107 protein-coding genes and 1 pseudogene (2 of these 108 cut by a window edge) are annotated in these 115,343 nt (G+C 44.8%); 87 read left to right on the forward strand and 21 right to left on the reverse strand.

Annotated features, from left to right (window positions below; all coding sequences use genetic code 11):
• The 4 genes from MH117_RS02230 to lepB all read left to right on the forward strand — a co-directional run.
• On the forward strand, positions 1–1,119 hold the 3' portion of the coding sequence (locus tag MH117_RS02230) for an extracellular solute-binding protein (RefSeq protein WP_239326931.1). Its footprint begins 558 nt before the window's first position; 1,119 of the gene's 1,677 nt are visible here — the last part of the coding sequence; its start codon lies off the left edge, out of view; its stop codon occupies positions 1,117–1,119.
• A 183-nt stretch (positions 1,120–1,302) separates the two neighbouring features.
• Entirely contained in the window at positions 1,303–2,883 is a 1,581-nt protein-coding gene (locus tag MH117_RS02235) for a response regulator (RefSeq protein ID WP_239326933.1), read from the forward strand.
• Positions 2,884–2,898: 15 nt separating this feature from the next.
• Positions 2,899–4,671: a sensor histidine kinase gene (locus MH117_RS02240; RefSeq protein WP_239326935.1), complete on the forward strand. Its 1,773-nt coding sequence runs from the start codon at positions 2,899–2,901 to the stop codon at positions 4,669–4,671.
• 130 nt (positions 4,672–4,801) lie between these two features.
• Positions 4,802–5,293, forward strand: a complete 492-nt coding sequence (gene lepB / locus MH117_RS02245; protein ID WP_239326937.1) for a signal peptidase I — start codon at positions 4,802–4,804, stop codon at positions 5,291–5,293.
• Between the two features lie 81 nt (positions 5,294–5,374).
• Here the strand turns inward: lepB and MH117_RS02250 are convergent, their stop codons facing one another.
• Positions 5,375–6,232 (reverse strand): DegV family protein, encoded by an 858-nt coding sequence (locus MH117_RS02250; RefSeq protein WP_239326939.1) that lies wholly within the window; start codon positions 6,230–6,232, stop codon positions 5,375–5,377.
• A 215-nt stretch (positions 6,233–6,447) separates the two neighbouring features.
• Here MH117_RS02250 and MH117_RS02255 point away from each other — a divergent pair, with 215 nt between their 5' ends.
• The 4 genes from MH117_RS02255 (at position 6,448) to MH117_RS02270 (ending at position 9,720) form a co-directional block, all read left to right on the forward strand.
• Positions 6,448–7,020, forward strand: a complete 573-nt coding sequence (locus MH117_RS02255; protein ID WP_239326941.1) for a hypothetical protein — start codon at positions 6,448–6,450, stop codon at positions 7,018–7,020.
• A gap of 160 nt (positions 7,021–7,180) precedes the next feature.
• Positions 7,181–8,209 (forward strand): Gfo/Idh/MocA family protein, encoded by a 1,029-nt coding sequence (locus MH117_RS02260; RefSeq protein WP_239326943.1) that lies wholly within the window; start codon positions 7,181–7,183, stop codon positions 8,207–8,209.
• Positions 8,206–9,165, forward strand: a complete 960-nt coding sequence (locus MH117_RS02265; RefSeq protein WP_239326945.1) for a protein phosphatase 2C domain-containing protein — start codon at positions 8,206–8,208, stop codon at positions 9,163–9,165. Before MH117_RS02260 ends, MH117_RS02265 begins: the two co-directional genes overlap by 4 nt.
• 87 nt (positions 9,166–9,252) lie before the next feature.
• Entirely contained in the window at positions 9,253–9,720 is a 468-nt protein-coding gene (locus tag MH117_RS02270) for a MarR family winged helix-turn-helix transcriptional regulator (RefSeq protein ID WP_239326947.1), read from the forward strand.
• 138 nt (positions 9,721–9,858) lie between these two features.
• Here the strand turns inward: MH117_RS02270 and msrA are convergent, their stop codons facing one another.
• On the reverse strand, positions 9,859–10,827 hold the full coding sequence (gene msrA, locus MH117_RS02275) for a peptide-methionine (S)-S-oxide reductase MsrA (RefSeq protein ID WP_239326948.1): 969 nt from the start codon (positions 10,825–10,827) through the stop codon (positions 9,859–9,861).
• A 369-nt stretch (positions 10,828–11,196) separates the two neighbouring features.
• On the opposite strand from msrA, the gene MH117_RS02280 reads away from it, so the two are divergent.
• Positions 11,197–11,919: a TerC family protein gene (locus MH117_RS02280; RefSeq protein ID WP_239326950.1), complete on the forward strand. Its 723-nt coding sequence runs from the start codon at positions 11,197–11,199 to the stop codon at positions 11,917–11,919.
• A 269-nt stretch (positions 11,920–12,188) separates the two neighbouring features.
• Here the strand turns inward: MH117_RS02280 and melA are convergent, their stop codons facing one another.
• On the reverse strand, positions 12,189–13,490 hold the full coding sequence (gene melA, locus MH117_RS02285; protein ID WP_239326952.1) for an alpha-glucosidase/alpha-galactosidase: 1,302 nt from the start codon (positions 13,488–13,490) through the stop codon (positions 12,189–12,191).
• A 253-nt stretch (positions 13,491–13,743) separates the two neighbouring features.
• On the opposite strand from melA, the gene MH117_RS02290 reads away from it, so the two are divergent.
• The gene (locus MH117_RS02290; protein WP_239326954.1) at positions 13,744–14,619 is read left to right on the forward strand and encodes an AraC family transcriptional regulator; all 876 of its coding nucleotides are present in this window, start codon (positions 13,744–13,746) and stop codon (positions 14,617–14,619) included.
• Positions 14,620–14,840: 221 nt separating this feature from the next.
• On the opposite strand, the gene nhaC is transcribed toward MH117_RS02290, so the two are convergent.
• On the reverse strand, positions 14,841–16,250 hold the full coding sequence (gene nhaC, locus MH117_RS02295) for a Na+/H+ antiporter NhaC (RefSeq protein WP_239326956.1): 1,410 nt from the start codon (positions 16,248–16,250) through the stop codon (positions 14,841–14,843).
• 170 nt (positions 16,251–16,420) lie between these two features.
• Between nhaC and MH117_RS02300 the strand changes: the two genes are divergently transcribed.
• Positions 16,421–16,570 carry a hypothetical protein gene (locus MH117_RS02300; RefSeq protein WP_239326958.1) on the forward strand — a complete coding sequence of 50 codons (150 nt, stop codon included), beginning with the start codon at positions 16,421–16,423 and terminating at the stop codon, positions 16,568–16,570.
• 25 nt (positions 16,571–16,595) lie between these two features.
• On the opposite strand, the gene MH117_RS02305 is transcribed toward MH117_RS02300, so the two are convergent.
• The 4 genes from MH117_RS02305 to MH117_RS02320 all read right to left on the reverse strand — a co-directional run bounded on the left by MH117_RS02305 (position 16,596) and on the right by MH117_RS02320 (position 20,764).
• Positions 16,596–17,063, reverse strand: coding sequence for a RidA family protein (locus MH117_RS02305; protein WP_239326960.1), 468 nt, complete (start codon positions 17,061–17,063; stop codon positions 16,596–16,598).
• A 119-nt stretch (positions 17,064–17,182) separates the two neighbouring features.
• On the reverse strand, positions 17,183–18,826 hold the full coding sequence (locus MH117_RS02310) for an N-acyl-D-amino-acid deacylase family protein (RefSeq protein ID WP_239326962.1): 1,644 nt from the start codon (positions 18,824–18,826) through the stop codon (positions 17,183–17,185).
• 125 nt (positions 18,827–18,951) lie between these two features.
• Positions 18,952–20,106, reverse strand: a complete 1,155-nt coding sequence (locus MH117_RS02315; RefSeq protein WP_239326963.1) for an alanine racemase — start codon at positions 20,104–20,106, stop codon at positions 18,952–18,954.
• A gap of 4 nt (positions 20,107–20,110) precedes the next feature.
• Positions 20,111–20,764 carry a helix-turn-helix transcriptional regulator gene (locus MH117_RS02320; protein ID WP_239326964.1) on the reverse strand — a complete coding sequence of 218 codons (654 nt, stop codon included), beginning with the start codon at positions 20,762–20,764 and terminating at the stop codon, positions 20,111–20,113.
• Between the two features lie 167 nt (positions 20,765–20,931).
• Here MH117_RS02320 and MH117_RS02325 point away from each other — a divergent pair, with 167 nt between their 5' ends.
• From MH117_RS02325 to MH117_RS02345, 5 genes are all read left to right on the forward strand, one after another.
• The gene (locus tag MH117_RS02325; protein WP_239326965.1) at positions 20,932–22,767 is read left to right on the forward strand and encodes a sensor histidine kinase; all 1,836 of its coding nucleotides are present in this window, start codon (positions 20,932–20,934) and stop codon (positions 22,765–22,767) included.
• A gap of 56 nt (positions 22,768–22,823) precedes the next feature.
• Positions 22,824–24,428: a helix-turn-helix domain-containing protein gene (locus tag MH117_RS02330; RefSeq protein WP_239326966.1), complete on the forward strand. Its 1,605-nt coding sequence runs from the start codon at positions 22,824–22,826 to the stop codon at positions 24,426–24,428.
• Between the two features lie 124 nt (positions 24,429–24,552).
• Entirely contained in the window at positions 24,553–25,881 is a 1,329-nt protein-coding gene (locus MH117_RS02335) for an extracellular solute-binding protein (RefSeq protein ID WP_239326967.1), read from the forward strand.
• 116 nt (positions 25,882–25,997) lie between these two features.
• Positions 25,998–26,876 (forward strand): carbohydrate ABC transporter permease, encoded by an 879-nt coding sequence (locus MH117_RS02340; protein ID WP_239326968.1) that lies wholly within the window; start codon positions 25,998–26,000, stop codon positions 26,874–26,876.
• Between the two features lie 36 nt (positions 26,877–26,912).
• Positions 26,913–27,791 (forward strand): carbohydrate ABC transporter permease, encoded by an 879-nt coding sequence (locus MH117_RS02345; protein WP_481857218.1) that lies wholly within the window; start codon positions 26,913–26,915, stop codon positions 27,789–27,791.
• Positions 27,792–28,352: 561 nt separating this feature from the next.
• Here the strand turns inward: MH117_RS02345 and MH117_RS02350 are convergent.
• Together MH117_RS02350 and rbsK are read right to left on the reverse strand one after the other, a co-directional pair.
• On the reverse strand, positions 28,353–29,390 hold the full coding sequence (locus MH117_RS02350) for a LacI family DNA-binding transcriptional regulator (protein ID WP_239326969.1): 1,038 nt from the start codon (positions 29,388–29,390) through the stop codon (positions 28,353–28,355).
• 192 nt (positions 29,391–29,582) lie between these two features.
• Positions 29,583–30,560: a ribokinase gene (rbsK, locus tag MH117_RS02355; protein WP_239327731.1), complete on the reverse strand. Its 978-nt coding sequence runs from the start codon at positions 30,558–30,560 to the stop codon at positions 29,583–29,585.
• A gap of 219 nt (positions 30,561–30,779) precedes the next feature.
• Between rbsK and MH117_RS02360 the strand changes: the two are divergent.
• Together MH117_RS02360 and MH117_RS02365 are read left to right on the forward strand one after the other, a co-directional pair.
• A pseudogene (locus MH117_RS02360) lies at positions 30,780–31,091 on the forward strand (winged helix-turn-helix transcriptional regulator); the annotation flags it as partial.
• A 112-nt stretch (positions 31,092–31,203) separates the two neighbouring features.
• Positions 31,204–31,770: an FAD-dependent oxidoreductase gene (locus tag MH117_RS02365; RefSeq protein WP_239326972.1), complete on the forward strand. Its 567-nt coding sequence runs from the start codon at positions 31,204–31,206 to the stop codon at positions 31,768–31,770.
• Positions 31,771–31,906: 136 nt separating this feature from the next.
• Here the strand turns inward: MH117_RS02365 and MH117_RS02370 are convergent, their stop codons facing one another.
• Positions 31,907–32,482 (reverse strand): GNAT family N-acetyltransferase, encoded by a 576-nt coding sequence (locus tag MH117_RS02370; RefSeq protein ID WP_239326974.1) that lies wholly within the window; start codon positions 32,480–32,482, stop codon positions 31,907–31,909.
• A 156-nt stretch (positions 32,483–32,638) separates the two neighbouring features.
• Here MH117_RS02370 and MH117_RS02375 point away from each other — a divergent pair, with 156 nt between their 5' ends.
• The 6 genes from MH117_RS02375 (at position 32,639) to ric (ending at position 37,224) form a co-directional block, all read left to right on the forward strand.
• On the forward strand, positions 32,639–33,130 hold the full coding sequence (locus tag MH117_RS02375; protein WP_239326976.1) for a hypothetical protein: 492 nt from the start codon (positions 32,639–32,641) through the stop codon (positions 33,128–33,130).
• A gap of 17 nt (positions 33,131–33,147) precedes the next feature.
• Positions 33,148–33,534, forward strand: coding sequence for a hypothetical protein (locus MH117_RS02380; protein ID WP_239326978.1), 387 nt, complete (start codon positions 33,148–33,150; stop codon positions 33,532–33,534).
• A 5-nt stretch (positions 33,535–33,539) separates the two neighbouring features.
• Complete coding sequence (locus MH117_RS02385; protein WP_239326980.1) at positions 33,540–34,976, forward strand: glutathionylspermidine synthase family protein; 1,437 nt, start codon at positions 33,540–33,542, stop codon at positions 34,974–34,976.
• A complete protein-coding gene (locus tag MH117_RS02390) occupies positions 34,973–35,377 on the forward strand; it encodes a DUF350 domain-containing protein (protein WP_239326982.1) in 405 nt (134 codons plus the stop codon). Before MH117_RS02385 ends, MH117_RS02390 begins: the two co-directional genes overlap by 4 nt.
• A 163-nt stretch (positions 35,378–35,540) precedes the next feature.
• Positions 35,541–36,398, forward strand: coding sequence for a DegV family protein (locus MH117_RS02395; protein WP_239326984.1), 858 nt, complete (start codon positions 35,541–35,543; stop codon positions 36,396–36,398).
• A gap of 133 nt (positions 36,399–36,531) precedes the next feature.
• The gene (gene ric / locus MH117_RS02400) at positions 36,532–37,224 is read left to right on the forward strand and encodes an iron-sulfur cluster repair di-iron protein (RefSeq protein WP_239326986.1); all 693 of its coding nucleotides are present in this window, start codon (positions 36,532–36,534) and stop codon (positions 37,222–37,224) included.
• Between the two features lie 140 nt (positions 37,225–37,364).
• On the opposite strand, the gene MH117_RS02405 is transcribed toward ric, so the two are convergent.
• Positions 37,365–38,897: a solute symporter family protein gene (locus MH117_RS02405; protein ID WP_239326988.1), complete on the reverse strand. Its 1,533-nt coding sequence runs from the start codon at positions 38,895–38,897 to the stop codon at positions 37,365–37,367.
• Positions 38,897–39,211, reverse strand: a complete 315-nt coding sequence (locus MH117_RS02410) for a DUF485 domain-containing protein (protein WP_239326990.1) — start codon at positions 39,209–39,211, stop codon at positions 38,897–38,899. The genes MH117_RS02405 and MH117_RS02410 overlap by 1 nt, the downstream gene beginning before the upstream one ends.
• A 206-nt stretch (positions 39,212–39,417) precedes the next feature.
• Here MH117_RS02410 and MH117_RS02415 point away from each other — a divergent pair, with 206 nt between their 5' ends.
• The 5 genes from MH117_RS02415 (at position 39,418) to MH117_RS02435 (ending at position 45,265) form a co-directional block, all read left to right on the forward strand.
• A complete protein-coding gene (locus MH117_RS02415) occupies positions 39,418–40,134 on the forward strand; it encodes a response regulator transcription factor (RefSeq protein ID WP_239326992.1) in 717 nt (238 codons plus the stop codon).
• On the forward strand, positions 40,131–41,204 hold the full coding sequence (locus tag MH117_RS02420; protein ID WP_239326994.1) for a sensor histidine kinase: 1,074 nt from the start codon (positions 40,131–40,133) through the stop codon (positions 41,202–41,204). The genes MH117_RS02415 and MH117_RS02420 overlap by 4 nt, the downstream gene beginning before the upstream one ends.
• A 456-nt stretch (positions 41,205–41,660) precedes the next feature.
• Positions 41,661–42,443: an ABC transporter ATP-binding protein gene (locus MH117_RS02425; RefSeq protein WP_239326996.1), complete on the forward strand. Its 783-nt coding sequence runs from the start codon at positions 41,661–41,663 to the stop codon at positions 42,441–42,443.
• On the forward strand, positions 42,415–44,361 hold the full coding sequence (locus MH117_RS02430) for an ABC transporter permease (RefSeq protein ID WP_239326998.1): 1,947 nt from the start codon (positions 42,415–42,417) through the stop codon (positions 44,359–44,361). The genes MH117_RS02425 and MH117_RS02430 overlap by 29 nt, the downstream gene beginning before the upstream one ends.
• A gap of 157 nt (positions 44,362–44,518) precedes the next feature.
• A complete protein-coding gene (locus MH117_RS02435; RefSeq protein WP_239327000.1) occupies positions 44,519–45,265 on the forward strand; it encodes a hypothetical protein in 747 nt (248 codons plus the stop codon).
• Positions 45,266–45,482: 217 nt separating this feature from the next.
• Here MH117_RS02435 and MH117_RS02440 read toward each other — a convergent pair whose 3' ends face one another.
• Positions 45,483–46,193 carry a Crp/Fnr family transcriptional regulator gene (locus MH117_RS02440; RefSeq protein WP_239327732.1) on the reverse strand — a complete coding sequence of 237 codons (711 nt, stop codon included), beginning with the start codon at positions 46,191–46,193 and terminating at the stop codon, positions 45,483–45,485.
• Between the two features lie 218 nt (positions 46,194–46,411).
• Between MH117_RS02440 and MH117_RS02445 the strand changes: the two genes are divergently transcribed.
• The 21 genes from MH117_RS02445 (at position 46,412) to MH117_RS02545 (ending at position 73,102) form a co-directional block, all read left to right on the forward strand.
• Complete coding sequence (locus MH117_RS02445) at positions 46,412–46,648, forward strand: hypothetical protein (protein WP_239327001.1); 237 nt, start codon at positions 46,412–46,414, stop codon at positions 46,646–46,648.
• A 108-nt stretch (positions 46,649–46,756) separates the two neighbouring features.
• On the forward strand, positions 46,757–49,378 hold the full coding sequence (gene adhE / locus MH117_RS02450; RefSeq protein ID WP_481857220.1) for a bifunctional acetaldehyde-CoA/alcohol dehydrogenase: 2,622 nt from the start codon (positions 46,757–46,759) through the stop codon (positions 49,376–49,378).
• Positions 49,379–49,878: 500 nt separating this feature from the next.
• The gene (pflB, locus tag MH117_RS02455) at positions 49,879–52,140 is read left to right on the forward strand and encodes a formate C-acetyltransferase (RefSeq protein ID WP_239327003.1); all 2,262 of its coding nucleotides are present in this window, start codon (positions 49,879–49,881) and stop codon (positions 52,138–52,140) included.
• A 184-nt stretch (positions 52,141–52,324) separates the two neighbouring features.
• The gene (gene pflA / locus MH117_RS02460) at positions 52,325–53,065 is read left to right on the forward strand and encodes a pyruvate formate-lyase-activating protein (RefSeq protein ID WP_239327005.1); all 741 of its coding nucleotides are present in this window, start codon (positions 52,325–52,327) and stop codon (positions 53,063–53,065) included.
• Between the two features lie 554 nt (positions 53,066–53,619).
• Positions 53,620–54,993, forward strand: coding sequence for an extracellular solute-binding protein (locus tag MH117_RS02465; RefSeq protein ID WP_239327007.1), 1,374 nt, complete (start codon positions 53,620–53,622; stop codon positions 54,991–54,993).
• Between the two features lie 111 nt (positions 54,994–55,104).
• Positions 55,105–55,989, forward strand: a complete 885-nt coding sequence (locus tag MH117_RS02470; protein ID WP_028544106.1) for a carbohydrate ABC transporter permease — start codon at positions 55,105–55,107, stop codon at positions 55,987–55,989.
• Between the two features lie 2 nt (positions 55,990–55,991).
• Positions 55,992–56,819 carry a carbohydrate ABC transporter permease gene (locus MH117_RS02475; RefSeq protein WP_481857237.1) on the forward strand — a complete coding sequence of 276 codons (828 nt, stop codon included), beginning with the start codon at positions 55,992–55,994 and terminating at the stop codon, positions 56,817–56,819.
• 109 nt (positions 56,820–56,928) lie between these two features.
• Positions 56,929–58,854 carry a sensor histidine kinase gene (locus MH117_RS02480; RefSeq protein ID WP_239327011.1) on the forward strand — a complete coding sequence of 642 codons (1,926 nt, stop codon included), beginning with the start codon at positions 56,929–56,931 and terminating at the stop codon, positions 58,852–58,854.
• Positions 58,851–60,458 (forward strand): response regulator transcription factor, encoded by a 1,608-nt coding sequence (locus MH117_RS02485; RefSeq protein WP_239327013.1) that lies wholly within the window; start codon positions 58,851–58,853, stop codon positions 60,456–60,458. Before MH117_RS02480 ends, MH117_RS02485 begins: the two co-directional genes overlap by 4 nt.
• Before the next feature lie 87 nt (positions 60,459–60,545).
• On the forward strand, positions 60,546–62,189 hold the full coding sequence (gene nagZ, locus MH117_RS02490) for a beta-N-acetylhexosaminidase (RefSeq protein WP_239327015.1): 1,644 nt from the start codon (positions 60,546–60,548) through the stop codon (positions 62,187–62,189).
• 327 nt (positions 62,190–62,516) lie between these two features.
• Positions 62,517–64,712, forward strand: coding sequence for a stalk domain-containing protein (locus tag MH117_RS02495; RefSeq protein WP_239327017.1), 2,196 nt, complete (start codon positions 62,517–62,519; stop codon positions 64,710–64,712).
• Positions 64,713–64,928: 216 nt separating this feature from the next.
• Entirely contained in the window at positions 64,929–65,189 is a 261-nt protein-coding gene (locus MH117_RS02500) for a hypothetical protein (RefSeq protein ID WP_239327019.1), read from the forward strand.
• A gap of 30 nt (positions 65,190–65,219) precedes the next feature.
• Positions 65,220–65,879, forward strand: a complete 660-nt coding sequence (locus MH117_RS02505) for a YidC/Oxa1 family membrane protein insertase (protein ID WP_239327021.1) — start codon at positions 65,220–65,222, stop codon at positions 65,877–65,879.
• 135 nt (positions 65,880–66,014) lie between these two features.
• Positions 66,015–66,515 (forward strand): Fur family transcriptional regulator, encoded by a 501-nt coding sequence (locus MH117_RS02510; RefSeq protein WP_239327023.1) that lies wholly within the window; start codon positions 66,015–66,017, stop codon positions 66,513–66,515.
• Positions 66,493–66,813, forward strand: a complete 321-nt coding sequence (gene yidD / locus MH117_RS02515; protein WP_239327025.1) for a membrane protein insertion efficiency factor YidD — start codon at positions 66,493–66,495, stop codon at positions 66,811–66,813. Before MH117_RS02510 ends, yidD begins: the two co-directional genes overlap by 23 nt.
• Positions 66,814–66,884: 71 nt before the next feature.
• Positions 66,885–67,097, forward strand: a complete 213-nt coding sequence (locus MH117_RS02520; protein WP_239327027.1) for a hypothetical protein — start codon at positions 66,885–66,887, stop codon at positions 67,095–67,097.
• 131 nt (positions 67,098–67,228) lie between these two features.
• Positions 67,229–69,241 (forward strand): methionine--tRNA ligase, encoded by a 2,013-nt coding sequence (gene metG / locus MH117_RS02525; protein WP_239327029.1) that lies wholly within the window; start codon positions 67,229–67,231, stop codon positions 69,239–69,241.
• Positions 69,242–69,650: 409 nt separating this feature from the next.
• The gene (locus MH117_RS02530) at positions 69,651–70,664 is read left to right on the forward strand and encodes a metal ABC transporter solute-binding protein, Zn/Mn family (RefSeq protein ID WP_239327031.1); all 1,014 of its coding nucleotides are present in this window, start codon (positions 69,651–69,653) and stop codon (positions 70,662–70,664) included.
• A 37-nt stretch (positions 70,665–70,701) separates the two neighbouring features.
• Positions 70,702–71,451 (forward strand): metal ABC transporter ATP-binding protein, encoded by a 750-nt coding sequence (locus MH117_RS02535; RefSeq protein ID WP_239327033.1) that lies wholly within the window; start codon positions 70,702–70,704, stop codon positions 71,449–71,451.
• Between the two features lie 50 nt (positions 71,452–71,501).
• Positions 71,502–72,311, forward strand: coding sequence for a metal ABC transporter permease (locus MH117_RS02540; protein ID WP_239327034.1), 810 nt, complete (start codon positions 71,502–71,504; stop codon positions 72,309–72,311).
• A gap of 74 nt (positions 72,312–72,385) precedes the next feature.
• Positions 72,386–73,102 (forward strand): cytochrome c biogenesis CcdA family protein, encoded by a 717-nt coding sequence (locus tag MH117_RS02545; protein WP_239327035.1) that lies wholly within the window; start codon positions 72,386–72,388, stop codon positions 73,100–73,102.
• A gap of 147 nt (positions 73,103–73,249) precedes the next feature.
• On the opposite strand, the gene splB is transcribed toward MH117_RS02545, so the two are convergent.
• Positions 73,250–74,335, reverse strand: coding sequence for a spore photoproduct lyase (gene splB, locus MH117_RS02550; protein WP_239327036.1), 1,086 nt, complete (start codon positions 74,333–74,335; stop codon positions 73,250–73,252).
• A gap of 197 nt (positions 74,336–74,532) precedes the next feature.
• Between splB and mntR the strand changes: the two genes are divergently transcribed.
• From mntR to MH117_RS02565, 3 genes are all read left to right on the forward strand, one after another.
• On the forward strand, positions 74,533–74,958 hold the full coding sequence (gene mntR, locus MH117_RS02555) for a transcriptional regulator MntR (protein ID WP_239327037.1): 426 nt from the start codon (positions 74,533–74,535) through the stop codon (positions 74,956–74,958).
• A gap of 137 nt (positions 74,959–75,095) precedes the next feature.
• On the forward strand, positions 75,096–76,676 hold the full coding sequence (locus tag MH117_RS02560; protein WP_239327038.1) for a family 10 glycosylhydrolase: 1,581 nt from the start codon (positions 75,096–75,098) through the stop codon (positions 76,674–76,676).
• A gap of 149 nt (positions 76,677–76,825) precedes the next feature.
• Positions 76,826–77,803 carry a patatin-like phospholipase family protein gene (locus MH117_RS02565; RefSeq protein ID WP_239327039.1) on the forward strand — a complete coding sequence of 326 codons (978 nt, stop codon included), beginning with the start codon at positions 76,826–76,828 and terminating at the stop codon, positions 77,801–77,803.
• Between the two features lie 715 nt (positions 77,804–78,518).
• On the opposite strand, the gene MH117_RS02570 is transcribed toward MH117_RS02565, so the two are convergent.
• Both MH117_RS02570 and MH117_RS02575 read right to left on the reverse strand, forming a co-directional pair.
• Positions 78,519–78,836, reverse strand: a complete 318-nt coding sequence (locus tag MH117_RS02570; RefSeq protein ID WP_239327040.1) for a hypothetical protein — start codon at positions 78,834–78,836, stop codon at positions 78,519–78,521.
• Between the two features lie 38 nt (positions 78,837–78,874).
• Complete coding sequence (locus MH117_RS02575; protein WP_481857238.1) at positions 78,875–79,768, reverse strand: DUF1385 domain-containing protein; 894 nt, start codon at positions 79,766–79,768, stop codon at positions 78,875–78,877.
• Positions 79,769–80,041: 273 nt separating this feature from the next.
• On the opposite strand from MH117_RS02575, the gene MH117_RS02580 reads away from it, so the two are divergent.
• From MH117_RS02580 to MH117_RS02600, 5 genes are all read left to right on the forward strand, one after another.
• Positions 80,042–80,692, forward strand: a complete 651-nt coding sequence (locus MH117_RS02580) for a YqhR family membrane protein (protein ID WP_239327041.1) — start codon at positions 80,042–80,044, stop codon at positions 80,690–80,692.
• A 118-nt stretch (positions 80,693–80,810) separates the two neighbouring features.
• Positions 80,811–81,275 carry a type II 3-dehydroquinate dehydratase gene (gene aroQ / locus MH117_RS02585; RefSeq protein ID WP_239327043.1) on the forward strand — a complete coding sequence of 155 codons (465 nt, stop codon included), beginning with the start codon at positions 80,811–80,813 and terminating at the stop codon, positions 81,273–81,275.
• 31 nt (positions 81,276–81,306) lie between these two features.
• A complete protein-coding gene (locus tag MH117_RS02590; RefSeq protein ID WP_239327045.1) occupies positions 81,307–82,380 on the forward strand; it encodes a M24 family metallopeptidase in 1,074 nt (357 codons plus the stop codon).
• A gap of 33 nt (positions 82,381–82,413) precedes the next feature.
• Positions 82,414–82,971, forward strand: a complete 558-nt coding sequence (efp, locus tag MH117_RS02595) for an elongation factor P (protein WP_239327047.1) — start codon at positions 82,414–82,416, stop codon at positions 82,969–82,971.
• A 288-nt stretch (positions 82,972–83,259) separates the two neighbouring features.
• A complete protein-coding gene (locus MH117_RS02600) occupies positions 83,260–84,513 on the forward strand; it encodes an aspartate kinase (protein WP_239327048.1) in 1,254 nt (417 codons plus the stop codon).
• A 10-nt stretch (positions 84,514–84,523) separates the two neighbouring features.
• Here MH117_RS02600 and MH117_RS02605 read toward each other — a convergent pair whose 3' ends face one another.
• From MH117_RS02605 to comA, 3 genes are all read right to left on the reverse strand, one after another.
• The gene (locus MH117_RS02605; RefSeq protein ID WP_239327050.1) at positions 84,524–84,982 is read right to left on the reverse strand and encodes a DUF441 domain-containing protein; all 459 of its coding nucleotides are present in this window, start codon (positions 84,980–84,982) and stop codon (positions 84,524–84,526) included.
• A gap of 149 nt (positions 84,983–85,131) precedes the next feature.
• Entirely contained in the window at positions 85,132–85,866 is a 735-nt protein-coding gene (locus tag MH117_RS02610) for a 2-phosphosulfolactate phosphatase (protein ID WP_239327052.1), read from the reverse strand.
• A 48-nt stretch (positions 85,867–85,914) separates the two neighbouring features.
• Positions 85,915–86,733, reverse strand: coding sequence for a phosphosulfolactate synthase (gene comA, locus MH117_RS02615; RefSeq protein ID WP_239327054.1), 819 nt, complete (start codon positions 86,731–86,733; stop codon positions 85,915–85,917).
• A 187-nt stretch (positions 86,734–86,920) separates the two neighbouring features.
• Here comA and MH117_RS02620 point away from each other — a divergent pair, with 187 nt between their 5' ends.
• The 27 genes from MH117_RS02620 to MH117_RS02755 all read left to right on the forward strand — a co-directional run bounded on the left by MH117_RS02620 (position 86,921) and on the right by MH117_RS02755 (position 110,720).
• Positions 86,921–87,190: a YqhV family protein gene (locus MH117_RS02620; protein ID WP_239327056.1), complete on the forward strand. Its 270-nt coding sequence runs from the start codon at positions 86,921–86,923 to the stop codon at positions 87,188–87,190.
• 154 nt (positions 87,191–87,344) lie between these two features.
• Positions 87,345–88,361, forward strand: coding sequence for a stage III sporulation protein AA (gene spoIIIAA / locus MH117_RS02625; protein ID WP_239327058.1), 1,017 nt, complete (start codon positions 87,345–87,347; stop codon positions 88,359–88,361).
• On the forward strand, positions 88,354–88,878 hold the full coding sequence (gene spoIIIAB / locus MH117_RS02630) for a stage III sporulation protein SpoIIIAB (protein ID WP_239327060.1): 525 nt from the start codon (positions 88,354–88,356) through the stop codon (positions 88,876–88,878). The genes spoIIIAA and spoIIIAB overlap by 8 nt, the downstream gene beginning before the upstream one ends.
• A gap of 11 nt (positions 88,879–88,889) precedes the next feature.
• Positions 88,890–89,093: a stage III sporulation protein AC gene (gene spoIIIAC, locus MH117_RS02635; protein ID WP_028544139.1), complete on the forward strand. Its 204-nt coding sequence runs from the start codon at positions 88,890–88,892 to the stop codon at positions 89,091–89,093.
• Between the two features lie 11 nt (positions 89,094–89,104).
• Positions 89,105–89,494 (forward strand): stage III sporulation protein AD, encoded by a 390-nt coding sequence (gene spoIIIAD, locus MH117_RS02640; protein WP_028544140.1) that lies wholly within the window; start codon positions 89,105–89,107, stop codon positions 89,492–89,494.
• Positions 89,495–89,515: 21 nt separating this feature from the next.
• Positions 89,516–90,757 carry a stage III sporulation protein AE gene (spoIIIAE, locus tag MH117_RS02645; protein WP_343224427.1) on the forward strand — a complete coding sequence of 414 codons (1,242 nt, stop codon included), beginning with the start codon at positions 89,516–89,518 and terminating at the stop codon, positions 90,755–90,757.
• Positions 90,758–90,768: 11 nt separating this feature from the next.
• On the forward strand, positions 90,769–91,566 hold the full coding sequence (gene spoIIIAF, locus MH117_RS02650) for a stage III sporulation protein AF (protein ID WP_239327062.1): 798 nt from the start codon (positions 90,769–90,771) through the stop codon (positions 91,564–91,566).
• A 116-nt stretch (positions 91,567–91,682) separates the two neighbouring features.
• Positions 91,683–92,345: a stage III sporulation protein AG gene (spoIIIAG, locus tag MH117_RS02655; protein WP_239327736.1), complete on the forward strand. Its 663-nt coding sequence runs from the start codon at positions 91,683–91,685 to the stop codon at positions 92,343–92,345.
• A gap of 30 nt (positions 92,346–92,375) precedes the next feature.
• Positions 92,376–93,137, forward strand: a complete 762-nt coding sequence (locus tag MH117_RS02660) for a SpoIIIAH-like family protein (protein ID WP_239327064.1) — start codon at positions 92,376–92,378, stop codon at positions 93,135–93,137.
• Positions 93,138–93,293: 156 nt separating this feature from the next.
• Positions 93,294–93,788 (forward strand): acetyl-CoA carboxylase biotin carboxyl carrier protein, encoded by a 495-nt coding sequence (accB, locus tag MH117_RS02665; RefSeq protein ID WP_239327066.1) that lies wholly within the window; start codon positions 93,294–93,296, stop codon positions 93,786–93,788.
• A 46-nt stretch (positions 93,789–93,834) separates the two neighbouring features.
• Complete coding sequence (accC, locus tag MH117_RS02670; protein WP_239327068.1) at positions 93,835–95,178, forward strand: acetyl-CoA carboxylase biotin carboxylase subunit; 1,344 nt, start codon at positions 93,835–93,837, stop codon at positions 95,176–95,178.
• A gap of 110 nt (positions 95,179–95,288) precedes the next feature.
• Positions 95,289–95,699 carry an Asp23/Gls24 family envelope stress response protein gene (locus MH117_RS02675; protein ID WP_028544147.1) on the forward strand — a complete coding sequence of 137 codons (411 nt, stop codon included), beginning with the start codon at positions 95,289–95,291 and terminating at the stop codon, positions 95,697–95,699.
• 68 nt (positions 95,700–95,767) lie between these two features.
• Positions 95,768–96,307: an alkaline shock response membrane anchor protein AmaP gene (gene amaP / locus MH117_RS02680; protein ID WP_239327070.1), complete on the forward strand. Its 540-nt coding sequence runs from the start codon at positions 95,768–95,770 to the stop codon at positions 96,305–96,307.
• 14 nt (positions 96,308–96,321) lie between these two features.
• A complete protein-coding gene (locus tag MH117_RS02685) occupies positions 96,322–96,552 on the forward strand; it encodes a DUF2273 domain-containing protein (protein ID WP_239327072.1) in 231 nt (76 codons plus the stop codon).
• 205 nt (positions 96,553–96,757) lie between these two features.
• Positions 96,758–97,282: a transcription antitermination factor NusB gene (gene nusB / locus MH117_RS02690; protein ID WP_239327074.1), complete on the forward strand. Its 525-nt coding sequence runs from the start codon at positions 96,758–96,760 to the stop codon at positions 97,280–97,282.
• Between the two features lie 145 nt (positions 97,283–97,427).
• Positions 97,428–98,285: a bifunctional methylenetetrahydrofolate dehydrogenase/methenyltetrahydrofolate cyclohydrolase FolD gene (gene folD / locus MH117_RS02695; RefSeq protein WP_239327076.1), complete on the forward strand. Its 858-nt coding sequence runs from the start codon at positions 97,428–97,430 to the stop codon at positions 98,283–98,285.
• A 93-nt stretch (positions 98,286–98,378) separates the two neighbouring features.
• Positions 98,379–99,749 carry an exodeoxyribonuclease VII large subunit gene (xseA, locus tag MH117_RS02700; protein ID WP_239327078.1) on the forward strand — a complete coding sequence of 457 codons (1,371 nt, stop codon included), beginning with the start codon at positions 98,379–98,381 and terminating at the stop codon, positions 99,747–99,749.
• Positions 99,739–99,999: an exodeoxyribonuclease VII small subunit gene (xseB, locus tag MH117_RS02705; RefSeq protein ID WP_239327080.1), complete on the forward strand. Its 261-nt coding sequence runs from the start codon at positions 99,739–99,741 to the stop codon at positions 99,997–99,999. The genes xseA and xseB overlap by 11 nt, the downstream gene beginning before the upstream one ends.
• Positions 99,992–100,906, forward strand: a complete 915-nt coding sequence (locus MH117_RS02710; protein WP_275444472.1) for a polyprenyl synthetase family protein — start codon at positions 99,992–99,994, stop codon at positions 100,904–100,906. Before xseB ends, MH117_RS02710 begins: the two co-directional genes overlap by 8 nt.
• 230 nt (positions 100,907–101,136) lie before the next feature.
• The gene (gene dxs / locus MH117_RS02715; RefSeq protein ID WP_239327082.1) at positions 101,137–103,035 is read left to right on the forward strand and encodes a 1-deoxy-D-xylulose-5-phosphate synthase; all 1,899 of its coding nucleotides are present in this window, start codon (positions 101,137–101,139) and stop codon (positions 103,033–103,035) included.
• 29 nt (positions 103,036–103,064) lie between these two features.
• Positions 103,065–103,901 (forward strand): TlyA family RNA methyltransferase, encoded by an 837-nt coding sequence (locus tag MH117_RS02720; RefSeq protein ID WP_239327084.1) that lies wholly within the window; start codon positions 103,065–103,067, stop codon positions 103,899–103,901.
• 148 nt (positions 103,902–104,049) lie between these two features.
• Positions 104,050–104,559 (forward strand): DNA-binding protein, encoded by a 510-nt coding sequence (locus tag MH117_RS02725; RefSeq protein ID WP_239327086.1) that lies wholly within the window; start codon positions 104,050–104,052, stop codon positions 104,557–104,559.
• Between the two features lie 44 nt (positions 104,560–104,603).
• The gene (ahrC, locus tag MH117_RS02730) at positions 104,604–105,053 is read left to right on the forward strand and encodes a transcriptional regulator AhrC/ArgR (RefSeq protein ID WP_028544156.1); all 450 of its coding nucleotides are present in this window, start codon (positions 104,604–104,606) and stop codon (positions 105,051–105,053) included.
• A gap of 37 nt (positions 105,054–105,090) precedes the next feature.
• The gene (recN, locus tag MH117_RS02735; RefSeq protein WP_239327088.1) at positions 105,091–106,812 is read left to right on the forward strand and encodes a DNA repair protein RecN; all 1,722 of its coding nucleotides are present in this window, start codon (positions 105,091–105,093) and stop codon (positions 106,810–106,812) included.
• A gap of 122 nt (positions 106,813–106,934) precedes the next feature.
• Complete coding sequence (gene spoIVB / locus MH117_RS02740) at positions 106,935–108,344, forward strand: SpoIVB peptidase (protein WP_239327090.1); 1,410 nt, start codon at positions 106,935–106,937, stop codon at positions 108,342–108,344.
• A 162-nt stretch (positions 108,345–108,506) separates the two neighbouring features.
• Positions 108,507–109,331 carry a sporulation transcription factor Spo0A gene (spo0A, locus tag MH117_RS02745; RefSeq protein WP_239327092.1) on the forward strand — a complete coding sequence of 275 codons (825 nt, stop codon included), beginning with the start codon at positions 108,507–108,509 and terminating at the stop codon, positions 109,329–109,331.
• Between the two features lie 1,176 nt (positions 109,332–110,507).
• Positions 110,508–110,720 carry a hypothetical protein gene (locus MH117_RS02755; protein ID WP_239327096.1) on the forward strand — a complete coding sequence of 71 codons (213 nt, stop codon included), beginning with the start codon at positions 110,508–110,510 and terminating at the stop codon, positions 110,718–110,720.
• Positions 110,721–110,988: 268 nt separating this feature from the next.
• Here the strand turns inward: MH117_RS02755 and MH117_RS02760 are convergent, their stop codons facing one another.
• Positions 110,989–111,999 carry an LLM class flavin-dependent oxidoreductase gene (locus MH117_RS02760; RefSeq protein WP_239327098.1) on the reverse strand — a complete coding sequence of 337 codons (1,011 nt, stop codon included), beginning with the start codon at positions 111,997–111,999 and terminating at the stop codon, positions 110,989–110,991.
• Between the two features lie 161 nt (positions 112,000–112,160).
• Here MH117_RS02760 and MH117_RS02765 point away from each other — a divergent pair, with 161 nt between their 5' ends.
• Complete coding sequence (locus MH117_RS02765) at positions 112,161–114,008, forward strand: ABC transporter ATP-binding protein (protein ID WP_239327100.1); 1,848 nt, start codon at positions 112,161–112,163, stop codon at positions 114,006–114,008.
• Positions 114,001–115,343 carry the 5' portion of an ABC transporter ATP-binding protein gene (locus tag MH117_RS02770; protein WP_239327102.1) on the forward strand. It continues 400 nt past the right edge of the window, so only the first 1,343 of its 1,743 coding nucleotides appear in the window; its start codon is at positions 114,001–114,003; its stop codon lies beyond the right edge, outside the window. Before MH117_RS02765 ends, MH117_RS02770 begins: the two co-directional genes overlap by 8 nt.

Raw genomic sequence — 115,343 nt, forward strand, 5'->3', positions numbered from 1 at the left:
TACGCTATCAATACTAAGATTTACAAAGCGCTCGGATCTCCTAAATTGGAAACAACGGATGACTTGTATGCATACCTTAAAGCTGTTAAAGCCAAGTTCCCGGATGTAATACCATTTGAGACGGGATTAGCTAAAGATGGTCACGGTATCGACCAAATCTTCTCTTCCTTTAAAGAAGATAACTTGTCCTACACTAGATTTTACGGTGTTCCAGAGGGAGACAAAATCGTCTCCATCTACAAAGATCCTGGTTTCCGTGAATCTGTAGTCTACACAGCAAAGTTAATGCGTGAGAAATTGATGACGCAAGATGCGAATACACAAACGGAAGATCAAGTAAGAGAGAAAGCTATGAATGGTAAGTTTGCTGTAATTGCAACATTTGATCCATTAAAAATGCTTTCTGTTGCAGATGCCGAATTAAAGAAGAAAGATCCAAATGATGGCTACATGTTTATCAAACCAGTTGCTAAGCCAGGTTTAGATCAAAACAAAATCTTGCCAGGTACTTACAACCAATTAGGTTGGAACGTTGCAACTATTACGAAAAATGCCAAAAATCCTGAAGCTGTTTTTGCAATGCTGGATTGGATGACTGGTCCAGAAGGTTCGATGGTTCTGAACTGGGGTCCTCCAGGAGCAGATGGTTATTGGAATGGTTTTGAAGCAGATGGAATTACACCTAAATTTAACAAAGACAAATATTTAAGTGATTCAAAAGCACTTGCAGATGTGCAAGGTAATGCTGGTAACTTGGTATGGGTAGGTAATACGGTGTATTTGGACAATACGAAGAAACAAATGTTGTCCACTCTTCCGGCTGACAAAATCGACTTTAGTACACGTTGGCAGATGGAAGTTACGTGGGCATCGCAAGGTGACTTCACTGAGTTCCTGGACTGGGAGCCGTCCTCTGATAGTGAAGAAGGTATTATACGTCAAAGCGTAAAAGACATCTGGCTTACTGCACGCGCTAAAGCGATGTATGCAAAGAGTGATGAAGAAGCTTTAGCAATCATTGATAAAGCACATGATGATTCGGTAAAAGTAGGATTTGACAAATATTTAGAGCACATTACTAAAGTATGGACTGAAAACAAAAAAGCAATGGGTAAATAATTAGTCCTGAAGACGAAGGTTTGCTAAATTGGCAAACCTTCGTTTTATTTGTTAGTACTTTAAAATAGATATATGGCGTTACAAAAAAACTGTTAAATAGGATAAGGAATTGGTATACTTGGAAAAGGGAAATGTTGCAATTTAGAGAAGAGTCTGACTGCACGTCTTAGGGGGGCTGCATTCATGTACAACGTGATGTTGGTAGACGACGAAATGCTTGATCTGGAAGGAATGAAACAATTTATTCCTTGGAATGAACTGGGTATGGAAGTTGTAGCCGCAGTTAATAACGCATTTGTGGCGTGTGAGATGTTAGAGCAGCATCCAATTGACATCATTGTGAGTGATGTAAACATGCCTAATATGTCAGGCCTTGAGCTTGCTCGTATTGCTATTGAGCAGAAGCCGCAGATTCGTATTATATTTGTAAGCGGTTACCAAGATTTTAGTTATGTGAAGCAAGCGCTTTCGCTAAAAGCATATAGTTATGTGCTAAAGCCAATGGACGACAATGAATTGATTGCTGTGCTTCAAAAAGTCAAGCAAGATCTGGATGATGAGCGCAAGCGTCGTGAAACGGAAGAAGCCTATCAGCATATGATTCCAATGGCCAAAAATGATCTGTTAATTCGATTGTTTGAAGGTGATTGGGAGGATTCACGGCACGAAGGAGTACAGAAGCTAGTAAGTTCATATGGCTTAAACAAGTTGGATTGGCCGATCCGTATCGCGGTGTTGGAGCTTGATTACTTGTCTTGGGTACAAGAGGAGAACAATTTGTCTCAGCAAGCTGTGTCAAGAAACTTCTTGTATGAGGTTGGAGAGATTAGCAGAAAGCACAACATGCCGCACTGGTGTAAGTTATCGTCGCAGAGAATCGTTCTGCTGGTTCATGATCATAACAGGTTCTCCTTCATGGAAGATATGTATGCAGCTATACGTGAGAAGTTCCCGGTAACGATGACCGTTGGAGTAGGTGAACCTGTAGATGCTTTGGAACAGCTTCAAGTATCTTACAGACAAGCGATGGAGGCTGTTGACGGCAAAATGTTTATTGGCAAGGGTAACTTGATTATGTATGAGACAGTAAGCCGTAAACCAGAAATGCTGGACGCGCAAACGTTAGATGTTCGTATGGAGGCTCTGCTAAAAGCATTGACGGAGTATGAGCTTGTTCAGATTTATGATGAGATTGACAAGTTATTTGATTCCGTAAGTAGGCTGAGATCGAAGTTTACAGTACATAATTTGGCGATGCATATCATATGGAAGCTGGATCAGCATTTAAAGGCAGCAGAAGAGAACATTTTCGAAATTTTAGGCATGGAGCTACATAATCTTGATATTCTGCTCCAATTTGACACCATAAATGACATTCGGTCCTGGCTAGTTCGGAAAACATTTGAGATATCGGAGCATTTAAGACAGAAATCCAACTCCAAAAATAATAGATTGATCCGTGAAATTATGCAGACGATGAAAGACAGCATGCATGAAAATATAACACTTAAAGATATAGCTCATCAATTTTCATTTTCTCCCAACTATTTGGGCTTTTTGTTTAAGGAAGAGACAGGAAAGTCCTTTAGTGAAGTGCTCATTCAGCTTCGGATGGAACGCGCACGTGAGCTGCTAAGAGAACCGTCAACCAAAATATACGAGATTGCAAGTCTAGTAGGCTATCGCTATCTTCCTTATTTCAGCAGACAGTTTAAAGAGGCTTTCGGCATGACGCCTATGGAATATCGGAAGCGGGAAACGTGATAGGGGATGGATGCAATGAATGAGAGGGGACAACAACTCGGATATTTACCAATTGGATATAAGCTAATGCTGACCTATATGCTTTTTATTATCATTCCTGTGTCCGTTATCGGCTTTGTCTCACATTCGATGTATGAAGATTCCATTCGCAAGCATACCAGAACCAATATTCAGGGTACATTATTGCAAATTCGTGACAATATTGAATATAGGATGCAAGAGATAACACGTATCTCTTCTTTGTTATATGGAGATTTTGACTTCTATCAATATTTACGACATTTTGAAGAAGGTTGGGAAAATTATGACCGCATGTTTAATGCGATTTTCCCCAAGTTTCAGGCAGTAACCGAGTCAACGGGGATGAAGTTTTGGATGTCAGTGTTTCTTAAAAATGAATCGATCTATGAAAGATACAGGTATACATTTAGCAATGAGAATCCTGATTTTAGCTTTTCATCTTATGATATTTATCATATGAGTCGAATTAAAGAGAAGAAATGGTACATGGATTATCCTGAAGAGAAATATGGCGAGACGATGAAATGGTGGCAGATAGAGCAGGATACCGTGAACAATCGTATCTCTTTACTGCGGAGGTTAATTGATACTTACAACCCAGTTCGTCTAAATGAGGTCGGTTTTCTACGGATTAATGTTGGCATACAGGAACTATTTGAGAGCATGAACTACTCAAAGATTGGCAATGGCAGTGTTCTTTTCATTAAGGATGAGTATGGTCGTAAATTGTATCAGTCTGGAGAACTTCCAAGCAATTATATGGATGAGCAGCAATTAAACGAAAATTATTTAACGATTACGGAAACGGTGGGGAAACAGTCCTGGCAGTTGGTTGCGCTTGTACCGATAACGATTATTGAGCAGGACTCTTTTAAAGTCCGTATGTTTATTATTACGATGTGCTTGTTATGCTTTATCGTATTCTCTTTTGTTGGTATTTTTATTTCCCGCTTTTTTGCGATTCGAATTAACAAATTTGTATCTGTACTTAACGCCATTCGCGAGGGCGATCTACATAAACGAATTTCGTATCGGGGGAAGGATGAGTTTTCTCAGATTGCGACAGCACTTAATGATATGGGAGAAAATATTGAGTCATTAATTAAAGAAGTGTATCTTACTCAGCTGCAGAAAAAGGAAGCCGAGTTGGAAATGCTGCAGTCCCAAATCAATCCTCATTTCTTGTACAATACGTTGTCGTCTATTAATCGTTTGGCGAAGTTTGGTGACACTGATAAGCTGCAGCAGATGGTATTTGGTCTTGCCAAATTTTATAGATTAACTTTAAATGACGGAAGAACGATGATTCCGGTCCCTTCTGAGATTGAGCAAGCCGATGCCTATTTACAGATTCAAAAAATTAAATATGGTGACCGAATGTCTGTAATGTTTGATATCGATGCGAATGTGTGGCCATATGAGACGATTAAGCTCATTTTGCAGCCGTTTATCGAAAATGTACTAAAACACGCTTGGTGCGGTGACCGGATTCATATTCGAATTGTAGGTACTTTAGTGGGTGATGATATTTTATTCCGAGTGATAGATGATGGTATTGGTATGAGGCAAGAACGTATTGATCAGATATTTGATCCGCAGGAGCATGTGAATACGGGATACGGTGTCCGCAACGTGGATCAACGTATCAAGCTGCAGTATGGCGAGGAATACGGAGTATCGATCTTTAGTGCCGTAGGTGTGGGAACAGCAGTACAAATTCGTATTCCTGCACGTAAATGCAAGCGAAAGCGTACAGCAAAACCTTAAGCCCGCCATACTTTGATTGTGGTATTTACTGGTAGTATAATGATTATGTGTATGATTAATGAGGTGCGAGTCTGGCTGCTGAACTGAATCACTACCGTAGATCACAGTAATAGAACGGGAGGTGTACGAGATGAGCTTACGCAGTATAAGGCAGTATGTCGTTATCTTGCTTATAGCTATAGGTGTTAGTCTTGTCATTCAGAAAGTAGCATATGCGCAAATTGTAGTGCAACAGCATTCTATGGAAGTAACCTACCATGAAGGTGATAGGCTGCTGGAGAACAAGTGGTTGTATCATTTTGCGAAGCCAGAGCGTGGAGATGTCGTTATTTTGCAAGATCCGGATGAAGACATTCGCCTCATTAAACGAGTGGTAGGAATTGCGGGCGACAAGCTGGAACTTCGGCAAGGCAAGCTACTAGTAAACGGCAGTGAGCAAATTGAGCCTTACGTATCAAGCCCTACATTTCCTGTGCAGGTACAATTTCCAATTGTTGTGCCTGAAGATGCTGTTTTTGTACTAGGCGACAATCGGGGAAATAGTAAAGATAGCCGTGTGTTCGGTGCAATCCCGTTGTCGCTGGTTGAAGGCAAGGTGATAACACGTTTATGGCCGCTCTAGCTTGAGAATTACATAATAAGTAAAAAAGACGCTTGCTGAGCCCGAATAATAAGGTTCAGCAGGCGTCTTTTTAGGTAGTTACTAGAATTTCTTTGCAAATACGATACCAATTGTATTGGTTCCACAGTGGCTGGAAATAACACATCCCGTGTAAGAGATGTATACATGCTTAGCCCCAGTTAATTCCTTGAGTTTCTGCTGTACAAACTGAGCGTCCTCATCTGAGAACGAATGAGTGACAAAGATCGTATCATTATCCATCTGATCTTTGAGGCTTAACGCGTTGTTCAGCAATTGCTCCACAGCTTTATCGCGTTTGCCGCGTACACGGTTTGTCGGTGTCATTTTGCCGTCCAGCACTTTAATGACTGGACGGATACGGAGCAGTGTGCCGATAATATTTTGCAGACCGCTGCAGCGACCGCCCTTGTACAAATAATCTAACGTGTCGATAATAAACTCCGTCTCGATATACTTCCGCATCTCTACAATATGTGCCTCAATAGCAGCTACTTCTTGTCCTGACTCAGCAAGCCGTGCGGCCCTTAATACTTGTTGACCGACGCCTGTAGCAAGATTTAATGAATCGATCACCGTTATCTTGCCGGGCTCGCCCTCTAACATTTGCGCAGCAATACCAGCGTTTTGGATGGTAGAGGATAAGTGAGAGGAGAGGCCGATATAAATAATGTCGCGGCCTTCCTTCACATAAGGTTCGAATGCGCTCGCAAAATCTCCAGGGGAGGGAGCCGCAGTCTTAGGCAGCTTTCCTGTAGCATCCACCATTTCATATAACTTCCTGGGATCGATATCTACACCATCGCGAAAATCTTGATCTCCAAATGTAACATATAGGGGCACAATGCCAATATCATATTGTTCGATTAAAGATTTGGGCAGATCGCAAGTGCTATCCGAAAAAATCTTAATAGTTGCCATGCCTTGATCCTCCTGAGTAAGCTGATTCCTTAATAACTTGAACACGCGTATGTATACCATGTTCCATTATACTTGAAAAGTAGTCTGACTACACGATAAAGATGCTACCGAATGATGGAAAACGGTTCATACTACTCCAACTTCATTGCACGTAGCCTAACAGAATTGTTATACTGTACGGATAACAGTTGAGAAAGGGAGCTCAGTCATCAGACATGTCAACGATCCAGAAAGCGTTTAAGCAAATTCAATGGGGTTTTTTATTTTTTATCGATTATTCGGTAAACGGCATCGATATTTTACCTGATATCGTCGGATTGCTCGTTATTATGAATGCTTTGGGGAAACTAATAAATGAATCACCACATTTCACCCATGCCAAAAAAATATTGCCGCTTTTAATCGTTCTGGCTTTTTATGAGTTAATCGAGCCCTTACTTGGCGCCTATCAGAGCGCGGCATTTCTAGCTTGGTTTGCGGTAGGCCGCAGCGTTTTAGTTACCGTTTTTAACATTTTGCTTGTATGGTTTGTATGTAATGGATTAAGAGATTGGGCCATTCGTTATCATAAGCCTGTACTTGCACGCACTGCTCGTCGCAGAGGTATGTATTTTTCCATTATTTTAGCTTGTTCGACGATTATGATCGGGTTTGCGCTCATATCACCGACCATATTTTATGCGATGTCCATCCCGATGTTTATGTTATACATCATCGTAACGCTCCTTTTGATGGCGCTGTTTGGCTTGGCGGCCAAGGAAGCGGACACCATCATTAAGCATTCATAGTATCAGTTCATAGGTGCCGACATACTGTTCATTTGTATGTCGGCATGTTGCATATTCAGGCAGGAATTCCGGTATGGATGGCGAAATCGACACATAGACCATAACAAATGGCTGTACGTTCAGGATAATCAATTAACTATCGATAGGAGATGACATCTGGATGAACTGGCGAATCGTAGTTGCGGGATGCGGTCAAATGTCTCAAAAGTGGGTTGAATATGCGTTACAGCGGCAGAATGTCGAAATCGTTGGCTTAGTGGACGTCAACCCAGAAGCAAGTTTGCATCTGGCGGAGACGTATCATTTAAAATGCGGTTTGTATTCGGATCTTCGTGAAGCCATTCGACGGGGTGGTGCTAATATAGTTATGGATGTATCAATTCCAGTTGCTCGTCGCAGTGTTACGGGCACAGCACTTGAGGCAGGATGCCATGTGTTCAGCGAGAAGCCGATGGCTGCTACGATGAGAGAAGCCGTAGAGCTTATGAATTTGTCAAAGATGACGAAGAAGACATACGCAATAATGCAAAATCGCAGATATGACAAGAATATAAGAGGAGCGCTGCAGCTGCTGCAAACAGGTGTCATCGGCCAGATGGGAATGATAAATGCTGATTTTTTTCTAGGCCCGCGTTTCGGTGGATTCCGCGAGCAAATGGCTAGTCCGCTGATTCTTGATATGGCGATTCATACTTTTGATCAAGCAAGACTGCTTACAGGAGCAACACCAAAAACGGTTACTTGTCAGGAGTGGAACCCTGATGGATCGTGGTATAACGGGAGTGCAAATGCTGTCGCTATTTTTGAGATGGACAATGGAGTACGGTTTTCGTACCGCGGCTCCTGGTGCACGCAAGGTTTCCCTACTGCCTGGGAGTCAAGCTGGCGATTGATTGGCAGCCATGGAACATTATTGTGGGATGGTGCGGATCACATCGAGGCTGAATATATGGATGCTCGCAATGGGAGTATCCAACGTAGGAGCGGGTCCGCCCAGCCAATGGTAAATGAGGGGCATTGGGGTTGCTTGGACGAGATGTTTGATGCGTTGGAAGAGGGACGGAAGCCTGAAACGGATAGCTCCAACAATATTTACAGTACAGCGATGGTATTTGCAGCTATTCAAAGCTCGCGAATAGGGCAAAGTGTAGATATTGCTCGTCTGCTTAGGGAAGAGGGAGTGCAATGAGAAGTGATGATGAGCCGTCCACTAAGATAAACCAGATGCAAACCGTTTCTATCGTGTGTCGTAAAGGAGAGGGCATTTGCATTGAGGATGGGTATGTAGCGGATCCAACGCGTGGATTATATGTTGTTATTGATGGTGTATCTGGACTGACAACCTATCGTGATGAAAAAGGGCGAACAGCAGGGGCAGTAGCGGCACAATTGGTACAAGGCGTTTTCGAGGAAGTGGAGGCTCAGGAGCAGCATCCTGGTGCACCTAACACAAGGAATGGCGGCTTAATTGGTTGTAGTCTGCTTAAAGAGATGACCTTGACTGCAAACAACCGTCTGGATGAGTGGATGATTGAGCATGGGATTGCATATGAGCAGCCTGAACAACGAATTGGGGCTGTTCATGCGGGTGTACTCGTTAAAGGACGTCGGGTTTATTGGATCCAGAGCGGGGATTGTATGATATATGTTCAATATAAAGACGGCACTGTAAGGGAAATAACCCGAGATGGAGTGGACCGATTTGATGCAAAGGCTTTGACCCTATGGATGATGGATGAAGCAGCCTGGCAAAGCCATGTCAAGACCGATATGGTAGTGGAGCAGTTGTATCACAATCGACTGCATGCAAACATAGCTGAAGGCTATAGTGTCATTAATGGTGATCCCGAGCTTGAGAAGCTGCTGGAGTATGGCTCGTTTCCCCTTGATGGTATTAATGCGATAGTGTTAATAAGCGATGGGATATATCCATGGATTAATCGTTATAACCTCGGCATTGGCGAGAAAGGTAGGAATCGAACAGCGGCCCCATTATCCTCTAAGTGGATCAGCGAACTGCTGGAGATGGGCATCGAGAGTTATGTGACACGCTTGGAACAGTTTGAGCAGTCTGATCCGTTGTGCGTGAATGTGCCACGTTTTAAATGTGCGGATGATAAGACAGGTATTGTCATTCGATGTTAGTTGGATAAGGTTAAATGTACTTTATAGACATTGTCGACTTATAAACTAATCACGTGACTATGGATTTGATCCAAATGGAGGGCTGTCATGATTGGAGGAGCAAGGCCGGAATTTTCATTACAGAAGTCTGCCCTGCTGCTCCGTGTGGAACTGCAGCGCCGAATTGCTGAACATCATATCAGCTTTCAGCAATGGGCTGTAATGAGGGAGATATATGCACAAGAAGTGAAGCCCGATAGGAATCGGAAGGTGACGATAGCTGCAATTGGCGCTAGATTGTATATCGATCGTCCAACTATGACAGGTATCGTTCAGCGACTAATAAGCGACGGTTGGATTGAGCTGCTGCCTGATGCACAAGGCGAGGGTTCGCAGCGGATGATTTTGACGGCGGAATCACTTGAAAAGTGCACGATGTGGCAAGAAGAAAGTGCAGCAGTAGTTGGATTTCCGCTGTCAACATTCAGCAACTATGAGCAGCAGTTAATGATGGAGTTATTGCAGCGTATGGTGTATCAGATGGAACGAGGACAGATCATGCAGCGAGGCTTGTGAAGTTAGTATAAATATCTAGCAAATGCAAATGACAGCGCTTAGTGATAAATCATTAAATTTACGATAATTGTATATGGTTCATAACAGCACCCTACGACAGCTTTAAGCTGCGTAGGGTGTGTGGGTTATGCGAAGGATTTAAGCAAACATAGCCAGAAATTGTTCGTATCCCGCTTCTTTCAGCTTGGAGACAGGGATAAAGCGGAGTGAAGCTGAGTTAATACAATATCGCAATCCCTCAGGGCCTGGGCCATCGTCAAATACATGGCCAAGATGTGAATCGGCAAATCGACTGCGCACTTCCGTGCGAACCATACCGTGTGACACATCAAGCTTCTCTTCCACATGAAAAGGACGAAGCGGCTTGGTAAAGCTTGGCCAGCCACAGCCTGAATCATACTTGTCCTTGGAGCTGAACAAGGGCTCGCCTGATACGATATCAACATAGATGCCCTCTTCTTTATGATTCCACATTTCATTCTGGAACGGTGGTTCGGTACCACTGTTCTGTGTGACATGATACTGCATGGAAGTCAGCTTTTCTTTAAGGCCGGCTTTCTGTTCAGCACTAACTCCCCAATGTTTGGCCATAAAAGCATCGCGGCCTGAGCCTGTCCGGTATCGTTTGTAATGTGCATAGTTCTTCTTATGGTAATCTTGATGATATTCTTCTGCCGGGAAAAATTCCTTTGCAGGAACGATCTCCGTTTTAATTGGCTGATCGAATCTGCCACTCGCATCCAGCTCCCGCTTCGATTGCTCAGCAAGTGAGCGCTGCTCTTCATTATGGTAGAATATCCCGGATCGATACGAGGAGCCTCGATCGTAGAACTGCCCGCCTTCGTCCGTAGGATCGATTTGCTGCCAAAATATATCAAGCAGTGCCTTATAAGGGAACACTTGAGGATCAAATGTAATCTGTACCGCTTCGGCATGTCCTGTCGTCTCGGAACAAACCTCTTTATACGTTGGTTGATCCGTATGACCTCCGGTATAACCAGACACGATGCCGTAAATGCCTGGCAACTGCTCAAATGGAGTTACCATACACCAAAAGCAGCCGCCAGCAAATGTAGCCTTTTCCAGTTGTGGTGTTATATTGTCCATTCTGTCAACCTCCTTAATCGTACATGTATGTAGTGTAACCAATTATAACCACCACTTCAACGCTGGGAAACAACTAATAATTTGAAATAAAAGTTATTTTAGTGTTGAAGTTATAAATAACGCATGCTATTATAAGTTACACATCAAAACATGATAACTTCTTTAAGGGGAGTAGCAGGTACAGTAAAGTCGTCATTACGGGATACGCGGGCGCGATCCTCGGCTTTGCTGGCAACGATTTTTGTTGTTTGCGAGACCTTTGCCCACAACGGTGAAGGTCTTTTTATTAATTTGTTTGCCGTTGCCTTGTGGGTAACGGCTTTTTCATGCGATCATACTAGGGGTAAAGTTTTAGGAGGAGGAGTAGAAATGGACGTATTATTTACTGCAGAATTCTGGACAGCATTGATGTCGATCGTGATTATCGACCTTGTGCTCGCGGGCGATAACGCCATTGTGATCGGCTTGGCAGCACGCAACTTGCCAAAGCAAGATCAGACGAAAGTTATTATTTGGGGAACAATCGGTGCTGTTATTATACGGATCGCGGCAACGATGGGGGTCGTGTATTTATTAAAAATACCTGGCCTTCTCATCGTGGGTGGTCTGCTCCTTATCTGGATAGCGATCAAGCTGCTTGTTGAGGAGAAGGAACATGACGTTAAGTCTGGAACTAGCATGTGGGCAGCGATCCGTACCATCATTATTGCCGATGCAGCAATGGGGCTGGACAACGTGCTTGCTGTCGCTGGCGCGGCTCACGGCAGTATGATGCTGGTTGTGCTTGGTCTGACTATCTCCGTTCCGATTGTAGTCTGGGGCAGTACGGTCGTTCTCAAATTAATCGAGCGTTTCCCATGGATTATTATGATCGGTTCTGCGGTATTAGGTTGGACGGCTGCGAAGATGTTTGTTGGCGAAGCGTTCCTGAAAGATTTCTTTGTCAACCCGGTAATCAAATACGGTTTTGAGGCCGTAGTTATTGCCTTTGTGCTGGTAGTAGGTATGATTGTGAAGAAGAAACGTGTACAAGAGAAGGCATCGGTGTCGGCAGCAAGTAGCGAAGGACCTCGTCATGCACAAGGAGAGTAAGTATCGAGCGTGCTAGAAGTCAGCTTAGGTGGTTGTACTTGAACGTACAAGCTCAGCAGCAGTGCTGACAGCAAAGCCGATTCACAATAGAATGGTTTGGGAGCCGTGTACGAAGTTGGTTTACTTCATACACGGCTTTCTTGTGCAGCTGCTTTCCGTTGGTTGCAAGGATAAGACAGTGTTTTCTTCTGTATTAAGAGGTTAAGACCCCGTAGTCTAATTATTATGTTCGTTTATTGACATGATTTGAGGTGGAATTCAGTTATCTGTTATGACTGAAACAGGGGGAGCCAGCTGCCGTGGGCTTCGATCAAGTCGTCGCAGAGGGCTACAATTTGATCCAAAGTTAATTCAGCTGATGTATGCGGATCAAGCATAGCAGCATGGTAAATATGCTCTTTCTTGCTCGTTATGGCTGCTTCAATTGTCAGTAGTTGTGTATTGATATTCGTACGATTTAATGCTGCAAGCTGTGGAGGAAGCGCTCCAATATGAGTAGTGTGTATCCCGCTTTGATCAGCAAAGCAAGGTACTTCTACGCAAGCCTCGGATGGTAAATTCGTAATTAAGCCAGTATTCATGACGTTGCCGCCAAATTTAAATGGCACGCCGGTCTCCATGGCCTCAAAAATACGGGAAGCGTATTCTCCACTTTTCTCATGTTCTAACTCTTTATTGTGAATTAGTTGTTCTCGGAGCTGTTTCCAGCTATTTATTTGGCTGACGCAGCGTCTTGGATATTCGTCCAATGGAATATGATAACGTTCAATCAATTCAGGTGCAGTGCTTTTAATAAAGTATGGATGGTACTCAGCACTGTGCTCGGATGATTCAGTCACATAGTACCCAAACTTAAACATTAATTCATAACGGACCATGTCATGATGCTTGTTCTGCTGCTTCTCTAACGCACGACGCTTAATTTCTGGGTACAGGTCCACCCCATCCTTGGATACTTCAAGGAGCCAAGCCATATGATTAATGCCAGCGATATGGGATTGTACGCCTTCTACATCAAGGCCGAGATCATAGAACAGATCAGGTATGCACGATTGCACACTGTGGCACAATCCAATGGTACGGATACCTCCGTAGGTGTTCATGACGTTGGTTAATACCGCCATTGGATTTGTGTAATTTAGGAACCAGGCGTCAGGACAGACTTCCTGCATATCTTTAGCGAAATCAAGCAGGACAGGTATGGTACGCAGATTGCGGAATATACCGCCGATACCGACCGTATCAGCGATCGTCTGGCGAAGTCCGTATTTCTTCGGGATTTCAAAATCAGTTACTGTACAAGGTTCATAGCCTCCGACCTGGATGGCGTTAACGACGTATTTGGCATGGCGAAGCGCTTCTTTACGATTATGATAGACAACGATGCGGCAGGAACTTCTGGTTGTCTTTACCAGGTTAAGCAGCATGCGCTCAGAATCAGCCAGTCTTTCCGCATTAATATCGTACAAGGCTAATTCAAAATCTTGCAGAGCAGGAGTCAGCATGCAGTCGCCTAATACATTTTTAGCAAATACAGTGCTGCCGGCACCTAGAAAAGTTATTTTAGACATCAATTTCACTCCTCAAATCAATAGTATTGTTGTAGTGTGGGGAATTTTCGAATTTAAGTGATAGATCATGGTAAATAAATTCGAAATCCCTCATACATGCAGTTAGTTCATGCTTTCGTACTTATAGAGTAAACGGAAGCGAATGCATGTTGACAGGGGTAAAATCATTCAACATATGGAATTATGTATTCTTTTTTCATCAAACACGATAAAATGAATGTAGTATTAGATCCCTCATCAAGGAGGCGTTGACGTGTCGGAGAAGTTGAGCTTTATCATGAACGATGCGCCAAGCAAAGGCGAAATTACGGTATTATTCAGCGGACAATCGCAGACGGACAACGGTCATGATGTAGGTCCGACTGTACTCGACTATATATTGATTCATTGTGTTCAATCTGGTTATGGTAGGTTGACGATGCGAGGGACTACTTATGATTTGGGGAAAGGCGACAGCTTTTTTATATTTCCTGGTGAGCTGTTCCGGTATGTGGCAGATGACAAGGAGCCGTGGGCCTATCGATGGTTTGCATTGAGAGGTACGCATATTGAAGGAATGCTGGCAGATATCGGTATCGGACCACATGCACCGGTTGTACATCCTGCCAGGTCGATGAAAGTGGAGTTGGCATTCAAGAAGGTGCAATCTGCCCTTAGAGAAGGAGGAATCAGCGGTGATCTGGAGGCAGAGGCGCATGCTAGATTAGCGTTGGCAGAATACAGCAGGGCGTCACACCTTGAACGATTAGGGACCTCGGAGGTTCGTTCTGACATCGAGCGGCAGGTGGAGCAAGCCGTACGCTACATTACACTTCGTTACTCAACACCTATTTCTATTGAAAGTTTAGCCCAGCAGTTTGGTTATCATCGGACGTATTTTTCTAAAATGTTTCACGAGCTTACAGGGGAGTCACCTATTCAGCTTCTTATAAGGCTGCGGATGGAGCGAGCACGAACGCTAATCATGACAACAAAGCTGGCTGTTGAACAGGTGGCCTCCTCAGTTGGGTATAATGATGCGTTGTACTTTTCGAAGATGTATAAACGTTGGTTCGGGATGGCACCGTCCAGCTATCGTAAAGAATATCAGCCTGCCTTGTTACCAGTTATGAAGATTGATCCGGTATAACAGAGGAATGAATGCGAATTGGAGCGAATCAAGATTCAAATTAGATATATTCATTTAAGTACGTTAGTACCAATACCCGTTAACTTTTTTTGTAATACGCATCAGATCTACAGTATAGTAATGTGGAGCACATTTTCGAAGATGCATGTGGTGAAATGAAAATAAAGCTGCAGCACCGTCGATGAGATCGAGCAGTCTGCAACTTTATTATTTTTATTGCTTTATTGTTTCTCCTGCAGCGTGCTGCGCTTCAGGCCAGGCAGCAGCGCAAATGCGAATGTACAAAGTGGCGAAATCCAAAGGAAAAAGGCGTAAGGTGTATAATCAAGGACGCTCATTCCTAATGCACTTGTCATCATTGCACCACTTACACCCCAAGGAATTAGCGGATTCACAAGCGTACCGCAGTCTTCTAGTGTCCGTGATAGGGTGAGGCGGGGAATGCCGCGGCGTTCATATTCATCCTTAAACATTTGACCCGGCAGAAGGATTGACATGTATTGTTCACCTGTCATTAAGTTTACCCCGATGGAACTGATTCCGCTGGATACGACTAGCGTTTCTTTTTTCTTAACAGGCGCAATCAAGCGGGTAAAGAGCGCTTGGATGACACCGCCATGCTGCAAAAGCCCTCCAAATGCAAATGCAATCGCAATCAAGGAGATAGACCACATCATTGATTGCACACCACCTCGGTTGACGATAGCTGCTATTGCTTCATTGTGGAACGTACCGTTATAACCAGCCTGCATCACCTGAAGCCATTCCCCAAGGCTCCAGTTATGCTGCACGAACCCAGTTACGAATAAACCTCCTGCGATTCCAGCTAGCATCGTTAATACGATCGGAACTCGCTTTATCGCAGCGATCATGACAATTGCAAGCGGCAGTAACGTAACAATATGAATCTGAAATGCATCTTGTATCGCTTGTTTCATCACAACTAGCTGCGTCATGTCAGCTGAATCCGAATGACCCCATACAATAAATGCTGCACAGGCCATCAGAAAGGCAGGAACGGTAGTCTTGGTCATATTACGAATATGATCCGTCATTTTAACACCGGCTATTGCTGAGGCAAAATTAGTCGTATCGGATAAGGGGGACATCTTGTCCCCAAAACACGCACCAGAGACTACTGCGCCTGCAATGAGTGCAGGATTAAGACCCATCGATGATGCAATACCAACTAGAGCAACGCCGAATGTGCCTACAGTAGTAAGTGAGCTGCCTACGCACATCGATACGATAACAGTAAGCAGCATAGCACTCAGCGCAAACCATTCCGGCTGGAAAAATGAAGTGCCATAAACAAGCAGCGTTGGCACAGTACCACTCATCATCCATACAGCAATCAAGATGCCAATCAGAATGAGCACCATAGCAGGTTGAACAGAGGAATGAAGTCCTTTGACGATGGCTTGTTCCACTTGATCCCAGCTTTGTCCGAATATCATCAGCATGATTCCAGTTGCGGCTGCAGCAATCAGTAATGGCATATGGGGAGCAGCCCCTAAGCCTAATATTGTAATCAAGATCCAACTCATCACGATAATAATAATAATGCTGCTTTGCCTGAATGTGACCGATTTAAGTTGTTCCTTTTGAATGGTTGTGTGCTGTGAATCCATGATGTCCTCTCCTTTATGTGAACGCCCAGTTAGAAGTGAGTAAGCAAGCTGAACCCAGGAATCAAGTGTGAAGGCAAAACACTTTCTCGCTTACACGCTTCTATGCTTTTGTGTATCGAAGTATATAATGTTAACGTACTTACCTTAACGCCAAAGCTTAATCTTGGCAAATGGTATTATATTACACGTTAAGCGGTTTAAATGTTGTCACGGGGAAACGGGATGGTGTCCATCGGAAGATAGGATACTTTGGTGCCAACACAAAAGGCACCGGACTCGCGAGCGCTGTAGAGTACAGCGTGCGCGAATCCGATGCCTGATAACCAATAACGGATAGGTTTACAATTATTCGTCTGCTACTTCAACGATGATCTCTATCTCAACCGGTGTGTGGAACGGCAGATCACTTGTGCCGATCGCAGAACGGGCGTGACGACCAGCATCACCAAATACTTCAATTAAGAGATTGGAACCGCCATTGATGACGTAAGGCTGGTCACCAAATCCAGGAGCACTGTTAACAAATGCAAGCATTTTGACAACTTGCTTTACTTTGTCGAGAGAGCCAATTTCTTTCTTAATGACGGCCAGCGCATTAATGATACATTGACGTGCTGCTTCTTGTCCTTGCTCGATTGTGAGGTCAGAGCCTACTTTTCCTTCGTGAATAAGTACGCCATCTACCCGACAATCCATGCCGGAAGTATAGACCAAATTACCTGTACGGCGGCTTGGAATATAAGAGAACTTTGGCTCGCCAACCTCCGGTAGTGTAATTCCCAATTCGTTTAAGCGCTTTTCAATTTGTCCCATGATGATGTCTCCTTTAAATAAAATAGAAATCAACTCGTTCATAACATAATCCGGCATAACATGTTGCGTTGACGCCATACGAGAGATAACTCATGTAAGCGGCTAATATATGTCTTGCTTTATGCCTGTGAGTGAGCATGGTGTTGACAGCAGCCATGTACTGAACTTGCGGCACGCAGCATGGAGCCTGCGTAGACATCACGGAATTGCCCGTGTTCCATCGTCCATTGCCCGTTAACAAACACATGTGAGATCCCAGTTGGATACTGACGTGGGTCCTCGAAAGTAGCCTGATCCTGAATCGTCTCCGGGTTAAATAATACGAGATCAGCCGCATATCCAGGGACAAGCAGTCCACGCTTGCCAAGCCGGAAGCGGGCGGCAGGGAACGAGCTTACTTTCCGTACAGCATCCTCTAGACTTATGAGCTTGCGCTCACGAACGTACTTGGCAAATAGCCGCGGGAATGTCCCGTACAGCCGTGGATGCGGCTTACCTGTCTCGCAGTGCAGACTATCAGAAGCGACCAATGATTGTGAATAACGAATCACTTGCTCTATATCATTATTATCCATGTGGTAATATACAATGGTTATCTTTCCGCTTTCCTCCAGCAGTAAGTCCATCATAGCATCTATCGGATGGACCCCTCTAAGCTCAGCAACTTCAGCGATAGATTTGCCTTCAAGCTCTTTGTTAGCCGCTGTCTGCAAAGCAGAGATGACTACGCTGTGCCAGCCAGTTGATGCTACTAGATTGTCCCAATCTTCCTGTTCCTCAGCTAATTCCTCGTGCAGCTTTTTGCGAATGGCTGGCTGCTGCAGTGCTTCGAGTACTCCTGCTAGACCACCTTCCAAAATCCAAGGAGGCAGCACAGTAGTCAATGTAGTTGAGCCGGCATGATAAGGATAGACGTCGCAGGTGACGTCCATGCCGCGTGCCCGAGCTGACTCGATTCGATCAAGTGCTTCAAGTACTTTGCCCCAATTGCTGCGTCCAGCAGCTTTTAGGTGACTAACGTGAAGCGAGACACCTGATTGTTCGGCAATCCAGATCACTTCGTCAATGGAAGGGAGAAGGTGGCGTCCTTCACCACGAATATGGGTAGAAAGCAAGCCGCCAAATTCGGCCACGACGCGGCATAACTCAGCAATTTCATGTTTGGTAGCGTAGCTGCCTGGTGCGTACAGGAGACCGATCGATAACCCGATGGCACCTGATTCCATTCCTTCGCGAACGATTGCCTTCATCGCTTCCATCTCAACCTCAGTTGGCGGCCGGTTCTCGAAGCCCATCACACCGATCCGCAAAGCTCCATGCGCAACATAAGTAGCCATATGCTCCGCTGGCCGACTGGCATGAATCGCATCCATAAATTGTCCGACCGTCCGCCATGTCCACGGCTTATTCGTGCTGCCGATAACCGGCGTAATGTACTCGCGAAGCAGATCTGCGCGTTCAGGGATAAACGGCGCTGGTGCTAGGCCGCAGTTGCCTACAATCTCGGCGGTTACGCCTTGCTGCATCTTGATGCCGCTTTCTGGATAATCCATAATCATCAGATCAGAGTGACAATGGCCATCGATAAAGCCTGGCGCGAGTAAATCGCCGGATGCATCTAGCACGTGACGTGCTTCTACGTCAATGGAGCCTGATCCTCCAACATGCGTAATATGCCCATCCTTGATGCCCACTTCTCCCCAGTACCAAGGGTTTCCACTACCGTCCGCGATGCGGGCGTGCTTGATTATCGTGTCTAGCATGATACATCCTCCTACACTTTAGAAGTAATGAGTGCTACTAGTAAACGGACTAAAAATAAGATAACGTTGCGATTCGTCGCAATTGATGCTTGGGACAGCACATCAGAGGCAGTTGAATATAGCAGCTACCAACTGTGTCCTCTGGCGCTTATTTCGAGTTGACGGGGCGGCTGAGTACCAACTAGCCACAACGAATTATACAAATTAAGCGAACTGCAAATATGGTTCGGTATGATGTGCAGCCGATCACCGATTTGGAAAGTGTGCCCTTCTTTCAGACGAATGACACCATGCTCCTCTGACAGTCGTTCGAGTATGGCTTCCGGACTTTCTAAAATATGACCAAAGCCCTTCATATAGAGTGGGGCGGTATTCGGTTGTACGTCAGTGGCAAAGGCCTTGCTTCCACCGTCAATGACGATCAAATCAGGATGCGGACAGCTGACCACTGTAGCTACGATGAGAGCTGCGCAATCACGCTGTGCTGCAACTCGAAAATGAAATTGCATACGATCGTTAAAAATGTAGGTGCCCGGTCGAATCTCCGTTACACCTTCAACTGCCGCCGCATAAATGCCAGTCGGTGAGGAGCCGACGCTTACATCACGGATGTCATGACCGGCTTCACGTAATGTCTCGGCATGCTTGACCATGATCTGGCCTTCTTCCAAGCCTGCGGCTTTCAGATCATCGGTGGCTTCGCCATTAAGCATGGCGCCACGGAACGTATAAATACCTGTCAAGCGCAGATGCGTACACGCACCGATAAACGATGCAACCGCAGCTAGATCGGAGGCTTTGACACCCGAGCGTCGAAGTCCGGTATCTACTTCCAGCCGAACCTCCAGCGTGGTCTCCGCTTCTCCGGCTACCTGCTCAAGGATGGCAGCACCCTCCTGACTATCCACACCAACAATGACTCGGGCCTTCTCTGTTAACGCAATGATCCTTCTGATCTTAGAAGGCACGACGATGGGATAAGCAATAAAGACATCTTTGATTCCGGATCGCACCATAACTTCAGCTTCAGATACTTTAGCGACTGTAATACCGACAGCCCCACGATCGACCTGCTTTTGTGCGAAATAGGGCATCTTGTGAGTCTTGATGTGGGGTCGGAGCGACACGCCGCACCGCTTAGCGGCTTCAGCCATTGTATCGAGATTACGATCCACGCGTCGTTCATCCACTAGGACGTAAGGTGTCTCGGCTTCGGGAATATCCAGGGGCGGTGAGTCATTTCCAACTAATTGCCCGTAGGTCTGCATTTGTTCCGTCATTCGTCTAATCCTCCGTGTTTATCGTATTTTTAGACTCATCAAGATAGCTGTACAGCGTGTATTTGGAAATTCCCAGATAGGTACAGATCTTTTCACTGGATTTTTTGATCAGAAATGCGCCTTTCTGATCGAGCAAACCAATCATTCTCATCTTGTCATCTTTTGTCATTACAGCGACAGGCTTCGCCACAGTCTCCTGTGCTTCTTGCAGCAGGGCATCCAGCAGATCGTTAACATTTGTGACAAATGATTCGCGCACCTCTGCCTGCAATCCGCTCATCGTGATGGAACGAAGCGCATGCTCTGCCATCGTTAACTCGGTGATATCAAAATTCATGCAGAGCGAACCAATGATCTTGTCCTCTTGATTACGCATATACAGCGAAGTAGAGCGAAGTAAGCGGCCATCTTTCGTCTGCGTGACATAATTCAGCTTATTGCCATCTTCTGTTGATCCTCTCAGCAATTCCAGACCCAGATTTGTCCCGGGACCGCCGACGGATCTGCCTGTTACATGGCCATTCTCAATGGCTACGATCGTCTGATCATAGGGCAGAGTCAGATCATGGAGCACCACCTCGCAGTTTTCTCCAAATTGCGAAGCGATGCCTTTCACAAGTGCTTGTAGAAAAGGCAGTTCATCTTTAACAGATTCCATAGTTCCTCCCATCGCAACTTATCGTTATAATCAAATGGTGTTGGAAATGATATTGCTTTCATTTTAGCATATGTCGTTATGTAGTCAAACAAAAAGTTTGTTGATCAAACAAAAATTTTAGATGCTATAATGGGCCGAAAGAGAGGATAGAAAGGATGAGCTATCACATGTTGAGATGGTTAACGCGCTCACTGCACCGAAAGCTGACCTTTGTGTTAGTTATCGCCACCATGGTGCCCGTCATCTTGCTAGGAATGGTGTCTTATCACACAGCATCCACCATTACGGAAGAGAAGGCCAAGCTTACAGGTGTTAATACACTCCGGCAAGTTAATGCTATCATCGAAACAATGGTGCAAGATGTTGAGAATATGTCTGTGTTTCTAATCGGGCAACAGGAAGTTCAATCTTATTTAACACGAGAGAGGTCAGGAGCTTCCGAATATTTACGGATGATCGGATTTCTGACGAATCTTGCCTTTTCCAAGCCCTACATATCCGATATCCGCATCATACCTTTTAACGGCAATCCAGAACTGACCAATACTACGATTCTCCAATCTACGTTATTTCAACAAGTCCATACAGAACCTGAATTTTGGCATAAGAATACAAAGTGGTGGTCTCCTCCATTGACAACGGCCACCAGCTCAGGCATAAAACAAACGGTTTCCCTTGTTCGTCCGATTCGCGACATGAATACCTTTAAAACGATTGGCATGCTGTCGATTGGAATTGATACAGCTGTTATTGCCCAACGCTTGCGTGATGCTGCTGTAGATGGAGCCGTCATGCTGGTTCAGGATGCTGAAGGGCATACCATTGCAGCAAGTTCAACCTCTATTACCCCTTCATTTGTTAAAATAGTGACCGATAAAACGAATAACAACCAGGAGTCAGAACGATTGAATAGCGTTGGTGAGGGAGAAGACAATCAGGTTGTTATTGCTGCTCCCGTACCGCTTGTGCCATGGGAAGCGTATTTGGCTATCCCGCATCATACATTTAGCGCACAAAATCGTTATGTCTTGCAATTAACGGCAGTCGCAGTCATATTGGCAGTCGTGATCATGGCATGTGCGGTAGGCTATTTTGTTCGCCGAGTGACCAAGCCGCTTATTAGACTTGCGAGGCATTTGCCAGCTGTATCTCTTGAGCGAGCATATCGTCCATTGCCTGTAGAGTCAGAGGACGAAATCGGAACCCTAATTTCCAGTTACAATTTGTTGAACGAAAATATCGGTCAATTGACCGAGCAGGTGAAGCGGAATGAAGCCGCCAAGATTGAAGCCGATTTGCAGGCGCTGCAAGCGCAGATCCAACCTCATTTTCTATATAATACTTTGTCTTCGGTTCAATGGATGGCCTGTATGAGCAGCAACGATCAAATTGCCAATATGGTAGGCGCACTGGGTGATTTTCTGCGGTTCAGCTTGAATCGTGGCATGCAGATGTGTACGGTTCAACAGGAACTGGAACACATTCGAAATTATTTATACATTCAGTCGATTCGATATCCTGATCGATTTACGGTAGAAACTTATTTTCCTGACGAATTGATGAGCAATCAGATGCTCAAATTGCTGCTGCAGCCCCTTGTGGAGAATTCAATCATCCACGGCCTGCTCAAAAATAAAGCGGTTCAGCCGGGCCTGCTGACCATAGAAGCGGAAACGCCAGAGCCTGGCTGGATTCGGCTGCGTGTTTGTGACAACGGGGTTGGCATGACGGAAATGGAACTCCATTCGCTTCGCGAACGATTAACCCGCTACCGGTTCGATGATAAGGCCGCTTTGTGTCCGACTATTGGACAAGAAGCGAGTGCTTGTCCGGCACAAATGAAGCCGCAGGGAGGATATGGACTATATAATGTCCAGAAACGACTGCTGCTGCATTACGGAGAACGAGCACAGCTGCATGTTGACAGTAAACTAGGCGAAGGGACCGTCATAACACTTTACTTGTTGAGCAATTGGACGGAGTCTCAGTTGAACGCTTCTTAGAAAAACAATGAGTATAGAAATCGAATGATGTTGAAGTAGAACGAGGAGGTAAGACGATGAAAGCGCTAATTGTTGATGACGAAGTTATTATCCGGACAGGATTGGCTAAGGTTATTCCATGGCAGGAGCTTGGCTTTGAGCTGCTTCCACTCTGCGGATCTGCGGAAGACGCGATGCCTGTTATTGAACAGGAGCTGCCGCAGTTGGTTCTTACAGACATTCGTATGAATGGGTTGGATGGTTTGACACTCGCAGCATTTATCCGATCTAAGAGTCCAGATACGGAAACGATTGTGTATACGGGCTACGATAATTTTAGTTATGCTCAACAAGCTTTAAGAGAGGGCGTTAGCGATTATTTACTAAAAACAAGTCGGCCTGATGATATCATTCGAGCAGCACTTCAGGCGAAAGAGCGAATTTTGATCCGGCGGCAGCAGTTGGCAGAACAAGCGAAGAAAGAATCTTCTTATCGCGACCAACTTTTGCGCATGTGGCTGAGCGGTACTCTATCTTCACAGGAGGCTGAATTGGCAGCTGTTACTCTGCTTAAAGGTAGGGGACAAATGCAAGGTATTTCCGGGGAAATGATTAGCGAGCATGAGGATGAAACACTGCGGGGGTTATTCCCTGCTTATGAGGTGGCTGTTGTTCGAGCGGATGGCTGGGACAACGGACAGGAGCAATTGTTGTTATTTGCAGTTGAGAATATGCTTAAGGACTGTTTGTGCTGTGCGGTGCTGCGTGCCGAAAGCCGGCTTATTGTTGTTTGTTATGAGGCGCAGCATGGCTGGGTACGGGACTGGGAGCATATTTGCAAGCATGTGGAACAGCACTTGAAATGCCGCTTATTTGCGGGGATAGGCAGCGCCAGTCTGTATCCGTCCCGTGTATATATTTCATCACAAGAGGCGCAGCGTGCTGCTGACTTTAGACTAGTGTCTGCTGACAAGCGTGCCATGAATATTCATGAGATTCAACAACGTGATGGTTATCCTGTATTAATCAGTGCCGAAGATGAAGCGGGGTGTGTGCATTGTATCAAGGGCGGGAATCCAGATCTGCTGCGACAGTGGGTTACTACTCATATAAGTAAACTGTTGAATGAGCCGCGTGCAACACCAGAATCAGTGATGGCGTATATTCATTCCATCGTAACGGGGACTAGAAGATGGCTGGAGAAATATGCGGATTCATTGTCGATGTCACTGCAACCAATTGTGTGGCGAGCGGACGCTCTGGTGTCTGCAGCAGGAGCTGACCGTATGCAGTGGGAACGGGCTATTTTCATCCAATTGCAAGAAGTATTACAATACTACCGCGATCTGGCGGATCAGACAGCAGGCTCGATCGTTACCCGAGCTATGCATTATATACGAGAACATGCGGATGGAACCTTAACGCTGCAGCATGTGGCAAAGGAGGTACATATTCATCCACATCATCTAAGTGAACGGTTCAAAGTAGAGACCGGGATGAATTATATCGAGTTTGTCACCCAGGCTCGAATGGAAAGAGCGGGTACGCTGCTGAAGGAATCAGGAGCTAAAGTTGCGGATATAGGTCGAAGCGTGGGATATGAGGATGTTAAATATTTCTCACAGCTATTTAAGAAGCATACAGGATGCACACCATCCGAATATAGGGGAGGGAAAAGCTGAATAAGTTCCCGCTATAAGCTGAAGATTTTCCCTCACGCTGATGGTAAACGCTTACTTATACTAAGGTTAGTTCCTCAGTTACATGTGAACGGAACATTACATAATGAGATCAGGAGGGGTCCTCATGCGCAAATCATTGCTGCTCGTATTGGTCATGATGGTAGCTGTATCTGTATTTACTGCTTGTTCGGGTAGTCAGAATACAGGAAAGGGAACGAGTGATGGTGGTTCTGGCAAGGAAGAGAAAGTAGCACTTTCCTTGTGGCATAACTTTACAGGAGATGACCTTCGTGCAAGAACAATGCGTGAGATTGTGGACAATTTCAAGAACGACCATCCGAATATTGATCTAAATATTCAGGCGATTCCGCCAGACGGCTACAAAGCAAGACTTAAAACAGTAGCTGCGGCAAATGAGATGCCAGATGTATTTCTAATGTGGCCGGGAACGATGACAAAGGAATTCCAGGGTGGAGATTTACTGCAGCCGATTAATGAATTGCTTGACAGCAAAGCGGATTGGAAAAGTGGCTTCTTACCAGGCTCGTTTGACGGTTTTACGATAGACAATCAGATTTACAGTGCGCCGATGGGTTTATCACCGACGTCAATCTTATATTACAATCAAGCCATTTTTGATAAATACCAATTGCAAGTACCTAAGACATGGGATGAATTGATTAAAGCTGTCGAGAGCTTTAAGTCTAACAAGGTTACGCCTATTGCACTGGGGAATAAAGCAGCTTGGCTCGCACAATCCAGCATTATATCATCGCTTGGCGATCGAGTGACGGGAAGCGAATGGTTCATAAAGGCTGCCGCGCAGGACGGTGCTAAATTCACAGACCCCGAATTCGTTAAGGCATTGGAATTGCTTCAACAATTACAGCAGGCAGGTGCTTTCCAAGAAGGTTTCAACAGTATTGACAACACACAGATGGAAATGATGTTTGCACAAGGGCAGGCAGCGATGATGATCGATGGTGGCTGGGCGTTAACGAATTTGTCTGCTAATGCCCCTAAAGAAGTGCTGGATCAAATGGGTGCAACTGTACTGCCATCCGTTCCTGGTGGAAAGGGTGACCCCAACACAACTTCTGGTGTAGTCGGAGTAGGTCTTGGCCTAAGCAAAAAGGTCGAAGGCAAGAAAAAAGAAGCGGCCCATGAGTTAATCTTGGCTATGTCAGGACCGGACGCTCAAAAACGTACGTTGGAAGCGAATCAATTAGTCAGTTACAAGGTTGAATTGGATGAAAGCAAAGTGTCCTCGTTATTTGCCAAAGTGTACAAATTGATGAACTCGGTACAGCGGACGCCTGTATACGATGCCATTTTATCTAGTGCAGGAGCTGATGCAGTTAACAACGGACTGCAAGAACTGCTGATGGGTGGAAAAGCACAGGATATTGCACAGAAAATACAGGATGCGCAGGCCAAGTCCATTCAAAAGTAAGCATGATGGAGAGCGCTCAACGCTGTTCTGCTTAGACGATGACTATGCCCTGCTGCCTGAATAAGCATAAGCATGGACAGGGCATAGGTTTTCGTCTTTGAGAAGGGAGGATCACGATGCGAACGTTTACTGCCAAGCGTGCCTTTGTCACGTTCGGTCTTCTTCCGTCGATCATAATTTATACAGTGTTTGTCATTGTGCCTGTGTTCTGGTCGGCATACTACGGTTTTTTCGATTGGAAAGGTATCGGTGAAGCTCGCTTTATCGGCTTCGGCAATTTTACGGAGGCGCTTGGTGACAACATCTTCTGGTTATCGCTTAAAAACAATCTGATTGTTGTTGTTGCCTCGGTATTTGGCCAGGTTCCTATTGCATTGCTGCTGGCACTGCTGCTGCGCAAAGGCACCTGGTTCCAACGCTTCGTGCGCGCATCCGTTTTTATGCCGATGGTACTCTCCTCAGTCGTCATCGGAATCATCTGGAGCACGATTTATCATCCGCAAATTGGTCTTCTCAACGGTTTGCTTGACATGGTTGGCTTAGGCGAATGGAAAAAAGCGTGGTTGTCTGACCCTGCAATTGCAATGTGGATGATTGCGATCCCGATAATATGGAATTTTATCGGTCCTTATCTTATTATGTTCCTTGCTGCTCTCAGCAGCATACCGAGCGAGCTGGACGATGCAGCCGCAATGGATGGCGCCTCAGGAACACGGAAGTTGATATCCGTTACGCTGCCTATGATATGGGATACGATCAAAGTGACCATTGTACTATGTATTTCAGGCAGTCTGAAGGCATTTGATCTGATCTACGTCATGACAAATGGCGGACCAGCACACGCAACGGAGCTGCTAGCTTCTTATATGTACAATAGTACATTTAATGTGTTCCGTTACGGGTACGGCAGCGCGGTATCGACCCTTATTATTATTATTAGCTTAATACTTATTGCCGGGTCCCAACTGCTTATGCGCCGCCGCAACCATACCTGATGCAGCGTGAACATACAACGGAGAGGAGTGGATCCAGTGAACACGACTACTGCAGCCCATAGAAAAAGATCAATTCGCGCAAAGCAGCAAGGCGTGCCCAGATGGAAGCAGTTACTGCGAAATGCTGTACTTGGCGTATACGCGTTATTAACGTTGTACCCACTGTTATGGATGTACATGAGTGCGTTTAAGACGAATGCAGAATTTTATGCAAGTCCTTTCTCATTGCCTACTTCCTGGAATTGGGACAACTTCGTCCGTGCGTGGGAAGTATCTGGTATGGGGAAAGCAGCACTGAACTCTTTGTGGGTTACGTTCTTGGCGTTAGTATTAACTTTGCTGCTCGGTGCTCTGACGGCCTATATTTTGTCCAGATTTACATTCCGCGGGAAACGTCTGTTAACGGGAATGCTCCTGCTGGGCATGCTTATTCCTGTTCACAGCACCCTTGTCCCCTTGTTCATTATGATGAATAAGATGGGATTGCTGGATACACATGCAGCGCTTGTGCTGCCCTATACTGCTTTTGAACTTCCGATTGCCGTCTTTATCGTCCTTGCTTATCTAACCAATATTCCAAAAGAAATGGAAGAGGCAGCATTGGTAGATGGATCGGGGTATCTGGGTATCTTTACCCGAATTATTTTGCCAGTGACGCTGCCAGCACTATCGACAGTTGCTATTCTGGGCTTCCTGCGATTCTGGAACGACTTTGCATTTGCGCTTGTGTTTATTAATGATCCGAATTTGAAGACGCTTCCACTAAGCTTGTCCGTGTTTGCAACAGGCTACTCAACCGATTTCCGGCTAACGATGGCGGCTTTAGCGATGGCATCATTGCCAACGATAATCGTATATCTTATGTTCCAGGAACAGGTGATGAAAGGGATGGCAGCAGGTTCTGTAAAAGGTTAGCTGCTTCATCAGGACGACTTACAACTTTGTAAGCAAGCTGTAAGCAGAAGCAATGGCGTGGGATACGAACGACATGTACACTGGTAATCAGGCAGGGGTTTCCATGGAATGGATGATTGCTGGAGATTATCCATTGCAAATGTCATGAGCACCCGTTACGCTCATTGCTCTAATACCCATCCCATCAGGATGTTTATATCACTTTCTCTTTATCTTTCTGCCGATAGAAGCACCGTTTCAATGGAGAACGATGATATAAACATTCACATTCCCTTATAGGCCCATTTGGCGATCGATCTTGTCTGCGACGTCTCATGGGGCTTTTTTTTGTGTACGGAATACCTTCTGCGTTAGGGATATACCAACTGCTCTTTGATTAGATGATAGCGATTACCGCAAACTACGAACAGACACGGAAAATAGATTCGGATAAATGTGGAATAGTTGAATGTACTCGAATAAATGCTGCTTACATGCTCGAGGGGAGCTCTGCGGAGGCCGTTCGATGCATACAGGGTGATCATCATGATGAGGGTAATGTCACGCTATCACCCCGTATCATTACATGGAGCTGGCCGCTACAGGAGTAGGCTCATAAGGAATGACTGAGCCGCCGTGTTTGATCTCGCATGGTAGCTTGACAAGTTTCGGTGCTTGATTCCGGTTGCGGATTCGGTCTAACAGAAGCTGAATACCGATCTGGCCGAAATCGTAGGCTGGTTGGGAGGCGACAGAATAGAAAGAATTCATGTTCTCTACCGTGCCGAGGTCGTCGAAGCAGGCAATGGACATATCTTCGGGTACTCGCAGCCCGCGTTCGCGCGCTTCACGGAAAACGGTTAACGCAAGCATATTATTTGCTGCAAATATAGCCGTGGGGCGTTCTTCAGGTGTACGTTCAAACCAATCGTTTAAAATAAGATCCTGCTTGTCCTTGATATAGCTGGCTGTAACGATATGCTTCTCGTCAATTGGAAGTCCTGCTTCACGAAGTGCGTCTTCGTAGCCAGCGCGGCGTTCACGAGCTGTTGATACATGTTCCAGACCGTTAACAAGTCCAATTCGAGTATGCCCTTGGCGAATCATTTCTCTTACAAGCTGCTTCGCTCCCGCGCGACTGTCTCCCAGAACGGTGTCACAAACGATACCTGGAACTTCCCGATCAAGCAAAACAAATGGAACGTTTTGACGTTCAAGCCACTGTAAATGATCAAATGACATATCATTGCTTGGCGCGAACAGTACACCGTCTACCCGCATGGAAAGGATCATTTCTACATATTGACGTTCTTTGAGCAGATTCTCGTCGCTGTTGCCGAACATGAGTCGATAGCCATGTTTGAGTGCAGCATCTTCAGCGCCGCGAGCTATCGTTGTAAAGAAGGGGTTGGTAATATCGGTAATGAGGAGGGATAACACTTTACTTTCCTGCGTAACAAGGCATCTCGCAACGGAGTTGGGGATGTAATGCATCTCTTCCATTACTTGCTTCACTTTGACTCGTGTTTTCTCGCTGACTCTACCAGTGTTGTTAATGACTCGTGATACTGTCATCGCCGATACGTTAGCCAGCCTCGCAATATCATAAATAGTAGCCATTGCCTCTTCTCCTGCCGTTAGTGGGATAGATGCTAAAAAAGTTATACCGATTTCATTTTATTCTATCGGTAGCGCAAGGGCAAGAGGTTTCTAGGGATCATTTGGAAATAAATAGACTCATTCTATCGGAATTGTGCTAAAATCGTCAGAATGAGCCTAAAATTAACCTAAATTATGACTTGAAAATGAAGGTTATCCTGATGTATTGGGCGATAACCATTGATCTAATTGCTCACGTGTCGGCATACCACTTTGCGCACCAAAGCGAGTCACAGATAACGCACCAGCTGCAACAGCCCAAGCGATTGCTTCTTCTGTTGGCCGTTTCTCAGCAAGTGCAACGGCCAGTGCTCCGTTAAAGGTATCACCGGCGCCAGTCGTATCCGCTACCGTTACCTGACGGCCAGGACTGTGGTGAACAGACCCGTCTGCACTGCACCAGTAAGCGCCTTCACTTCCTTTTGTCATGATGACTTTTCCTGGTAATTGCTGCAGCATACGGCGGTAGAAGTCATCCGTCTGTACTGGATTCTTCTCTGGTGAATTGGATTCATCCTGGCTCGTTTGAACTTGCACGAAGGCAGAATCGCCCAGCATAAGTTCCAGTTCGTGCTCATTCGGGGTAACCCAACTGATTTTGTCTATGAGAAGGGGGTCCAATTGAACGGCTGGCGCTGGATTCAGCATGACAGGTACATGATGCCGATTGGCGATGTCGATAGCCGTACGTACGGATTCCAAAGGAATTTCCAACTGCAGGACGACGAGGTCAGATTCAGCAATAAGCTTGGTGTGAAGGGTGACAAGCTCGGTTGTGACGGCCTCATTTGCACCCGGTACGACGATAATCCGGTTGTCTCCATCGGCAATAGTAATCGCAGCGATGCCGGAAGATACATTTGAGATCGTGGACACTCCATCACAATGGATGTCCTCACGCTTTAAATTAGCCAGCATCTCTATGCCGAAGCTGTCATCACCTATACATCCAATCATATGCACTTCTGCACCTAGACGGGCTGCAGCTACTGCTTGATTGGCACCTTTTCCACCGCAAAACGTACCAAATTTCTTACCCTGTACAGTCTCACCTGCCTGGGGAATGATATCGGTAACTGTTACAAGATCCATATTTAAACTGCCAATAACCGTAATACGTGGGCGCCGCAATGTAGAGCGGGCTGGATCAGCACTCTGAGATGATTGATATGGGGATGAGTTCAATAGGCTCGACTCCTTTATATAACGTACGTATATGATCTATTTTAGCGGTAATAACGGGAAATATCAAAAATGAAATGAACATCACGAAGACGGTTTCTTTTTTAGAAGGGATATGGTAAAATCTATATACTTACATTTTGTAAGTTGTATAAGGAGGGATAACGAATGGATAATGACCACTCGGGAATGTGTCCGCGATTTGAAGCTGCATTTTGTATATTAGGAAAGCGTTGGAACGGCCTGCTCATCAAGGGCCTGTTAAGTGGACCTAAGCGCTTCAAGGATATCTCCTCTCTCATTCCAACGATGAGTGACAAGATGCTTAGCGAGCGGATGAAGGATCTAGAATATTCTGGAATAGTCACCCGCAATGTATATCCGGAGACTCCTGTACGTATTGAATACGCCTTAACTGACAAGGGACTTGCTTTACAGCCTGTCATGGAAGCAATCCAGTTTTGGGCTGAGTCATGGGTGGATAATCTGCCTGATGCCTCGTACCCTTACTGCGATGAATCTGATTCAAATGTGAGTAACCCGGTGAATGGTTAACATGAATTCATCTTTCTAGTCGAAAGGAATGGATACGATGTTGGATGTGGTAATCATTGGGGCAGGACCAGCAGGCGGCAGTGCGGCGCTATTCACTGCTAAGGCAGGCAAGCAGACTGTAATCATTGACAATGACAGCGGATTGACTAAGCGTGCTTGGATCGCCAATCAATATGGTGTAAGAGAGACGTCAGGACCTGAACTGCTCAAGGTTGGTCAAGAGCAAGCGGCCAAGTTCGGTGCCTTGCTCGTGAGAGACAAAGCAATTGCTGTTGACTCGTCTAGTGAAGGTGTTATTGTCAGGACAGAAAGCGGACAGACCTATGTGACGAAGCATGTCATCATCGCAGCTGGATTCGGAATCGATATTGCGGAAGCCAGCGGTATTCGTACAGTTCCGGGAACAGAACCACGGGTGAAGACGATTATTGATGTCGATATCGAAGGACGCAGCAGCATGGAGCATGTATGGGCAGCTGGTACAATTGCAGGTGTCAGCATGCACACGATTATTACTGCTGGTGATGGGGCAAAGGTTGCGATTAATGTAATCAGCGAGCTGAACGGCACCCGTTACGTAGACCATGATGTCATTAAGGCTTAGCCTAATGCACATGAATGGGCAAGATTAAAGCCTGTCATCAGACATGAACTGATGGCAGGCTTTTTTCGCGTGGAGATTGGGTTATTGTTAGGCTATCTGTCGGTATAGGAAGACCCTCATACGCATAAAGAGTACATTACCACAGCAATTGTTCTCCTAGCTCCAGATAAATGTCAACGTTCGTAAAGTCTAACTGATTCCGACGAGCTTTGTCGGAGATAATACTTATCATGGTGGACAGCCCTAATACATCACTGCGAAAAGGCTTATGACGTGTGCCGCCAATCAGATGAGTACCTTTTATGAAGTTCCAGCCGCCTTGTGTATAAAAATCAATCAGTTCAGGCTTGCATGTAAATATACTGATGTCAGCTTGGCTGCTATGAATAAATGACATCGCTTCCCGGATGAGCCGTAGGCCATACCCTTGATTACGATAGGCAGGGTTCGTCACGACCTCGCTGAGCGCAAATGCTTTATATCGTTCCCCTTTATGTATAACTTGTTTCCAAGGGACAGCAAGGTAACTGATTACGATATCATCTTCGGTGAGCAGAAATGAAGTGGGGTTTGTGTCGACTTGATGTACCCACTCCATATGGTCATCTCGCCCGTCGAAAGCGGCGGGCCACTCTTGACGCATGAGCTCGACAATTTGATTTCTGTATTGGAAAGGACATTGTTCTTTGGGGAACTGTAAAAGTCGCTGCATTTAAGGTCTCCTTGTGAGTCGAATCATTATTTACAATGTGCATCACTACATATTATAAAATTATTTACAACGATTGAGCAACGATGAACCTTTTTGCTCGTATATATGTTTCGTTGTGACCTAAATTAAAGGGAAGTACAAGGGGGATTGGCTAGGGTGAATTCGTCAAAGTTGGCTCTCCGTTATGTAGAATGGGATGAGGAAGCACAGCTGGAACGAGGCGAGTTGTCTAACTGGAGCGTGTCGCGGGATTATTTGTTTATTTGCAAGCTTGCAGATGCAACCGTGCTCAGAAACCGATTGTGGGAGCATACGTCACATGAGACAGATCAATATGGTCAGGCTATCATTTACGTTCGTGCATACAAAGGTCAGTTGGCACCTGATGTCGCAAACGCGGTGAAGCATACCATTTTTCATACTAAATGTGATGTGGCCGATCCATTTGAAATGGTCTGGTACGTATATGATCGCGTTCAGAATACATTTCAACATGCAGGCACAGAACGACCATCAGAGCCGCTTCAAGCTGCGTTAGTTATGCTGGATCACTATATGTATTGGCAAAACATGGAGGTAGAGAGTTTAATGACAGTGCTTGACGCAGATCGAAATAAATTGTTGCTGTTTGTCGAGAGATTGAATTAAGGGGAAAAGCAGTTGCTATGAGGAAGACGAAACGGGGAGAGCAAATGAATAACGAAGCCAAGCTGTCGGAACAAAAGGGGCTGACAGGTTCAAGCGAACGCACCGCAACGATGAAGAAGCGGCTTGCCTATGCATTAATGGTCTGCATGCCGTTAACAACGACAGCATGTGATGATAATAATCCGAGCGCCTATGATGAATGTGTCTATGAGCGGCAGACGAGCAAAGGCAACTGGGACTGTGACGACGATGGCAGCAGCAGTCATTCTAGCTGGTATCATACCCGAGGTTACTCGTCCAAGAAAAGTTCAGCAAAGACAGGGACTTCATTTTATAACAGCTATAAAAGCAGTCACTCCACTTATTCAGGTATTGGCAGCAGCGGTCATTCCAGCGGAGGATAATAACAATGGAACAACAAGTGAATCGTATTCGCCACACCATAAAGCTCCCGCTCGGAGACAAAGAAGCATTTACAGATACAAGACTGCACGTCGTACCTTATGTTCGCATGTATGATCAGCCCTATTGTATGACTGAGGCCATACTCTATGATGAGACGGAGGTTATGGAGTTGCGTCAGGCATCTGAACTTGTTCACTCTGTATACGAACGGGTAATGCGATTCGTACAGCATGAACTGCCTGATATAACACTTGTGCAGCAGCTTGGAATTCCCATGCAGTTGGTGGAAGCCGCAAGACAATCCGAGCCCATTAGTGGAATCAGCAGGCAAGATTGGATAAAAGGCCCGCAAGGCTGGAAATGCATTGAGAACAATGCGGATACGCCGACCGGTATTCCAGAGGCTGCTTATTTGGCAGAAGAGCTGATTCAAGAAAGCAATCGTTTGTGGGGGAGCATGGGAGCAGGCCAGCGGCTATTGAATCCATCCAATGAGTTATCCAGTCAGCTGCAGCAAGTGTTGGTAAAGCTGCTTCAGCATTATAGGGAGCAAGGATATTCGGGTTCCATCGTATTTAGTGCATATCGAGATCATGCAGAAGATCGGGCAAATACCATGTATCTGCTTAAGCTTGTACAGCAAGCGGGGTGGGAAGCCGAGTTCTGTGCGCTTGAAGATCTCCGTGTAGTGCCAGGTGAAGGCTTATATGCGAATGACAATAAAGTAGGGATATGGTACAGGTTATATCCACTAGAGTATTTAATGACAGATGAGTCCGAGGACGGATTTCCGATTGGCAGGGCTGTACTTGCGCTTACCGTAAGCAAACAACTTGCCGTCATGAACCCTTTGCAGTCCATCTTGCTCCAAAGTAAAGCAATGATGGCGCTCATATGGGCACTTCATGAGCACCACGATGAATTAAGCAGCACGATGTCCACGCCTATTTTGACATCATGGGAGCGTGATATCATCGAACGATATATTCCGCCTACGTATTTGAACCCGGAGCCATTTAGGGCCATGGGAAGTTCATATGTAGCGAAGAGCATCTGGGGCAGAGAAGGGAAAGGCACAGCTATATATGATGCAAATGGCGCATGCGAGGAAATTCAGGATGAGCGTGTAACTAAGCAAGCTTCTATTCCATCCGAAGCTTATATTGAGGATAACGATGACCAGCGATATTATGCAGATCAGCCCAAAGTATATCAGGCATATGTGCCGATGGAAGCGGTACATATGGAATCAACGGGGAACCAGTTAAGCGGATATTTGTTAACGGGGGTATATGTTCCTGGTGGAATATATGGCGGATTGCTGCCAAGAGTTGGGGGACGCATAACCGGTGATCTGGCTAGATTCTGTCCAGCTGCAATCCAGAAAAACTCCCATTTGATGATAAATAAGGAGCAGATAGAAGAGGGGGAGTCAAATTGAAGTCATTTATAGTTGATCTAGGAAACGTTGCGATTGGCGTGGTTGTCATTGCTGTTATTTTAAGCGTCGGTGCGTTTGTGTTCAGTAGGTTAACCAAATTTAACGATCAGCAGGAAATTAGTAAAGGAAATGAAGCAGCAGGCATTTATATGGGGAGTAAACTGTTGGGGTTATGTATTATCGTTGCGATGGTATCCTTTAGTACAGATTCATGGCTCATGATGCTGATGTGGTCGGCCATTGGGATTGTTATCTTATGTCTGTTGTATGTACTTGTGGATCTGCTGCTGCCTCAATTTCGAGTATGCGAGGAGATTGCAAAGGGCAATATGGCTGTGGCACAGTTGCTGCGTTCGATTATTATCGGAGTATCGATTGTAATAGGTACGATGCTTATATAGTCATTGAATAGATAGATTTTGCCGTTTTCATCATACATATGTCACATTATTGTCGAATAAGCTCGGTCTGCCTTCTTTTAGCCGTTGTCAATAGGTTACATGCTCCGTATAATAGAACGGACAGAGACGGTGTAGTCAACAATAAGATAGACAGGAGAATGACATGACCATTCATATCATCACAGACGGAAGCTCCGATTTGACTCCAGAGATCGCCAGCCAATTCGGAATTAACGTTGTCCCGCTCTACGTTCGATTTGGGCAGGATATTCATACTTCAGACATGGATTCGGCAGTGTTCTATGAACGCATGCGTAATGAGGAAGAATTACCTAAAACTTCAAGCCCATCGCCTGGTGACTTTTATAATATGTATAAATCATTGGATGCTGACAAAGACATTTTGGTTTTGTGCTTAACTTCGCAATTAAGCAGTACCTATAACCATGCTGTAATGGCAAAGTCGATGTACGAGGAAGACGGGCACACGAACAGAGTAGAGGTCATCGATACCAAGACGGCTTCTATGGGATTAGGGTTGCTGGCAGTCCGTGCAGCTCTAATGGCTAAGGCCGGCAAGAGCCTGACCGACATGAATGAAGCGATCAAGCAGTGCGTACAGCAGACGAGGACTTATTTTACATTGGATACACTAGAGAACGCGATTCGTGGCGGACGCCTGAACCGACTTAAAGGAACAGTGGCTTCTATGCTGAACATTAAAGTATTAATGCGAGCGAACGAAGACGGTGTTATTGAGACGATGGAGAAGATCCGGGGTACGCAGCGAGCGCTCAAGCGAATGATCGAGAAGGTTGGTGAGGCATGGCATCATGCCGACCGCAATTGGATCGCGTTGGCCCATTCCAATTGTGAAGAGCGCGCAAAGGAATTTCTGAATACACTGTTAGAGAAATATCCATTTGAAAATGTGCTATTCGTCAACATGGGACCGGTGATCGGTACATATGCCGGTGAAGGCGGCGTTCTGCTGGCCTTTGAAGAGCCGAATTCGAATTGATTCAGGCTTCCTGAATTGGTCACATCATAAGTGCGTACAATCACAATGGCCTCCAGCCGATTGTTCTATTCTAAATCTGTGAGATTCTTTCACTAGATATATGAGAAGAACAGTTCGATAGGAGGCTATTATTATGAAATTTCATGATCAAATGATGGTGCGGGATATTGTACTTTCATATCCTGCGGCTAGCGATATGTTTAAAAAATTAAAAATCGATTTTTGCTGTGGCGGCAATCGTCCACTTGCTGAGGCAGCAGCTTCACGTCAATTAGACCCTGCCTCGATCATTCAACAATTGCAGACTCAATATGACGAGGCTCCTGCTGTATATACAGGAGTGGATTGGAAGTACATGTCCTCCAGATCATTAATCGATTATATTGTGAATAAGCATCATCGTTATTTGGAAGAACAGCTGCCCATGATTGCAGCTAACGTTGCACGGGTGTATCATGTCCACGGGGCAGAACAACCACATTTGCAGGAAATGCACCGATTATTTGGGGAACTTCGTGCAGAGCTTGAAACCCATACCGCCAACGAAGAAGCCGAACAGTTTCCGGCACTTATTCAGGCTGAGGAGATGGGAACAGCGAATGATGAGCTTGTCCATGTGGCAGGAGCAATCGCTAAATTGGAGTCCGAGCACAGTGCGGCAGGCGAGCTGTTAAGACAAATTAGGGAGGCCACTTCCGATTTTACTGTTCCTGAACATGCCTGTACAACCTATCGCGTCACATACGCAAGGCTCGAAGAGTTGGAAGCGATGACGTTTGAACATGTACATCTTGAAAATAATGTACTGTTTCCTCGATTCCTTTAATCTAGAAGGTCGGATTTAAGACATAAAAATGATATGAATTATGCCCAAAACAGCACCTTCCGTTACCACCGAGCTCAAGCTTGGGACGGAAGGTGCTTATGCTGTTTATGCAGCTAATTGGAATGGATCGCTAGATAGCATTACATATGAATACCTGTATGAGCTTTGACGACTACTTCATCAAACTTGGCATCAGATGTCACTGGTCGTGAAGATAGCATTGTGCCGAGCCATGCTCCAATAAACCCTAACGGTATGGATATGATGCCTGGATTCGTTAAACTGATGAGTGGATCACCGATGAAAATGGCTTTTCCCGCAGGACCCCAAACACTTGGGCTGATGGCCACCAGCACAATAGCTGAGATCAAGCCAGTGAGCATACCGGTCACGGCCCCAGTCGTGTTAAACCGACGCCACATAATCGTAAACAATATGACAGGCAAATTTGCACTTGCAGCAACGGCAAACGCCAAGCCAACGAGAAAGGCGACGTTAAGCTTCGATGCAAGCAGCGCCAGTGCGATGGAGAGAACAGCAACGCCAATTGAAGCACAGCGTGCTGCTGACATTTGCTCTTTCTCGCTTGCTTTTCCCTTGCGGACAATGTGATTATAGAAGTCATGTGCAAATGCGGAGGCAGCGGATAAGACGAGTCCAGTAACTACGGCTAGTATCGTTGCGAAAGCAACCGCCGAGATTAATGCAAAGAAGAAATCACCGCCAAGCGCCTTCGCTAGTAAAGGGGCCGCCATATTGCCACCCTTATCCGCACCGATAATGGCATCTGTGCCAACAAAGGCAGCAGCGCCAAATCCTAGAAAAATAGTCATCACGTAAAATATTCCGATTAACCAAGTTGCATAAACAACGGATGTGCGAGCTGTAGGTGCATCTTTTACCGTAAAGAAGCGAATTAGAATATGCGGCAGACCTGCCGTGCCTAGGACAAGACCGAGATTAAGCGAGATGGTGTCCAGAGGGTTCTTATATTTATTGCCTGGGTTGAGGAAGGCGTCACCTAAAGGTGTGGCTGATTTCATCTGGTGAAACATCTCCGTAAGACTGAAGTTAAATTTGGAAAATACGATAATTGACAGCAGCAAAGTGCCGCCCATCAGGAGAATCGCTTTAATAATCTGCACCCATGAGGTGGCATGCATGCCGCCGAAGACCACGTACAAGGTCATTAATAGACCTACAATAACAACCGACCATACATAATCGATACCAAGCAGTAGCTTGATTAACGCACCTGCTCCGACAAGCTGGGCAATCATATAAAAGGTGGAGATGGTGACCGTATTTAAGGCGGCAATGCCTCGAATCTTATTATTGTTAAAGCGCGCTGCAATCATATCGGCTAACGTGTATTTGCCCAGATTACGCAGCGGTTCTGCGACAAGGTATAACACAACAAGATAAGCAACGAGAAAACCGATGGAATAGAAAAATCCATCAAAGCCGACAAGTGCAATAGAACCTGCGATCCCGAGAAATGAGGCGGCCGACATGTAGTCGCCTGCAATGGCAAAGCCGTTTTGCCATCCTTTGAGTTCCCCGCCTGCTGTATAAAATTGTGAGGCGGAGTTGGTTTTTCTGGCGGCGACATAGGTAATGACCATGGTCAGCATCACGATCAGACAGAAGAGTATAAATGCAGTTGTGTTCATTATTGCTGACCTCCCCATTCACGGCTCAGCTTGCGAACCATGTGGTCAAACTTGGCAGCCTTCCGAACGTATAGGGTACACAAGGTCCATGTCATGATGAACTGGGCGAAGGCAAATATCCAGGCCCAGCTAATCGGGCCGATCGCAGATTGGTTTAGTATTGTCGTGTATGAGGTCAATAGAGGAAGCGCCAAATAAAACACCAAAAAAAAGATCGTAGCCGGGATAATAAATCGTTTCTTTTTGTACATTAGAGCTCGAAAATGGGGGGATTGCGCGATGTGTGTATATTCGTGGTCTTGTATTTTTGTCATTTATTCAACCTCCGTATCGATCTTATCAATTGCCTGAATATGTACCCTAAAACTGGCGATAATGCCGAGCAATCTTCCCACCTCCTCCTGCTCCCCATTGATGGCTCCATATGGAATGTATAATGTTGATTGTGCTATGATGGGAAAGCACGGAATGATTTGAATTTAATAAGACTATATGAACATGTTAATGGGGGAACACCTATATGTACCGCATTCTTATCGTAGAAGATGATGACAAGATTGCTTCGATGTTGCAGTCGTCACTTGAAAAATATGATTATGAAGTAAACAGGCCTACGAATTTTAAACTGTTAAAGGAAGAGGTTGTCAAGTTCCAGCCAGATCTTATTCTGTTGGATATCCATTTGCCATCCTATGATGGGTTTTATTGGTGTCGTCAATTCCGATCGGTAACAAATGCACCTATTATTTTTGTGTCGGCCCGTACAGGTGAGATGGATCAGGTGATGGCAATAGAGAACGGCGGCGATGACTTTATTACGAAGCCATTCCATCTTGACGTGCTGCTTGCAAAGATTAAGGGTGTGCTTCGTCGTTCATACGGCGAGTATGCGGCCAGTGGTTCCGGCAACGGTGAAGAGATTGTCGTCCATGGCCTATCTCTGCATCGGTCCAAGAACATATTGGAGTGGCAGGGCAAGCGTGTTGATCTCACAAAGAACGAAGCTTTACTGCTGGGCAGCTTGATGGAGCGTGTTGACCATATTGTCTCTCGTGAGACACTGTTGGAGACGCTGTGGGACGACGTTGATTTTGTGGATGATAACACGCTAACCGTAAATGTCACTCGCGTTCGCAAGAAAATGGAAGAGATCGGTGTAATGAAAGCTATTGAAACGGTACGTGGCCAAGGATATCGACTGCTCCAGACCTGGACTGAAGACGGTGCGCTTTCATGACCCTGTGGAAGTACGCGAAGGATCGCTCCATCTTGATTTTGGCATGGCTGCTTGCCTTGTTGATGTCGCTGTTCGTCATTTATCTTGACTTGAATATCGGACGTCAGTATATTCGGAGCCCGAGTCTCGTGTATGTGTTTGTCCTTGGAGTCATTATATTAACACTAGGCATCGTCTATGATTATTTGCGTCAGCGTGATTGGTACAAGGAACTTCATAATGCTTGGGATAACACGTCAGACAGCGACTTTACCCTTTGTATGCAGAACCCGGTTACCGAAGAACAGAAGCTTATGCACGAGCTGATCAATCGGCAATACGGTTCATTTATGAACGAGTTGCTTGTGATGAGGCAGCAGCGTGAGCAGCATGTACATTTTACGAATCAATGGGTCCATCATATGAAAACGCCTGTATCCGTCTTGCATTTATTAACGCAGCAGTCTCCGACGGCGATGAATATCATTGAGACGGAAGATTTGCTGCAAAATGTAAATGAGGAAGTGGAGCGGTTGGCTCGCGGATTGGAAATGATGCTGACGACGGCCCGCCTGGAGAAGTTCGAACTTGATCTTCACGTATCGCGGATCTCAATTCATCATACAATTCGTCAGGTAATCAACCAGAATAAGAAGTCGCTCATTCGCCATCAGATCTTTCCTAAGATTAGTGGGGAAGACATACAGGTGGAGAGCGATGAGAAGTGGCTGCAGTTTATTATTACGCAATTAGTGACTAATGCGATCAAATATTCGAAAGATAAGCCTGGGACGAAGTCCTTACAATTTGAGATCGAGCAGGCTTCATACGGCATATTGCTGCATGTGAAGGATGAAGGAATTGGGATCGCTGAGCACGACGTTGCACGCGTATTTGATCCTTTCTTTACAGGTGAGAATGGCCGCAAAGAAGGTGATGCGACAGGAATGGGACTCTATCTAGTGAAGCAGGTATGTGCTCGCCTAGGACATACGATAACGGTGAACTCTAAGATTCAGGAAGGTACAACGTTTACGATTCGATTTGCATCTGATAGCTTGCAGCGCGGTGTCTATGTGGCTCCCAAGTAACCAGAGCAGAACGTTTCTATTGTATTCGGTTGATAATCAAATAATTGTGTGCACGTATCAGAAAAGCGAACCTGCTCCTCTTAGGAGAAGGTTCGTTTTTTGTGTTAATCTAAACAACAGGCACATCTAGAGGAAGAGGCACCACGAACACTTAAATAGAACCATGGATATAGTCCCTCCGAGCGTATTTGTGTTAAAATATTGGGGTTATGAACCATATGCAAGATGTTGGCAAAATGAATTAGGAAGTACAATGTGAGATGGCTTCCGTCCATCATATTGGATAGATGCTGTATGTATAATGGAAGTACATCATAGAGCGTCTTGTCTGCTTGAACCGGCGGAAAGACGTTTTTCCTTTTTTAGCTGCAGTATGGATATAATAAGAAGGGTGAGCAGCCTCTTTAAACATGTAAAGCAGTTTTAAATCAGCTCTAAATTATTGGAGGGTACAACATGGAACCATTGCTGCGTGCAGAACAGATCACGAAAGTATATGGCACACGCGGGAAGATGACCTATACAGCGTTGCAGGATATACATTTACAAGTGGAAGCAGGGGAGTTTGTCGGTATTATGGGGCCTTCCGGAAGCGGGAAAACGACGCTGCTGAATCTATTAGCCACAATAGACAAGCCAACATCAGGCAATATTTATATTAACGGTACGAACCCTTACAAATTAAATAATCGCAAGATTGCCAAATTCCGCAGACATGAACTTGGCTTCGTATTTCAGGACTTTAATTTGATTGACACCTTAACGATTAAAGAAAATATTATACTGCCGCTAGCTTTGGATCGCCTGCCGATCAAAGAGATCGAAGCAAGGCTCGAGAGTACAGTCAAATGGCTTGGTATCGATCATATTCTGGATAGACGCCCCTATGAAATCTCTGGTGGACAGAAGCAGCGTACAGCTATTGCGCGAGCGGTCATTCATCAGCCTTCCCTGTTGTTAGCCGACGAATTGACAGGTAATTTGGATTCCAAGGCTGCAAAAGACGTGATGAAGGCCTTGCAGGATCTGAACGAGAATTTGAATCGAACAATCTTAATTGTCACACATGACCCGTTTGCGGCTAGTTTTTGCAAGCGAATCTTGTTTATTAAGGATGGCAAGCTGTTCACTGAAATTCGCCGAGGCACTAACCGTCAAACTTTTTTTCAACAGATATTGGATACTTTAAGTTTATTGGGAGGCAATTTTGATGACATTCCGACGGCTCGCTTTCAGTAATATTCGACAGAGCTGGCACCGTTATGCAGCTTACTTTTTGAGCTGTGTTTTTTCAGTTACCGTATTTTTTTTGTATTCTTCTTTTATATATCATCCAGATATTGTGAGCGGAAAAGTAAGCGGTGGAGAGATGATCAGCGGTCTCATTGTAGTATGCCAGTTCATGATTATGATGTTCTCCTTTTTCTTTGTGTTATATTCCAGTTCGGCGTTCTTACGTTCGCGTAAGAAGGAATTTGGATTGTTTACATTGTTCGGAATGACCAAATGGCAAATGAGGAGAATGGTCATTTATGAAAATATGATTATTTCTTTGCTTGCGATTGCAAGCGGCATGGCTGCCGGAGCAGTAACGTTAAAGCTTTTTCTAATGGTATTGTCCCATTTGCTGCGGATTGATACACCTTTGCCTTTTTACATCTCATTATCATCAATTCAAATCACGATCATTGCTTATCTGCTGCTGTTTGCGCTTATTACGCTATTCTCTCTGCGTAAAGTAGGCAAGCTTCAGATCATTCAACTGATTAAAGCAGAAAACCAGACCAGGAAACCTCCAAGGTTTTCTTGGTTGTTATTTATCGCATCGCTTGTTTTAATTGGTTCGGGGTATTACATGGCATTTAATACCGACTTGCTGAATATTGTTGCGAATTTCTTTCCAACGATTGGATTAACGTTTGTTGGTACATATTTTCTGTACACACAAGGGAGTACAGCTATAGTAAAGCTTCTCTCCTATAACAAGCGGTATTTGTATACCGGAACAAATTTGTTAAACGTTACCCAAGCCACATATCGGATTCGGGATAATGCCCGGGTATTATATACGATTACCCTATTAAGTGCGGTGGTGCTAACGGCTTCAGCTACGTTTTTTGTCGTGGATAAAGGGCTGCAGATCAAAGCAGACGCGTTTAATCCGTTTCAATTTACGGTAATGCAAATTCATGGGAAAGGCAGTCCTTTGGCTATGAATAAAGTCAAAGATACGGTAGAAAGTCATGGACATCAGATAACGGCAGCGATCACAGCCAATATCTTGCTAGCATATGTGGAAGACGTATACAGCTTTAATAAGAGCGCAGCGGTGATTGGTGTCACCAAGTATAACGAGATTGCGGTAAGTAAGCAGTTTCCAAAAGTCAAACCGATTACTTCAGGAGTCTATTGGATTGATCAAAGTGAGTACATCAAATATACAGACAGCTCTTATCGGAAGTCGGCTGCGCTCGATAAAGTGACCATTAAAGTTGAGGGTATGTCGCAGTCCTATACAGCAAAGGTGATTGAACGAAGAGAGCAGGTTGTGATGACGCCTTCGTATACAGCTAATTTATTGTTTGTTGTTCCTGATAATGTGATGTTAAAGCTGCAGTCCACAGCTCCCGCTGAGGAGAAGAGGATCATTTATAATATTGATTGGACAGACGGGAACGAAGCCCTGCCTTTAGTCCAAGATTTGAAGAAGCAGCTTGCTGCTGATTCACAGCACTTTGTATCCAATCGCATCGAAGATCGCAACGAGCTTAGCCAGACAACTTCGCTCATCTTTTTTATTGGTATTTTTATTAGTCTGCTGTTCTTTATCGCAAGCGGCAGTATTATTTACTTTAAGTTATTCAGCGATCTACAAGAAGATCAAGCCTATTTCCGATCTTTAACGCGTATAGGTTTATCTTTAAGTGAGATTCGCCGTGTAGTAAATGTTCAAGTGGGATTGGTATTTTTCTTGCCCTGTGTAGTAGGAAGTGTCCATACGATGTTTGCAATGAAGACTCTAAGTAATTTGCTGTTAGAAAATATAATGGGTTATGCGTCTACCATTGTTTGCGCATTCATTGTGATGCAGTTCATATACTTTTTAGCAGCAAGACGAACCTATTTGAAGAAAATAATGCAGGAAATCGTCATTTAGGTCCAAATGGTTAAGTTATCATCCAATAGCCACACTTTGTTGACATTTTGAACGGTTATCGCCGTTTTGTTACGGATTTGATACTTTTATCTTTGTATATTCGTGCATAATAACTGATGAAGGTAGATGCCCGTCGAAGAGGAATGCAAGAAAGTGAGTGGACAGAATGAACAATCAACGATTACGCATCGGCAGATCCGGAATTCTTCTCGTGATCGCGCTGCTGCTTATTGCGGGGTGTGCGTCGGTTCAGAAAGAACAGCCACTTATGAGGCAGTCAGCTCCCGCGGTATCTGACACAGCTGTATCCGTCAAGATTGAAGGTGGAACGTATGTCCCTAATTTATCAGAGCGGTTGCAGATTGAATGGCACAATGGATTACAAGTGAGCGAAGCCCTTAAAGCAACAGGCACGATTAAGCTGAAAGAAGACGGATCTGGTGTTGCTTCAGTAGGGGACGCATCATTGGACCCTAATATGTCATGGGGTATTTATTTAAATGAAACGGAACTTCGCACGACGGCAGATTTGTCTGCTGAGTTAAATAACGACGATAAGATACTCATTTTCGTGAAAGAGCTTGATGTAGATACAAGCAGTGTGCCGATGCCAAGTATTGACTTGAGTATAGACGGCGGCAAGCTTGCTCCGCATTTAACGAATACGTATGCGATTCCGTGGCAGGAGAACTGCACACTGGCTGATATATTTGAACAATTCGGGCACATAAGAATGGCAGAGAACGGCACCGAGATTAAGCAAATAGGCGACAAGCCACTGCCTAAAGACACGGTTGCGCGTGTAAAGGTAAATAACAAAGTAATACCTTCAGATCAGATGCTTACTTTTCTGATTCAATCCGATGATCATATTGAGATCGATATTGATAACAAGACCCCATAAGAAGCCTTGCTCCTTAGCAGCTGAACAAGCTGTGTGAGGACAAGGCTTTTGTTATGGAAGTATGCTCTCACTACTGCATAACATACGAAGTAAGGCATAGATGCGGCCAACGGCAAAAAATCGCGCTGCAAGGTGACCGTTTGCAGCGCGATTATGTCATAGCTAGAGAGGAGGTGTAGCAGTGGAGGGTGATTGAACCAAATTGTTTCCGGTATCTCTAAATTCGGCAGATTTCCTTTGGACACATTTCACAATGACATACATCCTGCAGATGCTCCAATTCACGTATTACGATCATGCCATTGTCATATTCCAAGACGCCTTTCTTGCGCAGGTCGCTCAGCATCCGGTTTACACTTTCACGAGTTGCGCCTATCATGTTGGAGAGGTCTGTATGGGTTATCTTTTTATTAATAAGTTTCCCGCCATCTTCCAGTTCTTGACCGTACGTGTTCGATAACCGAATCAATGTAGAGCATAGTGCGCCTGGCTTACCATACATCATCAAATCGCGGAATTTCGTCTGCGTCAAGCGGTGGTGAATTCCCATCCACTTCATAAAATCTATTGAGAAGTCGCAATGCTGACAGATTAGCACCTCCAGATCACGCTGCTCGATCAGGCCAACTTCACCTTCTTCAATGACTTCAGCAGTAAAGCTGTGCTTTGTACTGTGGAAAGGATCGACTTGACCGACAAGATCTCCGGCTTGATACATATATAAAATAAGTTCTTTACCTTCATCCGTTGATTTGGTAACTTTGACACGTCCGCTCTTCAACATAAACAACTTGTCTGCCGTGTCGCCTTCCCAAAATAGGTGAGAGCCTTCGGGGTACGTGCGATCCTTTGCTATGGAAAGGATACGTTCTCGGTTCTGATCCGAGAAACAAGTAATATTTGAATTGTCTCCGTATTGTTCGCTCATATGTTCCACTCCGTTCTCCTCCAATAGGTCTCTAGGCTCATGGTATTAGATTTAGCTGTTAACTACCTCATAGAAACCTTGTGACTTGTTTCACTATTTAATACGTTACTTATATATTGGACGTTCCAGTGATTATTGTCAATTTAATTTATAATTTAAATGAATTTATGAGAACAATTGTTGAACATTGTGCATATATAGTGAAGTTTTTCGTTTTGATGCAGCATGCTGACTATAAATATGCCCACTGTGAGTGTGAAATACCCAAAACAAATCTATCCAACAATGGGGCATACCTTGTATTGTATAACATCGGCCAATCTGTTAAACAGGTGCAGTGGATGCGTTTTTATACAATATTAAAAGCACGCCAACAAAGTTATTTAAAAATGTTTTTACTACGTGAAAAAAATCACTTGATATTTACAGAACTTCGTATTATGATTGAGTTGTGAAATGATTCACATAATAAATTTTAGATCTGACACCCTGATCCAAGAGATAACAGGTATAATAGAACGGAGATCGGTGTTTGGTAAATATACCCTTACTGGAGGCGGAGAATGATGGCAAAAGCAGAAGTGAAACCAACTGTAGAGATGAAGGAAGCAACAAATGTCGAAGCGCATATTCAACAACTGATTAATCGTGCGAAGAAAGCTCATGAAGCATTTATGTCCATGAATCAGGAGCAGATCGATGTTGTTGTTCAACAAATGGCGCTTGCCGGTCTTGACAAGCATATGATGCTTGCCAAACTCGCAGTAGAGGAAACGGGTCGTGGTGTATACGAAGACAAAATCACGAAAAACATTTTTGCAACGGAATACATTCATAATCATATCAAATATGCCAAAACGGTTGGTGTAATTGAAGACAATGATTATGATAACTGTGTAAAAATCGCAGAGCCTGTCGGCATTGTAATGGGCGTAACACCGGTTACGAATCCGACTTCAACGACCATGTTTAAGGCGCTTATCTCCATTAAGACACGGAACCCGATCATCTTTGCTTTCCATCCATCCGCACAGAAGTGCAGTGCCGAAGCAGCAAGAGTGCTGGCAGAAGCCGCAGTGAAGTACGGTGCGCCTGAACACTGTATCCAATGGATTGAGATACCTTCGATGGAAGCTACCAACGCCTTGATGAATCATCCTGATGTAGCGTTGATCCTGGCAACAGGCGGTTCTGGAATGGTTCGAGCAGCATACAGCGCTGGCAAGCCAGCACTGGGTGTAGGACCTGGTAACGTACCTTGCTTCATTGAGAAAAGTGCGAAGCTGGATCAGGCCGTAACGGACTTGATTTTGTCCAAAACATTTGATAACGGTATGATCTGTGCATCGGAACAGGCGGTTATTATTGAGGAACCGGTATACAACGAAGTGAAAAAATTAATGCAGTATTACGGCTGCTATTTTACCAATAAAGAAGAAACAGCGAAATTGCAAGCGATGGCGATCAAGGCAGAGACTTGCGCAGTAAATCCGAACATTGTTGGTCAACCAGCAACTAAGATCGCTGAAATGGCTGGCATCAAAGTGCCTGCCGACACCAAGATACTGGTGGCTGAACTCGACGGAGTAGGACCTAAATTCCCGTTGTCTGCTGAGAAATTAAGCCCTGTGCTTGCTTGTTACAAAGTAAAAACAGCGCAAGAAGGCATCGATCGTGCAGCTGAAATCGTCGCTTTCGGCGGTATGGGCCACTCCTCGGTTATTCATTCGAATAACGAAGAAGTGATTGCAAAGTTCGGTGATCGCTTGCCTACTGGACGTATTCTCGTTAACTCGCCGTCGACTCACGGTGCAATCGGCGATTTGTACAATACCAACATTCCATCTCTTACACTGGGCTGTGGTTCTTATGGTCGCAACTCGACTTCGAACAACGTATCGGCAGTTAATCTTATTAACATCAAACGGGTGGCGAAGCGTACAGTGAACATGCAATGGTTTAAAGTTCCTAACAAAGTGTATTTTGAAAAAGGCTCCACACAATACTTGGCGAAAATGCCGGATATCGAACGTGTAATGATCGTAACGGACCCTATGATGGTCAAATTGGGATACGTGGAACGTGTTGAACACTACTTGCGTCAACGTCGTAATCCGGTAGCTATCGAAGTGTTCTACGATGTAGAACCAGATCCATCGACAACAACAGTAAACCGTGGTACGGATATGATGAAGAGCTTTAAGCCTGACTGTATCATTGCATTAGGCGGTGGTTCCCCAATGGATGCTGCCAAAGCGATGTGGCTATTCTACGAATATCCAGATACTGATTTCAACAACTTGAAACAGAAATTCTTGGATATCCGCAAGCGTACATTTAAATATCCGCGTCTGGGTCAGAAAGCGAAGTTTGTGGCGATTCCAACAACTTCCGGTACAGGTTCTGAGGTTACCTCGTTTGCGGTTATTACAGATAAAGAAAATGGCAACACCAAATATCCGTTGGCTGATTACGAGCTGACACCAGATGTAGCAATTATCGATCCAGAGTTTGTATACAGTTTGCCTCGCGTAGCGGTAGCGGACACAGGAATGGACGTATTGACTCACGCGATTGAAGCGTATGTATCCGTTATGGCTAATGACTATACAGATGGCTTGGCTATTAAAGCAATCCAACTCGTCTTTGAGCATTTGGTTAAATCGGCTAATGAAGCATGCCCACTGGCTCGTGAGAAGATGCATAATGCATCTACGATTGCAGGGATGGCGTTTGCAAATGCGTTCCTCGGAATCAATCACAGTTTGGCACACAAATGGGGCGCTCAGTATCATACGGCACACGGCCGCACAAATGCCATCTTGATGCCGCATGTCATTCGTTACAATGCGAAGAAACCGACGAAGTTCGCTTCGTTCCCTAAATATGACCACTTCGTAGCAGATGTGCGCTACGCTGAGATCGCTAGAATCTTGGGATTGCCAGCACGTACGACTGAGGAAGGCGTGAATAGCTTGATTGATGCCATTCGCGACTTGAACCGTCAATTAGGAATCCCAGAAACATTCCAAGAAATTGGTTTCGATCCTAAGGATTTTGAATCCCGTGTGGATTACTTGGCAGACCGTGCATTTGAAGATCAATGTACGACCGCCAATCCGAAAATGCCGTTAGTACCAGAATTAGCTGATGTATACCGCAATGCATTCTACGGCAGATTCTAATCGAGTGTACGACACCTCATTCCTTTGAGGTAGTAACGGATCCTGATCACGAGTATATCGCGATCAGGACTCCATTCCATCAGGTTGCATCCACCTTTTCTTATAGGCGGCAGACTAATGTCTGCTGCCCTTTTTCCAAATTATTTATGGTACAAAATAGCAAACGGATTATGAGGAGAGATAGGGTATTGTAACAAAATTCACAAAATTGAGATAATTGATGTGATTAAACTCATGTTGAATTGAGATAATGTGATTAAAGTCACATAACCACTATGTGAAAAGGGGTACAATTAGCTCATAGCAAAGAAGTTAACGCTATCGATAAAGGATAAGATTCCTATGATGCATCACTCTTTGCTTAGCTGCACTTGGCGTCATCGTATTGTCAGTTCTACTTCTTAGTTTCCATTTTATTGGATAAGACGTAAGACGTAATGCTGGGTGCAACAAGGATAAGATCTATATATAAAGAAAACCTACTTAATGGAGGGATTTCGATGTCGGTAATTGAAAAGAATGTATCAGAAGCAACTAGTCCATGGCGTGGATTCCAAGCAGGAAAATGGAACAATCATGTTGACGTTCGCAATTTTATTGAAAAAAACGTTAACCCTTATCTGAACGACGAATCGTTCTTGGTTGGACCAACTCAGAATACGAAAGATTTGTGGGACATCGTCAGCCAACTTTCCAAAGAAGAACGTGATCGCGGTGGTGTATGGGATGTAGACGTCAATACGCCAGCAACGATTGTTTCTCACAAACCTGGATACTTGGATAAAGACAAGGAAGCTGTAGTTGGTGTACAAACAGATGCACCATTCCGTCGTTCCATTCAGCCTTTCGGCGGGATTCGCATGATGATTGATGCTTGTGAAGCATATGGCTTCAAAATGCCGCAAGAAGTCATCGACATTTTCATGAATATTCGTAAGACGCATAACCAAGGTGTCTTTGATGCTTATACAAGCGATATGCGTATGGCCCGCAAATCCGGTATTATTACAGGACTTCCAGATGCATATGGTCGTGGACGGATTATCGGTGACTACCGTCGTGCTGCGTTGTATGGTATCGACTTCCTAATTAAAGAAAAGAAACAAGTACTGCAAGATCTTGAAGTGGACGTAATTGATGAAGATGTAATTCGTGATCGTGAAGAGACCTCCGAACAAATTCGTGCACTTGGCGAATTAAAGCAGCTTGCAGAAATGCACGGCTTTGATATTTCTAAGCCAGCAGCTAATGCTCGTGAAGCATTCCAATGGTTGTATTTTGCTTACCTGGCAGCTATTAAAGAACAAAATGGTGCTGCAATGTCACTTGGACGCGTATCCTCCTTCCTTGATATTTACGTTGAACGTGACCTTAAAGAAGGCACTTTGACCGAAGAGCAAGCGCAAGAATTGGTTGACCATTTTGTGATGAAATTGCGTATTGTGAAGTTCTTGCGTACACCTGACTACAACGAATTGTTCTCCGGCGACCCTACATGGGTAACGGAATCCATCGGTGGTATGGCGCTTGACGGCACGACGCTTGTTACTAAAAATAGCTTCCGGTTCCTGCACACGCTGTACAACTTGGGTGCTGCTCCTGAACCTAACTTAACCGTGCTCTGGTCTGAGAAATTGCCAGATGCATTTAAAAAATATTGTGCAAAAGCGTCAATTGAAACAAGCTCGATTCAATATGAGAACGATGACCTGATGCGTCCACACTTTGGTGATGATTACGGTATTGCTTGTTGTGTATCTGCAATGCGCATCGGTAAACAAATGCAGTTCTTCGGCGCTCGCGCCAACTTGGCGAAATGCTTGCTGTACGCTATCAATGGTGGTATAGATGAGAAGCTTGGCGTTCAAGTAGGCCCTGAGCTGCCTGCGATCACAAGCGATGTGTTAGATTATGATGAAGTTATGAAACGCTTCAAACAAATGATGCAGTGGCTCTCGAAGCTGTACATGAATTCCTTGAACGTAATCCATTACATGCATGATAAATACAGCTACGAGCGGATTGAGATGGCCCTCCACGATCGTGAAATTCTGCGTACGATGGCATGTGGTATCGCAGGTTTGTCCGTAGCAGCCGATTCTTTAAGTGCTATTAAGTACGCTAAAGTGAAGCCAATTCGTAACGAGCAAGGCATTGCAGTTGACTTTGAAGTAGAAGGCGATTTCCCTTGCTACGGTAACAATGACGATCGTGTTGACAACATTGCAATTGAGCTTGTTGAGTCCTTTATGAACATGATTCGTAAAAACAAAACATATCGGAATGCGTTGCCGACACAATCCGTCTTGACCATTACGTCTAACGTAGTTTATGGTAAGAAAACAGGTACAACACCTGACGGTCGTAAAGCTGGCGAACCATTTGCACCTGGAGCAAACCCAATGCACGGCCGTGACAAAAAAGGAGCGCTTGCTTCATTGAACTCGGTTGCCAAATTGCCATATGAACATAGCTTGGACGGTATTTCCAATACGTTCTCCATCGTGCCTAAAGCACTTGGAAAAGATCTGGAAGGTCGCAAAGCTAACTTGGTTGCCATGTTGGACGGTTATTTCCATAACCACGCGCACCACTTAAACGTGAACGTATTTGATCGTGAACAATTGTTGGATGCAATGGATCACCCAGAAAACTATCCACAATTAACGATCCGTGTCTCGGGTTATGCGGTTAACTTCATCAAGTTGACTCGTGAGCAACAACTCGATGTCATCAACCGTACATTCCATGGTTCGATGTAAATTGGCTCTTCAGATCCAATTTGTAACCGTAGATAACTGCAAGTAACTGCACATTATAGTCAGGGGCGTGACCGACCCGAACAAACGAACCTTGCTGGGCGTTTATTCGGCTGGTTGCGCCCCTTCCTTTACGAGTATAATAAACAGAATAGTGCAGAGGGATAGGAAAGGATTTGTGATCGTTATGATTGGACGTATACATTCTGTTGAAACATTCGGCACGGTTGATGGCCCAGGCATTCGTTTTATTTTATTTCTACAAGGATGCGCGTTAAAATGCCAATATTGTCATAATCGAGATACATGGAACTTAATGGGCGGCAAAGAGATGTCACTTGAAGAAGTATTAAGCGAGATTGAACCGTATTTGAATTATTACCGCTCATCCGGTGGAGGTCTGACCATTTCAGGAGGAGAGCCGACGCTGCAGGCACCGTTTGTCAAAGAGATTTTCAAGGCTGTAAAAGAGCGCTGGAATCTGCATACGACACTGGACACAAATGGTTTTAATGAAGTGACCAAGCTCGAGGAGTTGTATGATCTTACTGATCTAGTGTTGCTGGATATTAAGCATATTAACAACGAGAAGCATCAAGAACTTGTCGGTGTTCCGAATCTCCGCACGCTGGAGACTGCCCGTTGGCTGTCTGATCACGGCAAGAAAATGTGGATTCGCCATGTATTTGTGCCTACAAAGAATGACGATGAAGAGGATTTGCTGGAGTTGGGTCGATTTATTGGCAGTTTAAATGGCGTAGAAAAGTTTGAGCTTCTCCCTTACCATCAGATGGGCGTATATAAATGGGAGGCATGTGGCGAGAAGTATCCACTGGAAGGTGTTGATTCTCCCACAGAGGAAGAGGTAGAGCGTGCTAAGCGTTTGATAGAATTAGGAAGACAACAAACGTTAAGTAAACTTGCTTAAATGGATTTATAATCAGGAATGCTAACCAGAATGGTGTCTGACATCGTTCTGGTTTTATTTTTTTATGAATAATGAGTTCTAAATGAACTGCCTGCTTAACAATGACTACTTGATCGCAACCTCAATTGAACCTACATACCTTTTATCAGCCTACATATGTACCGCATCATCATTCGGTCAGCAGTGATCGCGCTTGAATTTAAATACCTCACGATTGAAACTCTATATTATCTCGACAATCCGCAGCGGCATCCATTAATCCAAGTGTTCAACTCAATTAAGATATCGATCTCTCGAAGCGAGTATGCAATTGTCTGTGTACACTAACATTTGACATGATTAGCGTCTGTTTGACTAAATAATAAATTTAAAATGGGACAAATATTAAAAAAAACGAGACTTAAGTCCCGTACAAGGGTCATTTTGTACAATTATTTTTGTATAGTAGAGATTTTTATCCCTATATTAGAAAAATGACATCCTTACGGAACACATTGTCCCGATCTATAATAAGGATGTACCACAAAACAAGACCAAATGGGAGGGTCATAAGGATGAAGAAAAGTTTAACGCTTCTCCTCACTCTGATTTTTGTAGCATCTGCTGCTCTTACTGGTTGCGGTAGCAGCAACACAGAGACACAAGCTAACGGATCGGACAAAGGAACTGAAACCAAAACAGAAGAGCCTAAAAAAGCAGAGCCATTTGAGTTAAAACTTCGCCATACGCAAGTTGGTGACGCTAAGAAAAATCGTTTCGCTATCTTGGAAGAGGTTGTTAAGACTACTCAAGGCGAGAACGAAGGCTTGACAATCAAGCTTGACGGCGTTGAGTCTGACATTAACCGTAAAGAGAAACTTAGAGGCGAGATGGCTGCTGGTGACATTCCGGATATTTTCGACGTATTTGGTAGCCCAGACGCTAAATTGTATGCTGGACAAGGCAAGATGCTTGACCTGACGCCTATCCTTGATGAACTCGGAATCAAAGACAAGTTCACAGGCTTGGGACCATTCACTTTGGATGATAAAGTATACGGATTGCCAATTGGAGCTTCCGCTGAGGGCGTATTCTACAATAAAGAATACTTTACAGCTAAAGGCTTTAAAGTTCCAACAACATGGGCAGAGTGGGAGAAATTGCTGGCTGACGTTAAAGCGGATGGCAAAACACCACTTGCAGGTGCTTCCAAAGCAGCTTGGGTTCCATTAATGGTAACAAACCAATTGTGGTCACGTACAGCTGGTCCTGAATTCGCTAAAGGCTTCGCTACTGGCGCTGCTAAGTGGACTGATCCAGCAATGGTTAAAGCGTTTGCAAAACAAAAAGAGTGGGTTGACAAAGGATACTTCAAAAAAGGCGAACTCGGTTTTGAGTACGCTGAACTGCAAACTCAATTCGTTTCTGGTGAAGCTGCAATGATGTTTGATGGTACATGGCAGTCTTCCATCTTCAAAGCGGGCGGTATTGGCGAGAAGATGATCGGTAAAGTTGGATTCTTTAACGTACCAGCAATCGACGGTGGCCAAGGCGACCAAACAGCAATGATGCAAGATACAAACAATGGTTATGGGTTCTCTGCTAAAGTAGCTGAAGATCCTCGTAAACTTGCAGCGGTTAAATCTTTCATCAAAAACTTGTACACAGAAGATATGCAGATCCGCGGCTTGGTTGAAGATGGCGTATTGCCTTCCATGTTGGTAGACAAAGCGAAAATTGATGCCAAAGTTACAGATCCGCTTATGAAAGAAATCGCAACGGTGTTGGCAGGCACAACTTCCTCCTTCCCGGCGTTTGATGCATTGGTTCAAGCAGACGTGAATACAACATTGTCTATCGAAATTCAGAAGTTGATCGGCGGTCAAACATCACCAGAGAAATTGGCTGAAGCGGTACAAAAAGTACAAGACGAAGCAAACGGTCAATAACAATGAAGAAAGGAGATGTACCATTCACCCTGTTGTGGGTGGTACATCTTTATTCTTATCTAGGATGTAGAAATGAGTGGAGTAAGTCATACTTAGTGGAGGTTGCCAGCCATGAATAAAGCTTTAAGGAACCCAATCACCTACGCGCTCTTCCTGCTGCCTGCCCTAATCTTGTTCGTGATGTTCTTTATATATCCGACTATTACAGCGGTATATTATAGCTTTACGAACTGGGACGGGGTCTCCAGCACTATGAAGTTCATCGGGTTTAAAAACTATACAAAAGCATTGGGCGACGAGGCATTTTGGAAATCAGTATTAAATAACGGTTATTTCATCTTCTTCTCTTGCTTTATCCAAGTTCCATTGATTATTTTATTCTCGCTCTTAATCGCTAACGTGAAGAAGTTAAGAGGCTTCTATAAAACAGCTGTCTTTATGCCTTCTGTTATGTCGACGGCAGTAATCGGTATTTTGTGGTCGTTTATTTATCAGCCAGAGATTGGTCTGATGAATCAAGTACTCGGCATTTTTGGTATCGACCCGATTTATTGGTTAAGTGAACAAAAGTACGCAATGTGGGCTATTTTGATTACTAATGCTTGGCAGTGGACCGGATTCTATGTCGTAATGGTGTTAGCTGCGATCCTTGCTATTCCTAAAGACCTGGAAGAAGCTGCATCAATTGACGGTGCTACAGGTGTTCAACGTGCATTCAAGATTACATTGCCGCTTATTATGCCTATCGTGTCGGTTGTCATCATGCTATCTATCGCGGGTGCGATGAAAGCTGCTGATATCGTGCTTGTTATGACTAAAGGCGGACCAGCAGGTTCGACGGACGTCATGGCAACATACATGATTCGTTATGCGATCACAAACTTCAAATATGGGTTTGGTAATACGATTGCGGTGTTAATCTTTATCTTTACTGCAATTATCACACTCGTGTATCAGTTGGTGCTTGCAAGACGTAGCGAAAGGATTGAGTACTAATGATGAGAAATTGGAAGAGCAGTATAAATCATATCATTCTACTAGCGTATATGCTCGTCATTTTGTATCCGTTCCTGTTTGTCATCTTTTCCTCACTGAAAGCGGACAACGTTACCATTGCATCGAACCCGTTTGGTTTCCCTACAGAGTTCTATTGGGATAACTACGTAAACGCGTGGGTAAATGCCAAGATTAGCACGTACTTCTGGAACAGCTTGTACATCGCCCTATTGTGTGCGGTCATATCCATCTTTATCGGTGCAATGGCTTCCTTTGCTATTACGAGAATGCGCTACGCGAAGCTAAGCCTATTCTTCTTTGGACTTATTACGGTAGGGATGTTGATCCCGAACAACTCTTTAATGCTTCCGATCTACTTGCTGATTCGTAAAATGGGGATTTTGAATACGCATATGGCCTTGATTGTGCCGTATATAGCGAATGCAATTCCATTTACCGTCATCATATTGGCTGCATTTATGCGATCATTGCCAGGTGAGATTGAGGAGGCAGCTGTTGTAGACGGTTTAAGAGCACCAGGTATTTTTGCAAGGGTAGTGCTCCCACTTACCGTACCCGCGTTGGTTACCGTATTTATTATTAACTTCTTAGGTAACTGGAACGAGTACTTGCTTGCAAACTACTTCTTGTCCGAAGATGCGCTGCGAACGCTGCCAGTTGGTATGGTTGGCTTCCGTGACGCCTATCAGACGAACTATGCACAGATGTCAGCGGGTATCGTATTCAGTGTAGTACCAGTTATGGTCATTTATGCTGTACTTCAAGAACAAATTATTGAAGGTTTGACGGCAGGTGGCGTTAAAGGATAATATTATCCACTTTATAAGTGAAATGTAAGCTCTTACGTGATAAAATGAATATATGATGAATAGAGCCGAAGTGACACGCAGGATCAAAAACAAAGGGGTAATGAGCAGAATGAATTTACGTTATAAATTGTTTAGCGGATTTATTCTACTTATTATAATCCCTTTGTTTTTGTTAGGTACAATTACATTCTTTATTACGTTTCAGCTGCTGGAGAAGAAATATAGTGAGCAGGCTGAGTTTTCTATGCGCGCCATAGGGCATAGCATCGGTTATATTTTTGATGAGATTAATAAAGTAACCGACAGCGGTATTGCTAACAATGTATTCCAGCAGGCCTTGTACTTGCCGAAGGATAACGTTCATCATCTAGTCGATATTCACAAGGACACCAATCTGGACGGTATCGAGAAAGACAAGTTATCGGGTTCCACGGAAGGAACCAGCAACGAGAATGAGTCCGATTATAACAACGCAGATTATATTCGAATGATTGAACGTCAACAGAATTTTAGGAAGCTCATTTATAACCATCCTTCGATCGGCTATGCATTTTTATATAATTTCAGGGGGTATGGGGAGTCCAGCATTATTCCTATATTTGCTAAAGAAAATTTTCGTGCGATGCCATTCGAACAGTTCCGCGAACATCGTGTATTCGAAGAGGTTGTGAACCGAAAAGGTGAGCCATTATGGCTTGGGCCAAATGAATATCCAGAGCTAACGGGATACGAATCTGTATTTACGCAGATACGTGTGGTCAAAGATTTGAACACGATGAAAGACTTAGGTATTTCCATGGTTCAGATGAAGGATTGGGACTTGGATACGTTTTTTAACAAGTTTTATTCAGCCAGCCAAATGGATAATACGCGGTTTTTTATTGTAAATGATGATGGTCTTGTTTTTTATGATAACGAGAAGAAAATCGCAGGCAGTAATATTTCAAAGTATTTATCGAAGCCCATTTCACTTGCCGATGGTTATAGCAGTTACAAAGATAAATTCAGCGATCATGAAAGCGTTATATCCATCTATCAAATGCCCAAATATAACTGGCATCTGGTGTCCGTACGGGACTGGAACTCGATTTCTAAAGAGATGGTCGTGTACATCAAATGGGTATCCGTTATTATGGTTATCTGTGTGTTGGGCGCGTTCCTCTTTAACTTGCTGTTTATGAATCGTATTTCTAAAAATATCGTACGTACGGTGCGATTTATGCGCAAAGTAGAGGACGGGGATTTGAGCGTCAGACTTGATGAGGAAGGCAATGACGAACTACGTTTGCTGTCGCGCGGCTTTAATCGTTTGATGGATCGAGTCAACAGCTTGATTGATCAGGTGAAGCAGGAGCAAGGACAGAAGACATCCGCCGAGATGCGTGTACTGCAAGCGCAGATTAAGCCACACTTCTTGTTTAATACGCTAGAATCAATAAACGTACTCGCGATTCAAAATGAGGGCCGTAAGGTTAGTCAGATGGTATACAGGCTTGGCAACATTTTGCGTATCAGCATTCAGGACAAAGAAGAAATAACAGTGCGGCAGGAACTCGAATATTTACGAAGTTATTTGGAAATTCAGAAATTTCGGTTTGAGGAACTGTTTAATTTTGAAATTGACGTTCCAGAAGATCTCATGAATTGTATGATGCAGAAACTGACGCTTCAGCCGTTGGTAGAGAATTGCATCCAGCATGCTTTCGATGGAATTACACATACGGGTTGGATTCGCATCTCGGCGTATGCCGATGAGGAGCGCATCTATCTCACCGTGGAGGATAACGGGATGGGCATGTCCAACGAGCAGCTCAGACGATTTGAATACTTACAATCGGACGATATGAAATCCGTTACTCCACAACTAGAAGGCACATACAATACTGAGCGTCGTGGACTTGGTGTCCGCAGCGTAGCTGATCGCATCCGAATTCAATATGGCAGCAGATATGGATTGTATATTTGTTCGGCGCCGAATTGCGGAACCATTATTCAATGCACAATACCGAGATATGAACAGGGTGAGAGCCAATGAATGTGAAGGCATTACTAATTGATGACGAGGTCCATATTCTAAACAACTTAAAGATTGTCATCCCATGGGAAGATATGCAGGTCGAAATCATTGGTACAGCCCGTAATGGCGCAGAGGCACTTGATTTAGTTCGATTACACGAGCCTGATCTCATTTTGTGTGATATTCGGATGCCAGTCATGGATGGAATGGAGTTCCTTCGGGAAGTTCGCAAGATGGGCAGTGAAAGCGAAGTGCTGATGCTGACGGGGTATCAGGAATTTGAATATGCAAGAATTGCTCTGCAGCACGGCGTGCGTGATTACATTCTCAAACCAATCAACTATGAAGAATTAGAAGATATTGTTCGTAAAATATCGGATATTATCCGTTCTCGGAAAATGGAAAAAACGATGGCAGAGCGCAGGTGGGGAAAAGTTATTAGTCTCGCCTACGAAAAAATGATGTTCGATGTTATTATGGGATTCACTTCAGGTAACCCAAGCTACTTTATGGTAGATGACGAATATCAATCTGATCAGCTTGTCTATACGGTACTGCTGGTTGATTTGGACGGGTATGCGCAGCGAACTGTATCATGGACAGACAATGAACGCAAGCTGTGGAACTTTGCGGTGCGAAACGTACTGCAGGATGCACTTCAGGATGACTGGCTTAAATACGCAGTTCTTCAAACCCGTGAAGGGGAATGGTGCGTGCTGCTGCAATTTTATAAAGAACGATATGACATTACCGAGACAGACGTGGAAAGATGGGCGACGACGATCCAACAGGCCGTTAAGGAGCATGTCAAAATGACGGTAAGTCTAGCATGGGACTCAGGGCCGATCCCAATGCTAGGATTAGCTGCCACATACAAACGGCTGCAGCGTGTACTGTTGCTTCAATCGGAAGTAGAGCAGCTTGTACCTGTGGATGAAAGTTCTACAGCACGTCAAGTGGCAATGGTGTCACAGTGGCAATTAGTCGAAGAAATTGTATCAGGCATGAAACAGAATGATCGTCATAAGGTGGAGCATGGCTTGCACGATTTGCAATCAAGCCTCTTATTAATGTCAGAACAATCCATTGTACGTGCAGAAAAGTTTCTTCAATATGTTATCATTCACCTGCTGCGCGAGATGCGGGAATTGGAGCTGCTGACCACACAAGAAGAGGAAGTCATGTGGAACAAGCTGCAATATTGTGTCAGCGTCAAAGATCTGCTCACTGTTATTACACAACTGTTAGCGCAGACCAATGAGCATGCAATGAACAAGAAGTCTAGCGAAATGCTGATGATTTCCGCGAAAGATTATATTCAACGCAACTTAAGCTCAGATATCGGGATTGACGAAATCGCAGATTACTTGGGGATTAGTTGTAGTTATTTCAGCCTATTATTTAAAAATCATTTCGGGGAAACGTTTGTTGAATTTGTTACCAAGCAGCGTATGGAGCTTGCCAAGTCGATGCTTATTATGACGGATAAGAGTATTACGCAGGTTGGACACTTGGTCGGATATGCAGAACGCCGGTATTTCTCCAAAGTATTCCAGAAATATACCGGTATGACACCTTCAGAATTCCGTGACAAAGAAGCGTCTGTACCTTATCAAGACTAGTTATAATCCGATATACAGCTTAATATAAATACGTAGTCGGCAAGGTTAAACCAGATATAAGATCAATTCAGCGAGGATGGGATAATCATGAGCAGACAGAATATGACGTTGGAGCAGAAAATTGGACAGATGATTATGTGCGGCTTTCAGACGGCACAAATAAATACAGAAATCAAAACCTTAATTGAAGAACATCATCTTGGGGGTATCATTTATTTCCGTCGAAATGTGAATGACAAGGAGCAGGTTGGACAGCTGTCCATCGACTTGCAACAATATTCGAAACAATTTACGGATATTCCACTGTTTATTTCGGTTGACCAGGAAGGCGGAATGGTAGCTCGTTTGGATTGGGACGACATTACGCTTATTCCAGGTAACATGGCAGTTGGCGCCTCGCGAGACGTGGAGCTGGCTTATGAGATGGCACGTATTTGTGGAGAAGAACTGCTGCGTATGGGAATAAATATGAACTTTGCCCCGAGCGTTGATATTAACAATAACCCCAAAAATCCGGTTATTGGTGTGCGATCTTATGGCGAATGTCCAGAGCTTGTATCGGAGATGGGAGCTGCGCAAATTCGCGGCTTGCAAGAAGCAAACGTATCTGCTTCGGCCAAACATTTCCCAGGGCATGGGGATACTGCTGTTGATTCTCACCATGGGCTTGCTGCTGTACCACATGATGAGGAGCGTTTGTTTGCGATGGAGCTGGCGCCATTTGTGCGGGCTATTCAAGAAGGCGTTGATTGTATAATGACTGCGCATGTAATGTTCCCTGCATTTGAGCCTGAACAGATTCCATCCACAATATCACGTAAAGTATTGACTGACTTGCTTCGAAATCGGCTTGGCTTCGAAGGTGTTATCGTAACGGATTGTTTGGAGATGCATGCGATCTCGAAAGAATTCGGCATTCCGGAGGGGACGATAAGAGCTGTAGAGGCGGGGGCAGATCTCATTCTTATTAGTCATCGATTCACGGAGCAAGTAAACGCGATCCATGCACTTGTCGATGCGGTACGCTCAGGCCGTATATCGGAACAACGTATCGACGAATCAGTTGACCGTATTTTGGCGCTGAAAGCGAAACGTCAGATGGAGAAATTGACAGCTATAACCGAGAATTACGCAGAAGGATTTGGCAGCGAGTCTTCCAAGAAAGCAGTACAGCTGCTATGTGAACGCAGTATTACGCTCGTGAAAGATGAAGGGCAGCTGCCGCTGCGCAAAGATGAGCGTACATTGGTTATTTGGCCAGAAGTAAGACAACGTACGGAAGTTGATGAACCGATCATTCAGGCTTATACACTGGCTACAGCCTTACAGCCATCCATGTCACAAGTGGATGAATACCGTATTGGCACATATCCAGACGCAGCTGAAGTGCAAGCTGCAGTTGCCCATGCTAAAGATTACGATCAAGTGATCGTTATAACTTATAATGCAGTGTCTGAGCTGCATGAAGGTCAAGTTAATATTGTGAAGCAGCTGACACAGCACTCCAATGTTCGTGTTATTGTGGCTTCGACGCGTAACCCTTATGATTTTAATCAATTCCCGGAGGCAAAAACGTATTTGTGCTGCTATGAGAACCGCCCAGCGACAATGACTGCCTTGGCTAAGGTGCTTCTCGGCGAGAGCCCTACGGTTGGCCGGCTGCCAGTGTCCATTAATGAAACCTATGGTTTTGGCTTTGGACAGCAGTTAGATAGTACGGTTCAAGTGTAGACGTATACGATACGTCAAGAGTCGAATTCCATGCTTATTTTATTACTATCGTGCTCTCCTCATTTAAACCTGCCGAGCTTTATTTCGGCAGGTTCTTTTTTACATCATCAGGAGATTTGGACAAGAACAGTGTACCTATCTTACAGATATAGTGAAGGAATTAAGCCGTTTGTATCAAAATATATTACGCAGAGAGCAACTTTCTGGTCCAAAAGGCGTCTATTTATATGTCCATGTTCACACATACATGGTAGAATAATAAATTGTACATATTTACATTTTTTATATACAAGAATGTAGAAATAAAAAGTGGATGAGGAGAGCATGATGAATAACAAGAGTAACTGGAAACGTATGTTAATTGCTTGTATAGTTGCCGTTCAATGCACGGCATTGGGTTCGATGGCTTTTGCACAGACGGGGTTTGCAGCAGTAAACGGGGATCTTAGCCAGTACAATCAGCAATCCAGCAATTCGAATGCAGAATCAAACAGCACAGATACGAACAATACCAGCATCACAAATGGTAATTCCAGCAGTGTAGATCCAACTCAAGGACTGGAAGGCTCCGCTTCGGAACTGCCAAATCCTGATGAAGCAAACAAGACGACAACCCCTACAAGTAAGAGTATTGACACATCCATATATGGAAATGACGTACTAGTCATTGTTGCCAACAGTAATATCATGGTGCAAAACAATGTAGAATTTAAAGCTCCCGAGCCTATTACCATCAAAAATGGGGTCTCTTTTGTCTCCTTGCGAACTTTGGTTGATCGGTTTGGCTTTAAACTGACTTATGACCAGAAAACCAAGGAATCCATTATTACGAGTGGTAACAGGGAACTCCGATATAAGATCGGAACCAATACATACCGTGTAAACGGTGAGGCTACGAAGATGAGCGGCACTTCTTATTTACAAAAGAATACGTTTATGGTGCCATTGACGTCAGCACTGCAAGCATTCCAGATGCCTTACAAGTTTGACAACGCTACCAAGCGGATTATTGTCCAAATGAGCGCTGCACCAGTTGCTAAGTTCTCGATCGGACCGAAGGACATTCTGGCTACGCAGACAGAAGTAAAAGTAAAAGATGAGTCTTTCCATCCGCGCGGGTTAAAAATCGTTGATTATGAGTGGAGCGGGTTGGAGACGTATTTTGCGGAGCCAGGCTCACACACAGTTACACTGCGTGTATTGGACGAAAAGGGAGTATGGAGTGAGCCATACAGCGTAAGCATCAACGTACTGCCGGCTAATTTGCCGCCAGTAGCTCACTTTACTACGGATAAAGATACGTACAAGATGGGTGAGATCATCACGTACACGGACCTAAGCACAGATGATGAGGGTATTGAGAAGGTTGAATGGAATAACAACAAAAAAGCATTTTTTGAGCCTGGTCAATATACGGTGACGCTGCGAGTTACGGATAAGCATGGATTCGCTAATGAAATGAGCAAGACAATTACGATTACAAATGAGACGTTGTATACGTTTGAAGAATTTAATCAACTGTTTACTGGTATTGGAGAGGTGTATATTTTTAAAGGCAGTTCCATTGTAGATATGAAGCAGATTCAACCGAAGCTTACCCATCTACAGCGTACTTTGTATCGTACAAACAGTCCTGAATCCGTTAAACAAGACGGAATTCTCTACAAAGATAAGATTGCGGGCGGAACGCGTATTCTGCTGCATCACATGAACGCCACGTCGAAGAATATGAAGCTCTACATTATTGCCAAAAATATTTCTGACGAAAATGCGACTGTACGTGTGGAGCATGCAGGCACAGCGGGTCCAAGCACTAATCCACAGCAAACAGGTAAAATGGCTGCTGTACGTTATTTCCAATCATATCGTGAGAACGGAACGATGTCTGAACAAGTGCTTAAGCCGAATGAATCCACATTGCTGTTGCCATCCTTAAGTGATCGGGCATTAAAACCAAATGAAGTGTATACTTCGTACGCGGATTTCTATGGTGATGATAATCTTCAGTATCAGATTGTTGCACTGGATGCCAGTAAGAATATATGGAAAGAGTTGCCGTATTTATCGGAACTAGATCCTGATGGCACCCATATTCGTGGTACATTTAACAATGCAGACCGTGCATTTACTGTATCAGAGCTTATTGGTGAAAAAGCATCTCGGCTTGTGTTTGCTGACAATAAAACAGACACGTACATCCAAGGTTGGGACACGATGAACGGGGATTCTCGCATCAATGCGGGGAACTACGGTGTCTTATACCGCGTTACATTGGAACGAGTAGCGCCTAATACTCTCATTTCTTTTAATGCGCGTGGGGGAACATATTCCGGAGCTATACTTGTAAATGGCCAAACGGTTGAGCTGCCTACTAAAGGATTGTTAAACAACTCGAATGAAGCGGGTGTTGTATACCGTACTGGTGACCGCGAAGAGAAAGTAGAAATGTGGTTCACGCCTGCTGCCGGCAGCAGTATGCCAGTCAACTTGTTATTTGCACCACTTCCTAAAAAGCACTCATAGTAGGTTATTGATCTGGTTTAAAATGGTATTAAGCACAGTTCGTGGTGAATAAGTGATCGACTTTTATATATGCAACACAACAGACGCCTGCGGATTCGCAGGCGTCTGTTGTATTCTAAGCATAGGTGGTTCACAAGCGAAACATATGATAAACTTATTTCATATAGGCTTTAGTAAGGGTTAGTATATCAGATGACGTTGAAAGGAGGTGGCGCTGTGGAGACGTTGGATATTTCTCTCATATGGTTGCTGCTCAGCATGTCAGGGCTTCTGATCGGGCTGCTTGCAACTCCAATTCGAGCACATCTAAGTGCAAATGAAGTGATGCTGCCGATTAACCGTATACATGCAAGGGTGCGACCGCATGTACTACATGTATTACGCCATGTCAGAAGAATTCGCATTAAGAAACCTGACCAGAGCGACCATCGCTCCTCCGACGAAGACAAGGCTCCCTTTGGTTGTTGGACAAATTAGTTTTTACCAACTACAAAGGAGAATGAATTTATGCAATGGATTACGGATGGTTTAAATTCCGCTTTGAATTATTTCTACTATGCAACAGGTGATTGGGGACTTGCGGTAATCGCATTAACCTTACTCGTGCGTGTTGCGCTTATATATGTTAATTTTTACAATGCTAAAGGACAGGTCAAGCAAATCTCCATGCGCGAGGCGTTAAAAGGGCTGCAAGCAAAGTTTGAGCATAATAAAGAGAAGCTGTTGGAGGAGTCCACGAAGCTGTATCGTCAGTATGGAATTGGACTGACGATGCTACTGCCGTTAATTCAGATGCCACTCTTTATCGGATTATATCGAATGTTTACTGCACACGGTGGGGCGATGTCATCAACCTTTATCCCGTGGGTATCAAGTTTTGGTCAATCAGATCCTTATCACGTTATGCCCATTCTATATGCTCTGTTGTCGTTTGTCGCCATGATGATTCCAGTTGTACCCGAGCTCGCTGTAGCTGGCTCCATGTTAAAACGTATGGGTCTGCCCTTCATTTTTACAGCGATCATGCTAATGGTTTTCTGGCAAGCACCTGTTGCTTTAGGTTTGTATTGGGCAGTAAATGCGATGTTCACACTCATCGAGAGATTGATTTATCGAACTTCAATTGGACAGCGGCTGCTGCGTAAAGGAGTGCCCGGGACAGCGTAAACAGAATATGACGATTAGTTTGCTGGTGAATCCTATAGATGTCGTTCCTTCATGGAACGACTCTTTTTTGGTTTTAACTTGTCTGGTTTGACAAGGGCTTGACGTTGTCGCATTATAGAGTCAGGAGGGACTAGGATGCTACAGACCGAACAGATGTTACAGAAGATGTCAGAGCAAGGACTGCGCATTACGGACCAGCGGAGAACACTTGCAAAGCTATTCTCGGAAACGGACGGCTTCCTTTCACCAAAAGATGTCTACGATGTGATGGGGAAGAAATATCCGGGTTTAAGTTTTGATACCGTATATCGGAATTTACGTGTTATGCACGATCTTGGCGTGCTGGAGCAGATCGTATTTGAAGACGGGATGAAGTTCAGAGGCCATTGTGCGGAAAGCCTTCATCACCATCATATGGTGTGTTTGCAGTGTGAGAAGACATATCCGATTCACTTCTGTCCGATGCCGCTGACGGATGTTCCGGCCCGGTTTCAAGTTGTAAAGCATAAATTCGAAGTGTTTGGCTATTGTGAAGCTTGCCAATTACCAGGTTCATTACCTGATAGCCAGTCACAGGATCATAATGTGTCAGGTCAGACACAGGAGGCTCATCATGGGCACGCTCGATCCAAATAAGGAATATGTATCGAGATCACGGTCAGGGTGGACGCGCACCGTTCAAGTGCCGATACATTTCTATCGCAAATTCATTTCGCCATTAAAGCCGCCAACTTGTCGGTTTTACCCGACCTGTTCTGCTTATGCTTTGGAAGCGATTGAAGTTCACGGGGCGGCAAAGGGGAGCTGGCTCACGGTGAAACGGATTGCCAAGTGTCATCCGTTTCATGCAGGTGGCGTTGATTTGGTGCCGCCGGGCAAGGGAAGTTCACCAATTGCTACCTCTACTGCGGACCAGTCAGGCGAGCGTCCTTGACATGGTCATAAGAAGTGAGCTATATTGAGCATATATGTATATGTTTGGCCAATGATGGGATGAGTACAAAGATGAACCATTGCAGAGAGCCGGGTGGGCTGCGAGCCGGTATGGTGACACTTTCGAATATGGTCCCGGAGGTACTGGATGCAAGCGCCCTTTCAGGTTACTTCGATGTTGCTTGTGATAAGGACGTAAGCATACGGCGGTTCATTCCCGTTAACGAATTTAGACGGCAGATTATATGCCGGCATAACGAAGCCATTTTTGATGGAAGCTCATGAAGAATGGAAATTTGGGTGGTACCACGTGAGTTCAAGCTCTCGTCCCAAGCGGATGAGGGTTTTTTTGCGTCTTTATTTCGCCATACACAGACAAGAAATAAAGACCTGCTACATGATAAGGAGGAAATAACATGACTAAGAAAGACAACACGTTTTATATTACAACTCCCATTTTTTACCCTAGTGCAAAGCTTCATATCGGCCACGCTTACACGACGGTGGCAGGGGATGCGATGGCTCGCTATAAGCGGTTTCTAGGTTACGATGTTCGTTTTTTGACAGGTACTGACGAGCATGGTCAGAAGATTGAGCGCAAAGCGGCTGAAGCGAACACAACCCCACAGCAATTTGTTGATAACATCGTAGTTGGTATTAAAGATTTGTGGAATAAACTGGACATCTCGTATGATGATTTTATTCGTACGACTGAAGATCGTCACAAAACCGTAGTTCAACAGATCTTTGACCAGCTGCTGCAGCAGGATGACATTTACAAAGGTACTTACGAAGGGTGGTACTGTACGCCATGTGAGTCATTCTTTACGGAACGCCAACTCAACGATGGGCGTTGTCCAGATTGTGGAGGCCCAGTTGAACTGGTTAAGGAAGAGAGCTATTTCTTCCGGATGAGTAAGTATGCGGATCGTCTGCTAGCCTATTACGAAGAGCATCCTCAATTTATTCAGCCGGAGTCTCGCAAAAATGAAATGATTAACAACTTTATTAAGCCAGGCTTGGAAGATTTGGCTGTATCACGTACTTCTTTTGATTGGGGCGTCAAAGTAAAAGGTGATCCAAAACATGTCGTTTATGTATGGATTGACGCGCTCTCCAATTATATTACGGCATTAGGATACGGTTCGGACGATGCGGAACTATATAACAAATTCTGGCCAGCAGATGTACATCTCGTTGGGAAGGAGATTGTTCGTTTCCATACGATTTATTGGCCAATTATGCTAATGGCGCTTAATCTTCCGCTGCCGAAGAAGGTGTTTGGCCATGGCTGGTTGTTGGCTAAAGATGGGAAAATGTCGAAGTCCAAAGGGAATGTGGTAGATCCAGTCATTCTAATCGATCGTTACGGTCTTGATGCACTTCGGTATTATCTGCTGCGTGAAGTGCCGTTTGGCTCTGACGGCGCATTTACGCCAGAAGGATTCGTAGAACGTATCAACTTTGATCTGGCGAATGATCTTGGCAACTTGCTGAATCGTACAGTTGCGATGATTGATAAATATTTTGATGGTCACATCCCTTCTTACTCTGGCCAAGTGACGGCATTTGACGCTTCATTGGAAGAAGCAGCCGCACAAGCGGTGGACAAAGTGGAAGAAGCGATGGAGAAGATGGAATTCTCCGTAGCGTTGACGGCGCTCTGGCAGTTGATCAGCCGTACAAACAAGTACATTGATGAGACACAGCCTTGGGCATTGGCAAAAGAAGAGGCGAAAAAAGACGAATTGGCTTCTGTTATGAATCACTTGGCAGAAAGCTTGCGTATTGTCTCGATCGTGCTGCAGCCATTCTTAACGGGTACACCTAAGAAGATCTGGGAGCAGCTTGGGCTTGTAGAAGGAGAAGCAACGGCTTGGACTTCTGCTCGTACGTTCGGCAGTATTCAGGTGGGCACTAAAGTCATGAAAGGCAGCCCGATCTTCCCGCGTCTGGATCTGGAACAGGAAGTAGCCGCGATCGTGGAAGCTATGGGTGGCACAGCCGTTATGATCAATTCGCTGTCAGACACAGAAGTTAAAGCTGCTACCAACAAGAGTGTTAACAAGGAAGCGGCGCCACTTGAGACGCCTGAAGATACACAGCCTGAGATTGGGATTGACGAATTTGCTAAAGTTGAGCTGCGTGTAGCACAAGTGAAACATGCAGAGCCTGTGCCTAAAGCTGATAAGCTGCTTCGACTAGAGCTTGATCTAGGCTATGAAGAGCGTCAAGTTGTATCAGGCATTGCCCAGTACTATACGCCTGAACAACTTATTGGCACGAAGGTGATTGTGGTAACTAACTTGAAGCCAGTGAAGCTGCGGGGCGTTTTGTCGCAAGGTATGGTATTGGCAGCGTCCAAGGATGGTCAGTTAACGTTGGCAACAGTTCCAGAAAGCATGCCAAATGGGGCTGTCGTAAAGTAACAGAGACTTAAATAACCTGCAGTAGTCGCTCGATTGAGGAGTGACAGCTGCAGGTTTTGTTGTGTAGTGAGACTTTACGAGTGGAAGCATATTTGTCTTGCCTGCGGCTTGATATTTGGCGTCGCCACGATTATTATCTCCTTAAAAAATTGGCTAGAATAAGGTGAATATAGAGCAAGCAGATAATTGGTATGACTTGATGATGTTTAATGTATCCCTATTGATAGCAGGAGCTTGAGCGTTTGCTTCATAGCAGATGAATATGGAGTGGGAAATGAGGCGGAGGAGATGTGTTCAGGATTAGGCGTTGACAGAACGAACCAAGGTGCCTATAATCTTAATAGTAATGATTACGAATTAATATCATAGAAACAAAATAGAAGTAGGGATTGGAAAGGGAGAGATAAAGATGAAAGCCACAATGATTGGGAAACATAGAGGTATGCGGATTGTTTTGATGATGTTGATTAGTATGGCGCTGCTAGCGGCTGGATGCGGCAATACGAACAGTAAGGGGATTGTAGAAGGAAAAGTGAACGTCGTCACCAGTTTCTATCCGCTTTACTTCCTGGTGAATGAGATAGGTGGAGATAGTGTAAATACGATCAATCTGATTCCTGCCGGCATAGAGCCACATGATTGGACACCTAAAAGTCAGGATATTCAAAATGCATCGCAGGCTCAACTGCTGATTGTACAAGGTGCTGGCTTCGAGGGCTGGCTTGATGACTTCAAGAAAGGCTTGGATGCAGGTTCTAATGTGAAAATTACAGAAGCCAGCAAGGGGATATCGTTAATTACGGCCACTGGGGATGAGCACGAGCACGAGGGTGAGGCTCACCAGCATGAAGAAGCAGAGGCAGGACATGAAGGTCATGATCATGCAAGTCATGATCATGGAGGAACAGATCCACATACTTGGGTCAGTCCAAAGTCTGCTCTCATTATGGCGCAAAATGTTAAGGATGCGTTAATTCAAGCAAATGCATCCCATAAGGCAGAGTACGAGCAACGGTATGATACACTCCATAAGAAATTGGTTGAGCTAGACCATAAATATGACGATTCTCTTAAAAATCTGAAAAACCGTGAAATGGTTGTGTCTCACCAAGCATTTGGTTATTTATGCCGTGACTATAACCTGACACAACATGCGATTATGGGTGTTTCTCCTGATGCCGAGCCACGTGCGCAGGATTTAGTAAAGCTGTCGAAGCTGGTGAAAGATGAGGGCATCAAGTACATTTTCTTTGAAGAACTGGTGTCAGATCAATTAGCCAAGACGTTGGCAGACGAAACGGGAGTAGAGACGCTTGTGTTAAGTCCATTAGAAGGTTTGACACAAGAGCAGGAGAAAGCAGGCGATAACTATATCACATTGATGGAGCGTAATTTGCAAAATTTACTCCAAGCGCTACAATAGGAAAGATGGCAGTAAGGAGTAGGGAAGTGAGAGGACTATGACAGACACAATCAACGCCTGCCACCAGCAGGTGATCACATTGGATCAAGTAGCTTACCAGTATGAGGATCAGAAAGTTTTTGACGATATTAGCTTTGAAGTTAGAGAACGTGATTTTGTCGGAGTTATCGGATCAAATGGAGCAGGTAAAACAACACTGCTTCGTTTGATGGTGGGCTTGCTGAGACCAACGGCAGGCGAGGTTCGTTTGTTTGGGACACCGATTCAGCAGTTTAAAGACTGGGAGCGGATCGGTTATGTGCCGCAGAAGAACAGCTTTAACCCCTTATTTCCGGCAACGGTGATGGAGGTGGTACAGTCCGGCATGTATAACCGCCGCAACTTATTCCGTCGATTGTCTCGTGCTGACAAAGACAAATGTCTGGACGCGCTTGAAGTGATGCGTGTTACTGATCTGGCCGACAAGCGGATTGGAGCGTTATCCGGGGGCCAGCAGCAGCGCGTATTCCTAGCTCGAGCGATGGTAAATAAGCCGGAGCTGCTTATCCTTGATGAGCCGACCGTCGGCATTGACGCCGATACGCAAAAGGACTTCTTTAAACTGCTTCAGCATCTGCATGAGCATCACCGGATGACATTTGTGATGGTGTCACATGATCTGGATATGGTGAATGCATGGTTAGGCAAGGAGCCTGTGCAGTGCTGCGGCAAGTTTAACTTCTATCGCAAGCATTCACATGAGATGGAATGTGCGCTGCCGAACTTGACGCACAGCGTAATGAGCTGAGGACAGTTCGTCATTAGAAGAACTGGAGAAGAGAGATAAGAGGAGATCATATGCTTATTGATATTATAACGTCACAATTTTTTCAAAAGGCACTTATTGGCGGACTGCTAATCGGTATTACTGCACCTTTGATGGGCATCTTTCTAGTATTGCGGCGTCTTTCTATGATAGGAGACACATTGGCTCATGTGACGATAGCAGGAGTCGCGCTAGGATTTCTTATTGGTATTTATCCGCTGGCAGGCGGACTTATATTTGCGCTGCTTGGTTCTTTTGCGATTGAGAAACTAAGAAAAGCGTATAAGACATATGCGGAATTGTCCATTGCCGTCATTATGTCAGGCGGTGTCGCGCTTGCATCTTTGTTTTTCACGCTTGGCAAGAGCTTTAATGCTAATGTCACCAACTATTTTTTTGGAAGCATCTATACGTTAAATTGGATGGATATCTCGGTAGTTGGCGGTGTAACACTGATTGTTATCGGATTTATGGTCGTCTTCTGGAAGGAAATGTTCCTATTAACGTTTGATGAGGATGCCGCTGCGGTAAATGGACTGCCTGTTCGCTGGTTTAATCTTGCCTTGACTGTGCTTACTGCACTTGTTATAAGTGCTGCAATCAAGATAGTAGGTGCCTTGCTTGTTTCGGCATTGCTAACTATCCCAGTCGCTACCAGCTTGCTTGTGGCCCGCAGCTTTAAGAAAGCCATTATTGCATCTGTGTTCGTATCTGAGTTTGCTGTTGTAGCTGGACTTATTACGGCTGGTGTATGGAACCTGGCTCCGGGTGCTACTATTGTCTTGATCCTTATTGCCGTTCTTATCCTAACTTTGCTTGTGCGTCGTGGAGGAAAGGTATAAACTAGTAATAACTGCGCATTTCCGTATTTTACAAGTTAACGGAGCGCAATTACTAGAAAGTGGAGGCAGACTTCATGACTGTAACGATATGGGTTGCGTTTTGGGCGGGGATGGTGTCGTTTATTTCACCATGCTGCTTGCCGCTTTATCCTTCCTATATTTCCGTCATTACGGGAATGTCGGTTAATCAACTAAAAAATGAACGTTCTAAGCGCGAAGTAAGATGGAAAACAATGACACACACCTTGTTTTTTATTTTAGGATTCAGTGCGGTGTTCTACACGCTTGGACTTAGTGCAGGTGTATTTGGTTCTTTGCTTGTCCAGTATCGTGATCTTGTAAGGCAAATAGCTGGGATTATCATTATTATTATGGGCCTGTTTCTGATCGGCGTGTTTAAGCCACATATGCTAATGAGAGAGCGAAAGTGGGAGATTGCGGGCAAAAGAGGCAGCTATTTCGGTTCCTTTTTATTTGGCATTGGATTCTCTGCGGGCTGGTCTCCTTGTGTTGGTCCTATACTAGGTGCGATTCTATCGTTAGCGACACAAGAGCCTGATTCCTGGTTTTGGCTTTCAACCGCCTACGCATTAGGCTTTGCGATTCCGTTCTTTGTACTTGCATTTTTTATCGGATCAACTCGTTGGCTCACGAAGTACTCCGCGCCTTTAATGAAGGTGGGCGGCATCCTCATGATCATAATGGGCGTACTGCTGTTTACGGATCAACTAACAGACATTAATATTTGGTTGCTAAAGCTGTCTCCACAATGGTTGATTGACCTTACATAAGCCAGCTTATGTCCATATATGTGATAGAATAGCCATTTAGGCGCTGTGCTGTTTACCTTGGCACTGCATCTTATGGCTATTGTCTTATTTATATATTTAATTCTAGGGCTTACTGCGAAAAGGATAAATAATCAGTTGTATATAAGACTAAGTGAAATACAATATACGCGCAGTGGGAAAATGATGGTAGATTCGCTCTGATATAAATGATTTAAGCAGCTTGGCTTGCTCATCAGGGTATACATATTTTCCTTGCCCCCAACGGCCCCATTTGTATTTGCGCTCATCCTCGTTCATGATCAGCTTAGACTTCGGATATCGTTTCTCGATGACAGACTTGGCTGTTTTCGTAAAACGGTGCTGAATCAACTCGAACGATAAATCCCACGTCGCTTCTTCAGGCAATTCCTTCGCAAGTCGTTCTAACAATTGTGTATACCCCGCTTCCCAGCCTTCATACCAATAAATGGGGGCGATAATAAATCCCAGTGGATATCCGGCGCGTGCGATCTTGCCGGCTGCTTGAATTCGTTCTTCGAAACGGGAAGTTCCGGGCTCAAAGTTCTTGATCACATAATCTGCATTTATGCTAAATCGGACATCTGTTCTTTTTTGATGAGTTAATTGCAGCAATGGCTCTACATGATGGTATTTTGTCACAAATCTTAATTTGCCGAATTCCTCATCTGCCATACGTACAATTAGGTCTGAAAGATTTCCTGTAATATGTTCCAAACTTAAAGGGTCGGATGTGCAGGAAGCTTCAAAGCGGGTTAATTCTGGCTTGCGCTCTTCGATATATTGCTTTGCAGCGTTCCATATATCGTCTGTATTTACATACACGCGAATATAAGGTTTGCTTCCTAACGTGGTTTGCAAATAACAATAATGACAATGTCCGATACAGCCCGTTCCAATCGGAATTGCATACTCTGCTGATGGCTTAGACTGGTCAAATGTTAAGGTTTTGCGTATGCCTACAACAAGTGTACGCTTAGCCATGCGATACTTTTCCAATTCTCCCTCTCCAGGGAGGTTCATTATTCGATTGTGAGAAGACGTCATCAGGTATTCAATGCCATGCTGCTTAACCCATGTCATGATTTGCTGTCCTTTAGGGTAGTGCAGTGCATCCGGTTCGAAATATACAAGATCTGGCACAAATGACGGTGTTTCTCTTGACGCTCTTTTGGTTCGTTGTTTATCGGCTGAGGATGTTTTGGCACTGGACATGCGAAGGCCTCCAAATTAGTCGTGTCATAAAGAACAGCAATTTATGCTGCTGTTAGTTTGCACTAAAGTCGATTGAATGTTGTCTGGTAAATGTCGAAATAAGTGTCGAGGTTGAACTTGGGCTAAGAACCATGTAAAATAAAAGAGGTGATTTATTATGAATGTGTCGAAATGGAAGTAAGAAATGAGGGAATAAGTTGCCTACACCAAGCATGGAAGATTATTTAGAGCGCATCTACAAATTAATCGATGAAAAAGGATACGCACGTGTGTCTGATATCGCAGAAGGACTAGAGGTCCATCCATCATCGGTGACAAAGATGATCCAGAAGCTGGACAAGGATCAGTATCTGATTTATGAGAAATATCGTGGACTGGTACTTACAAGCAAGGGCAAGAAGATCGGAAAGCGCTTGGTTGATCGGCATGAATTGTTGGAGCAGTTTCTTACAATTATAGGTGTGAAAGATGAGCACATTTATACAGACGTCGAAGGTATCGAACACCATTTAAGTTCGGATTCCATAAATTGTATTGCATCGTTGGTTGAATATTTTAATCGTGAGCCGGAGCGGCTGCAAATATTACGCAGCATCCGCAGCGAATTGGACAACGAATCGTAAAAGATCTGTTTCTTGCGAAACAGATCTTTTATTTTTTGCGTCTATATAAATGAGCATATTAAATCATACACCTTTGTGTGATTAATAGGCTCTATGAAACTAGCGTTAGCAATACATACAGAATGGGAGAATGCTTAATGAACAAATGGAAACACAAACTTGTGGCTATAATCGGAGTGGTGACAATATGCGCAGCTGTTATGCCGACTGCTTATGCGCAAGTGAAAGAAGAGATAAAGATCTTTGTCGATAGTAAACGACTTGTATCAGATGTTGCTCCCTATCTTGTACCTGGCAAGAATGTGACGATGCTGCCCTTTCGTGCAATTGGGGAAGGACTTGGCGCAGACGTAACCTGGAACCCTAGTACACGAGGGGTAGAATTCAAAAAAGCAGACAAGACAATCAAATTGACACTAGGAGAAAAACGTGCACTAGTGAATGGTACAAATGTGTCATTGGAAGTCGGAGCGGAGATGAAAGGGGGACGGACGATGGTACCGCTGCGTTTTATTGGAGAGAGCCTTGGCGTGCAAGTCAATTGGGATCCGCTGCTTCAAACCGTGAGCTTGGTAACAGGCGAGGGGGTGGAGCAGCCTGCTGCCGGGCTGCGTGCGACATGGATCTCATCGGTATACAATATCGATTGGCCGAGTGATCCACGTAAAGGGTATGATAAGGTGAAGCAGCAGCAAGACTTTACGACGATGCTGGATCAATTGCAGCAGATGGGGCTAAACGCCATTTTCGTACAGGTACGGCCGACAGCAGATTCCTTCTATCCTTCCAAGCTGCTTCCTTGGTCTGAATGGTTGACAGGCAAGCAGGGGCAAGACCCCGGATATGATCCGCTTGCGTTTATGATTGAGGAAACGCATAAACGAGGGATGAAATTCCATGCTTGGTTCAACCCTTATCGGATCAGCGTTCAAACGGATCTGAACAAGCTTGTGACGGATCATCCCGCACGTCAGCATCCAGATTGGGTTGTCAAGCATAAAAATACGCTCTTATTTGACCCGGGAGTGCCGGCTGCACGGAGCTTTATTATGGAATCTGTCATGGAGGTAGTAAACAACTACGACGTTGATGGTGTTCATTTCGATGACTATTTCTATCCGTATGGTCAAGAAGCCGAGCCATTTAAGGATGATGCATCTTATCGCACTTATAACAAAGTATATAACAATAAAGAAGAGTGGCGTCGCAACAATGTCAATCAATTCGTTCAAACGATGGACAGTAAGATTCATAGCGCAAAGCCTAACATTTTGTTTGGTATCAGTCCGTTTGGCGTATGGCGGAATGCTTCTGTAGATCCTACTGGTTCCAATACCAATGCTGGTGTAACTAGTTATGACTCTTTGAGTGCAGATGTACGCAATTGGATTCAGAATGGCTGGATCGATTATGTAGCACCACAAATCTATTGGCATATTGGTCATAAAGCTGCTTCTTACGACACGCTGGTCCAGTGGTGGGTGAAGGAAACAGAAGGTACTGGTGTTGATCTTTACATCGGGCACGCAGCTTACAAGTTGGCGGATGCGAATGGGAAGGATTGGGCCAATGCAGATGTATTAATAAAGCAGCTGAAGTACAATGAACAATTCAGTTCGGTTGCTGGCGACATTTACTTTAGCGCTAAAGATCTGATTCGTAATACAAAACAGGTAGGAGATTCCCTAAAGCAATACTATGAAGATCAGGAAAAGTAACGTGTGCATAGCCAGTACAGCGTATAAGCAATGCAAAGAATGTATACAAGTCAGATAGACTTGTGTATGGATTCGTATCATAACCCTTCCCGAGCAGGCATACATAACAGTATGCAGCACTCAAAGACCGCTCGGGAGGGTATACCGATATGAGCGTAGAAATTAACGCTGTTTTTGAAGGCGGTGGAGTGAGAGGTATATCGTTGGCTGGGGCCGTCAGGGCGGCTGAGCTTGCAGGTATATCCTTTCGTCATGTCGCAGGTACTTCTTCAGGCGCGATTGTCGCTTCTCTGATTGCGGCTGGCTATACAGCTGAAGAGATGAGAGAGGTCATTATTCGAACGCCATTTTCCTCTTTTCTTAAAAGAGCGCCTATTTTTGAAGTGAAATGGATTGGGCCGATAATACGTTTGTTTCTAAAAAAAGGACTGTACTCAGGAGAAGCTTTGGAGCATTGGATTCATGAATTGCTGCTCGCAAAAGGAGTACGTAATTTTGGGGACCTTGCGCCAGGCCAACTTCGCATTATTGCATCGGACATTACAAATGGTCGATTGCTAGTTCTGCCAGAGGATATGAAACAGTATGGCATCCAGCCTGATGAATTCCCGGTAAGCAAGGCAGTTCGAATGAGTACCAGCATTCCATATTTTTTTGATCCCGTCATGATTAGAGAGACATTAATAAATGGGAAGGGCCGAGCAAAAGCATTCAGAAAGCAATTCACTTACGTTGTGGATGGCGGTATGCTTAGCAATTTTCCATTATGGTTGTTTGATCAGGAGCGGGATCCGCGCACGATGCGTGTGATTCCTACAATTGGTTTTCAAATGGTTGGAATGCAGGATGTGAAGTCGAATCGCATTACGGGCCTAATTACGATGCTGCAAGCTATGGTTGAAACGATGATATCTGCACATGATCAGCGTTATATTGAACAGCATAATCGGTACAGGACAATAAAGATTCCAACGCTTGGTGTTGGACTGACCGAGTTTGATATCACAAAGGAACAAAACCTTGCTTTGTATGACTCCGGTCTGACAGCAGGAAATAAGTACTTTGATGATTGGACTTATACGCAATATGAACAATTCTATGAAGTGTTTATGGCGAAGTTTAAATAAGAAACGGGGGAGCTTGTACTCCTTCAAGCAATGGACCGCATAGTGTGAGACAAATTCAAAACACCTTCAAAAGAAACTTGGGGCTTGAAATTGCCCCTAATACGAGACAATTCAAAACGCCTTCAAGTGAAGCATTTCATGTCGTAGGATATGGAGTTAACACTTGGAGGTGTTTTTGCATGTGTAAAAATACCAACATAAGCTAAGGTGCTACATAGTTTTATTTCACGATTTTGAAAGGCTGAGTCTGATGTCATTATAAAGTATATAATAAAAGAGCCCTTGTTTTATGGGCTATTTTATTAATTTCAGGCGGAGGTCTATTATGTTTATAATTATTAGTTATGCAGTACTTACTATTTTTTTCTCGTCTGTATTAGTATATCGAATTAAAAAGCAAAAGTTTGCGTCATACTTAACTGAAGAAATTGGTTTATTAGCTACTTTTTTTATCGTAAGTCTAGTTCTTGAAGTACCTATAGTAATTAAGACTATTGCTGTTGTATCACTGTTGGCCATTTTTATATATGGTAGTGTAAAAAATAATGACACGTAGAAATATGAACATAATACTTACAGCGGTAGCCGACAATCTGTACAAAATAAATAGCCAGTCGTCGAGATTCCGATGACTGGCCACTTCACGTGCACAAGAGTTAAATTCCTGTCTCACAATTAGTGAGGCAGAGTACCAGACCGCTTAGCTTCCAGGTGGTTACGAATTGGTCTTTGATTTAGGCTTAGACTTATTCCCGTCAATCACAGTTAGAGATGCCGTTGAACGCCGTCGTTCAGCTTTATGTTTGACTACTGGCTTCTGCATTCTCTTAATCTTTGCTTCTGTTCGAGCTGATTTCTTGATTCGGGGCTTTGCCGCTGCTCGCTTTGGGCCCCATTTGTATAGTGCAAATATAATAACGGCGAGCACAAGCGGGATCAGGAAGTACGTCGGGTTGCTAATAATCGTCCCGACTAGGCCGATGGTTGCAAGTGCGATCAGCGCAATCATGAACCATGATGGAAATCGTCTCATCAACTATCCATCCTTTCGACAGGGTCTGTTCCTTGTTATCAAGAAGCTTTGGTGGCCCCATTGGGTTGGAGCTGTTTATCCAGTTCAAGCATACGGTTAAAGGATGCGATGGATACTTCAACTTGGTCGTCAGAAGGCTCCTTGGTTGTTAACAACTGCAGCCATAATCCAGGGTAACCAAGGAATCGCAGTACAGGAACATCTCGCAGTGCATTCGTGAATCGCAAAAATTCATAGGAAACCCCGATAACGAGCGGAAGCAGCGCCAGTCGCCACAGTACACGCTCCATTAAAGAATCGTATGATACAAAGGAATAAATAATCACGCCAATAATAACCGTTAAAACAATAAAACTGCTGCCGCATCGGTAATGCAGCGTGTTGAACTTCTGAACATTTTTGACAGTCAGCTCAAGTCCTGCTTCATAAGCGGTAATGACCTTGTGTTCTGCACCGTGGTATTGGAACAATCTTTTGATGATAGGTGTCATCGATATGACCCACAAATAGACGATCAAAATAACAATCTTAATAATACCTTCAATAATCGTATGAACGACTTGGTTCTCAAATGCTTTACCAAATAAAAGTTGTTCAATTACAGCTGGTGCGGCTGTAAAAATGACTTTCCCGAAAATAAAGGACAGCACGCCCACTACTGCTACACCCAAGATCATGCTTAGGCTCCACCCAGACTTTTTGTCCGATTCCTGAACGGGCCCTTCTTCGTCCTCCGCATACTTCTCTGCAGCATAATTAAGGTGCTGCGCTCCTCGTGCACTTGCTTCAATAATGCCAACCAAGCCACGCACAAGCGGGATCTTCTTGAGGGCATTAAGCCACTTCTTCTCTTCACGTGGAACTTCATAATAGGAAATCTCGTTATTTTTACGACGCACTGCTGTCACGTTCACGTGGCGTCCTTGAAACATGACTCCTTCAATAACTGCTTGTCCACCGTAAATCGCTTTGGATTGCTCTGACAATCGCTTCACCTTCCTTGAATGAGATCCAGCCACAACAACTGTGATGGACGATATAGTCATATTGTATCGAATTTGCAGTCTTATTGCTACCACAACACAGATGCAGGAAATAGAGGAATAACGTTAAGATGCACCCAATTCGTGCATACTACCTTTGCGAGCTTGCCTGATTAACTCCGTAACAAAGGGCGATAGACAGCATGAAAGGGGCACAAAGACATGAATGAACAGCAATATCGACAACAGCATCACGATAAAGGAAGCAGCGGAAGGAAAACGAATCCCTTTTGGTTCGCTATGCAGCTTGGTATGTTTGCCGGGCTCATATGGGGGGGGCTGAGGTGGATGGCTTATGCTTTTCACTTTACAATTGTAGTTCCTGGCTTTTTAATTGAACCCTTCTATAATCACAGCTACTTGGTAACTGCACGCGGTGGAGCAGCAGGATATGTCGTCTTTATCGGATTCTCTATGCTTGCAAGTGTTATCTATACAATGTTTATGAAGAAAATTCCTGGGCCATGGGCGGGTATTGTATATGGCATTGTGTGGTGGGTTATCTTGTTTGTAGCTGTGGGACCTATGATAAAGATGATGCCGCCAGTAACGAAGACAACTTGGAATTCAATATATACTGATTTCTGCCTATTTTTGTTATGGGGCTTGTTTATTGGATATACGGTTGCAATGGAGTTTAATGATGAGCGACTTCGTGAGCCGGGAGGATCAAAGGGAAGCCATAATCAGCATTCAAGTGGACCAAAAGGAGCTAGCAAGTCAGGTAGTCAAGCTAGGGGGGAAGAGTCGAACGACAATGAGGGCCGTACAGGTGGAACGGACTCAAACAACCAGCCAGAGCCGGTTATGTAATGTCGCGTCAAAAGTGTCAGGGATCGAATTCGTTATGGTTTAGCTAGGTACATGCTTCTCAAGCGGCTGTTCGTATGATAAAATACGTGAGTATTCGTCTGCATAAGGTGGGATAGGCGTGGCTTGTTACTTAGTATTAAATGGACCGAACCTGAATATGTTGGGGATTCGGGAACCTGGTGTGTATGGCAATGAATCGCTTGCTGACATCGAGGCTCGACTTCTTGCAATCGCCAATGAGCTGGGTGTCGAGCTTGAATGCGTGCAAAGCAACCACGAGGGAGTGGTCATTGACCGTATCCATGCCGCATATGGAACGTGCGACGGCATTTTAATCAATCCTGGGGCTTGGACGCATTATAGCTATGCGATTCGTGACGCGCTTGCCACCGTCAGCATTCCTACGGTTGAAGTTCATATGTCCAATATCCATAAGCGCGAAGCTTTCAGGCATCAGTCGGTGACAGCACCAGTAGTCGTTGGACAGATCGCAGGGTTCGGCTCGTACAGCTACGAACTTGGATTATATGCGCTTCATCAAGCAGTGCAGCAGAACGGCAAAGGACTATCTACGCATACATAACGATGAACACCATTGACAGGAGATGATTCGGATGAGTAACACTCGCGTTCAGCGATTGCGCAAGGAAATGGATCAACGAGGGTTGGAATCGATATGGGTTGCAAGTGACATTAACCGTCGATACTTAACTGGCTTTACAGGCTCTTCAGGTTATGTGTTGATAACACATGAGCGGGCAATCCTGCTGACAGATTTCCGATATATGACTCAGGCGCCTGAGCAATCCCCGGATTTCGAAATCTTAGAGCATGCCAAAGTAACGGATACGTTGAAGTCGCTGCTTCAGGAGCTTAACATTTCGCGTCTTGCATTTGAACAGGATCATGTTACCTTTGCTGCTTACTCCAATTATGCCGAAGAGTTGAATCCAATTGAATTGGTTCCAACCAGCGGATTAATAGAAGACCTGCGGATGATTAAGGACGAGGAAGAGCTGCGTGTGATGCGCGATGCTGCAGCGCTTGCAGATCGTACGTTCAGTCATATCTTGAATTATTTGAAGCCTGGTGTGTCTGAGAAAGACATTGCACTAGAGATGGAATACTTCATGCGTAAGCAAGGAGCAACTTCAAGCTCATTTGATACGATTGTTGCTTCCGGTGAACGCTCTGCGCTGCCTCATGGTGTGGCTAGCGATCGTATCATCAAAGGGAATGAGTTTATTAAACTCGACTTTGGTGCTTACTTCCAAGGATACTGTTCCGACATTACGCGTACAGTCGTGCTTGGAACACCAACAGACAAGCATAAAGAAATCTACAACATCGTGTTGGAATCCCAATTATATGCCTTGGAACATATTCGTCCTGGTATGACTGGACGTGAGGCAGATGCGTTGGCGCGCGATATCATTACTCGTTATGGGTATGGCCCGAACTTTGGGCACAGCTTGGGACATGGCTTGGGCATGGAAGTACATGAGCGTCCAGGTTTGTCGAAGGCAAGCGATACGGTGTTAACTCCCGGTATGACCGTAACAGTAGAACCGGGCATTTACGTGCCTGGATTCGGCGGTGTACGTATTGAAGACGATATCGTCATTACGGAGAACGGGATTGAAATAATAACACAATCTACGAAAGACTTGCTCGTGCTTGAGATGTAATTTTGCACGAATAGATTTAGGAGGGTATTCACAGTGATTTCAGTGAACGATTTTAAGACAGGATTAACGGTAGAAGTAGAACATGACATCTTCTCCGTAGTAGAATTCCAACATGTTAAACCAGGCAAAGGCGCAGCATTTGTTCGCTCTAAGCTTAGAAACTTGCGCAACGGCAACGTTGTCGAGAAGACGTTCCGTGCAGGCGAGACAATCGGCCGCGCACAGATCGATAACCGTGAAGTACAATATTTGTACAACAGCGGTGAAGAATATACATTTATGGACAACGAGTCCTACGATCAATTTGCACTAAGTAAAGAGCAATTGGAATGGGAAATTAACTTCTTGAAAGACAACATGATGGTTAACATCATCAGCTACAAAGGCGAAATTTTGGGCATTAACATGCCTAACAGCGTTGAACTTAAAGTCATTGAGACGGAGCCAGGCGTCAAAGGCAACACGGCTCAAGGCGCTACGAAGAACGCTAAAGTCGAAACGGGCCTGAACGTTCAAGTACCTCTCTTCATCAACGAAGATGATGTATTGCTTATCGATACGCGCGAAGGTAAATACATTTCCCGCGCCTAATCAAATGTTGGATGTAAGTTGATTACAACGTATATACTGACATTTAAATAAAAAAAGTGATTGAACAGGAAGTTGTTTCTGTTTAATCACTTTTTTTAGTTTACAGGTGATTGCGAATATCGAATGTACGCCCTTGAGAGGCATTAATTTGTGTTTGTATACGAGGGAAAAACGTCCTTATACAAGTTTAGACAGACGTACAACTTTTACGACTATTCTGGCAAACATTATGCTATAATATGCAATTAAAAGAAATTATACATTCCTACGGGATTGGAGTGAGTCAGCGTGGCTTTATTCGTCATGAAATTCGGGGGAAGTTCTGTCGGTGACACCGAGCGTATGAAGCGGGTTGCTAAGCGTATTGTAGAAAAGAAAGAGCAGGGTCATCAATGTGTCGTTGTTGTATCTGCAATGGGAGATACGACAGACGATCTGATCGATAAATCCAGATTGCTAAGCGACAATCCGCCTGCTCGAGAAATGGATATGCTATTAACGACAGGCGAGCAGATAAGCGTTGCGCTTTTGTCAATGGCCATTCATTCGTTAGGTCATCAAGCAAAGTCATTTACAGGTTGGCAAGCTGGATTCCGCACGGACGATACACATGGTAAGGCACGAATAGCTGATATCGAACCGTTTCGTGTCATTGATGCACTTGATACGGGTAACATCGTAATTGTTGCTGGCTTCCAGGGCATGTCTGAGTCTGGCGAGATTACGACGCTTGGACGCGGCGGATCTGACACAACTGCAGTAGCTTTAGCTGCAGCTATTCAGGCAGACGTGTGCGAGATCTACACAGATGTTGACGGTATTTATTCCACCGATCCACGTATTGTGCGATGTGCTCGTAAGCTGCAGGAAATTTCTTACGACGAAATGTTGGAACTGGCTCACTTAGGGGCGGCGGTATTGCATCCACGGGCTGTTGAGTATGCGAAGCATAACAACGTATGTTTGGTGGTGCGATCTAGCTTTAATCATAACGAGGGAACTTACGTGAAGGAGGAAGCGGTCATGGAGCAGGGAGTGGTCGTCAGCGGAATTGCGTACGATAAAAATGTAGCACGTATTAGCATATTGGGTGTTGCTGATCTGCCAGGGGTATTGGCAAGAGTGTTCGGCACGCTCGCCGAAGCCGAGATCGATGTAGATATTATTGTGCAAAGCGGGGTATTGAATGGAGAGGCAGACTTCTCCTTTACAACCGCGCTGCATGATCGTGATCGGGCCATTCATGTTCTGGACCAACTGAAATCCGAGCTTCCATACCGTGAAGTGACTTCTGAGACTGATCTGGTCAAGATATCCATTGTTGGCGCCGGGATGGTCAGCCATCCGGGTGTTGCAGCGAAGATGTTCGAAGTGATATCCGGGCTTGGCATCAGTATAAAGATGGTCAGTACATCCGAGATCAAAGTATCATGCGTGATCGCCAATCAACAGCTTCACGATGTAGTGAAAGCTTTGCACACGGCTTATGGCTTGGACACCGTGGAACAAGTATTCGTAGGTGGCCCGCAGGATCGTCGTTAACGAATAGGAATTATTTTTGAAATATCCACCTTGCAAGCTGCAATAAAAAAGCGGTAATACCTGCGGCCATTAGGGGACCAACCGGTATGCCACGCAGAAAGACGATCCCGATGATCGATCCGGCGACAAGCCCGACGATCATTTGTGGGTCGTTTTTTAATAGGTCAAGTCCTTTACTGTTCATAAATGTAGCAAGTGCACCACCTGTCAGTGCAAGGATGCCTGTCCATGAGGTAAGCGTGTTTACGATGTCTTTTGTCTCGATTCGTTCTGTTGCAAAAGGCACTAACACACCAATCGTTAAAAATAACAGTCCAAGCTCTAACCCTCTACGTTCCAGTGTAGGCAGAAATCGATCAAGCTGGACAAGCTTAATAATCAGTAAAAAGCAGGCCGCAGTCGTAATGATAGGAGAGCGGCTAATAAGTCCCACGATAATTAAAGTGACCAGAACAACTTCGCCGTTCATATATAAGGTGGCTCCTTCATGGAAAATAAGAGCTTGCATATCTAATGCCTTATGAAGCTGGGCAAGCTCTTATCTCACGATATGAACACATACCGCTCATTTAGAACGAAAAGTCGATGTAGCTTCGAAAGCAGAGTGTTAGATTGCTATTATGAGGTGAACCCGGTAAAAGGAATCATCATCTGATGGACCATTCGTGGGACTACAGGAATGGTATTTACTGCTGAGCAGAATTCTACATCTTTATGATAACCAAGTTTGGCAAGCCGTTTGGCACTTGTACATTGCTGTAAAGCACTCAACAAATTGTCCGCATGGTGAAGATAAGCACTCATTACCATCGAGCCAAGATCGTTCATGACGATTGCATCGTGGGTTTCTTCTTTTATTCTACTAATCTCGTGAAGCAGCAGTCCCGCACACAAGCCGTCTTCAAATGCAAACGTATCCTGTGAACCGGCGCACAATAAGGCTACATCTCGCTTTAGCTTCACAGCTACTTGCGCACATAGCTGTGCGTTCAGAAAAGCACCCGCAATAATATGCTCCGCCCGAACCGCTTTTTGAATGGCTCGTGTTCCGTTTGTAGTCGTTAAAACAATGCGGCGTCCTCGAAAATCATCATTTGTGTATTCTAAAGGAGAGTTGCCTGCATCGAAGCCAATTATTTTTTTACAGTAGCGCTCGCCCCCAAGAATATCCCCTGGTACAAAGCAATGCTTGGCTTGACCGACAGTCTCAACTGGAATAACACCGGCTGCGCCGTAGGCCAACGCTGTTACAATTGTACTAGTCGCCCGCAGCACGTCGATCACAATTACGGTACGATGGGACAGGTCAATCGCGCGTGCTTCACTAATACTTGATATGGCATCGACTTGCATCTGCATGCACCTCCTTTCTTATGCAGGAACATGATATCCACGGCTGCACTAGATCTCATAATAGAATGCAAGACGGTCTAAAAATGTATCTGCTCTTAAACCGCGTCTCAAAGCTTCCAGCGCAATCACATCCCCATGTGCTACGTTACCAATATTTGCATTTACGCCTGCATTTTTTAATATAAACAACTGTTGGTTTTTGTGGGGAGCCTCCCACATAATCTTCTCTGGAAAAGGGACAGCAGCTAGAATGTTACCGATTAACTCGACATTACAATTGCCGTTGGTGTCAAATACACCGACGTTGACGCCCGATTCGCGGCCTTCAAGTGTCATCCATTGTGCGCCGTGTGTCAGGTCATCCAATAGTATTTCCGTGATTTCCTCTATTTGAAATGGGTTATGTTCGAGCTTCTTTCCGTATTCGGTGCTTACGGTATAACCTTCTTCCACAGCGCGGCTAATAAGCGACCTTCGTTCTGAACGTGAGAGCGTGATCGAACCATCGGATACCTCGATGGTGTTAAAGCCCGTTTCTTTCATCATATGAAAAAAATCATCTACCATACCTTTAGCAATGGCAATCTCCAATAAGGTACCACCTGGCATAATACGCAGCCCATACGATTTGGCCAACAATGTCTTTGCGCGTATGAAAGAAGGTGGCAGCAGGGCAGATGTGCCGAATCCGAGCTTTAATATGTCAATATGCTCATGTACACAAGCTAAAAAATCTTCAAACGCCTGCAGGCCCAAGCCTTTGTCCATTACCATCGTATAACCGAATGACCTAGGTTGAAGCAAACGTTCTCCGCTTGGATCTGATAGCCCAATTGGCCATTTAGAGGTGGTTATTAATCGGTTCATATGCCAATTCTCCTTTGGATGTGCTGCTTGACATAGCATCTTGAAGCAATATATGCGTTCAATCCCAGACAGGTGCCTAGTGGATGGACCTACTGCTCTATTCTGAGGAGAAACAGCATATGAATAAACGGAAGACAATTGAGGTTGTTATTTAGTTATTCCAGATTAAGGAAAGGAGGCTGCGGAGATGTCTTTTGACAAAATAGTGCTTAGTATGGCAGGCCTGCGATTCCTCTCGGGCAGTCTGGAGTTGCTTGCAGCTGTTATCATGTTAAGGCTTAATGAACCGCACAAAGCGCTTGCTGTGAACTCTATGCTGGCATTAGTTGGGCCAATGGTGTTAATTGCAACGACTACGATTGGTTTGATTGGTATTGCGGACAAGCTCTCTTGGGGCAAATTCGTGTGGATTACGATAGGTGTCACTTGTTTATTAGTGGGCATTTTAAAAAAATAATCTCAAAATAGACGATGGTCTTACCAAATGTAAGACTAAAACGAATTCATGACCCATTGTCATATTTGCTTAGGTTGTTCCATACACATCAGTGTAGATGGGCAAGCATTATTCCTGTATGTAGGAATGAATCAGGTGAGCGAGGAGGGATACCATGACTGCGCAAGACCGGACTAGCTGGTCTCTCGTGCTGCCCCCAGAGCTGCGTTCGCTCATCATGCAGCTGCCCTCGCGGCTATTAAACGTAATGGAAGAAATTCGTATTCGTGAAGGCAGGCCGCTTGAGGTCAGTACGTGTGGTGAGTACCACTTTATAACGAATCTTGGGACGATAACCGAGCAACCATTAGAAGCATACACTCCATCGAGGGAAGACTGCCATCGTCTTCTGGATCTGTTGACTAATCATTCCTTATATACGATGGAGGAGCAGCTTAGGAGAGGGTATGTCACTATTGCGGGGGGACACCGCGTTGGTCTTTCAGGACGAACGGTACTTCATCAAGGAAAGGTAAGCCATCTGCGCGATATTTCGGGTTTTAACGTAAGAATCGCTAGAGAAGTCAAGGGGACAGCGGCTTCGATAATGCCGTATTTGCTCGATTTTCGAGCACAGTCTGTCTATCACACCTTGATCGTCTCGCCGCCGCAGCATGGAAAGACAACTTTGCTAAGGGATGTAGCGCGTTCGACTGCTTCTGGTATGTGGAACCACCCGGATGCCCGTTGGCAATCACTAAAAGTTGGCATTGTGGACGAGCGGTCTGAAATTGCTGGATGCATAAAAGGCGTGCCAAGCTTTGATCTTGGCTTTCGCAGCGATGTATTAGACGGTTGTCCAAAAGCTGAGGGGATGATGATGTTGATCAGGTCGATGTCCCCTGATGTAATTGTCGTAGATGAATTCGGCCGTGAGGAGGACGTGTTCGCTATGCGGGAAGCTATACACGCAGGTGTACGCGTTATTGCTTCTGCTCACGGCAGTGATGTGGAAGAACTGAGACGCAGGCCAGGCATAGGAGAGCTACTGACAGAAGGGGTTTTTTCTCGAATTATACTGCTAAAGAGGACCAAGAAGGAGTGGACCTGGAAAATATACGATGACAAACGAAGAGCTTTGCTCATGCCAGAAATGACCGCAGGTGTGAAAGGCGGGGGTGGGCGTGTATAAGCTTATTGGGACAGCAATCGTTATTGCTGCAGCCAGCGCAATCGGCTGGGTGCAATCCGCTTCCTATGCAGCAAGACCAAGGCAGATCAGACAACTGATTGTTGCTTTACAACGGCTAGAGACGTCAATCGTCTATGGTCACACGCCGCTAGATGATGCTTTTGAGGAGCTTGGCATGCAGCTGTCCGCGCCGTTAAATACATTATTTGCTGCCGCTGCCTCCAGCATGAAGCAGCGGGAAGCTCTTGTATTGACCTCAAAAGAAGCTTGGCATCAGGCCTTGAATCGAGTTTCACCCGAAACCGCTCTTAAGCATCAGGATATTCGCGTGTTGTATGACTTGGGTATGAGCCTCGGCATAAGTGATCGTGAGGATCAGCGCAACCATATCCGACATGCGATCAAAAGGCTGGAGCAGGAAGAAATAAACGCGCGTGAAGATTATATGCGTTATGGGACATTAAGTCGCAGTTTAGGTTTGTTAAGCGGGGTGTTAGTAGTCATTTTAATATATTGAGGTGCCTTCGGATGAATGTGGATGTGAGTGCGATATTTCAGATTGCCGGGATCGGCATAATCATTGCCATGATTCATACCGTACTGAAGCAGATGGGCAAAGAAGACATGGCTCACTGGGTAACTGTGATCGGGTTTGTTGTTGTGTTATTTATGGTTGTTCGGCTGCTGGACAATTTGTTTCAAGAGATTAAGACCATTTTCTTGTTTCAGTAGGTGACACATGTATGGAGATTATTCAGATTGTCGGACTTGGTCTAATCGCAGCCATCCTTGTGCTTGTTGTGAAGGAGCAGAAGCCGATGTTTGCGTTTCTTATATCCGCATTTGCAGGTATTGTCATCTTCCTCTTCTTAATAGGCAAGATTGAGGCTGTTATCAAAGTGTTGGAAGATCTCGCCAACCGTTCGGGGATTCAACCCGTATACTTGAAAACTATTTTAAAAATTATTGGAATAGCCTATATTGCAGAATTTGGCGCGCAAGTCGTCCGTGATGCTGGACAAGATGGCATCGCTGCTAAGATTGAGCTGGCAGGCAAGGTGCTCATTATGGTGATGGCCATTCCGATAATTAGCGTTATTATTGAAACCGTCATGAAGCTGCTTCCGGCTTAATCCCATACATAATGAGGAGAGGTGAAGACTATCGGAAAGAGCCTATTTCATGCGAGTCGTACTCATGTCTTCATCGTACTTCTCTTGTGTATGTTGTGTGCAGGCGTTAGTGCAGTATCAGCAGCCCCTGATGCTGTAGATGAGCAGGTAAAGGCAACTTCTTCTGCTCCTGCTGAAGAGTGGGTGAAGCAGCAAAGCAAGGAGATCGGCACAGGTGAAGTAGAGGTATATTGGAACACCTTGTTGGACAAGTATGGAGGATTTTTCCCAAAAGAGTCTGTACCTGATTTTGCTGATCTAATTCTGCCGGGGGGCGAGAAGCTTACGATCGGCAATACGTTTAAAGCACTGGGCAGCTTTATGCTGCAAGAAGTGGTCATGAATGGGAAATTGATTGTCACGATTGTTATTTTAGCTGTGTTTAGCATGGTGCTTGAGACGCTGCAAACCGCATTTGAACGGAATACAGTTAGTAAAATTGCTTATTCCATCTCTTATATGGTCATTATTATTTTAGCGATAAACAGTTTTCACGTAGCGATTGGATATGCAAAAGATGCCATATCAGGAATGATTGACTTTATGATGGCAATGGTTCCGTTGCTATTTACATTATTAGCATCCCTTGGAAATGTTGTTACCGTATCTGTACTTCATCCGCTAATTGTATTTATGATTCATTTGGTCGGTACGTTAATCTATGCTGTCGTATTTCCGCTGCTGTTCTTCTCAGCTGTGCTCCATATTGTCAGTACGATGTCGGACAAGTACAAAGTAACGCAGTTGGCAAACCTGCTGCGGAACATTAGCGTCGGGTTGTTGGGCATATTGTTAACTGTCTTTTTAGGTGTCATTTCAGTACAAGGTGTGACAAGCTCAGTTACGGATGGGGTGGCATTACGGACAGCTAAGTATATTACGGGCAACTTTGTTCCGGTTGTAGGCCGTGTATTCTCTGATGCAACAGATACGGTTATAACAGCTTCGCTGCTCGTCAAAAATGCGGTCGGTTTAACGGGCGTTATTATCCTCTTGTTTTTGTGTGCATTTCCCGCATTAAAAATATTAACGCTAGCGCTCATTTATAACGTATCTGCCGCTGTAATGCAGCCTTTAGGCGATAGCCCGGTCGTAGGCTGTTTGAAGACGGTGGGTAAAAGTATGATTTATGTGTTTGCTGCTCTTGCGGCAGTTAGCTTAATGTTCTTTCTTGCGATTACGATCTTGTTAACAGCCGGGAATGTAACTGTCATGATGCGTTAGGGGGGATACGCATGACGTGGCTTAGCCAATGGCTAAAGGAAATCATCATGGTCATTTTATTAGCGACCTTTATTGATTTACTGCTGCCTAATCGCACGATGCAGCGTTATGTCAAACTGATGATGAGTCTGATCATCTTACTGATCCTGCTCTCTCCGATTATGAAGCTCTTTGACGCGAACATTACAGATGAATTGGCGCAGCAATGGGACCAGGCATCAGCGGCAACACCTAGCACTTACGCATCATTAACCTCCATTCAGCGCGAAGCTAACCGGATAAAAGCGAAGCGTGACGAACAAGTGATGTCCTATGCGGCTGCGCAGCTCGAGACGAATATGAAGAAACAATTAAATGATACTTTGGCCTCACCGTCAACTGGCAATCTAAGCGGAGGCGCTCGCTCGGAGGGGGCAGAGACTGTTATTGCACAGTCAAAGCTCATATTCCAAGTGGTTGCCGTGCAGGTGGAATTAACTAGTCGCCCTAATCAGGAGCAGCCAACAATCGACATGATACGCATTCAAATGAAGCCAGCCCAGAGAGCAGAAATACAACATGAAACGTTACCAGTAATGGCCCCAGAACACGGTGCTATTAACCAGGTGGAACCTGTCGAGACCGTGTCGAATGTTACCGTACAATCGGTAAATTCTAATAATAATACACATAAAAAACAACTCGACAATCAAGTTCAACCCCTTAATGAAAACGATGAACGCCAGGCGGTTGAAGGGCTAGTTAAACAGCAATTGTCGCAGCAATGGGTCGTATTGCCGGAACAGATCCATATCGAATGGCAAACGTAGCTCATAAAAAAGTGTACGAGTTCGCATATTGCAGTCATAAATTTGAACAAGCAGCGTATAGGTGAAATGAGGACAAGTAAACGCAAGTCCATCATGTGAAAGGGCGGTTGAGTGCATTGGCGAAATGGCTGCAGAAAATTGAATCCCTACTTGGCAGTGGACCGAACGGGTCCAAAAAGTTGCATACGTTCCGCTTGCTGTTGCTGTTTGGCCTTATTGGCGCCGCGCTTGTCTTATTCAGCTCGTTTCGCTCCTTCGAAGGGGCAGGCAGTTGGCTAAAGGGCAACGTTGGCAGGGAACCGCCGACGGCGGGAGCCTTTCAAGCTGCTGATGGGCAGTCGAGTGAGCTGACTCCCACACCTGGCAACGCCTTTGATGCTATCGAGAAGTCCTTCGAAACAAGAATTCGGTCCATTCTGGAGGAGATTGTGGGTGTCGGACAGGTTGAGGTATTGGTAACGATTGATTCAACAGAAGAGATGGTTATCCAACGCAACAATAAAGATAGCCAGCAGGTAACGGAGGAGACCGATGCGAACGGGGGCAAGCGTCACACGACACAATATTCGCGTGATGGAGAAATTGTAATGACGGAACAGTCGAACAGTCATAGTCCAATCGTAACAAAACGGATCAAGCCCAAGGTGAGAGGAGTCGTCGTTGTTGCGAAAGGCGCAGAAAATGCAGTCGTCAAGCAATTAATAGTGGATGCGGTGGAAAAAGGATTAAATGTCCCGTCTTATCGAATCTCGGTCGTGCCGCGAAAAGTGGCGGAGTAAAGCAGTGAATGGCAAAGGAGGCCTTTTCTTATGAACACGAAAAGACAAACAATTTGGTTAGTATCTATGCTAAGCCTGATGGTTGTATTATCCGCCTATTACTTGTTTACGGAAGATACGACAAGTAAACAAACGGCAACTGGAACGCAAGCGGAGCAAGTGATTAAAGGTGACGCCACTGAAGTTGGGCAGCTTCCAAACGTGCAGATCACGGAAGTATCTGCTGGGGACAGCAACACGGCTGGCAAGGAACAGGCAAATGCAGGCGAAAAGAAAGGCACTGAGAATATCGCAAATGGAAATGCGGGCCATGAGACACAAGATCCGACAGGTGCACCATCGTCTGCACCAGCTGATACATCTAAGTCAGTAGCAGGCAAGGAAGATACAAAGACCAATGAGGATGTGCTGAATGAAGCGGTTGCCGGTGGTGTAACCAAACGAAGCATGATCGAAGAAAAACAAATGGAAAGAAATGAGCAATATCAACAAAATATTGAGCGTTTACTCGGTATTATTAATGATACAACCAATATTACCGGTGATAAACTAACAAAAGCTTATGATGAGATGCATCAGCTTGACGAGCGTGAACAAAAAATTACAAACCTGGAGACCGAATTGCAGAAGGAATATGACAATGCAGTTATTACTCAGGATAATGACCGCTATAAAGTTGTCGTGCAGAGCGCGAAGCTGGAAGTGAAGCAGGCCGTTGATATTATGGATAAATTAATAAAAGAATTAAATGTAACACAGGACAAAATAAGTGTTCAGTATGTGTCCGAATAAAGCGATAACATGCACCTTAAATACAAAGGTTGGCAAAGCCCAGTTCCAAACTGGGCTCTTTCTATTTATTGAGGTTGTGATATAATACATACGTCTATGTAGATTGTCCATATGTAAAGTCCTTACGGATACATACTTTCACGAGGAGTGAATGAATTGTTCAAAATTAGTGAGATTAAAGAGCTGGTAAAATTGTTGGACCAGACTTCGGTCCATGAGCTCGAAGTAGAAAACGAAGGCTTCCGCCTATCCATTCGTAAGCCGGGCAAGACAGAGGTTGTAACTGTTCAAACGGCACCAACGACACATACATATACGCCAGTCCCAGCAACTATTCCTGTAACTGCGGCTGCTGAGGCAACTGCAGCAAATCCGGCGCCAAGTACAGATGCTGCATCTGCTCAAGCAGGACTCCACAAGATCGTATCCCCTATGGTAGGTACGTTTTATGCTTCGCCGTCTCCTGAGGCAGGTGCCTTCGTGAAGACGGGAGACCGGGTGAACGAGCGTTCTGTTGTTTGTATTCTTGAAGCGATGAAACTTATGAACGAGCTTGAAGCAGAGGTATCAGGCGAGATCGTACAGATTCTGGTCGAGAACGGACAACTAGTAGAATACGGACAACCACTGTTCTTGGTAAAGCCTGAGTAAAGAAGGCTGACTAGTTAATTCGGATAAACCAAGAGGAGGTTGAACGATGAAGTTTCAGAAAGTGCTCGTCGCGAACCGCGGAGAAATTGCCGTACGTATTATTCGCGCGTGCCGTGAACTAGGAATTACAACAGTAGCTGTTTACTCGGAAGCGGATCGCGACGCCCTTCATGTTCGTCTGGCGGATGAGGCCTACTGTATTGGACCAACGGCGTCCAAGGACAGCTACTTGAATTTTACCAACTTAATGAGTGTGGCAACACTTACAGAGTGTGACGCTGTACATCCTGGTTACGGGTTTTTGGCGGAAAATGCTGACTTTGCCGAGATTTGCAGTTCATGCGGCATTACATTTATTGGCCCCTCTGCTGATGCAATTGAGCGTATGGGTGACAAGGCAGTTGCCAAGCAGACGATGAAGGATGCGGGCGTACCGGTTATTCCGGGATCTGACGGTCTTGTTGAGGATATTGAAGATGCAATTATGATTGCACGTGATATCGGCTATCCTGTCATCATTAAAGCAACAGCAGGCGGCGGCGGTAAAGGTATTCGGATTGCAGATGATGAATCATCTCTGTTGAAGCAGATGAAGACCGCTCAGCAAGAAGCTGAGAAAGCATTTGGCAATTCAGGTGTCTATCTGGAGAAGTTCTTGACGGGTATGAAGCATGTCGAGATCCAGATCGTAGCTGACAAGCATGGAAACGTCGTTCATCTAGGCGAGCGGGATTGCTCGGTACAACGTCGCAGACAGAAACTTGTGGAAGAGGCACCATGTCCTGTTCTGAGCGAGGAAACACGTAACCAAATGGGTGACGCTGCGGTTCGTGCGGCATTGGCTGTTAACTATTCAGGAGCTGGTACGCTAGAATTTTTGCTGGCACCGGACGGACAGTTCTATTTTATGGAAATGAATACCCGCATACAGGTTGAACATCCGGTTACAGAGATGGTTACTGGTGTGGATATTATTAAAGAAATGATTATGGTGGCTCAAGGTGAACAGCTTTCTGTCAGACAGGATGAGATCACGATTAACGGGTGGGCGATCGAGTGCCGTATTAATGCGGAAGATCCGGATCGCAACTTTATGCCGTCTCCAGGGCAGATTACGTTTTATTTGCCAGCAGGAGGCATAGGTGTTCGTGTGGATAGTGCTGCTTTCCAAGGATATACAATCTCTCCGTTCTACGACTCTATGATTGCCAAGCTTATCGTGTGGGCGCCAACAAGACTAGAAGCGATTGAGCGCATGAAGCGAGCTCTGGCTGAATTTGCTATCGAAGGTATTTATACAACGATTCCATTCCATATGCGATTGTTGCAGCATCCAACTTTCATTCGTGGCGATTTTGACATCAAGTTTCTAGAGGAAAATGAGGTATAATGGTTTACACCGATCAGTTGTTTGTCATAAAATTGGACAAATGATATAGTTATGAATAATAGGTGGACAGGATTATATCTCCATACATGAATAGTAAGGAGTGATAATGGATGAATCAAACGATTATTCCGGATTTCGAACGTACAGACTTAGGTAATATTCAAATTGCACCTGAGGTTATTGAAGTGATTGCAGGTCTTGCTACCATTGAGGTAGAGGGCGTAGCAGGCATGAGCGGAGGCTTTGCCGGTGGTATCGCTGAATTGCTTGGCCGCAAGAACTTATCAAAAGGCGTTAAGGTGGAAGTTGGTCAACGCGAGGCGGCAGTTGATGTATCGATCATCGTCGAATATGGCAACCGTATCCCTGAGGTGGCGTCTAACATTCAGAACAATGTAAAACGTTCCATCGAGATGATGACTGGCCTTCATGTGGTAGAAGTGAATGTGCATGTGCATGATGTTCACTTTAAGTCGCAGGAGAAGCCGGAAGAGCCGGACAATTCTTCGCGCGTTAAATAGTGCTGGATGAGAGAACCCCCTCCATATGGCAGGGGGTTACCTGTAATTCAACAAGGAGGCGCGGCAATATGGGTAGAATCTTTGACAGGCTGCTGTTGTTTCTATACAGCATCGTAATCGGCACGTTGTCCGTGGCAGCTATTATTGTAGCAAGCGGCCTGCTGCCTGATCTTATCGTTTTGAACCTGCCAGATGGCATGTTAATTACGGTTATTACTGTAGCTGCGGTTCTGTTCTTGATAAGCATCCGCTTTTTCTATGTTTCGATTCGACGAGAGCGCACATCACTGCCATCGATCGATCAGCGTACAGAAATTGGTGATATTAAGATCTCACTTGAGACCATTGAGAATGTAGCGTTAAAGGCGGCAGGACGAGTACGTGGTGTTAAGGATCTTAAAGCGCGTATCCGCGCAAATGACGCAGGGTTGGATATTATGATCCGTGCCATCGTAGATGGGGAGAACGCTATTCCTGGCATTACGGAGGAAGTTCAGCGCAACGTTCGTGACTATGTACATGAGATTACCGGAATTCCAGTATCTTACGTGTCCGTTTACGTCGCGAATGTAGTGCAGACGCAGACGTTTAAGGCACGTGTTGAATAGGTGGTGAACTTCCGATGTGGAAACAATTGTGGGAGAGTCACAGTGGACGAATCATCGGTATAGCAGCTGGGATCGGATTAGGTCTAGTGTATTTATTCGTTGGGTTTTGGGACATGCTCTTTGTTGCGCTGCTCGTATTTATCGGTTATTCCGTTGGCAAGCATAAAGATATGGACTTAGGCCCCATGATACCGTGGCAGCGAATGCGTGTGTGGCTGTCCGATCACTGGAGATGGTTGAAGTAGTCCTATGGACGCTCCGAACGACTGTGGCACCGCCGGTCAACCGACGGGGAGCTAATCGGGGCGGGCATAGGATTTTTTCATGGTCGAGCCATAAGGATGTTCCCCGACATATCAAGTAATCATTTGGCAGCAGAAATAAAACATTGATGATATAGCGCATCGACTGCTGGGACATCATGTTGATAAGAGCGCAGGAGGAACAAAGATGAAAAGACGTATCGCGAGAGAAATGGCCATTCAAAGCTTGTACCAATTAGAAATGACAGGGATTACACCTGAACAAGCGGTCGAAATGGTCGTGGATGAAGCGAAGCAAGAGGACAATGAGACGGGTGTAGAGGCAAAGGATGCCTCCGCCATGCGTGAACATGTACTGACATGGGTGCATGAGACTTGGGCGAAGCGCGAGGACATTGACTTTGTTTTGACAGGGTATTTGAAAGGCTGGCAGGTAGATCGACTTTCAAGAGTAGATCGTCAAATATTGCGCCTTGCCAGTTACGAATTATTATACCGTGATGATGTACCACCAAAAGTAATCGTGAACGAAGCAGTTGTATTGGCGAAGCATTTTGGTACGGATGAGTCAGGCAAGTTCGTAAACGGTGTATTAGGACAAATGCTGCGTGACCGCAATCCTTCGGAAGCGATTTCGGAAACGGAAACAGGCGAAGGCGCAACTTCTGGTACAAAACCAGATGTAGAAGCTGGTGCTGTAGAACAAGAATAAGTGTTTGAGTTAAGTTTGACATGGTTTGCTTGAATTAAGCAAGGAAGGGCATTTGGTGTTCTAACGTGTGTTAACATAGATGTATTTCTATTGTTGATCGTGCTTCATGTTGTAATAGATAACGATTTGCATTGGGGGAGAGAACATGACTGGTTCTTTGATGAATGGTAAAACGGTATCAGCAGCTATGCGTGAAGAAATGAAACAAGAAGTGGACAGATTGACAGCAAAAGGTGTTCAGCCTGGACTTGCTGTTGTATTGGTCGGAGAAGATGCGGCATCACAGGTGTATGTGAACAGTAAGCATAAGACTTGTTTGGAGCTAGGTTATTACTCAGAAGTACACCGACTCCCAGCAGATACGACGGAATCTGATCTTCTGGCACTTATTGAGACACTGAATGGACAGTCTACGATTCATGGTATTCTGGTTCAGCTTCCTTTGCCTAAGCATATCAACGAAAAAGCTGTAATCGATGCAATTGCGGTTGCCAAAGATGTGGATGGCTTTCATCCAGTAAGTGTCGGCAATCTGGTTATTGGAGACGAGTCTTTATTACCATGTACGCCTGCAGGTGTTATTGAACTGTTGAAGCGTCATGAAGTAGACATTGCAGGCAAACATGCGGTTGTCATCGGGCGCAGCAATATTGTGGGCAAACCAGTGTCCTTGCTGCTTCAGCGAGAGAATGCAACTGTTACAATGTGTCATTCACGCACCGCCAACATGAAGGAATTGACGCGTCAAGCGGACATTCTTGTTGTTGCGATTGGTCGCGCCAATTTTGTAGATCGTTCCTTCCTTAAGCCAGGTGTTGTTGTGATTGACGTAGGCATGAATCGGCTTGAAAACGGCAAGCTTGCAGGTGATGTTGATTTTGAAGATGTCAAAGATCTGTGTGATTGGATCACGCCTGTTCCAGGTGGTGTAGGTCCGATGACGATTACGATGCTCATGTACAATACACTTAAAGCAGCAAAGCGGATTCATCATTTAACGTAACAGATATATGAGGTATACAGAAATGCAGGGTGATAGCGGTGAAGGACTACCGGGTATCACCCTGTGTCTTACTTATAAGGCGGGAGGATGTTGATGTCACGTACAGATGAACAGCGAATTATGTCCGTTAAGGATCTCAATCGATACATTCGTATGAAACTGGATGGCGATGAACGCATGCAGGATATTTGGCTGCGCGGAGAGATATCCAACTTTACGCATCATTCCAGCGGCCATATGTACTTTACATTGAAGGATGCAGACAGTCGAATTAAAGCGATTATGTTTGCATCCAACAATCAAAAGCTACCGTTCCGGCCGAAGGAAGGTACGCGAGTAGTCGCAAATGGCTATGTGACCGTGTATGAGCGTGATGGACAGTATCAGTTCTATGCACAGCAGATGCAGCCTGATGGAATTGGCAGCTTGTATTTGGCCTATGAGCAGTTAAAGCAGAAGCTTCAGGGCGAGGGCTTGTTTGACGAGGGGCGCAAAAGACCGCTGCCGACTTTTCCTAGAGCGATTGGTGTTGTAACTTCGCCAACAGGAGCCGCCGTGCGTGATATTTTAACAACACTTCATCGTAGACAACCAGGAATGACCGTACTGGTCTATCCGGTATTGGTACAAGGCAAGCAAGCAGCCTCTTCAATCGCGCATGCAATACATGCTCTAAACCGCCATGGTGAAGTGGATGTGATTATTGCAGGTAGAGGCGGCGGCTCATTGGAAGAACTATGGGCATTTAACGAAGAGGTTGTAGCACGGGCGATCTCAGAATCACATATTCCTGTTATTTCTGCGGTTGGTCATGAGACGGATTTTACGATTGCTGATTTTGTTGCGGATTTACGGGCACCAACACCAACAGCGGCAGCGGAGCTGGCTGTTCCTCATCAGGAGGACCTTAAGCAGCATTTGCATCACCTGAATCGACGACTAAAGCAGGCGATGCAGCGTAATCTTGCGATACAGCAAGAGCGCCTGTTACGAGTACAGCAATCACCTGTCATTCGGAAGCCGAAACAAAGCGTACAACAGTACCGGGAGAGATTAGCACGCTGGAATGAACGATTGTTAAACAGAGGCAAGTTGTCTGTCGTTAGTGCAGAACATCGTCTACAGGCAGCAACCGCAAGATTGCGTGAGCAATCACCGCTGCATCAGACCAAGATGGCGAGATCACGTCTTGTCACAAATTCCAAGCAGCTTCGTTCTCTTATGAGCAGCATCGTCAACAAGCAGCAGATGCAGCTTCACGGGGCCATGCGTCAACTTGATGCATTAAGTCCGCTTAAAGTAATGTCAAGAGGATACAGCCTGGTATATGATGAACAGGAAAATAGACTTATTAAGCAAGTTGCAGACGTGCAGCTTGGTGATATTATAAAAGTTAAAGTGACGGACGGGCAGCTCAATTGCCAGGTATGGTCCATGAAAGGGAGAGAAGACGATGAGTCATGATACGGAACAAGTACAAGCCATGTCCTTTGAAGCTGCGATGGAACGCTTAGAGCACATCGTCAACCAGTTGGAAAGTGGAGATGTTCCCTTAGAGCAAGCGATTGAGTTATTCCAAGAAGGGATGATGCTGTCGAAGAACTGCTCATCCAAGCTGGAACAGGTTGAGCGCAAAATCGAAATGCTGACAGAACAAGACGGAGAATGGCAGAGACAAGCGTTTCAACCGGAAGCAGGTGACCTGATTGAATAACGCCGAAGCAAATCTGGCATTGGAACACTATCTGAAGTCACGGGTAAGCGAGATTGAGGAAGCGCTTCCGAAGACTATTCCCGTAGATTGGTTATTTCCTGACAATCTAAAGGAATCGATGATGTATTCGTTAATGGCCGGAGGAAAGCGGCTGCGCCCCGTGTTTGTGTTAGCAGCTTGTGAGAGCTTGGGGGGCAACGTGCAATCGGCAATGCCTGTAGCTTGTGCGGTAGAAATGATTCACACCTATTCATTAGTTCACGACGATCTGCCAGCGATGGACAATGATGATTATCGTCGTGGCAAGCTGACTAATCATAAAGTACATGGGGAAGCGATGGCGATCCTCGCCGGTGACGGGCTGCTCACCCATGCATTTTATAGTGTGACCCAAGCAACTCGTCAGTATGGTGTGCCAGCAGATATCATCTTAACGGTAGCTGAGGAACTGTCTTATTATTCGGGAATGATAGGGATGGTCGGCGGACAAGCTGCTGATATGCTAGGCGAGCAAGGCGTTACTTCAATTCAACAGCTTGAATATATACATCTGCACAAGACAAGTGATCTGATTGTTTTTTCCCTTCGTGCGGGTGCAAGAATAGGCGGTGCTAACGAGCAGCAGATTGCCGCGCTGACCGAATTCGGCAGAAAGCTTGGCCTTGCATTTCAGATTCAGGATGACATACTGGATATTATTGGTGATGAAACATTGCTCGGCAAACAAAAAGGCAGCGATGAAAAGAGCGGCAAGGTAACCTATCCTTTCTTTATTGGACTGGATGCGTCTAAAGCGGAAGTCGCACGATTGACGCATGAGGCGAAATCAGCTGTTGTGGATGCTAACTTACCATATCCAGCAAGACTGTTGGAACTGGCTGACTATTTGATGAACCGAGTGTATTAATGGAATGAACAACTAGTGGATTAAGTTTCGAAGTGCAGCTGCTCATGTGTTATAATAAGCGGGTACCTTTTATGCGAGAACTTTTACATGAAGTGGTGTATATATAGACAGGTTTTAATTCTGGGATAAGAGTTTAAAATAACCACATTAGAGATGAATATGACATGTGAAATACACCAACCAGGTAGTGCATCATCATCAAATGAACCAACGAAAGCGAGGGAAAACCCGTGCTGCTCGAACAGATAAATCAACCTAGTGATCTGAAGCGGCTGACGGTGGATCAACTGCCAGCGCTCGCCGAAGAGATTCGCCAATTCCTCATCGAGAAGCTGTCTGCCACTGGCGGGCATTTGGCACCTAATTTGGGCGTGGTAGAACTTACAATCGTCCTTCATTATTTGTACAATAGTCCGAACGACAAGTTTTTATTTGATGTTGGACATCAATCATATGTTCACAAAATATTGACCGGTCGCAAGGATAAATTTGATACACTCCGGCAGTACAAAGGCCTGTGCGGATTTATTAAGCGCTCTGAGAGCGAGCATGATGTATGGGAAGCAGGCCATAGCAGCACATCGTTATCTGCAGCAATGGGGATGGCGCTGTCGCGTGACCTAAAGGGTGAGGACAATAAGGTTGTCGCCATAATCGGGGATGGTGCTTTAACCGGAGGTATGGCTCTGGAGGCCCTCAATCATATTGGCCATGAGAAGAGAAATTTAATGGTCGTGCTAAATGATAATGAAATGTCTATTGCGCCTAATGTAGGGGCTCTTCATAATTATTTGAGCAAGATCCGCTCAGACCGTACGTATGTAAAAGCAAAGGAAGAAGTAGAGCAGCTTTTGAAGAAAATACCGGCCATCGGCGACAAGCTTGCCAAAACAGCTGAACGGATGAAGGACGGTTTAAAATATTTAGTTGTTTCAGGTATGTTATTTGAAGAGTTTGGCCTGACATATTTGGGCCCTGTAGATGGGCATGACATCAAGAAACTTATTGATACATTTGATCAAGCAGATCGTGTTGAGGGTCCTGTGCTTGTGCATGTCATTACCCGCAAAGGCAAAGGGTACTCGCCTGCGGAAGCGGATTCGCACAAGTGGCATGGTATCACGCCTTACAAGATTGAATCTGGTCAAGTTGTAAAGGCAGTCGGCAATCCCATGTATACAGAAGTGTTTGGCAATGCGTTGATTGAGCTTGCAGCGCAGGACGAACGAATTGTTGCGGTAACACCTGCTATGCCAGGCGGCTCAGGCCTGTTGCAGTTTGCGGAGAAGTTCCCAGGTCGGATGATAGACGTAGGTATCGCTGAACAGCATGCAGCAACCATGTGTGCTGCACTTGCGCTGGAGGGCATGAAGCCTGTCTACGCGGTATACTCAACGTTCTTGCAACGCGCCTATGATCAAATCGTCCATGATATTTGCCGTCAGGATGCAAATGTCATTTTTGCAATTGATCGTGCCGGATTCGTCGGTCCGGACGGGGAGACTCATCAAGGAATATACGATATCGCGTATATGCGTCATATTCCGAATATCGTGCTGATGATGCCTAAAGACGAAAACGAGCTGCGACACATGATGAAGACAGCTGTGGAATACAATGATGGACCTATTGCCGTGCGTTATCCACGTATTAACGGTGTCGGTGTGGAATTTGACCAAGAACTTCATTCAATTCCAATTGGAAGTTGGGAAGTCGTTCGTCAGGGAGAGAATGCAGTTGTGCTTGCTGTCGGACCCATGATCCAGGTGGCAGAGGAAGCCGCCGAGTTGCTGCGACGTGATGGTATACAGCTGCGCGTCATTAACGCCCGTTTCATTAAGCCGCTTGATGAAACGATGCTGTTGCAGCTTGCCAAGGAGCATTTGCCAATGGTCGTATTGGAAGAAGCTTGTACCAAGGGCGGGCTTGGCAGCAGCGTGCTGGAGTTTTATGCAGAGCGACATATTTATAATCAAATGATCACCCCAATTGGTGTACCGGACTATTTTGTTGAACATGGAAGTATTAAGCAGCAGCGCGAAGAAGTCGGCTTGACTGCGGATCGGGTTGCCAACGAGCTAAGAACGATGTTGTTTTCGCGTGGTGACAATCGTTTGACACGCGCGTAACGTAATCATGACAAGACAGGAGCAAGGGCATGTCAACACCGAAAGAACGCATAGATGTGCTGCTCGTCGAGCAAGCCTTCTATGAAAGCCGCGAAAAGGCTAAAGCCGCTATAATGGCGGGACTTGTCTATGCGGACGGAGAAAGAATCGAGAAGGCGGGTATGAAAGTACCTCGTGCTGTCTCCATTCATGTGAAGGGGGCGCCGCACCCTTATGTAGGACGCGGCGGCCTAAAACTGGAAAAGGCTATCCAGCATTTTGATCTTGCTCTGCAAGACGCGACGATGATTGATATTGGCGCTTCAACTGGAGGATTTACCGATTGTGCACTCCAGAACGGTGCTGCTATGGTATATGCCGTAGATGTTGGATACAATCAATTGGATTGGTCCTTGCGGAACGATGAACGTGTAAAAGTGATGGAGCGTACGAATTTCCGTTACGTCGAAAGAGAACATCTTGAGGGACCTCAGCCGGATTTTGCATCGATTGATGTTTCCTTTATCTCCTTGAAACTTATATTGCCGCCTTTGCGGGCTCTGATTACACGTCCAGGACGTATTGTCGCCTTAATTAAGCCGCAATTTGAAGCAGGTAGGGAGAAAGTTGGAAAGTCAGGAGTTGTAAGAGATCCGGCTACGCACGAAGCTGTACTGCGTGACATTCTCGACTTCGGAACCGAGATGGGCTTCGCGTTGCAGGGCCTAACGTTTTCCCCTATTACGGGAGGCGAAGGAAATATAGAATTTCTGGCGTATTGGATCGTGCCGGATGTATCAAGCGAAAGCCAGGCTGTAACGGTGTCCCGCGATTACATTGCACAAGTTGTCAAGGATGCCAATCAGAAATTTCGCGTTTCTTCTTGACGACTAAGCAGTCATTTCAGAAATGTGTATTAGACGAAACCCATCCGTAAAGGGACAAGCATCCAACGGATGGGTTTTCTTTTGCTGTTTACCCCCTTTTTCCTATACAATGGACATATACAGCAGATTGAAGCCATTTCACATAACTATGAACCATTATCATGTACCTCTAATTAAGGATGGTGTAGGCATGAGGGGCGACTATGCCGTATTGTGGTTTATTATTATTGGACTTGTTGTATGGGGCGTCTTCGCCAGCAGGCGTGCCTTGTTCCGGTCAGAGCCTATGGAGCAAATATATTTGTCCGACCATTATGTTCATGACGATGAGACAGAGCGCTTGCTTGAACAGGAAGGTTATGAGATTGTTGGCGGCAAGTTCTCGGTGCCCATACGAATTCGTGTTGATGAGCATGAAGAACTGAGTTCCCGATTGTGGGTAGACTTGATAGTGCGGCAAAATGAGGACTGGTACGTCGTACGATGTGCAAGAGAACGAATGCAGTTGGATTGGACGGCGAGTGGTATCCGCAAGTTATGGACCACGTACTTTCTTGCATTCCCGGATTGTGCAGGGGTTGTCATTGTTGATATGGCGGAACGTAGTGTCAGAGTCATTCGTATGGATGTAGGAGAGCCGAGTGGTTCCAGCGAATAAATAGTCAAGTGTATAGAGCTTAATACTGGTTTTGGAGGGTCTTCATGAAAGGTCAAAGGCATATTAAAATTAGAGAGATTGTAATGAATAACGATATTGAGACGCAGGATGAACTGGTTGATTCCTTAAGGAAGGCTGGTTTTCATGTCACGCAAGCGACAGTGTCAAGGGATATGAAGGAACTCCATTTAATAAAAGTACCGATGGATAATGGCCGTTATAAGTACTCTTTGCCGATCGATCAGCGGTTTAACCCGGCTCAGAAGCTGAAGCGGGCCCTGCTTGATAACTTTGTTAGTGTAGACCGGGCAGAGAATCTTGTGGTAATCAAATGTTTGCCGGGAACGGCTAATGCAATAGCGGTACTGATGGATGCGATTGAGTGGCCTGAGATTCTAGGAACCGTGTGCGGTGATGACACGATTCTGATCATCAGTCGGACGAAGGACACTGGGCAAGGTGTTGTGGATCAAGTGATGAGTTACATTTCATAATCATATGCAAAGATAGGGCATAGGAGGGGATGCCGGGATGTTAGTAGCATTGTCAATCCGTCACTTGGCGGTTATCGAAGCGGTGCAGTTGCATTTTCATAAAGGGTTTCATGTGCTTACGGGGGAGACAGGGGCAGGTAAATCCATAATTATTGATGCGCTGAGCCTCATTGCAGGCGCAAGGGGCTCTTCGGACTTTGTCAGATACGGGTGCGAACGTGCAGAAGTGGAAGCCTCGTTTGAACTTGACGATGATCATCCCGTATGGGATACAGTCGACAGGCTTGGCATTAATGCGTCCCGGGATGAATTACTGATCATCAGACGTGAACTGACGGCGCAAGGCAAGAGCTTCTGTCGGATGAATGGACAGATGGTGAACTTAACGATGCTGCGCGAAGTTGGTGAAATGCTGATAAACATTCATGGTCAACATGAGCATCAATCGCTCTTGAAGGTGGACAAGCATCTGGATTGGCTCGATGCATACGGCGGGGAATCATTATCTGAGGTGAAACGGCGATATACGGCGCAGTACAATCGATATAAAGAAGTCCGGCGTGAAGTGGAACAGTTAAAGCAGACCAGTCAGCAAACGTATCAAATGTTAGATTTGTACCGTTTTCAAATCGAGGAGCTGTCGTCTGCACAGCTAAAATTAGGTGAAGATGAATGGTTGGCGGAAGAAAAGCGTAAACTAACCAATGCCGAAAAACTTATGGATAATGTCAATGGCGCATATGAAAAATTGTATGGTCAAGGGGCAATGGACGCGGTTAGCTTAGCTGTTGACCGATTGGAGCAGATTGTTCCGGTAGACCCTGAACAATTTCAACCGATTGTGGAGCAATTGCAAAACGCTTTTTATCAATTGGAGGATGCTGCTTTCCAACTGCGTGATTATCGTGAGCAGATTGAATTTAATCCTACACGATTGGAACAAATTGAAGATCGATTAGATCACATCATCGGACTAAAGCGGAAATACGGGTCAACAATTGAAGCTATGCTGCAGCACCTTGAGCACATTCAAGGTGAGGTGGACAAGCTGGAAAATAAAGACGAACGGATCGAGAAATTAGAAAAAGAACAGGCAATCCAGCTTGAGGAAGCGATCTTGTTAGCAAGTGAGCTTAGTGATTTACGGAAGCGGCTTGCTGCTGAATTGACGCTTCGGATCGAGAGCGAGTTAAAGCATCTTCATATGGAAAGAACACGGCTTGGTGTTCGAATCGATCTTCTTCAGGATAACCAAGGCGTAGATGTAGATGGTGTAGCTACTCGTTTGACTAAGAAGGGATGGGATGATGTTGAGTTCCTTATTTCCCCCAATCCAGGTGAGCCGCTGCGTCCGCTGCATAAGATTGCGTCTGGCGGTGAGCTGTCGCGCATAATGCTGGCGCTAAAAACCATATTTGCAGAAGTTGATCGTATCCCAGTTCTTATCTTTGATGAGGTGGATACAGGGGTTAGTGGTCGGGCTGCTCAGGCTATCGCGGAGAAGCTTGCCGAAGTGGCTGGAAGTGGGCAAGTATTTGCCATAACCCATTTGCCACAAGTGGCTTGTATGGCTGATCATCAGTATTACATCGAGAAACGGGTCCTGGACGAACGTACGTCTACTTATGTGACCGAACTGGACGAAGATGGACGGGTACAGGAGCTCGCGCGTATGCTTGGCGGGGTGGAAGTTACGGAAAAAACAGTACATCATGCTCAAGAAATGCTTAAATTGGCTGAACGTCAAAAAGGTGCTTAAAATCAAGGTTTTGAGGAATCATTTTCACTTATAAAAGGTTGGGGTCAAGGTTAACTTAATGTTACGATTAAGGGCCATTCCCTTAAACGTCAAAGCTTCGAAGCAAAGGAGTGTGGACACCTTTGAACCCCAACATTAAACGGCTGCTAGGTCTTGTGCTTGTTCTGATCATTAGTATCGGCTGCACAACAACCCCATTTCGCACTTATGCTGCATTACCAAGCGAATTACGTTTATTTGAAGGGCAACAAAAACAGCTACATCTGGTAATGCCAGTAATGGCAAATGCAACGGTTGACCGTCCTGACATTTTACAGGTCAATGGCAAACGTACGGCAGCGTTGAATGTGTCTCTTCGTCAGCCGCTCTCGCTCTCGACTTCACAAGCAGGACAGGCAAAGCTGAAGTTGAAGCTGTTTAATCGGATTCCACTTAAGACACTGAAAGTAAATGTCGTGCCGGATTTACGAGTTATCCCGGGTGGGCAAACGATTGGTGTAAAAGTGAAATCTGACGGCATCTTAGTAGTTGGTCATCATCTGGTAAAAGTAAGTGAAGAACGTAAATTATCACCCGGAGAAGATGCAGGTGTTCAACTTGGTGATCTTATTGTGCGTATGAATGGAACCCGTATTCAGGATGTGTCCAAAGTTGCGGAGATTGTACGTCAGGCAGGAGAAGCAGATAAAGCCTTGGAATTAGTCATACGTCGTGGTGCCAATGAAGTGCAGACAAAGCTGCAGCCTGCGTATGATGCTGAGGATAAGCTCTGGCGCCTTGGTCTCTATATTCGCGATTCAGCAGCAGGTGTAGGAACATTAACATTTTACGCACCTGATCAGGGCGTATATGGGGCTCTAGGACATGTAATTACTGATATGGATACGCAAACACCAATTGTGGTTGGCAAAGGTGAGATCGTACAGTCCAATGTAACCTCTATTTCCAAAAGTCAAAATGGCGAGCCGGGCGAAAAAAGAGCTCAGTTTGTAAAAGAGAGCAGAGTTCTAGGCAATGTGGAGCGAAATACACCGTTTGGAATTTTTGGAAAAATGACTGCGAATCCAGAACATAGTGTCTTTACGGAGCCGATTCCAATTGGCTTTAATGAAGAAGTGCAGGAAGGGCCTGCTGAAATGCTGACAGTTGTGAATGGACAGCAGGTCGAACGTTTCAAGATTGAGATCGTACATGTGACACGTCAGTCCGCGCCTGCAACAAAGGGAATGGTCATACGAATTACGGACCCGCGCTTGCTTCAAAAGACGGGTGGAATTGTTCAAGGAATGTCAGGCAGTCCAATTATTCAAAATAACAAGCTTATTGGAGCTGTGACTCACGTCTTTGTAAACAATCCAAGCTCGGGTTATGGTTGCTTTATCGAATGGATGTTGCAGGATGCAGGGGTAGTATTGTCTAATTCACAATGGTCACAACAAGGGAAGGTTCACGGCAATCGCGTGGACCTTTCTTTCGTTGTCGAAACATCACGAACAACCATGAAGCATGTTGAAAAACAAACGAAATTATAATTATAAATGTTTTATTGAGAAAAAGAAAGAAAAATTATATTCGACAGAAGGTATTTCATTTTAGATGTCGAATATCATAAACAAGAAAGAATTAACGCCACGTCACTTCAAAGCACAATAAGACGCGACGATTGCGAAACTTGTTTAAGGGAGGATCCTCAGTTGCAAAAGATTGAAGTATTATTAGCGGATGACAACCGAGAATTTACGAATTTGTTAGCGGATTTCTTGTCGGAGCAGGAAGATATGGTCGTCACGGGTGTTGCCTATAACGGCGAGGAAGTGCTCCAATTCCTGGAGCAGTCGAGAACTGTCCCCGACGTCCTTATTCTTGATATTATTATGCCTCATTTAGATGGTTTAGGAGTATTGGAACGATTACGCCAGCTTAATTTATCCCCGCAGCCTAAGATCATTATGCTTACTGCTTTTGGTCAGGAGAGTATTACACAACGTGCGGTTCAACTTGGTGCCTCTTACTACATATTAAAACCGTTTGACATGGATGTGTTAGCGAACCGAATTCGTCAGCTTGCCGGCTCTTCTTCGGCTCATATGATATCAAGTTCTAATGCAAGCTCGTTTATTACGAACTCTTCCTTGAAGTCCAACGTAGTGCCGCTGTCTAAGAGCAAGAACTTGGATGCGAATATTACAACAATTATTCATGAAATTGGCGTACCTGCTCATATTAAAGGATATCAGTATTTGCGTGAAGCCATCACAATGGTGTACAACAATATCGAGATTCTTGGCTCTATCACCAAGACACTGTACCCAGCCATTGCAGAGAAATACAAAACCACGCCATCCCGCGTTGAACGTGCGATTCGTCATGCGATTGAAGTCGCTTGGACACGTGGCAATATCGACAGCATCAGTCGATTATTCGGCTATACGATTAACATCAGCAAGTCGAAGCCAACCAACTCAGAATTCATTGCAATGGTTGCAGACAAGCTGAGAATTGAGCATAAGGTTAGCTGATAACGCTGCTCAGATACATTCTGAAATACATTGAACTTATCGGGGAAGAGATTTTCGAAGCTGGAACGTTAGATGTAAATGGAGGGCTATCCATGAAAACGTTATCTTCGCAAGCTAAATCGCCGCATCATGAGTCGAGTATTTATAAGCAGAACATGCGATTGAAATAGTGGCGGATGTGAAAGCAGGGCACATTCGCCCGCAACAATTCCTTTAGCAAGGAATTGTTTAATACCTGTCCAACTCGCGAATATATACCGCCGAATTTCCTCTTATGCTCAGACTTCTAGCTGCAATTCTCCTATGCGACTACTTATCTAAAATGACCTTATTCTTATTCAGTACGAATAATCGTAAAAATCGATCTCTAGCCAAGAACAATGGCGTTGTATCGTTGTATATTACATTAAGCCCCGTCATTAATAATGGCGGGGCTTAACATATGATTGCTTCAATGACATATTACATTAGCGTGCGTAAATTGACTAATTCTTTAGGGTTCTTACTAATTTTCCTATTTAGTAACCTTTTTCTGTTGTTTAAGTGAAGATGATAATTTATAACTCTACTTGCTTTGATATTTATACCAATCTAAGCACTTTAGACAGATTTATTTCATTTTATTATGGTATGCAACCCTCGACCAAAAATATATGGCACATCCTATCAATAGAAATGTCATTTGCACACCGGGCGTCCCCTTAGTAAACATGTCAAATAGTGCCCATCCCAGCAAGGCTACGGTATAAAATATAAATCCATTTTTTGTGGATTTCTCGTTTTGAAACTGTTCCATTTCATCTGCTTTGCGCAATTTCATCATAGGCTTCCCTTCATGAATATAAATTCGTTCATTTATAAAGCGTAAAAAATCATATAGCCCTCACATTAAATAACGTATATGGAGCAGTTTATTCTAAATTGAAGAGGAGATAAATCTTAAATGTAAAACATACTTTACATCTTTTATTGTACTGTTTCTTTTCAAAATGTCAAATATATTTTACATTCCAACTATTTTCTCTGACGTGAAACATGAAAGTTTTGTGATTGCTATTTAATGATATGAATTTACTGGAATTTCTGTTGTGTGATATACTTACAAAAAATAACTATATATTTACTAAGATCAAATGGCGTGAACCGACGAAGCAGAAGACAACAGGTGGTGAGACGATGGGTGACATCATTGATTTCCTTTTCAGAATTTTTTACTTATTAATTAGTACAGTTTTTTGGGTGATCGTGAGTGCATTTGCTTGGATAGGGGTATTTATTAATACTATCAATCTACCGCTGTGGTTTGCTTGCATGAGCACCGGATGGATGATTGTTACTTTGTTCATTAAAAGGGATTTTAAAGAGGAACTGCTGCATTTTTTGGACTGAAATGTTTGTATAGATGCAACTAATCGTTAAGCAAGCGAGAATGAAGAAGCATGCTAGAGATATATGAATAAGCTAGAGCAATAAATTGTAGGGGTGTCCCAAAAGTGTTCGGAGGCACGAAGAAGATCTCGTAATAATTAGCGAAATGCCCTCAAATTCCACATTGAAGTGGGATTTGAGGGCATTTTTATGCGTCAAATTCAGAGTCTAGTGAGTCCGAAAGATAATAAATGGGCTTTTGGGATAGCCCCTTTTATTCTGAATCATTTTATTTCGGCTGCTCGTGAAATACATCAGCGATCAGTTGATAAGACTTAAGCTTGGCCTCAATATCATGGACCATAGTGACAATCATGATCTCGTCGGTTTGATAGGCTTCACTTATATCAAGCAGTTGTTGTTTCACTTGTCCGGGGGTACCGACGATCACCCGGTTACGAATATCTTGGAGCCGCATCCGTTCATATGCGGTATATGGATAATCTGTCGCCGTCTCCACAGAAGGAAATCCATTAGTTTGCTTGCCTTGTTCCAGCAATACAAATGTCAACTGCATGCTCCGTGCAAGCAGTTCAGCTTCTTCCTCGGTATCCGCACAAATGACGGATACGGTTATTAGTGTTTTTGGCGCCTCTTGATACAATGACGGCTTAAAGTGCTGACGGTAATAGCGCATCGTGTCTGTACCGCCATGTGGGTTAATGAAATGCGCGTAGGCATAGGCGGCTCCTTGCTTGGCTGCTACAATGGCGCTGTCACCGCTCGAACCAAGCAGCCACAACACTGGCGCTGTCTCAATATAGGGTGCAGCGCGCAGTCCGGCAAAGCGATGCCCCTGCGGCAAGGAATCATGTAAATAGGCTGTTAAATCACGTATTTGCTCTGGATAACGATCTATGGATCTATGGATGTCCTCTTGCAGCGCACGTGAGGCAAGTGGTGTTCCGCCTGGAGCTCTGCCAACACCAACATCCATCCGTCCAGGGTATAACGCTTCAAGGACCTTAAAGTTCTCGGCTACTTTATAAGCGCTGTAGTGGGGGAGCATCACGCCGCCTGACCCAAGACGAATGTTACTAGTCTTGGCTCCGAGGTGTGAGAGCAGCACCTCGGGACTGGTCCCAGCAATGCCGCTGGAAGCATGATGCTCCGACACCCAGAATCGATGATAGCCGAGAGATTCTACATGCTTAGCCAGTCTAACTGTATCCCTTAGTGCGTCAGTAGGGGACTTGCCTTCAGGGATGAGTGATTGATCCAAAACACTTAACGTTATCACGGTGACTTCACCTCTAGGCATAAGATTTTGAAACGGAAATTCAACTTTTATTCATATATATACTATATTATATATAGTTTAAGAAAAAGTAAAAGCATCTGTATCGAAGATGATTTTTGTTGGACGGTTATTTATTATCCGTCCACAGGTGGAATTAAACCGTGGAGCGGCAGAAATTTGCGTCATTTAATGATAATCTTTCTCAAGAGACAATATTGCAGTATATAGGGTTGGGAGATGAGAACGTGCAGTCGAAAGGCAGTTTACGTAAACTTTTGGAATTAGCAGGCACACACCGCGTGCAGTTGTTTTGGTCGTGCCTGTTCTCCGTTATGAGTGCAGCACTAAGCCTGGTGCCCTATCTCATTGTATACCAGATGACAGTGGCGCTGCTGACTCCACCTGTAGATACGGGTGCGGTTTGGACGATGGTATGGATTGCGCTTGGAGCTGTTGTATTACGATTTGGCTTGCTTGCAGCATCCACGATTATTTCGCATACTGCAGCTTATCGGATTTTGTATTCGCTGCGAATTCAGCTGACCAACAAGCTTGCCAGTCTTTCACTAGGCTATTTTTCTGACCGGACAAGCGGGAAACTTAAAAAGATTATAGCGGAGGACGTAGAACGAATCGAGAATTTTATCGCTCACCACCTGCCTGATTTCGCTTCTTCTTTGTTTACCCCCTTATTTACGGTTATCGTGCTATTTGCGATGGATTGGCGGCTTGCCCTGGCGGCACTTATTCCTATTCCGCTCGCTTTCTTCATGCAATCTACTATGTTTCGTGGACAGGGAGAAAGAATGAAAGAGTATCATCAGACATTAGAAGTGATGAATAGCACCATTCTCGAATATGTCCGTGCCATGCCAATTATTAAATCGTATCGTATGACCGTACAGTCTTTTGTCCGCTATCAAGATTCTGTTAACCAGTATACCTCATTCTGGATTCGGACATCACGGCGGCTTGCCCCTGTATACGCATTGTTTATGGTCATGATTGAGACAGGACTGCTGTTTATTCTGCCGGTTGGAATATGGCTCTATACGTCAGGTGATGTGTCGCTTGAGATATTGCTATTGTTCCTTATTCTTGGAGTTGGCTTTACTGTGCCAATCAAGCAAATTTCGGAGCTCGGCCATATGTTGAAAGCAAACATGGAAGGCGTTAATCGAATTGAGGACATTTTGCAAGAGGATGAAATTAAAGAGCCTGTAAATGCATTAATTCCTCAGCGTCACGATCTAGAGTTTGCTAACGTGCACTTCAGTTACGGCAAACAGCAGGTGCTGCACAATGTAAGCTTTAGGGCTGAAGAGGGGACGATTACTGCCTTTGTAGGGCCTTCGGGAGCAGGCAAGACAACGGCAGCACAGTTAATTGCACGTTTCTGGGATGTATCATCTGGATCAATTTGCATCGGTGGTGTGAATCTGAAGGATATGAAAACAGAAATATTAATGGACCGCATTGCCTTTGTATTCCAGGATGTATTTATGCTGAATGATTCAGTTTTGGAAAATATCCGCCTAGGCCGCAAAGAAGCAACGGACAGCGAAGTGTACGCAGCTGCAACTGCTGCACAGGCCCATACTTTTATAACGGAGCTGCCTGATGGTTATCGTACAGTGATCGGTGACGGTGGAATGCATCTAAGCGGAGGCGAACGTCAGCGCATTTCGATTGCACGAGCGATTTTGAAAAATGCGCCAATTCTAATATTGGATGAAGCAACTGCATTTGCAGATCCAGAGAATGAAGCCCATATTCAAGACGCATTAAGTGAGTTGCTGCCAGGTAAGACTGTAGTTGTCATCGCTCATCGTCTATCCACGATTACAGATGTGGATTGTATCATTGTATTTGAAGAGGGTAGAATTGCCGGCAGCGGCAAACACGAGGAACTGCTGCAGCACTGTGATACGTATCGTTCCTTATGGAAAGCGTATACGGCTGCGAGCGTATGGGTAGTAGGCGGAAAGGAGGCTTCACAGCATGCTTAATATGGTAAGAGCCGTTACAGGCGGTTCACTTGGCAAGCTCCGTCGCGCAGCATTATTTACTGTATTGGAAATGATATTTGCTAGTGTACCATACGGTATGCTGATTGTAGTCATTCATCAATTGTTCCATCCTCCACTGGATATGAAGCAAATCTGGTTATGCATTGGCATTATGATTGTTGCCTTTTTGCTGCAAGCCGTCTGTTCTGTAATAGGCTATCTGGATGCCATGATAACTGGGGCAAGTCTAATGCGAGACACAAGGCTGCGCCTGGGTGAGCATTTGCGTAAGCTGCCGATGGGCTATTTTGCACGTAAAGATAAGGGAGAGATTAGTCACACGCTGCTTAACAATGTAGATGAAGTTGAGAAAATATTAACCCATCTCTTTTCTAACATTGTAGGTGCTATTGCGATGCCATCAATTGTGGCTCTTTTTCTACTATGGTTGGATTGGCGGCTTGCCTTGGCGATGATCGTAGCGGTTCCGCTGGCACTTCCACTGCTGATTTGGTCGCAGCGCACCATTAATCGTGCTAGCCGCCGTCGTTTGTCGATGGTATCACATGCGAATTCAAGGCTGTTGGAATACATTCATGGCATTAAATTGTTCAAAGCGTACAATCAGACAGGTGAGAAGTTTGCCCGGATGCAGCAGGCAATGAAACAGCTTAGTGATGAGAGCATTAAGCTGGAGGCGACGGTTTCCCCAATCATTCTGTCATACGCCATTGTGCTGGAAGTTGGATTTATCGGCTTGTTATTATTGGGCAGTTATTTATTATTTGGAGGCACATTAGATGTGTCGGTATTTCTGATCTTTCTTATCATTAGCTTACGCTTCTACAATCCACTACGAATGGCTGGCGCTCATTTGGCAGAACTGCGTTATATGAGCAATGCAGGTGAACGAGTGAAAGAAGTACTAGAGGAACCCATGCTGCCAGAACCGATCATTTCTAGGACACCGCAACAATTTGGGATCGCGTTTCAGAACGTCCATTTCCAATATGACGGCAGGCCCGTGTTGTCTGGAATTAGCTTTTCGGTAGAACCTTGCAGCATGACGGCATTAGTCGGTGTATCCGGTTCCGGCAAATCCACGATCGCACATTTGATTGCCCGCTTTTGGGATGTAAAGAGCGGTTCGATCCAGATTGGCGGCATTGATGTACGCGAGATCGCTACTGACAGCTTGTATGCCTCCATCAGCATGGTCTTTCAAGATGTTGTCTTATTCAACGATACCGTGCTGAATAATATTAAAGTAGGCAATCCAAAGGCAACGTTCGAGCAGGTCGTACAAGCGGCCCAGTCTGCCAATTGCCATTCCTT

This window comes from Paenibacillus sp. ACRRX (assembly GCF_022346885.1).
Classification (GTDB): Bacteria; Bacillota; Bacilli; order Paenibacillales; family Paenibacillaceae; genus Paenibacillus_B.

Excerpts from the sequence above, each read along its gene's own strand:
- MH117_RS02235 (WP_239326933.1), top strand. The coding sequence starts at position 1,303 with ATGTACAACGTGATGTTGGTAGACGACGAAATGCTTGATCTGGAAGGA.
- MH117_RS02240 (WP_239326935.1), top strand. The coding sequence starts at position 2,899 with ATGAATGAGAGGGGACAACAACTCGGATATTTACCAATTGGATATAAG.
- lepB (WP_239326937.1), top strand. The coding sequence starts at position 4,802 with ATGAGCTTACGCAGTATAAGGCAGTATGTCGTTATCTTGCTTATAGCT.
- MH117_RS02250 (WP_239326939.1), bottom strand. The coding sequence starts at position 6,232 with ATGGCAACTATTAAGATTTTTTCGGATAGCACTTGCGATCTGCCCAAA.
- MH117_RS02255 (WP_239326941.1), top strand. The coding sequence starts at position 6,448 with ATGTCAACGATCCAGAAAGCGTTTAAGCAAATTCAATGGGGTTTTTTA.
- MH117_RS02260 (WP_239326943.1), top strand. The coding sequence starts at position 7,181 with ATGAACTGGCGAATCGTAGTTGCGGGATGCGGTCAAATGTCTCAAAAG.
- MH117_RS02265 (WP_239326945.1), top strand. The coding sequence starts at position 8,206 with ATGAGAAGTGATGATGAGCCGTCCACTAAGATAAACCAGATGCAAACC.
- MH117_RS02270 (WP_239326947.1), top strand. The coding sequence starts at position 9,253 with ATGATTGGAGGAGCAAGGCCGGAATTTTCATTACAGAAGTCTGCCCTG.
- msrA (WP_239326948.1), bottom strand. The coding sequence starts at position 10,827 with ATGGACAATATAACACCACAACTGGAAAAGGCTACATTTGCTGGCGGC.
- MH117_RS02280 (WP_239326950.1), top strand. The coding sequence starts at position 11,197 with ATGGACGTATTATTTACTGCAGAATTCTGGACAGCATTGATGTCGATC.
- melA (WP_239326952.1), bottom strand. The coding sequence starts at position 13,490 with ATGTCTAAAATAACTTTTCTAGGTGCCGGCAGCACTGTATTTGCTAAA.
- nhaC (WP_239326956.1), bottom strand. The coding sequence starts at position 16,250 with ATGGATTCACAGCACACAACCATTCAAAAGGAACAACTTAAATCGGTC.
- MH117_RS02300 (WP_239326958.1), top strand. The coding sequence starts at position 16,421 with ATGGTATTATATTACACGTTAAGCGGTTTAAATGTTGTCACGGGGAAA.
- MH117_RS02305 (WP_239326960.1), bottom strand. The coding sequence starts at position 17,063 with ATGGGACAAATTGAAAAGCGCTTAAACGAATTGGGAATTACACTACCG.
- MH117_RS02310 (WP_239326962.1), bottom strand. The coding sequence starts at position 18,826 with ATGCTAGACACGATAATCAAGCACGCCCGCATCGCGGACGGTAGTGGA.
- MH117_RS02315 (WP_239326963.1), bottom strand. The coding sequence starts at position 20,106 with ATGACGGAACAAATGCAGACCTACGGGCAATTAGTTGGAAATGACTCA.
- MH117_RS02320 (WP_239326964.1), bottom strand. The coding sequence starts at position 20,764 with ATGGAATCTGTTAAAGATGAACTGCCTTTTCTACAAGCACTTGTGAAA.
- MH117_RS02325 (WP_239326965.1), top strand. The coding sequence starts at position 20,932 with ATGTTGAGATGGTTAACGCGCTCACTGCACCGAAAGCTGACCTTTGTG.
- MH117_RS02330 (WP_239326966.1), top strand. The coding sequence starts at position 22,824 with ATGAAAGCGCTAATTGTTGATGACGAAGTTATTATCCGGACAGGATTG.
- MH117_RS02335 (WP_239326967.1), top strand. The coding sequence starts at position 24,553 with ATGCGCAAATCATTGCTGCTCGTATTGGTCATGATGGTAGCTGTATCT.
- MH117_RS02340 (WP_239326968.1), top strand. The coding sequence starts at position 25,998 with ATGCGAACGTTTACTGCCAAGCGTGCCTTTGTCACGTTCGGTCTTCTT.
- MH117_RS02350 (WP_239326969.1), bottom strand. The coding sequence starts at position 29,390 with ATGGCTACTATTTATGATATTGCGAGGCTGGCTAACGTATCGGCGATG.
- MH117_RS02365 (WP_239326972.1), top strand. The coding sequence starts at position 31,204 with ATGTTGGATGTGGTAATCATTGGGGCAGGACCAGCAGGCGGCAGTGCG.
- MH117_RS02370 (WP_239326974.1), bottom strand. The coding sequence starts at position 32,482 with ATGCAGCGACTTTTACAGTTCCCCAAAGAACAATGTCCTTTCCAATAC.
- MH117_RS02380 (WP_239326978.1), top strand. The coding sequence starts at position 33,148 with ATGAGGAAGACGAAACGGGGAGAGCAAATGAATAACGAAGCCAAGCTG.
- MH117_RS02385 (WP_239326980.1), top strand. The coding sequence starts at position 33,540 with ATGGAACAACAAGTGAATCGTATTCGCCACACCATAAAGCTCCCGCTC.
- MH117_RS02395 (WP_239326984.1), top strand. The coding sequence starts at position 35,541 with ATGACCATTCATATCATCACAGACGGAAGCTCCGATTTGACTCCAGAG.
- ric (WP_239326986.1), top strand. The coding sequence starts at position 36,532 with ATGAAATTTCATGATCAAATGATGGTGCGGGATATTGTACTTTCATAT.
- MH117_RS02405 (WP_239326988.1), bottom strand. The coding sequence starts at position 38,897 with ATGAACACAACTGCATTTATACTCTTCTGTCTGATCGTGATGCTGACC.
- MH117_RS02410 (WP_239326990.1), bottom strand. The coding sequence starts at position 39,211 with ATGACAAAAATACAAGACCACGAATATACACACATCGCGCAATCCCCC.
- MH117_RS02415 (WP_239326992.1), top strand. The coding sequence starts at position 39,418 with ATGTACCGCATTCTTATCGTAGAAGATGATGACAAGATTGCTTCGATG.
- MH117_RS02420 (WP_239326994.1), top strand. The coding sequence starts at position 40,131 with ATGACCCTGTGGAAGTACGCGAAGGATCGCTCCATCTTGATTTTGGCA.
- MH117_RS02425 (WP_239326996.1), top strand. The coding sequence starts at position 41,661 with ATGGAACCATTGCTGCGTGCAGAACAGATCACGAAAGTATATGGCACA.
- MH117_RS02430 (WP_239326998.1), top strand. The coding sequence starts at position 42,415 with ATGACATTCCGACGGCTCGCTTTCAGTAATATTCGACAGAGCTGGCAC.
- MH117_RS02440 (WP_239327732.1), bottom strand. The coding sequence starts at position 46,193 with ATGAGCGAACAATACGGAGACAATTCAAATATTACTTGTTTCTCGGAT.
- MH117_RS02445 (WP_239327001.1), top strand. The coding sequence starts at position 46,412 with ATGCAGCATGCTGACTATAAATATGCCCACTGTGAGTGTGAAATACCC.
- adhE (WP_481857220.1), top strand. The coding sequence starts at position 46,757 with ATGATGGCAAAAGCAGAAGTGAAACCAACTGTAGAGATGAAGGAAGCA.
- pflB (WP_239327003.1), top strand. The coding sequence starts at position 49,879 with ATGTCGGTAATTGAAAAGAATGTATCAGAAGCAACTAGTCCATGGCGT.
- pflA (WP_239327005.1), top strand. The coding sequence starts at position 52,325 with ATGATTGGACGTATACATTCTGTTGAAACATTCGGCACGGTTGATGGC.
- MH117_RS02465 (WP_239327007.1), top strand. The coding sequence starts at position 53,620 with ATGAAGAAAAGTTTAACGCTTCTCCTCACTCTGATTTTTGTAGCATCT.
- MH117_RS02470 (WP_028544106.1), top strand. The coding sequence starts at position 55,105 with ATGAATAAAGCTTTAAGGAACCCAATCACCTACGCGCTCTTCCTGCTG.
- MH117_RS02475 (WP_481857237.1), top strand. The coding sequence starts at position 55,992 with ATGAGAAATTGGAAGAGCAGTATAAATCATATCATTCTACTAGCGTAT.
- MH117_RS02480 (WP_239327011.1), top strand. The coding sequence starts at position 56,929 with ATGAATTTACGTTATAAATTGTTTAGCGGATTTATTCTACTTATTATA.
- MH117_RS02485 (WP_239327013.1), top strand. The coding sequence starts at position 58,851 with ATGAATGTGAAGGCATTACTAATTGATGACGAGGTCCATATTCTAAAC.
- nagZ (WP_239327015.1), top strand. The coding sequence starts at position 60,546 with ATGAGCAGACAGAATATGACGTTGGAGCAGAAAATTGGACAGATGATT.
- MH117_RS02495 (WP_239327017.1), top strand. The coding sequence starts at position 62,517 with ATGAATAACAAGAGTAACTGGAAACGTATGTTAATTGCTTGTATAGTT.
- MH117_RS02505 (WP_239327021.1), top strand. The coding sequence starts at position 65,220 with ATGCAATGGATTACGGATGGTTTAAATTCCGCTTTGAATTATTTCTAC.
- MH117_RS02510 (WP_239327023.1), top strand. The coding sequence starts at position 66,015 with ATGCTACAGACCGAACAGATGTTACAGAAGATGTCAGAGCAAGGACTG.
- yidD (WP_239327025.1), top strand. The coding sequence starts at position 66,493 with ATGGGCACGCTCGATCCAAATAAGGAATATGTATCGAGATCACGGTCA.
- MH117_RS02520 (WP_239327027.1), top strand. The coding sequence starts at position 66,885 with ATGAACCATTGCAGAGAGCCGGGTGGGCTGCGAGCCGGTATGGTGACA.
- metG (WP_239327029.1), top strand. The coding sequence starts at position 67,229 with ATGACTAAGAAAGACAACACGTTTTATATTACAACTCCCATTTTTTAC.
- MH117_RS02530 (WP_239327031.1), top strand. The coding sequence starts at position 69,651 with ATGAAAGCCACAATGATTGGGAAACATAGAGGTATGCGGATTGTTTTG.
- MH117_RS02535 (WP_239327033.1), top strand. The coding sequence starts at position 70,702 with ATGACAGACACAATCAACGCCTGCCACCAGCAGGTGATCACATTGGAT.
- MH117_RS02540 (WP_239327034.1), top strand. The coding sequence starts at position 71,502 with ATGCTTATTGATATTATAACGTCACAATTTTTTCAAAAGGCACTTATT.
- MH117_RS02545 (WP_239327035.1), top strand. The coding sequence starts at position 72,386 with ATGACTGTAACGATATGGGTTGCGTTTTGGGCGGGGATGGTGTCGTTT.
- splB (WP_239327036.1), bottom strand. The coding sequence starts at position 74,335 with ATGTCCAGTGCCAAAACATCCTCAGCCGATAAACAACGAACCAAAAGA.
- MH117_RS02560 (WP_239327038.1), top strand. The coding sequence starts at position 75,096 with ATGAACAAATGGAAACACAAACTTGTGGCTATAATCGGAGTGGTGACA.
- MH117_RS02565 (WP_239327039.1), top strand. The coding sequence starts at position 76,826 with ATGAGCGTAGAAATTAACGCTGTTTTTGAAGGCGGTGGAGTGAGAGGT.
- MH117_RS02570 (WP_239327040.1), bottom strand. The coding sequence starts at position 78,836 with ATGAGACGATTTCCATCATGGTTCATGATTGCGCTGATCGCACTTGCA.
- MH117_RS02575 (WP_481857238.1), bottom strand. The coding sequence starts at position 79,768 with ATGTTTCAAGGACGCCACGTGAACGTGACAGCAGTGCGTCGTAAAAAT.
- MH117_RS02580 (WP_239327041.1), top strand. The coding sequence starts at position 80,042 with ATGAATGAACAGCAATATCGACAACAGCATCACGATAAAGGAAGCAGC.
- MH117_RS02590 (WP_239327045.1), top strand. The coding sequence starts at position 81,307 with ATGAGTAACACTCGCGTTCAGCGATTGCGCAAGGAAATGGATCAACGA.
- MH117_RS02605 (WP_239327050.1), bottom strand. The coding sequence starts at position 84,982 with ATGAACGGCGAAGTTGTTCTGGTCACTTTAATTATCGTGGGACTTATT.
- MH117_RS02610 (WP_239327052.1), bottom strand. The coding sequence starts at position 85,866 with ATGCAAGTCGATGCCATATCAAGTATTAGTGAAGCACGCGCGATTGAC.
- comA (WP_239327054.1), bottom strand. The coding sequence starts at position 86,733 with ATGAACCGATTAATAACCACCTCTAAATGGCCAATTGGGCTATCAGAT.
- MH117_RS02620 (WP_239327056.1), top strand. The coding sequence starts at position 86,921 with ATGTCTTTTGACAAAATAGTGCTTAGTATGGCAGGCCTGCGATTCCTC.
- spoIIIAA (WP_239327058.1), top strand. The coding sequence starts at position 87,345 with ATGACTGCGCAAGACCGGACTAGCTGGTCTCTCGTGCTGCCCCCAGAG.
- spoIIIAC (WP_028544139.1), top strand. The coding sequence starts at position 88,890 with ATGAATGTGGATGTGAGTGCGATATTTCAGATTGCCGGGATCGGCATA.
- spoIIIAD (WP_028544140.1), top strand. The coding sequence starts at position 89,105 with ATGGAGATTATTCAGATTGTCGGACTTGGTCTAATCGCAGCCATCCTT.
- spoIIIAF (WP_239327062.1), top strand. The coding sequence starts at position 90,769 with ATGACGTGGCTTAGCCAATGGCTAAAGGAAATCATCATGGTCATTTTA.
- MH117_RS02660 (WP_239327064.1), top strand. The coding sequence starts at position 92,376 with ATGAACACGAAAAGACAAACAATTTGGTTAGTATCTATGCTAAGCCTG.
- accC (WP_239327068.1), top strand. The coding sequence starts at position 93,835 with ATGAAGTTTCAGAAAGTGCTCGTCGCGAACCGCGGAGAAATTGCCGTA.
- MH117_RS02675 (WP_028544147.1), top strand. The coding sequence starts at position 95,289 with ATGAATCAAACGATTATTCCGGATTTCGAACGTACAGACTTAGGTAAT.
- amaP (WP_239327070.1), top strand. The coding sequence starts at position 95,768 with ATGGGTAGAATCTTTGACAGGCTGCTGTTGTTTCTATACAGCATCGTA.
- MH117_RS02685 (WP_239327072.1), top strand. The coding sequence starts at position 96,322 with ATGTGGAAACAATTGTGGGAGAGTCACAGTGGACGAATCATCGGTATA.
- nusB (WP_239327074.1), top strand. The coding sequence starts at position 96,758 with ATGAAAAGACGTATCGCGAGAGAAATGGCCATTCAAAGCTTGTACCAA.
- folD (WP_239327076.1), top strand. The coding sequence starts at position 97,428 with ATGACTGGTTCTTTGATGAATGGTAAAACGGTATCAGCAGCTATGCGT.
- xseA (WP_239327078.1), top strand. The coding sequence starts at position 98,379 with ATGTCACGTACAGATGAACAGCGAATTATGTCCGTTAAGGATCTCAAT.
- xseB (WP_239327080.1), top strand. The coding sequence starts at position 99,739 with ATGAGTCATGATACGGAACAAGTACAAGCCATGTCCTTTGAAGCTGCG.
- MH117_RS02720 (WP_239327084.1), top strand. The coding sequence starts at position 103,065 with ATGTCAACACCGAAAGAACGCATAGATGTGCTGCTCGTCGAGCAAGCC.
- MH117_RS02725 (WP_239327086.1), top strand. The coding sequence starts at position 104,050 with ATGAACCATTATCATGTACCTCTAATTAAGGATGGTGTAGGCATGAGG.
- ahrC (WP_028544156.1), top strand. The coding sequence starts at position 104,604 with ATGAAAGGTCAAAGGCATATTAAAATTAGAGAGATTGTAATGAATAAC.
- recN (WP_239327088.1), top strand. The coding sequence starts at position 105,091 with ATGTTAGTAGCATTGTCAATCCGTCACTTGGCGGTTATCGAAGCGGTG.
- MH117_RS02755 (WP_239327096.1), top strand. The coding sequence starts at position 110,508 with ATGGGTGACATCATTGATTTCCTTTTCAGAATTTTTTACTTATTAATT.